This is a genomic window from Serratia sp. AR11 (assembly GCF_056376275.1).
The window spans coordinates 3,454,957-3,568,118 of record NZ_CM150739.1 but is presented as its reverse complement, the minus strand read 5'-3'; the positions used below and the strand labels follow the sequence as shown (position 1 = coordinate 3,568,118).

Here is a 113,162-nt window from a genome sequence, read left to right as displayed (position 1 = left end):
ACGGTACACCGTCAAATGCCGGGTTTCGCCATCCTTCACCGCGATGGTCTCAATGCGTTTTTCCAGAGGGCGGTATTTCCCCTGATAGAAGTACTCTTCAGGGTTTTTAGGGTTCAATTTCAACTGGTATATGTCGACATTATCACCAGCCCCCCAGGTACTTCCCCAACTGATGTCGCGGTTGTAGCCGAACTCCACCATCGGATAGCCGAAAGGACTGTTTCCCACCGCGTCATAACCCGCGCCATGTAACCCAACAGAATAGGTGTAAGCGGGTTGATAGAAACCGAACTGAGGCCCGTTTAACAGAATGCTTTCGGCACCTTCAGATTTACGGGAGCCCAGGACGATGATGTTACTGAAGGCTTTTTCCTTCGGTGGCTTCCAGCGGGGCGTTTGTTCGTTGGTCGCCGTCTCTGTCGGGAGCGTTGCATGGTTCAGAGCGGTTGTCGCCGGCGGGGCAGAAACGTAGGCTCCATCGCGTACCGAAGGCTGCCATTCCCCCTTGGGGACTGTGGTGGGTGCGCCTGCGTTGTCTTGAGAAAGCAGCAGGTTAAATATCGCTTTGCCTTGCGTCTCGCCATCCTTTTTTATCAGCCCGGCGAGTAATTGCTGGTTTTCCAACTCGGTGTTGTAGTCTCCGAATCGGTTGACCATGGACCCGATGAACACCATGGCTACATCGAAGTCCGTCCAGGGAGCCGGTTTAAAATTATGGTCAATAAACTGTTTTGGCATCAATTGCTGCGGGTTGGCATCGATTTTCTTCAGCCATGCATTAATGCCCTGGGCATAGCCATCGAGAATATCGCGATCGCTTTGGGGCAGCGCGGCCAATTGAGCTTTTATTCTGGCAGGGGAATACTGTTGGCGAATGCCTATATCAAACGACAGATAGTCTTTGCCCAACACTTCGGCGACACGCCCCTCAGTACTACGCCGGGACATTTCCAACTGGTATAGACGGTCCTGAGCGATGGCATAACCATAGCCATAAAACAGTCCGTAAACGTCATTGGCGTAAATGTGAGGGGTACCATAGGTGTCTCGTTTTATCGTCACATCGGCGGCAAAAGTTTGGGCTATCACCAGGTTGCAGCCCAACCCAAGGGCCAGTAGCAAAGCAGAACGCGTTTGAAATAACAATTTCATGCAGTTTCCTCGTCAACTCGCTGTTATCGCGGCGGTGGTTTGTTCGCTCAGGGAGGGCGAGCCTGCCGTGAGAGTTTAGTTAGCTTGCTACATAAAATCAACAAAGTGATACATAATTTTAACTTTAATGTTGTTTTGTGTGTCCAAAATCACTGTTCAAGGAATGCTCTATTTATCGGGGTGGCCATTAATCTAATTATTAATTCGCTGATTTATGCTGAGGTTTTGTGATGGCTGCGGGTGATTGAGAGTAGAAGGGATACTTGATTTTAATTTTTACCTTGAAGAGTAAATCATGACTTAAACATAGCTACTGAGGTGGCAATAGGGTAAGCGGGATGGTTTGGTTTCTTTCCGTGATATCGGCCATATGAGGTATCTTGTAACCCTATATGGCCCGTCATCTGTTTTGTTAAGGGGAGCTTTGATATTCTCTGGGCCAACTCCGAGTTGTGACCTAATTACCAAATGGTCACTCGTTGTTAATCAAGGCTCATTGAGCTAAGCTGGAAAAATGACTAAACATATAAATGAAAATCCCCCCAGGGGACCCTCGGATCACAGCGTCCGCGATCAGGTCGTCGAAGCTGCCACAGAGCATTTCGGGCATTTTGGTTATGAGAAAACCACCGTATCGGAACTGGCTAAATCAATAGGTTTTTCAAAATCTTATATCTATAAGTTTTTCGATTCCAAGCAGGCGATCGGTGAGGTTATCTGCGCCAATCGGCTGGCAATGATCATGGCGATTGTCAATTCAGCGATTGCAGATGCACCGTCGGCCTCCGAAAAATTGCGGCGTTTATTCAGAGCACTGACCGAAGCCGGCAGTGATTTGTTTTTTCACGATCGCAAGCTTTATGACATTGCTGCCGTTGCGGCGCGGGATAAGTGGCCTTCGGCAGAGGCCCATGAAGAGCGTCTGAGAAAACTGATTGAGCACATCATTGTAGAAGGGCGGCAGGCGGGAGAGTTTGAACGGAAAACGCCGCTGGATGAGGCTGCGCATGCGATATATCTGGTCATGCGGCCTTACATCAATCCGGTTCAACTGCAATACAATCTGGAAACGGCATCGGCTGCTGCTGCGCTGCTGTCCTCACTGATACTGAGGAGTTTATCACCCTGAGTTGTGACTATTGACAATATTGGTCACTAGTCTGAGAATGCGGTTACTGTCCTGCCAAATTAATTAAGGGAACCCATGCTCAGGCTTAATCCTGCCACTTTTGCTGTTTGCCTGTTGCCGCTTGCCCTTGTGGCCTGCGGTGACTCTTCCAGCACCGAAGATCCCCGTACTCAGCCTCCTCTGGTAAGGTCTGCGACCGTGGCGAGTGCTGTCGATGCTTCCCGCGCATTTACCGGCGTTGTCGTAGCCCGAACTCAAAGTGACCTCGGTTTTAGAGTACAAGGCAAAATCCTTGAACGTCTGGTCGATACCGGCCAGACCGTTAAACGCGGTCAGCCATTGATGCGTCTGGATCCGGTTGACCTGAGCCTGCAGGCACAGGCTCAGCAACAGGCCGTCGCGGCGGCAAGGGCCCGTACAAGACAAGCTGCTGATGACGAGGCGCGTTACCGCAGTCTGGTCACTACGGGGGCTGTGTCGGCATCGGCCTACGGTCAGATAAAGGCCGCAGCCGATACGGCCAAAGCGGAACTCAGTGCTGCACAGGCACAGGCGAATGTGGCACAAAATGCGACTGGCTACGCCGTGCTGCTGGCCGACGCCGACGGAGTGGTCATGGATACGCTGGCTGAACCCGGACAGGTTGTCAGTGCCGGGCAAGCGGTAATCCGGCTGGCCAGAGCAGGGCAGCGCGAGGCCATCGTGCAGTTGCCTGAGACACTACGCCCGGCTACCGGAAGCGAGGCCGAGGCAACGTTGTACGGTACCGATAAACAGTCAGTCCCTGCGAAACTGCGGCTCCTTTCCGATGCGGCCGATCCCGTAACGCGCACCTTCGAGGCGAGATATGTGCTGGAGGGGGCACTGGCAAGCGCGCCTCTGGGATCCACCGTTACGCTTCATATTACTGACGATAAATTACCGGGCCAGATGATGCAGGTGCCTTTAGCGGCAATCTATGATCCGGGCAAAGGGCCGGGTGTCTGGGCGATTTCGGGTAAGCCGGCCAAAGTGTCATGGCGGCCTGTTCAACTGCAGGGGTTGGGTGACGATGTTGCAAGGGTGACCGGTACCCTTAAGCCGGGTGAACAGGTGGTCGCTCTGGGGGCGCATCTGCTGCATGACGGTGAGGCGGTACGTCTGGCTGAACAGAGCGATACCCGCATCGCCGGGAGCCGGCCATGAGCGCGGGGCGATTCAATCTTTCAGCGCTTGCCGTTCGTGAGCGCTCGATCACTCTGTTCCTTATTATCCTGATCACGGTCGCGGGTATTCTCTCGTTTTTCGAACTGGGGCGGGCTGAAGATCCCCCCTTTACCGTTAAGCAGATGACGATTATTACTGCCTGGCCGGGTGCCACCGCGCAGGAGATGCAGGATCAGGTTGCCGAACCGCTTGAAAAGCGTATGCAGGAGCTGAAGTGGTATGACCGTAGTGAGACCTACACGCGTCCCGGTCTGGCCTTTACCATGCTGTCACTGCAGGACCGCACACCGCCTGCACAGGTGCAGGAAGAATTTTATCAGGCGCGCAAGAAGCTCGGTGATGAGGTTAAAAACCTGCCGGCAGGTGTGATAGGGCCGATGATCAATGATGAATTCTCCGACGTAACCTTTGCCCTCTTTGCGCTGAAGGCGAAAGGGGAGCCACAGCGACTGCTGGTGCGTGATGCGGAATCTTTGCGTCAGCGTCTTTTACATGTGCCGGGGGTCAAGAAGGTCAATATCATCGGCGAACAGGCCGAACGCATCTTTGTCTCGTTCTCGCATGACCGGCTGGCCACGTTGGGCATTTCTCCACAGGATATTTTCTCCGCCCTCAACAGCCAGAACGTACTGACGCCCGCAGGTTCGATTGACACCAAAGGGCCGCAGGTCTTTATCCGCCTTGACGGTGCCTTCGACGAACTGGAGAAAATCCGCGAAACGCCCATTGTTGTACAGGGCAGAACCCTACAGCTTTCTGATGTGGCAACGGTTGAGCGTGGTTATGAAGACCCTGCAACCTTCTTGATCCGCAACCAGAGTGAACCGGCGCTGCTGCTGGGGATCGTGATGCGTGATGGCTGGAACGGCCTGGATCTGGGGAAGGCGCTGGATGCGGAAACCGCCAAAATTAATGAGAGCATGCCGCTCGGCATGAACCTGACGAAGATCACCGATCAATCAGTCAACATCAGCTCCGCCGTTGACGAGTTTATGATCAAGTTCTTTGTCGCGCTGCTGGTGGTCATGGTGGTGTGCTTCGTCAGTATGGGATGGCGCGTGGGCGTGGTGGTCGCCGCTGCCGTGCCCTTGACGCTGGCTATCGTTTTTGTGGTGATGGAGGCTTCCGGCAAAAACTTTGACCGCATTACCCTGGGGTCGCTGATCCTGGCGCTCGGATTGCTGGTGGATGATGCCATCATCGCCATCGAAATGATGGTGGTGAAAATGGAAGAGGGTTACGACCGCATCAAAGCCTCAGCCTATGCCTGGAGCCACACGGCGGCTCCGATGCTGGCGGGCACGCTGGTCACCGCCGTCGGTTTCATGCCCAACGGTTTCGCACAGTCCACCGCCGGCGAGTACACCAGCAACATGTTTTGGATTGTGGGGATTGCCCTGATTGCTTCCTGGGTCGTGGCGGTGGTGTTTACGCCTTATCTGGGGGTGAAAATGCTACCGAAAATCAAAACGGTGGAGGGAGGACATGCGGCGATTTACGACACCCGCCATTACAACCGTTTTCGCCGGGTACTAACCCGCGTTATCGCGCGAAAATGGATAGTGGCCGCTACCGTTATTGCCGTCTTTATTGTCGCTATTCTCGGTATGGGGCTGGTGAAAAAACAGTTTTTCCCCACTTCCGATCGGCCTGAGGTATTGGTTGAAGTCCAGATGCCTTATGGCACCGCCATTGAGCAGACCAGCGCCACAACGGCGAAAATTGAAGCCTGGCTGAAAAAGCAGAAAGAGGCAAAAATCATTACGGCCTATATTGGGCAGGGGTCGCCGCGCTTTTATCTGGCCATGGCACCAGAACTGCCCGATCCGTCGTTTGCGAAGATTGTCGTGCTGACGGACAGTCAGGAAGCGCGTGAGGCGCTCAAATTCAGACTGCGTGAAGCAGTGGCCAGCGGCCTGGCGCCTGAAGCGCGCGTGCGCGTGACTCAACTGGTGTTTGGTCCGTATTCACCTTATCCGGTGGCTTACCGAGTCATGGGGCCGGATCCCACCAAACTGCGCGAAATTGCAGACGAGGTAGAAAGGGTGATGCAGGCCAGCCCGATGATGAGGACCGTCAACACCGACTGGGGACCGCGGGTGCCGGCGCTGCATTTCACGCTCAATCAGGACCGCCTGCAGGCGGTGGGGTTGACATCGAATGCGGTTGCACAGCAGCTTCAATTCCTGCTTTCAGGGGTTCCGATCACCTCTGTGCGTGAAGATATCCGTTCGGTGCAGGTCATGGGACGCGCGGCGGGAGATATCCGGCTTGATCCGGCAAAAATAGCCGGTTTTACCTTAGTGGGCTCTTCCGGCCAGCGCATTCCGCTATCTCAGATAGGCAAGGTTGAAGTGCAAATGGAAGATCCTGTTCTGCGTCGTCGCGATCGCACCCCGACGATTACCGTGCGGGGTGACATTGCCGAAAATCTGCAACCGCCGGATGTCTCCACAGCAATCATCAAGGCGTTGCAGCCGGTCATCAATCAACTTCCGTCGGGCTACCGCATTGAACAGGCTGGTTCGATTGAAGAATCCGGCAAAGCCACCCAGGCTATGGCTCCGCTGTTCCCTATCATGATTGCCATGACGCTGTTGATTATTATTCTGCAGGTGCGGTCGATGTCGGCGATGGTAATGGTATTCCTCACCGCGCCACTGGGGCTGATAGGGGTGGTGCCAACACTGCTGCTCTTCAACCAGCCGTTTGGCATCAATGCGCTGGTAGGATTAATCGCGTTATCGGGGATCCTGATGCGTAACACCCTGATCCTGATAGGGCAGATCCATCACAACGAACAGGAAGGGCTGGCACCATTCCATGCCGTTGTGGAGGCGACGGTGCAGCGAGCCAGGCCGGTGTTGCTCACGGCAATGGCCGCCATCCTGGCGTTTATCCCGCTGACGCATTCGGTGTTCTGGGGAACGCTGGCCTATACCCTGATTGGCGGAACCTTTGGTGGCACCATCATCACGCTGGTCTTTCTGCCGGCAATGTATGCCATCTGGTTCAGGATACGGCCTGACAATCAGCCGCAGAGTGAAAGGCCTGCATCCGCCTAGATCTGTTTCTGGCGAGAACAAATGAACCGCGTTTTTGTCACATAGTCTCACCACAGGTTCGTCCCTGACCTGGCAGCACTACGTAACGGCGGTGTACCGATGGTGACCGCCCGGGGGCGCACTAGTGGTGACGCGTTTTATGCGCTGACCGCGCGTGAACTGGCACGAAAATTACCCTGCCCATGTATTGAGGTCAGCGGGCATCATCTGGGCTATGCCACCGACCCGGCGCTGTTTGCCGATGAATTGCATCAAATCCTGGTTTCACTGAGGAAATAACACCCGAGACGGTTAAACAACTGGTCTGCGTCACGCCGAATGGAAAAAATCGCCCACGGTAACGCTGAGATGTTGTTCAACCTGTAAAGAGACCGTTTTTCCGGGTGTGGTTGAGGTAGGCAATCACGGCGACACTGGGTTCTTCTTTACGACTGACCATCATAAGATTAGCTGCCAGCTCTTTCGAATCAAGAACCCGATAAATTACACCCGGGATCGCCACCTGTGCTAGGGGAGCTGGAACCAGGGCAATACCCAACCCGGCTCCGGCCATGGCGAGGACGCTGAGCGAACTGGATATCCGATAGGCAATATTCAACGAGTCTCCAAGCAATTTCTGGAGTTGCCTATCCAATTGAGAATCTGCGTCATTGATTGCGTACATAATCAGAGGCTCATGGGCCAGCATATCTACCGTCAGGTTCTCTTTAACGGCGAATCTGTGCTCGCTGGACATCACCACGACCCGTCCCCATTCCCCCACTGATTCGTAGACAAGGGTTGAGTCATGATCCGGATCGTAATCAGGCATATAACCCACATCCAGCGTACCGTTCTGGATGGCTTCCTGTTGCAGTTGTGGCGCCAGTTCCTGGCAAATCAGCTCGGCATCCGGATAGTCCTTATGGAAGGAGCGTATATCCTGCATCAACCTTCCACTGAATACGGCATTACCGGCAAAACCAATTCGCACCCGGCCTGTTTCACCGCGAATGGAACGCTCCACAGCAAGACGGGTATGTTCGACTTGTGCCAGCGTGCGCGTGGCTTCGGCCTGCAAAAGCTTACCGGCTTCGGTCAGTTCGACATGACGGCTGGTACGAATTAACAATCGGCCACCCAACTCCGCTTCAAGAGCTTTGATCTGCATGCTCAATGCGGGTTGAACAATGTGGAGCCGTTCTGCAGCACGGCCAAAATGCCTTTCTTCTGCGACAGCTAAAAAATACTTCAGGTGACGTAAATCCATATGACGCTCCATTAATCAGTGAAAATGATTAATCAGTAAAATCTATATATTTGAGCTTATCTTACTTTACGTCCAGACTGAATCCAGTTAACCAACAGGAACTAAGAACATGCAAAACCAACTACAAGACCGCCAACAACTTAATGACCTGATGAATGGCTGGATGCACCGTGACCTGGGCGAATGGGATCAGCTGCGCGAACTGTTCCACCCTGACGGCACGATTGAAATTACCTGGTTTGAAGGGCTGGGAAGCGACTTTGTTGATGGTTCAATGCGTATGGGTAGTTCTGATCTGCGCACTAAGCACCTTATTGCTTCTCCTGAGGTGACGTTCAATGCAGCCGGAAATAAAGCAATCCTTCAAACTAACGCAATCATCATTGCTGAGCACGTCAAACTGAATATTGGTTGTGAGTGCCACAACCGTTTTTACGACATGGCAGAAAAACGCGACGGCGTGTGGAAATTGTTCCATCGTCAGAGTGTTTACGACATGGGTACCTTCACCTTCCCGTTAGGCCCAGTGGAAATTGACCAGGCGATTGTTGTGAAGTATCCGCGTGAATATGCCTCACTGGCCTATTTACTGGAGCTGAGCGGGTTCCCTCTTGGGCGCGTATTTGCGACTCGTGGCAGCGATCTGGAAGCGAAAATGAAGGTAGAAGGTAAACGCTGGTTGGCTGCCTGATCCAGACTCTTTCATTCCTACTGAAAAACTGGGGTAAAAGATGGTCCAGCGAATCGATGTGTATTCACACTTTCTGCCCGAACGCTACCAAAGTGCGTGGAACTAATGCTGGGATACTTACACCAGAAGCGGGCGCTACTTAACCTGATAAGTGAAATGCGAATAAATGCTGCGTTAACTATTGTGGCCAGTGAATGATTCAGATGGCTTTCTCACTGGCCAGTCGTCATATCTTCTAATTCAGCTCTGCAGCATGCCCGGTTTTATCCGTAAGACCGGACAACATCGCAAGTATCAGTGCAATAACAGACAATATAGCTCCCGCCCAGTTAGGCGATTGCAGACCGAACCCCGCAGCAATCACCGCGCCACCAAGCCAGGCTCCTACAGCATTACCGAGGTTGAAAAGACCGATATTAACCGCAGCGGCCAGCGTGGGTGCACCTGCTGCCCGTGCTTTATCCATCACCAGTTTCTGGATAGGGGAAACTGTCGCAAATCCAAACGCAGCCATCAGGAAAATGCAGACGGCTGACATAACCTGGCTGTGCGCTGAAAAGTTGAATACCAGTAACACGACGGCTTGAGCAGCCAGTGTGATATAGAGCATCGGCATAAGGGCGCGGTCAGCATATCGGCCACCAAGTTGGTTGCCCGTAAACAATCCAAGGCCGAACAGCAGCATCAGCCATGCGAGGCTGCTTTCACTGTATCCTGCCAGCTCCGTCATCATCGGCGCGATGTAGGTAATTGACGTAAAGAATGCGCCCGGCCCGAAAACAGTAATGCCCATTGCCAGCAGCACGTTTACGTTTCTGAAGGCGTTAAACTCATGCGCAAATCTCTGATTTTGTGCCCTTGGCTGGTGCGGGACGAGCATTCCGATGCTGATAACCGTAATGACCCCTATCACGGCTATAGCCATAAAAGCATCACGCCAGGAGAGGTGTTGACCAATCCAGGTACCGGCGGGTACGCCAATAAGATTTGCGACGGTTAGCCCCATGAACATGAACGCAATGGCCCTCACGCGTTTAGAAGGTGCAACCATATCTGCCGCAATAATCGAACCAAGACCAAAGAAAGCACCGTGCGTCATGGACGTGATAATTCTGCCCAGTATGGCTATGCCAAGCGTGGGGGCAAACGCCGTTACCATGTTCCCGGCTACGAAAAGCAGCATAAGGAATACCAGCATGGCTTTACGCGGGACTTTTGAACCCAGAATAATAAGAGCCGGCGCGCCGACGAAGACGCCCAGCGCATAAGAAGTCGCCAGATAGCCGGCAACGGGGATGGTGACGTTAAAATCTACGGCAATGACGGGGAGCAGCCCGGCAATGATGAATTCAGTGGTTCCGATACCGAATGCACCTATCGCCAGCGCCCATAGAGCTAATGGCATAACAAATATCCTGTAAGTAACACTATGTTTTACGTTTGAACTGCTCCGGCATACGGGAAAGATTTCAGCCCGTAAGGCAACAAAAGCAGCGGGACGATAAGGATATAAGTTTGCTAAAAGGCGATAAACAGCCCATATATCGCCTCAGTGACGACAAAATCTCTACCTAAGCGTGCCGAAATAGCCTTCTCCGGCCTTTTTCAGCAGTTCGTCAACGATAAGGCGAACTCTGGGTATGAGGTGCCTTGTTCGGGGCCAGATGACGTTCAGCTCAACCGGGATGGGGGCATGGTCTGCCATCAGAGAGATCAGGCTGCCTGCGGCGATATGGTTGTTAACCATCGACTCAGGAAACTGAGCTATTCCCACGCCAGCCAGACAGGCCTGAATCATGGCATCTCCGTCGCTTATCTGATGTGCTGTGGCGGATATGAATTTCACTTCACGCTCCCCGGCCTTTCGCAACCGCCAGGCAAGGGGGGCGCCCCGGCGGTAGCCCATAATGCAGTAGTGGCTTTTCAAATCCTCTATATCGGCAGGCAAACCGTTCTGTTCAAGATAGGCCGGAGAGGCGCACAATATAAGCCGCTGCCGGCTCAGGCGACGGGCGATCAGCTCATCGGTGCTCTGCAGCTCTCCCAGCCGCAGCACCAGGTCAACGCCTTCCTCCACCGGGTCAATAAGACGGTCATTGAAAGTTAGCGCCAACCGCAGGGCCGGGTAGCGGGTCATCATCTCGATCAATACCGGCATCATCAGATTTCGTCCGAAAGACGCCGGCATATCAATACGAACCGTCCCGGTGGGATTTTCCTGCCGTCTGCTGAGCGTGTTCTCGGCAGAGTCGAGAATTTCAAGCGCCGAGAGGCAACTGGTCAGGTAAGCCTCCCCATCACTCGTCAGGCTCAGTTTACGCGTTGAGCGGTGAAAAAGACGCGTTCCCAGCCTCTCCTCAAGCCGGGCCACACTTTTACCTACTGCCGATTTGGTGATGCCCAGTTGCTCCGCGGCCTCAGTGAAGCTGCTCGATTTCGCAGTAATGACAAAGTTAGTAATTCCCCGCAGGGATTCTGCTGTAATTCCGATAGACATAAAGTTTACTCAATGACGATTCATTGTGCATTTATCGATGTGTAATTCTATACCAGGCTTATCCCTATCAGTAAATAAAGCACCGGCAACCTGATATCAGCTCAGCTCAGCTCACTGCACTTGCAAAAATGACGGTCAACCAGAGCTGTTCATCCATCACACTTATCCGTAAACCCACCGGAAGAAAATTATGCCTTCGGTGCAGAAGTTATCTATGACTCCGTTTCACGATCAGACGACGTGAAAGGGGAAGATACAGAAAACATCCTTACTCTGTTCCCGGGAACACATATCACAACAGTCAGGATGATGACGCTGAATCACGAGCCGGGGCTTGAAAAAGCAAAAAGCCCGCTCAGGTTTCCCTGAGCGGGCTTCTCTAATATGGCTCCTCTGACTGGACTCGAACCAGTGACATACGGATTAACAGTCCGCCGTTCTACCGACTGAACTACAGAGGAATCGTTTGAACGGGGCGAATAATAACGGGGTGGCCCAGGCTTGTAAAGTCAGAAAAGGCCTTGATGTTTCGTTTGCTGCAAGATTATTCAACCTGCTGCTTTTTATGGCTTTTATTGCTGCACTGCTGCGCAGTGGTTCACAACCTGCCACTTATCTTTATCACCATGCTTTATACTGGTGCAGGCTTTGGTGGTTTTCCGCCGGTGAGGGGGACGTCACTACCGACGCCAATATCATTTTTTCTTATTTTTCCGTCGATTAGTTGACGCTTTCTCTTATTCCGTCTGTCTGGCCCGGATCTTGCTGTGGTTTATGTCAACCCAGCCAAGTGGCATGACGGAGGCAGTATGAATTTCAGACGTCTTAAGTATTTCGTGAAAATCGTCGACATCGGCAGCCTGACCCAGGCGGCAGAAGTGCTGCATATAGCCCAACCGGCTCTCAGCCAACAATTGGCAACGCTGGAAGGAGAGCTGAAACAGCAGTTGCTGATCCGCACCAAACGCGGGGTACAGCCTACCGAAGCCGGTAATATTCTTTATGCCCATGCCCAGACTATTTTGCGCCAGTGCGAACAGGCGCAAAGTGCGGTTAATAGTGCCGGGCAGGCGATGAGCGGGCAGGTCTCTGTCGGGCTGGCCCCGGGCAGTCTGGCATCACAGTTGGCGTTGCCGCTGTTGCAGGCGGTGCGCGATCAGCATCCGGGTATTTTGCTCAGTCTGAATGAGAATATTGGCTCGACGCTGGCCGGCCAGGTCGCTAACCAAAACCTGGATATGGCGGTGATCTACGGCGCTAAAATGCCCGCAGGTTTGCAGGCCACGGCCTTAATGCGCGAAGATCTCTATCTGGTGGCGACGCGTGCGGTGCCAAACCCTGGCAACAGCGTTGAGCTGCTGGACGTTGCGCGGCTGAATTTATTTCTGCCGCGTGAGGGAGACGTGGTACGCAGCCAGGTGGACGAAGCCATGGCGATACGCAAGTTAACGGCCAACGTGATTGGTGAAATTGAATCGCCTGGTACCTTGAGTGCGGCTATCGCCAGCGGTTTGGGGGCCACCATTTTGCCAGAGTCGGTGGCGCGCGCGATGATTGGCCCGGCCAAGGCATGGATGGCGCGTATCAATGCTCCATCGCTGAGTGTGCCGCTTTCGCTGTGCATTTCCGGCCAACAATCCTTGTCGGCCCCGGCGCTGGTGGTGAAGGAGATCCTGCTGTCAATTGCCGCCAGCCGCAGTCAGGAAAAACGCGTGCTGGCGTTGGTGCAATAAATCAGGTCGAACTCGATTAGCTGAGTTGGTAACGGCTGTCCGGCTGGGTGGCGGCGGGTAAATCCGTCTCGTCATTCATTTCGCGCAGGTTGATCTCAATCGCATTGCACATGGCATTGAGCGGCAGATCGTTGGCGGCGGTGCCGAACGGATCTTCCAGCTCTTCCGCCAGGGAGTCCAGCGAGATAAAGGTGTAGGAGATAAATACCGAAACTAGCGGCGTCATATAGTGCAGATCCGGCACCAGCGCGAAAGGCAGCAGGGTGCAGAACAGGTAGACGGTGCGGTGAACGATCAGGCTGTAGGCAAAGGGGATCGGTGTATTGGCAATGCGCTCGCAGCCACCGAGGATCTCCGACAGCCGGTTAAGGTTCTGGTCAATGCTATGAAAAAGTACGTCTGACAACTGAGCCGACTGCCGTTTTTCGCCCAGCCATTGGCCCATCATCAACAACAGTCGGTTGCAGGGAGAGGCGCTGTTTTTAATGGCCAGCAGGTCAGCATTGGGCAGCAGGCGCTGCAGATCCTCGCTGCTATCGCTGCCGCGCAGTTGGTGTTTCAGACAGTAGCTAAATGCCATCAGCAGGGCGGCAAATTCACGCGCTGCCTGATCTTGTTGCGGTAGCAGGCTTTTAATCTGCCGTAGCAGCGAGCGTTGGACAATTAACAACCCGCCCCACAGTAACCGCGCCTCGGTGAAACGTGCATAGCTGACGCTGTTGCGAAAGCCGAGAAAGATAGCGATCGCCACGCCCAGCAGGCTGAAGGGGGCCAGCGTGAGTTTGACGCCCAGGTGTTCGTACCACTGAAAACACAGCACCGCGACAATTGACATCGCCACGTTAAGGCTGAGGCGAAACAGAATTTTGGAGAGCACCGAACCGTGCCAAACGAAAAGCCGTCTGAACCAGTGTTGCTGAGGTCTGACAATCATAGGAGTGATAATGACTGGGGGATAGAAGCCGCTGTTGTAACAGATTTACGGTGTGTTCATCAACGGTCTGTGCGTTAAAAGTTAAAAAGCCCGCATCGCGGGCTTTCAGACTGATGACAAACCTCATTCCTGCCCAGAGCGAGTAGAGGTCGATAAATAAAAATCAGGAAAATCAATTTATTGATTTTCGGCTGATCACCACAAAGCAGGAAAAACCACGCTTTTTCCTGCTTTGTCAGCAACCTAAAAGCCCGCATCGCGGGCTTTAGTCATCCGCCGTTAACGGAACGGCGGCTCGTTAAAGGTACGCAGCTTGCGGGAATGCAGCCGATCGCCCTCGGCGCGTAGCAGGTCGATAGCGCAAATGCCGATCTGCAGATGCTCCGAGATCGCGCCTTCATAGAAGCGGTTGGCCTGCCCGGGCAGTTTGATTTCGCCGTGCAGCGGTTTGTCGGACACGCACAGCAATGTGCCGTAAGGCACCCGGAAACGATACCCCTGAGCCGCAATGGTGGCGCTTTCCATGTCTACCGCCACGGCGCGGCTGAGGTTAAAGCGCAGCGCCGAGGCGGAATAGCGCAACTCCCAATTACGGTCGTCGGTGGTGACTACCGTGCCGGTACGCAGGCGTTGCTTAACCTCTTCGCCGGGCATGCCGCTGACCATTTTGGTGGCGTCATACAGCGCGCGCTGCACCTCGGCAATGCTGGGGATTGGGATGTCCGGCGGCAGTACCGAATCCAGCACGTGATCGTCGCGCAGGTAGGCGTGGGCCAAAACGTAGTCGCCAATCGACTGGCTTTCGCGCAGGCCGCCGCAGTGGCCGATCATCAGCCAGGCACTGGGGCGCAATACTGCCAAATGGTCGCAGATGGTCTTGGCGTTGGATGGGCCGACGCCGATATTGATCAGGGTGATGCCCTGGCCGGTACGAGAAATCAGATGGTAGGCCGGCATCTGGTGGTTCTTCCAGGCCAGGTCGGACACTGCCTGGTCCGGCGCGGTGGTTTCCGGCGTGATATAGATGCCACCGGCGCTCGACAGCGCAATGTAAGGGCTGGCCGGATCGGCTATCTCGGCGCAGGCCCAGCGGACAAACTCATCCACGTAGCGGGTGTAGTTGGTGAACAGCACGAACGGCTGGAAATGCTCTACCGGCGTGCCGGTGTAGTGCCGCAGCCGCGCCAGCGAAAAATCGGCCCGCAAGGCGTCGAAATGCGAAAGCGGGAAGGTGCTGGTGGCATGGAACAGGCCGTCGGCGGTTTCATCGCCAATTTGCGCCAATTCGGTGGTGGGGAAATGCTGTGCCAGGCTGGCGCTCATTGAGCGATCCAGCATCAGATTGGAGCCGTCAATCACGTAGGGGAAAGGAATTTCCTGCTGTGATGGCCGCACTTCAATATGCGCATCGTATTCACTCGCCAGCATGGTCAGTTGTTCGGTCAGATAGTGGCGAAACAACTGCGGACGGGTAATGGTGGTGGTGTAGCAGCCGGTATGGGTGAAACGGCCATAGGCGCGGGTTTTGGTCTGACCGGGCGATTTTCCATCCCAACTGACCCGCAGTTCTGGGTAAACAAACAGCCCTGTGGCGCGGGTCTGCGCGTCGGGCAGTCCACCGTGATTGATAAAATCCCCAACCGCTTGGCGCAGTGCTTCAACCGAGGCTTCGTATAGCGCTTCCAGTTGTTCGATCGCCTGAGCGGGGGTGAGGCCGGTGCCGGATTGCTGACTGCTCATACTCTCTCCTTGGTTCTCCCGGCTATGCGGCGGGAGGCATACGGATGCCGATATCAATTCACAGCAACAGGTTAGCCGAAGACGGGCGTAAAATCTTTATTGAAGGGGAAAAGAAAACGCAGCGGCATGGCGTCTGCCGCTGCGGTGTCGCGATCAGGAGTCGGGGGCGGCCTGTTCCACTTTCAGCGAGACCAGCCCAATGCCCAGTTTTTTCGGCGTAAAGCCGCCGCTGGCGCCTTCCTGTGGCTCGGTCGGTGCCGGTGGTGTGATCCGGATGTTCTGCGCACCGCCAGGGTTATCAAAGCGTAGCGTCACGGTAGTGTCCTGCTCGGTGAGCGTCACAAACTGTTCCTGGTCACCGACGCGTACCGAAATTGGTTCGCCAACGTTTTTACCGTAGGCGCGTGCGCGCAGCACCAAATCAAAGGCCGAAGGCAGTGGGTCGACGTAGTCGATGTTCACCGTCGGTGCCAGATTGGCGTCCGACCAGCGGCCCCAGTCCTCGACGGCGGCAACACCGGTAATCGCCTTAACCTGTTCCGGCATGCCCGGCAGCATAAAGGCAATGGCATCTGCGTGATATTTAACCGCCGCATCGTCCACTTTCAGCCGCTCGACGGCATTTTGATATGCGGCCACGCTGTCCCCTTCGGGGCTGCTAAAGTTGACCTTGCCACGATAGTTGCCCCCTTTGGCCTGCACGATGTGCGGTGGGGCGGCCAGATTGCCTGAAGCAACGCAGGTCTCGGTACTCAGCGCCAGTTCAGGCGCCCACACCCGGCCAATTTCATAGCACTTGTCGACCCAGACGAATTTTTCACCCGCACCCAAACCGGCGAGCTGTTTTTTCAGCGGCGTGGACAGATAGACGTTAAACATCGGCTCAATTTTATTGTCCGTCACCTTCAGGATAAACGGCACCTTAAAGGTGATGCCAGAGAAGCTAAAACGGCTGCCCTGATTGTCCAGATTAAAGTTGCTGATGTTGTTGGGGAAGCCCCATTGTTTCACCACCGCCGGTTTCCAGGCGTTGATTTTCTCATCGATATTCAGAAATACGGTAGCCAGCGTCGGACTGGACAGGCTGCTGCGCCCAAGGCCAATGTAGTTATCGCCGCCCATCACGTCCAGCACCGTGGCACCGTTGTCCAGCGTGCTGCGCTTCTCGTTATGCAGCGCGGTCTGTGGGTGGGTGCCGTCGATAATAAAGAACAGATTGCGGCGTTTCTGCTTGGTCAGAATGTCATAAGCGGTGTTGTTCATCGCCAGGTGATCCGAAGACACCACGATAACGGTATTTTTGAAGTACTCGGACGCTTTGATTTTGTCGATTAGCGCCGCGATATGTTGCTGGCTACAGGCCACCGCGCTTAGCGAGCGGTTTTCTTTGTTCTGCCAACTGAACGACTTTTTGCTGCAACTGGCGGAGATAAAACCGTCCGGGTGATGGGTGTCGACGGTCAGCGCAAACAGCGAGAACTTTTTATCCTGTTTCGACAGTTCGACAAACTTGTCGAACACCAGATCCAGCACGGTATCGTCGTACCAGCCCCAGTCATTTTTGTAGCTCGGATCGCTGACCTGCCCACGCAACTCCTTGAAGCCATACGCATGGTCAAAACCGTGCGATTTCAGGAAGGTATCTTTGCCGGCGAAGGCCAGTTCGGCACCCTGATAAAAGTAGTTGTCGTAACCGGCGGATTTCAGCACGTCACCCAGGCAGACGTTTTCCGGATAAAAGGTGGAAACGGCGCTGGAGGCGTTGCCGTCAAAGGGGGCAAACAGCGGGATCCCGCACTGCGAAGACACCATACCGGCAATGGTATAGCCGGTGCCGGGCAGCTGTTGGGTATTGCTGAAATCGATACTGTTTGCGCGGTGCTGGTTCAGTTCGTCGGTCAGGCCGGGGAAGAGATCTGCATCCAGATAGGTTCTTTCCAGGCTTTCGGCATAGATATACACCAGGTTCGGCGCTTTACCCTGCATGCTCTTTTTCGGCGCTTTGTAATAGGTATCAAAGTCGGCGGTGTCACCGCTAATCTGGCTTCTGACCAGCAGGGAGATATCCTGAAAGGCCGGGGTGGTGCCGACGGAAAACAGCGCCAGCAGCACGGCGAGCACGCTATAAACCACGCTGCTGCTTTTTGCCTTGCGCCGCACCAGGCTCCAGGTCAGCACGCTGAAGATCAGTGCCAGCACCGCCAACAGGCCGATAAACGGCAGCAGGTATTTGCCAACGCCGGCACCCTTCAGGCTGCTGGTGAGGGTGTAGAGCACCGCATCGGTAATGCCATCGCCGGTAAAGTAGTTACTGGCGATCAGCACCACGTTAAGGATCAGATAGCTGCCCAACAGCGTCAGCAGGGCGGCCAGCCACCAGCGGTTGGCGGCGGCTCGGGTCCGGTAGATGAGAATTGAGGCTAAAAAAAGTGCAAACGAAATTAATGCTGAAACCATCCACCGTACCCTGTCTGATTAAAAAGAAAATCTTAACTGCTCTGACAAACGCTATTGAGCCGCGCACAGCGCGAAAGAGGAAGGGTATAGCGCATTGAAAGCACCAGGGTCAATGCGTGTTTGCATTGCCTCGCCGCGGCAGAGTGCGATTGGCGTTTTTTGTGACATTACTGTGACACTAATCACGTCTGAGAGCAGCAGAGCGCAAAATAGGCCCTCTCCTTGGGGAGAGGGCAAACAGACCAACGCGCCCTTTAAGGCAACTCCACCGCATACTGCTCTACCGGAGTGATTTTTTTGATCAGCTTATTGTCGAACAGGAACTGTTCATAGGCCTGATAGCGCGCTTTATCCAGCCTGGCCGGATCGCGGGCGAACAGCGGCAGGCTGGCCTGCCAGGCCTGTTTGTTCAACTCGGTATTGAGTTCCGGGTGGGCCTTGGCGAACGCCAGCCAGCTTTCCTGTGGGTGAGCCTGCAGGTAATCGTTGCCTTTTTTCAGCGCCGTGAGGAATTTCTTGATTTTCGGCTCGCCCACCGCGTCGCGATTGGCGACGATAATCAGTTCGTCGTAGGCTGGCACGCCGTAGTCTTCCACGTTAAACACCACCGGATCCTTGCCCTGCAACTTTAGCTCCAGCGCTTCGATATTACGATATCCGCCAATCACCGCATCAACCTGACCTGCCAGCAGGGCGCTGGTCAGTTGGAAATTTACGTTAATCAACTTACCGTCGTCAGGGTTGAGGTGTTCATGCTTGAACATGGTTGCCAGCGTGGCCTGTTCGATGCCGCTGACCGAGTAACCGATTTTTTTGCCCTTCAGCCCTGCCGGGGTGGTAATGCTTTTATCCAGCGTAATCACGGTATTGAGCGGTGAATTAATCAGGGTACCCACGCGCATCAGCGGCAGGCCCTGATCGGCAAAGAAATGCAGCTGCGGCTGATAGGTGATGGCCAGATCGGCCTGTTTTGCCGCCACCAACCGTGGTGGTAGCGCCGGATCGGAAGGCGGCACAATCTTGATGTCCAGGCCTTCGGCCTTGAAGGCACCGATCTGCTCGGCCACCATAATCGGCGCGTGATCGGGGTTGATATACCAGTCGAGCACCAGCGTCAGTTTTTCTGCGGCGGTAGCTTGCCCGGCCAGCGTGGTGCAGAGCATCAGTCCGCAGAGGGTTTTATTAATCATTGTGGATCCCTTGTTATCAGTCATTTTCCGGCGCCCAGTCGATCAGGCGCAGCAGCAGCGCGTCCACCGTCACCCAAAGCAGGACGGTCATCAGCACCAGAATAAACAGCGCGGCAAAACAGACGTCGGTCTGCATGCGCGCGTTGGCGTTCAGCATTACGTAACCCAAACCTTCCGCCGAGCCGACCCATTCGCCGATGATCGCGCCGATCGGGGCGACGGCGGCGGCCATGCGCAGCCCGGAGCCAAAGGCCGGCAGTGCCGCCATCAGCCGCACATGCCGCAGTTGCGCCCAGGGAGAAGCGCGCAGGGTGCGGGCCAGATCGAGATAATCGTTATTGACCCGGCGCAGTCCGTCGAAGAAGGCTGAAGTGACCGGGAAGAAGATCACCAACACGGCCATCACCACCTTGGCGCTCATGCCAAAACCGAACCACAGCACCAACAGCGGGGCCAGTGCAAACACCGGGATAGCCTGACTGGTTAGCACCAGCGGCATTAGCCAGCGTTGCAGCCGTGGGGAATAAATCATGCACAGCGCCAGTACGGCACCAAGCAACACCCCGGCCAGCAGGCCGCAGGCGATCTCGGCGGCGGTGATCAGCGTGTGGTAACCGAGGTAAGCCCGGTCGTTCCACAGCGCCTGCGCGACTGAGGTGGGTGAAGGCAGCAGAAAAGCCGGAATATCACCCAGAGTGACCAGTCCCCACAGCAATAGCAGGCCGGCAAACACCGTCAGGCTGCGGCGCATCCGCGACAGACGGCTTTCAATCTGTGGTTTCATCCGGCGGCCCTCACCAGTTGCAACAACAGCTCGCTCTGGCTTTTCAGCAGATGAGGATCGTCCGGTGCGCGCGGCGGCAAACCTTCGATAACATGGCTATCGTCAATACCGGCGGGATAGCGGGACAGTACCAGCAGGTGATGGCTGAGACGGCAGGCTTCCATTGGGTCGTGGGTAATCAGCAATACGGTGTGCTGCGCCAGCAGTTCGGCGGCCAGTTGCTGGATCATGGCGCGGGTAATGGTGTCCAGCGCCGAGAAAGGCTCATCCATCAGCACAATCGGCTGGCGTTCATACAGGGTACGGGCGATGGCGGTGCGCTGACGCATGCCACCGGACAGCGCAGCAGGCAAGGCATTGCCATAACCGCTCAGCCCCACGCGTTCCCGCAGGTGTTCCGCCCAAGCGCAATCGACCTTTTCACCGCGCAGCCGCGCGCCGAGGCTGATGTTCTGGTCAATGGTCAGCCACGGATAGAGCAAATCCTTTTGCCCCATATAAGCGATGCGCCCGGCAATCGGCAGGCCGTCACTGCCGGTCACCGAACCGGAGGTGGGTTTTTCCAGCCCGGCAATAATCTTCAACAGGCTGGTTTTCCCCGCGCCGCTGGCGCCGAGCAGGGCAACAAAACTGCCGCCTGCGATATCGAAGCTCAGCCGCTCAAAAATCACCTGCTGACCAAAGCGCAGGGTTAAATCCCGCACCTGAATACCCGGCCGAACGCCATGGTGTTGCGCGTTGCCTATACTCATTGGGCATTCAGCCCCATTTGCCAGAAGGCAGATTCCAGCCGGGTGGCGGTGGTGAAAATCTCTGACAGTTCGCCCAGGCGGCTTTCTGCACCGCGCTGACGGCCGACGTTTTCCAGCAGATCGATAGCGGCCTGCACCCCGGTCAGATAGCCCGGATCGCCATAGTTGCGGATCCACGAGGCGTAAGGGTTGCCCTCCATCACCGTGGCAGGGTCGCCCAGCAGCCGCAGGCCAATCTCGGCATAGCCGGCGACGCAGGGCAACAGCGCCGCCAGCAGGTCGAGAGCGTCCCCGGAGTGGCCGATATCGAGTACATAACGGGTGTAATTGAGGGTTTCTGCGGCTTCTGGCTCGGCGGCAATCTGCGGCTCGCTGAGGCCCCAGTCGGCGCAATAGGCCAGATGCAAAGGCAGCTCGGCGACAATCGCATTGAGCGAGGCGGTGGCCGTGCGCATCTCCGGCAGGGTGCGCAGTTTGCTGACCAGCAGGGCGTAGGCGCGGGCAAAGTGGATCAGGAACAGATAGTCCTGGGTCAGATAGCGGCGGAAAGCAGGTTCGGGTAGCGTACCGGCGGCCAGTTGCTGAATAAAGGGGTGAGCGACATAGTCCTGCCAGTGGCTACCGGCGCGCAGGCGCAGTTGGCCGTAGAGACCGTCGTCGAATTGGGGAGTAAACATGGGACCTCCAAAAGTGAGTGGAGATCCGGGCGCGCTGAGGTATGAACAGGCAATGACTGATAGCGTTATTGCCGACCCGTCCCTTCGCTGGCATGACCCAGATCAGGTTCAAAGGGTTCGGCTTGCGCCATCTCAGCCCATTACAGGACACCCCTCGGAGGAGCCTGTTATACGATATTTACTTTTTGATTACAATGTTTGGGCGGGGGGAAGCCTGGAGGATTTTCTCTGCCAAAAACGGTTCGTTTAGTGCGGTCGAAGACAATTTTTCTGGCCTGACAGGGGGCATATTTGTCACTGTAATCCGGTCATAATTGAACCTAAGGACACCACCCATGAAGAAAATTGGATTTCTCTCTTTTGGCCACTGGACGCCTTCGTCACAGTCGGGCACCCGTTCGGCCGGCGATGCGTTGCTGCAATCGATCGACCTGGCCGTCGCGGCAGAAGAGCTGGGGGCGGATGGGGCCTATTTCCGCGTGCATCACTTTGCACGCCAGCTTGGCTCGCCATTCCCGCTGTTGGCTGCCATCGGTGCCAAAACCCAGCGTATTGAGATTGGTACCGGCGTGATCGACATGCGCTATGAAAACCCGCTGTATATGGTTGAAGACGCCGGAGCCGCCGACCTGATTTCAGGTGGACGCTTGCAGCTTGGCATCAGCCGCGGTTCTCCCGAGCAGGTGATTGATGGCTGGCGTTACTTTGGTTACACGCCTGCGGACGGCGAGACCGAAGCCGATATGGCCCGCCGCCACACCGAAGTGCTGCTGGACGCGCTGCGCGGTGAAGGCTTTGCCGAACCCAGCCCGCAGCCGATGTTCCCTAATCCTCCCGGCCTGCTGCGCGTTGAACCCTTCTCTGCCGGGCTGCGGGATCGCATCTGGTGGGGTGCCAGCTCAGACGCTACGGCAGTTTGGGCCGCGAAGCTGGGGATGAACCTGCAAAGCTCGACGCTGAAAAACGACGAAACCGGCGAGCCGTTTCACGTGCAGCAGGCCAAACAGATCCGCGCTTACCGCGAGGCCTGGAAGTTGGCAGGGCATAAACGAGAGCCGCGTGTGTCGGTCAGCCGCAGCATTTTTGCGCTGATGAACCAGCAGGACCGCAGTTACTTCGGCAATAGCGGGCAGGAGGGCGATCAGGTGGGCTATATCGGCGATCAGACCCGGGCGATATTCGGCCGTAGTTATGCCGCCGAGCCAGAGCTGCTGATCAAACAGCTGGCGCAGGACGAAGCCATTGCCGAAGCGGATACCTTGCTGCTGACGGTGCCAAACCAGTTGGGCGTTGAGTATAACGCCCATGTGATTGAGTCGATCCTGAAGCATATTGCACCGGCGCTGGACTGGCGCTGATAAGTCGCGCACTGAAAGCCCGCCAGCCTCTCCGGTGGCGGGCTTGACTTATTTTGCTCATTTTGTATTTTAAGGACATGCATACCTTTCTGATTATCGTCCCCGAAGGGGGCATGTTATTCGAGTCGGCAGGCATCGCCGACATCCTGATGCAAGCCAACCGCTTGAGGCCCAACGACGCTCCGCTCTACCAGATGGCGATCGTCACCACCCAATCTCACCGGGTGGTACATGGGTCGTCCGGCTTGAATCTGTTGGCCGATCATCGTCTTTCAGATCTCGACCCAGAGCAGGAACGCGACACCATCATAGTGACCGGAAAAGGCGCGACCGAGGAAGAGAGTGCTTATGTTGTCGACTGGCTACGGCGTGCCGCACCCAAGGCGCGGCGTATTGCGTCGGTTTGCGGTGGGGCGTTGTTGCTGGCCGAAGCCGGTTTGCTGGATGGACGCCGGGCGACCACCCATTGGCGATTGCTGGAAACCTTGCAGACTCGTTTCCCAAAAGTGCAGGTCGAAAATGGGCCGTTGTACGTGCAGGATGGTTCCGTCTGGACTTCGGGCGGGGTCAGTTCCGGCTTCGATCTCACCCTGGCGCTGGTGGAGGACGATTACGGTTTTGTTCAGGCGCGTGAAGTGGCGCAAGATCTGGTGATGTTCCTGCGTCGGCCTGGCGGTCAGGCGCAGTTCAGCCGTTACCCTTTAAATCAGGCTAAAACCCCTGGCCCAATCCGCGATCTTCAGTCGTGGATCCTGGAGAATCTGGCCGCAGACCTTTCCGTTGAGCAGTTGGCGGAACGGGTTGCCATGAGTCCGCGTAACTTTACCCGGGTGTTCACGCGTGAAACCGGTATTTCCCCCGCCAAATTTGTTGAAGAAGGGCGTTTATATCTGGCCCGGCAACGCCTGGAGCAGAGTGCGGAAGGTATTGAGCAAATCGCCATCAGTTGCGGGTTTGGCAATGGCCTCAATCTGCGGCGCGTTTTTGAGCGGCATTTGCAACTCTCACCTACCGAATATCGCGAGCGTTTTCATTCCCGCATGTTGGCCTAAATTGATCTGCAAACGTCATTTACGACACTGACCTCTCCGGTTTAGATTGGTGACAGAGCCAATAATGAAGGAGTAGATCATGGTCAAAGTAGGCATTAATGGATTCGGCAGGATCGGCAGGAACGTGTTGCGCGCAGCGTTAGGTCGCAGCGACTTTCAGGTTGTGGCAATCAATGATTTGACCGACAGCAAAACCCTGGCGCACCTGCTGAAATACGATTCGCTTTCAGGCACTCTGGCAGCCAGCGTCGAAGCCGGTGAGAACCAGTTGCTGCTCGATGGTCGGCCGATTCATGTTTTCTCCGAAAGAGATCCGGCTGCTATCCCATGGAGCAGCGTGGGTGTTGAGGTGGTGATTGAGGCGACGGGCTTCTTCACCGACAAAGCCAAGGCCGAAGTGCACATCACCCAAGGCGGTGCCAAGCGAGTCATTATCTCGGCACCGGGCAAGGACGATGATATTACGCTGGTGCTGGGCGTTAACCATCAGCAATACGATCCGGCCAAACATTTTGTGGTCAGCAACGGCAGTTGTACCACTAATGGCCTGGCCCCTGCCGCCCAGGTATTGCATCAGGCATTCGGTATTGAATACGGTTTGATGAATACCACCCATGCCTACACCAATAGCCAGGCACTGCATGACCAACCGGAAAAAGACCTGCGCGGTGCCCGTGCCGCAGCGGAGTCGATTGTGCCTTATTCCAGCGGCGCCGCTAAAGCGCTCGGCAAGGTGATCCCGGAGCTGGACGGTCGCCTGACCGGTTACTCGCTGCGGGTGCCGGTACCGGTAGTGTCTATCGTGGACTTAACGGTCACGCTGAAACGTGAAGTGACGGCCGAAGAGATCAACGCGGCTTTCCGCCAGGCCGCCGAATCCGGTCCTCTCAAGGATATTCTTGGCTACAGCGATGAGCCTTTGGTGTCCAGTGATTATAGAGGCGACCCGCGTTCGTCGGTGATTGATGGGCTTTCCACGCTGGTGATTGGCGGTAATTTGGTCAAGATCCTCGCCTGGTACGACAACGAGTGGGGCTTCTCTAACCGGCTGGTGGATCTGGCGGTTCTGATGGAAAAACGCGGTTTGTAAAAGAGTAGGGGCGCTGCATGCGGCGCCCCTATAGTGAACCCGGTCAAATTACAGTTGCGCGATCTGCATTAAATCTTGTTTGGCCCCTGGCGCGACCGCCAGCACCGGCCCGCCGCGCAGCAGATGTTCCCCGTCGGTATTAAACGGATGGGTCCAGCCACCGGCTTCATTAACCAGGCAGTAACCTGCCAGACAATCCCAGGCGTGCATATAAGGCTCGTAATAACCCACCAGTCTTCCTGCGGCGACCCAGGCCAGCATCATGGCACCGGAACCGTTACGGAAGAAATTGCCGCCCACGGCGGTGATCGCGGCAGCTATTTCGCCAACGCGCTCGGGCGTTACATAGCTGTTGGCACCAAAACCGGTGACGTGGTTTTGCATGGTGCGCTGTGGATCCACCCGCAGCGGTTTGCCATTAAGCGTGGCACCTGCACCGCGTGCCGCAACAAAGCACTCTTGCTGACAAGGGGCGACGATCACCCCGATCACCGGCTCACCCTGATAAATAACCGCAATCGACACACACCAGTTCGGCATACCGTTAACGAAAGGGCTGGTGCCGTCGATCGGATCTACCACCCAGGTGTAGCCAGAGTCACCCGGCTGCAGGCCAAACTCCTCCCCCAAAAAACCGTCGTTCGGGAACTGCTGGGCGATTTTCTCGCGGATCAGCAATTCAACTTCGCGGTCGGCAATTGATACCACGTCCTGCGCATCGCGTTTGGTTTCAATCACCAGGCTTTCGCGGCGGTTAAAATAGTCCAGCGCTTTGTCGCCGGCCGCTCGCGCCGCCTGCTCGGCCAGCGTCAGGCGTTGGGAAATCAGCTCATTCATTTTAGCTCCTTAATATTTTGCGGCTTACTGGGCAATCAGCGCCAGCCCCTGCGATTTGAAATCAATGGCGACGCGAGTGGTCGGCGTCAGCTGGCGCTCCATCTGCACATCGACAATAAACAGCGCGCCGAGATCGGTCTTCACTTCATATTCGATATGGTCCCCCAGCCAGGCGCTGTGGGTCACTTCACCGTTTAATGCCCCGGTCTGCTCTGGCTGCAGGGTAATAAACTGTGGCCGCACCGAAAGTTGGGCGGCGCCGGGGCGGGCTTTAGCGCCTGGCACCCGGTACTGACGGCTGCCGAGGGTGATCAGCGCCTCGCCATTATCTACCCGCTCAATGTCACAAGGCAGAATATTGGCCTCGCCCATAAAGTCGGCGATAAACACCGACGCCGGCGAGTGATAGAGCTCCTGTGGTGCACCCTGTTGGGCAATATGCCCTTCTTTCATGACGATAATCTTATCGGAGACCGCCAAAGCCTCTTCCTGATCGTGAGTGACATACACGGCAGTAAAGCCAAGGCGCTGCTGCAAGTCGCGGATCTCGGTGCGCACCCGGCGGCGTAGCCGTTCGTCAAGATTGGATAGGGGTTCGTCGAGCAGCAGCACCTGGGGTTCCAAAACCAGCGCACGCGAAACGGCAATTCGCTGCTGCTGGCCGCCAGAGAGTTCGGCGGGCAGGCGTTGGCCCATATTTTCCAGACCGACCAGCTTCAACCCCTCACGCGCCCGATCCTGCGCTTCTTTACGCGGCAGGCCGCTGGCGAGCAGGCCGTACATCACGTTGTCCAGCGCATTCATATGCGGGAACAGGGCGTAGGACTGGAACACCATAGCCACGTCGCGCTCATTGGCAGGCAGATGCGTGACATCTTTGCCGCCGATCAGAATACGTCCTGAGGTCGGGTGTTCCAGGCCGGCCAGCAGGCGCAGGGTGGTGGTTTTGCCGCAGCCGGAAGGGCCGAGCAGCGTCACCAGCGTGCCGGGTTCGACGGTGAGCGAAAGGCCGGGCAGGGCAGTGAAGTCGGCAAACTGTTTGGTGACGTTCTCAAACACCACCGAGCCGGAGCGAATGGCAGTCATAGGGCATTCTCCTGATGTAAGGCCGCGGGTGGCGTCACCGGCGGGGTAGCAGTTATTGCGCGGCGCAGGCGACGTTCGCCAACCAGCAACTGGAAGCTGAGGATCACCGCCAGCATCACCACGATAAGCACCGAGGAGTAGGCGATAGCCACGCCGTATTCCCCGTTTTCCACCAGCCCGACGATGTAGGAGGTGGCCATGTTGTACTGAGCGCTGACCAGGAAAATCACCGCGCTGATTGAGGTAATTGCCCGCACAAAGGCATAAACCAGAGCTGCGCTGATAGCGGGTTTCAGCAGCGGCAGGATCACTTTGCGCAGGGTGCGGAAACTGCTGGCGCGTAGCGTCAGCGAGGCTTCATCCAGGCTGCGATCCAGCTGACTCATGGCGGCTATGCCACCGCGCACGCCGACCGGCATATTACGGAACACGAAGCAGGCCACCAGGATCAGTGCGGTACCGGTGATCTCCAGCGGCGGCAGGTTATACGCCATGATGTAACTGACGCCGATCACCGTGCCGGGGATGGCAAAACTGAGCATGAGCATAAACTCAAAGGTCTGGCGACCGGCAAACTTCTGCCGCACGATCAGCCAGGCGGTGAGCAGGCCAACAATGGCGGTAAGCGGCGCGGCGATCAGGGCAATTTCCAGCGTGGTCCAGAACGAGTTCCAGGCGACCCCGGTCCAGACAATCTGGCCGCTGTTCCACTGGAAACCGAAGGCGCGGGCGTAATGAGCCAGCGTCAGGCTGTTATCCAGCCCCCAGGACTGCACAAAACCGCCGATCAGGATCATGCCGTAGACCACCAGCGTGAATAGTCCCCAGGGGATCACCAACGCGTAAACGGCATAGCGCAAGCCGCGTGGCAGCCCACAGTGGGTACCGGAATCCCCTTTGCCGGTGACGGTGGCGAAGTTTTTCCCCGCCAGCCACAGGCGCTGCAAGATAAAGGCACTGAGGGTAAAGCACAGCAGGATGATCGCCAGTACGGCGGCGCGGCTTGGATCGTTTTGCGCCCCCACCACCGAGAAGAAGATCTCGGTCGACAGCACGCCGTGGCTGCCCCCCAGCACCATCGGATTGCCGAAGTCCGCCATGCTTTCGATAAAGCTGATCAGGAAGGCGTTGGCCAGACCGGGGGCCATCAGCGGCAGTGAAACATAGCGGAAGGTACGCCAGCGGTTGGCGCGCAGCGTCTGTGAGGCTTCTTCCAGTGAGGGGCTGACCCCTTCCACCACGCCAATCAGCACCAGGAAGGCTATCGGGGTGAAAGAGAGCACCTGAGCAATCCAGATGCCGGTCAGGCCATACAGCCAGCGGCCTGGCTCGATGCCAAACAGGCTGGCGAGCAGTTCGGTAACCACGCCCGCGCGGCCAAACAGCAGCATCAGCGCCAGCCCAATCACAAACGGCGGCGTGATGATCGGCAGTACGGTCAGCAGGCGCAGCCCTTTTTTGAACGGCAGCGGCGTGCGGGTGGCGGCCAGCGCAAAAGCCAGGCCGAGCAGCGTGGAACCACTGGCGGTCATCAACGCCAGGGTCAGGGTACGCCAGGCGGTACCGCAACTGCCACCTTTCAGGCAACCCAGGCTCCAGATGGCCGGATCCTGCATATTGGCGATCAGGCCGTCGGGTTTAAACGAACCGTCCACGTCCTGCACCGAGGCGACAAACATGCTCAGAACCGGGTAGAGCACGAAAGTGGTCACCAGCGCGACCAACAGCACGATGGCGGCCACCACAAAGGCATCCCCCTTCAGCACGCCGCGTTCGGCCAGTGCAAAAGAGAACAACAGCAAAAAGGTGGTGATCAGCAAAATGGCACCGGCGCCAAAGGCGGGTTGCCCGTCGCTGAGCGTGCCGAACAGCTGCTCGCTCCACTGCCAGTTCCAACCGCTGTAGCCGATGGCGTGGCCTTCAAACAGCAAAAATACGATGCCGACGACGCTGGCGCACATCAGCAGTTGCGAGCGCAGGCGGCTCACCGGCAGCAGGCGTGCCGGCGCGCAAACCAGCAGCATCAGCAGGGCAATCAGCAGCCAGGGGCGTTGAAAGGTCAGTATTTGCCACAGCGCGGGGGCACTGGCCTGATCCCGCCACAGCGTACTCAGCCAGCCAAAGTCGAAGAACCCGGCTTCCTGGCTGTACCAGGGCAGTAGCAATACGGCCAGTGCGCCCAGCACGAGGGCCCCGTCCAGGCGGCGGTTTTGAGCATTCATCGTAACCTCGAGAGTTCATATTTCCGTCACCGCACTTTGCATGGGCGAGAGTTACCTCGCCCGGTTTGTCGCAGAGCGCGTCACATTCGGGAGGAAAGGGACGTGAATTATTGGGCGCTGGCGCCGATCTCTTTATCCCAGCGGCTGAGCAGTGCCTTGCGTTTTTCTGTCGCGCCGTAGGTTTTAAAGTCGTAATCGATCAGTTTGATGTTCTCAAAGCGTGGCGCGTACTCGGAAATCGCCGCGTTACGATTGGACGGCAACTGGAAGGATTTGGCGTCTTTCATGTGCGATTGCGCATCAGCGCTGAGCGCCCAGTCGTACCACACCTTGGCCTCATTGAGGTTGCGTGCGCCTTTGACGATCGACATCGAGCCAATTTCAAAACCTGTGCCTTCGCACGGGGCAACGGCCTTGATCGGGAAGCCATCGACCTGCATTGCGACGGCATCATGCATAAACACGATACCGACGGTGGTTTCGCCGCGTGCCGCTGCCTTCACCGGCGCCGAGCCGGATTTGGTGTACTGCGAGATATTGGCGTTGAGCTTTTTCAGGTAGTCGAAGGCCGGCTCTTCGCCCATGATTTGCACCAGCGTGGCAAGGGTGTTGTAAGCGGTACCGGAAGAATTTGGGTTAGCCATCTGGATCTCGCCTTTGTAGGCCGGGTCCAGCAGGTCGCTCCAGCAGGCAGGCACCTTGAGTTTTTTCTCCGCCAATAGCTTGGTGTTGTAACCCCAACCGAGCGCCCCGGCATAAACACCCACGGTGCGGTAACCGGCGCTTTCCGCCTGTTTACGCGCCCAGTCGTGCTGTTGATCAAGCAACGGGGATTTATAAGGCTGGGTTAACCCTTCGTCCGCGGCCTGCATATGCGGATCGCCAGTGCCTGCCCACCAAATATCGGTGCGCGGGTTACGGGCTTCGGTACGAATACGTGCGTAGGCTTCCCCGGCGGAGAGGCGCACCATACTGACTTTGATATCCGGATGCTGTTTCTCGAACAGATTGGTCATCTGTTCGCAGACCACCACATCGGCGGAGCAGATCATGTTCAATTTCCCAGCGGCGAAAACAGGTGAAGCAGAGAGTGCAGAGCCAGCGGCGAGGACCGCTATCAGAGTAACGCGATGCATGGTGTTCTCCTTGGTTGTGTAGGGTGGCGATACGTTGTCGCCTATTTTTTTTGCACGTGTGTGCAAATAACTAGAGGATAAAAATTGTGCTGTCAATCGCGCAATGAAACAATTCAACCTTCTCGTCACAAAAATGAAACATTTTTACCGATAAAAATTTGCACACCTTTGCAAAGTGCGGCAAACTTTTCGCAGAGCAGAAAATGGATGGATATGAAGATGGCGGTGGACAAGGCGATGATCAGTGCGAAAGACGTGGCGGAGTTGGCTGGAGTTTCCCGATCGGCGGTCTCGCGGACTTATACGTCTGGTGCCAGCGTGTCGGCGGCGACCCGCGAGAAGGTGATGCGGGCGGCTGAAGAACTGGGATATCACGTTAACCATTTGGCTCGGGGATTGGTACGTAACCGCAGCGGCATTGTTTGCCTGATTGTTTCAGAGTTGGCGACCCCTTACCGGGCCAGCCTGGTGCGTTTGCTGACTCAGCATTTGCAGGACGCGGGCAAAATAGCCATGTTGATTAACACCGATCGCTCCGATGACAGCGTCTCCCAGGCGCTGCAACAGGCAATAAACTTTCGGGCGGATGCCTCCTTTGTGCTATCCGGCATGCCCGACAGCGCCATTGCCCGCCTGTGTCACAGGCACGGCCAACGGCTGGTGCTGATTAACCGTGATGACACCTTGCCCGGCTCACTCAGTATCCGGCTGGATAACGAAGAAGCGGCGGGCAGGGTGGTGATGGCGTTTGCTCGTGCGGGCTGCCAGCGTATTGCTTTTGCCAACTCTTTGGCCGGTACGCCCAGCCTGATGGCGCGTGAACGGGGTTTTCTGCAGGCAGCGGAAGCGGCGGGGTTACCGGTGAGCGTCGAACGCTTCGGTACCACCTCTTATGAGAGCGGTCAGATCCTGGCGCACCGCCTGTTGACCCGGCGCGAGCGGCCTGATGCGGTGTTTTGCGTCACGGATTTATTGGCCTGCGGCTTTATGGACGAGGCGCGCCATCGTTTTGGGCTGCGTATTCCTGAAGATCTTTGTGTCGCGGGCTACGACGATATTCCCCAGGCGGCCTGGTCTTCTTACCATCTCACCACTTTTACCCAGCCGGTGGCGATATTTGCTCAGGATTCGGTTGCGTGGCTGGTGGCCGAAGAGAAGAAAGAAGAGAGCATGATGCCGGCACTGGGGCAGGAGATGCCGGGTGAAACCCGGCTGTACCATGCTGATTTTGTCTGGCGTGGCACCATTCGCGGCGCCTGAGTTTCCTTCATTTCAGATTGTGCATGGCGCGTTGGCAGATCCGGCGGGCGGGTGTCATCCTGCCAGGGGAATAATCTCCGGGTCATGCTGTCAATACGGCTCTCGCTTGACGCTTACTGAGAAACTCAAACTCTCTTCACTAAAAATACAGTATCCAGTGAAGTTATCATTTCTAATTCTCCTGATAAGGATCTGTATGGTCCTCCTTTCGGTAAAACCCTCTGCGTTGTTTCTGATTTTCAAATCTACCAATACATCGAGAAGGCATACGAAGTATTTAAAAAAACTTTTTAAATTTCCGAAACATAAAAAACTTGCTTGATATAATCGAGATTGAGATGCAAGTGGTCTCGCGAACTCTGCCGGGCAAGCACGGCAGGGATTATTTTTCAATCAATATGGAGAGGAGCCTATGGCTTAATCTGTTTATAGAAGGAGTAGTAAAAATGACCAAATGGAAATTTGATAAAACCGTTATTGCACAAGGAATTGCTGTACAACAAAAATCTGGACGTATTCCGGCGATTGACATTCAACAAGGCCCAGGTCTTTTGATGCGTCATCAAAGGAAGCTGTATAAAAGCGCAATCAACTTCAGCGCGCCAATTGAGAAAGACGACTGTGGGCGATACAACCCTCCCGGGGGAAGTGTGGCGGTATGGTATGCCTCTGACTCTGCGTTAACGGCGGCAGCGGAAGCATATGGGCGTTTGTTCCATCTCAAAGGCACGAAATCTTATCCTGAATCGGTACTTTCACAACACTATATGTGCTCTGTGAATGTCATGAGGACGGTGAAAGTGATTGATGTTGTAGCACTCTGTGAATTGTTACATATCCCTTTGGATAGCTTAGAGAACGAGGATTACATCTTTACTCAATGGCTAATGGAACATCTTTATACGCATTTCGGGCGTGACTATGACGGGATTGCCTATACCTCAAGACATAAACGCTATAAGCGTTGTTATGCCTTTTGGGAACGACCGGGTAGTACACCAGCCTTTACCGATACCCCTCAGGGGATGGCGCCTTATGCCAGTTACGTCGAAACTGATAAAGGCATGTTCCCTAAGTGGTGGCATAAAGGAACGATGTCAGGTGAAGAGATGTTCGAAGAGTTGCTTGGATTCGAAATTACGCCAGAACCAATGTAAACCAAAGAGGGGCGGGCTGGCCCCTCTTTTTAAACCAGTTAACTGGCTACATGATTTCCGAACTGTTTAGCGGCACGGATAGCCAGACTAAGTTCACTATTTTTAGCACCGTCCTGCATGATTTGAATCGGCGTCTTTTGCAGGCCTTCGTTATTAACCTTTATCGGTGATTTCAGCACACCCAACCGTAACATTGGATGGGTATCCTCTTCGAATGCCGCCATAACGTCTTCAAAGCCGGTTATCAGCCCATTATCAGTGAACTGAAATTTCGGGAAAATAAAATCACCGTTCTGCTTGAATGCTAAAAGCTTATTCTTCTTAACGCGAATGTTGATCGCTTGGCGGGTAATGCCAAGGATATCGGCCACGTTGTTCACCTTTAGCGTTCCGCCCAAGTCCTGAAGCTCACGATAAAATCTTTCCAGATTTTCGCGACGACGGTGAACTTTACGTAGTTCGTAATCTGTTACGCGCGTCTTTTGCTCTAGTTGGACGGTATAGAGCAATTGCATCAGTGAGGCGTCATCCAGCGTGATGGCATTTATTGCCTGGTTTTTGTCTTCAAATTCAGGCATCAGGGAAATAGCGAGGTTGTTAATCCTTTTCAGAAGGTTCAACTGGGACTCATTCAGCTTAGCTGAAGTGTTGATTTCACTTTCTGCTGTGGTGTGTTTAATCATTATGCACCTCCATTTGACTATTACCATAATCTATTTTTGTGGAATCGTCAAATTCAGGGTGTTTTTCAAACAATCCATGGTCAAGCAAGGCGTAAGACTTTGACCTGCTCTCGGTCGATTCATACACTGTGATGTCAGCATGCACACAATTATGGATGTCCGCTATTCGCACACAGCTGCCCCGATGAACGAAGAGGGAGGCAGTTATTCAAACCAAGGAAGTAAGATGCTTTTGCCAGATTCAAGCTTTACAAAAAACCTATATCAATCGTCATTTGAACAATGAGTCGTCAGCTGTTTGTTGCTCTGGATGGGCCCAAGGGAGCCGGTAAAACCACACTGTTGGAAGCCATTACGAAAGTACTAAGGGCAGACAACAAGAAGGTGATCCGACTGTGCGAGAAAAAAAGCGATCCCTACAGGGGGGAAACAATGGCCCTTGTTAACAAACTCGCCAGAAATCCCAACCTGGATTTGGAATTGGAGGTCTGTAAGCGCTTTGCTGATAGCCGTGCATGGATTTCTCGGCACGTGCTGACTAAACAGCCAGCGGACAGCATTATCCTGATGGATCGCTGGTATCCCTCGGATGCCGCGTTTCGTCGGATGGTTCCATTTGCAGAGATTTTACAGCTTAACATTGAACGAAACGTGCGAACGCCAGACCTGCATGTCGGGGTTGTTACTGCGCCAGATATTTCATGGGCGAGGGCCGCGGCCAGACCACGTGGGCTAAGCAGTACGGTGATTCATAAGCTGGAAGAGCATGTTGCTTGTACCCGCGCGTTCGAGCGGGAAATTGCAAATCGCGGCTGGTTTTTATGCCGTAATGAAGGAATGATCGAAGACGCAATGATGCAGGTGATTTCTGAGATCTACAGGGTGCCTGGATGCCCATAGTCATTTGTATACCGCTCGAAAGCTCTGACGCTATACCTTCAACACCGTTAACGCGGCATCGTTATGGATAAAATCTGATTCTGTCAGAGATTCAATAATACCAAACGGCAAAAGACCCGCCTAAGTCTCCTTAAGCGGGTCTTTCGAATTTGGCTCCTCTGACTGGACTCGAACCAGTGACATACGGATTAACAGTCCGCCGTTCTACCGACTGAACTACAGAGGAATTGTCTGAACGGGGCGCATCATATCCAGCCACCCAGAATGTGTCAACGCTAAATTCGCCTATTCGGTGCGACTGCTCAGCATCTGAGCAAAGCGGGCTGGATTATGGGACTTCTGCGCCATTTTCAGCCTGAAGCCGCTGTAAACGTGCGAGAGGATCCTGCTTATAGAAGCGACTAAAATGCTGGTACATCACAGGAAAACGGTTGGCCAGCAGTTCGGGCGCACTGAAAAAGTACTCCGACAGCACCGCGAAACACTCAGCCGGATCGGTCGCAGCGTAGGCGTCCATACTGGCGGCCTCTTCGCCGACCATGTCGATCTCGTCCTGCAGGTTTTCCATCGCGGCGTGCAGGTCATGTTCCCAGGCGGCGATATCGCGTAGCGGGATCGGTGGAATACCGGTGGCACTGCCGCCGTTGCGCATGTCCAGCTTGTGTACCGCTTCGTGGATCACCAGGTTAAAGCCGGAGAGATCAAAAGAGTCCTGCACGTCCTGCCAGTTGAGCACGATGGGCCCTTGTTCCCAACTTTGGCCGGATTGCACCACCGGCCCGGAGTGCACCAGGCCGAAGTCGTCCTGCCATTCATCTTCCACAACAAACGGCGTAGGGTAGAGCAGGATCTCATTGAAACCGTCAAGGCACTCGGCGCCCAGTTCCAGCACCGGCAAAGCGAACAACAGGGCAATACGCGCCTGCATTTGCGAGGTCAGCACCAACCCTTGCAATGGGACGATACTTTTTTGCTGCAAGATCTGCCCGGCAACGACGATCAGCCGTTGTTGTTCCCGCTCATCCAGCGGAGAGAGCAGGGGAATTGCCAATGCGTCCTGCCACTGGGCAAGCGTCTCCGCCTGCGGTTGATGCGTTTTCCACGGCCATTTAATCATCACGTTGCTCGTAAAGTCGTCACTTGAACATTCGGCTGGAGGCTAACCCTGTAAAAATGCCGCAAAAAGGGGCATGATAGCAAGCACTTGAAGGAGAGATGCCGGAGCGGCTGAACGGACCAGTCTCGAAAACTGGAGTAGGGGCAACTCTACCGGGGGTTCAAACCCCCCTCTCTCCGCCACTTAATCTTATTATATCATTGAATTTTATGGTTATTTTTAATTGATTCATATTCTAGTATGCCAATCAGTATGCCATTAATGACTGGCTTGCTTTGATTCTTTCTGGCCTATATTAGACAACTTTCCGCAGAACAAGTTATCACTTAGCCAGCATATTTGGATAGTGCTTTGCTACTATGTCATTCAATTTGTGAACTAAGTCGTGGCGTTTGAATGTGATGTGCGCCGTTCCCTTCTGAAAATACTTAATCGCAAACATCTCATCCTCATAGCGGGTGCTGTGCCGCTCCTCATGGATATGATCGCCCAGACGGCGAGTAACGTCGGCGCGGTTGTCGGGAATAGGTTGACCATCGAGTATCATCAGCATGCGTTCAAGGTCGGCTAACCTGTCACGCTGCCAGCCCCAGTTGAGTCCAAACCCCCACTGGTCGTGCTTTACGACACCATCCACAATAATCTTTTTCCCGAACATGCAGGGGCTATTCGATTTGTAGTCCCAACTAAGATTTTTGAACACGTTGATAGCGCCCCGCTCAAACACTTCTTCTTTGCTCTGATGCAGCTGCTCGAAAGTCGCCAGAATATTGGCCTCGCTAATCTCCGGTAGTTCCTCCTCATCCAGGTTCTTGTGCCATTCGTCACGGGCTTGCGCGTCCATCAGCGAAATCATTCCAGATTTCAGCATCAGATCCTGCCAGATGCTACGATCTATGTTGCGGGTGATGGCTTTCATGGCGGTTTCCACTTTCTCTGTAAACCAGCAGTCGTAGCGGTGACCCGGTCGCATCGCCCACTCTTTTGCCGTTCCACCGCCGATGCTGCTGGTCAGCGTCGATATTTCATCAAGCTGGTGGATAAGGGTCTCAATTTGCATCAGCGCAGTGTTTCGTCCAGAGACGATACGCTCAATGCTGGTGGAGCAAATCATATCGGTATGGTCGGTTAATACTTCAGGTTCAGTCTGCATGTTTTGTCTCCATAAAAGCAAAAGCCCGCCGGTTTAAAGGGCGGGCTCTATGCGGGGTTGTTAAGAGTGTTGCTCGAGGAAATGGCGGTGTTAGCGTCAGGGATTACCAATCGAATAGGGCAAAGCCCGGCAGGATCTCGCCTGCCGCATCCAGATGCAGGACGGTGATGTGGTGTTGTCTCATCAGGGTAATCATTAACCGACGGAATTCTTTCGACAGTCCCAATCGTTTAAGCCGTAGCACCGGATGCCGCCACGCCATGAGTCTTATCAGATACCCGGTGCCTGTATAATGTACCCACTCGCTGTCGCCATAGTCCCCCTGCTGGTGTGAAGCGTGATACAGCACCCTGTTATCGTCGTCGGTGATATGGGCCGTACTGCACTGGATACCGGTGAACAGTACGCCGGCAAGCAGCCTGTGTGGGTTCATGGTCGCTTTTCCCCCTGGATAGCCTGCGTGATGACCTGATATCCGTTGCGTGTCATTAGTCCGGTGGCGTGACGGGCCCGCAAGATATCGATGGCAGTGATAAACGGTGATTGTTCCGTGCATGAGAATCCCCGACGGTCAGTGCGTACCAGGTCGAACTTTTCCACGATAAAATTCAGGGCATCAGCCAGTGATATACCGGCCTCAATATGTTCCTGAATGATTGTGTCATCACTGAACACAGTGTCGTTCACAGTCAGACCGTAATGTTGTGCCAGCAGATACGTAAGCAGATCCCGCCAGATGGCAACGGGTGATGGGCAGGAGTAAACCTCCCGTTTAGGGGGGAAAGGTGAAGTCTTCATGTGGATTATCTCGAGGTTTGAATAAGCAAGGTGGGTAGTGGATTTATTTAAGTGCAAGCTTTACGTGACAGGCATTTGCGTTGGATACACCGAAATATACACATAGCCGTGTGATCCCTGGCTATCGGCTTCACAGGTTAGTCCATTGCGGTAAAGCGTGACGCAGTGCTGATAGCGGGGATTGAGTTCACCGGACAGCAGCATCAGTTCGAGATGGTTAATAAACTGCGGAAAAGCCTCATCCAAATGACGAGTTTGCACCTCACTGAAGGTACCGCTGATCCCGGCACGGTCAGCCAGATAGTGCAGATGGTTACCTTGCTGCACGAGACGGGCACCAAATTGTGGAGTGACGTTGCGTTTTAGTCCCCAGGCTGGGGTGTTGATTGATGTCATCGAGTTTCTCCTTTCCTTATAGCAGGCCGTGTTCGGCAAACGAATACACCGTCATGCCGCCGACAATACAGTGATCTAATACCCTGACTTCAACCAGCATCAGCGCCTCCTGTATCCTGCGGGTGATGTTTCGATCTGCATCGCTGGAGTCTGCATGTCCCGACGGGTGACAGTGCGCCAGCAGAACCGCTGCAGCGTTGTGCTTCAGCGCCGATTTCACGATTTCGCGGGGATGGACTTCGGTACTGTTAATGCTGCCGGTAAACAAGGTTTCATGGGTCAGCAGACGGTGTTGATTGTCGAGGTAAAGCACCATAAAGACTTCGCGCTCCAGCCTTGCCATACGCAGGCGCAGCCAGTCGCGAGCGGCATTTGCGGAGGTGAAAGAAATACCCGGTTGCCTTAGATGCTGTTCCAGCAAGGCTAACGCGCGCTGGATGGTACGTTGCGTGGGTAACGGCAGTTCCGTCACTGACGGGGATAGGGTTGTATTCATCATGATGATGGGGGTTTCCGTAGGGAGTATGAAGGGTTAGTCGATGATGCGCATAATGGCTTTAGACTCAGGATGAGTAAGGGCGTAATCCCGCAGTCGGTAGTAGTGTTCCGTCATTGCGTCACATTCTGTACTGCAGGCATGGTGGCTGTAGGTTATCAGGCAGGCGATGATGCCGGCGGCCTCATGACCGACGGTGGCACCATTCCCGTTCAGTGCGTTAAAGAGTACGTACTCGCCTTCGGTGGACGGAATAATAAATGCCCCACCGTTACTGAGGGTGTAAAATTCCCAATAATCTCCGCAGTAGTGTTCACACAAGAGGTCGAGCCAGGAGAATATCGGTGACTCGATTTGGAGCCATTGTGGGATGTCGCCAAAATGCTGTAGCCAAAATGACTGACGCTCAGCGTCGGGGACGAGAGTAGCAGTCAGTGTGAGGAGATTACTTATCGGGGAAGTCGAGGGTGTACTGTTGGCAGTCTTATCTTTCACAGGAATTACCCTTACCTTACGTTCAATAAAAAGCACCGGCTTGTCAGGCCAGGCGCGAGGGATCAACGGCATAAAAGACAACGCCCCACTCAGGTGAGCAGGGCGTTAATCTGTATTGACTCAGGGGCGTTATTTTTGGGAGATGGCCTGTTCAGGGGGACTTATAACTCGCTTAGCGGATCACTCACGACCTTCAGCCCGGTGATGTAAACCACTTCCGTTCTCAGCCAGTGGCGTTCCGATGGTAAAACCCGCAAGCAACGCGGCGATAATGACAAACAGGTGTCCCTCGGATGAGTCCAGCAGGAAGGCGTTGAACAGGTGACAGGCCATGTAGCTGCTGAGCACCGCGACAAACAGAGTGCGGCAGTGTGTCGGCAACTGCCAGCCCGCGCGATAGCAGCCCCACATCCAGGTGAGAAACACCATCAGCCCCAGCAATCCGGTTTGCACTGTTTGAAGCAAATACTCGTTGTGCGGGTTATGTACACCGTAATCGGTATCCGCATTGCCGTACCAGAAGCTACCGGCGCCGTTACCCAGCAGCGGGGCCCGTTTAATCAAGTGAATAGCTTCGCGGGCGAAAGCGGTACGTTGTCCCATGGAGTTGTCGCAGGCCCGATAAGCCGACTCGGCAGAGGCCAGGACGCAGCCCTGAATTTGCTGTACCCCCAGTGTCAGGCGTTCCATGGCGCGATTGGGGGTCATCACCAGCATGGCAATGGCCAGTGTGCCGCAGGCGAGCACCGTAATCAGCTGCTTGCGTCGGAGCGTAAGCAGTAACCAGGTGCCCATACCGGCCGCCAGCGCGACATACCCGGTACGTCCCTGTACCATCAGCAACACATTCACTGTTGCCAACAGCACCAACCCCGCATACCCCCATCGCAGCAAACCTCTGTATTCAAATGTGCGCGACAGCCATATCAGGGCGGCAAATGCCATAAACACGTTCTGGGTGATTTGCAGTTTAAATACCGTGGGGTTATCGGGATTAAGGCCGCCCAGCGTGACATGACCGAGACCGCCCGCCAGACTGATGGCCAGTATCAATGCATTCGCCCACACAAATCCGCTGACAAAATGGGTGAGCAACCGACGGTCAGCCAGAAAAAACAACGCCAGCGGCAAGACATACAGCAGCTTTTGGTATTTACCGACCATTTTGGGGCCATAGTCATGGGTATGCGTCAGCAGCGACAACGCCAGCAGCGCAAACATCAGTGCCGGCAGCCACACCAGGGGGTGACTGGCAAGAGCCCCAATCTGTCGGGTATCGCGCCGCCAGAGCAAACAGACCAGGGCCAACCCCAGCGCGATATTCATCAGGGGATTGGAGGTGGGGAGTGACGCCCCCAGTAAAAAGGCCGTGAAGGCAAACAACCGTTGCTGAGGTTGCGTCAGTAAAGAAGAATAAACCACAGGGACTGATATCATCGTAACGTACTCATTGCGGGGTGACGAAGCACGGCGGATTGCCGTGATGAAGTTAACGGAATGTCGACGTAACGACGGGCGCGGCTGACAAGGTCAGTTGCCGGCTCACCGCCCGTATGACATCGTTGACCGGAATGGCCGCGAGATAGCGCTCAGGCGTGTCGGTATCAACGGCGCCAGGTGGTGGCAGTGAGCAATAATCGCCTGCCCACAACAAGGTATGCGGTGCCTGCCAGGGTGCCCATTGCGCCCGGTTACTCGGCCCAAACAGCACTACCGAGGGCGTTTTCAACGCGGCGGCCATGTGCATGGGAACTGAATCTACGCCGATAAACAGCCTGGCCCGGTCAATCAACACCGCAAGCTCCGGCAGGTCCAGACGCCCGGCCAGATTGACCACACGCTGTGGTGACAGGCAACCGGCCATAATGGCGCTGATCATTGCAGCTTCATCCGGCGAGCGTCCGCCGGTGATCACCACCGTTCGGCCCTGTGCGGTAAGATGATTGATAACGGCACTGAACCCTTCCACCGTCCAGGTCTTGAAGGCCCAGCGTGCGGTGGGCTGTATCAGCACAAAATCCGTCAGATGATGGCGTCGGCTGAGCCGATCAATCTCATCGACATCGCGCTGCCGCCAGGTCTGCGTCACGGTGGTGATTATCGTGGGTAATGCCAGCGGCACCAGAATGTCGAGATTATTCAGCACGGTGTGTTTCGAGGTGTCGGCAACGTCAACCAGTAACGAATGGCAGGCCTGCCACAGCCGATTGTTGCGTTTGGGGTACCGAAATCCCAGGCTGAAGGTCGGTTTGAGAAAACGGCAGTACAACGCCGCCCGCCACTGGTCGGAGAGATTAATCACCAGGTCGTAGTGGCCCGTACGCAAGCTATTCCACAACGCCTGCTCACCGCGGTATTGTGCCTTGAGACGCTGATGTTTGAGGTTGCGGTCCACGGTATAGGCCAGGTACACATCCTGGTTGCCGGCCAGCATGGCCTCCGTACCGTCATACACCAGCACATCTATCAACGCGTTGGGGTAATTAGCGCGCAGCGTACTGAGCAAGGGCGTCATCAACAGCACGTCACCGAAGTGGCGCAGTTTAATGACCAAAATTCGCTGCACAGTCTCCCTACGCAAGAGTGCATTGGGAACCTGGCGGTCAGGTAAAACCGCCAGACGGGCTGATTGGCTACAGGCGGTATAGTGATGCGTTATCATTACTCGTGTCCCAGAAAAAATGCAAAAAGGCCCTCTTCCGAGCCGATGTCGAAATAGTCAGTGGAGTTAAAAAATAACGGTGCACCAAAGCCCTATGGGGAGAATGCACTCAGGTATTTATGCCATGCCATTCAGTCCTGTTCGCTGAATCCTTGAGATGATGCAACCCGAACGGCACACAGCCCGATCTTAACGGCGACAGCCAGACAAAGATAATTGGTTGTACAGATCAATAAGATCCTACCGATCGTTGAAAACGATCAATCCTATACAAATAGAATGGTTATTAAGAGGGTTTCTTATCCATTTGAAGTGACAACAATTTTATTTTTATCTGCAGCACTATGACCTCAACGCGATCCATATATTTATAACAGTACTTATAAAGTATCACTGATTTAAATTAATCATCTTATCCATAGAAAAAATAGTATATTTCTTTGATTAACATTAACTACTCAAAGATAAATATTTATTAAATTGAAAATCATACTGACAACGATAGAATTAAATTGCGTTTTCTATAAACCATTAAAAAAGGCGAACATATGAGCTCGGAAATAAATAACGAAATGGCCAGCAGTCTTAAGAAGGCAGGATATTTATCGCTTAACGATATCTGTCAACGCAGCCCTGTTACATTTGCCAACTCTTTAGCTGAAATCCCTAGATCTTTGTCCCTATTCCTATACAAAGAAGCATCTGCAAGAAAAGCATCCTTAGGGGCTATTTTTGGAGATGGGGACCATAATCAAGAAAAAATAAACACGCTGCCGATAGATCCATTTTTTACACAGTCTTCGATGAGTTTGCTTGAAATGGCTATGCATCGTTCATTCCCTGTAACCGCCCCCAGAGCTCATCAATCTGACTTAGTTCTTAAGGCCAGCTTTGATGATCTCGACAATATCAATTTTTATGTAAAAAATAGCAATCAAAGCCAACTAAATATTCCTCCGGTGTCTTTTGACGATTATACCGACGAAGCTCAATACTTATCGCAAGTAATGTTTCAAAACATGGTAATGAAAAAATTCCAAAACAAACACCCTGGTTTAAGCAAGGATTTTGGTGAATCATTGAAACCTAATGATAAAGTACTTGCCATGGGTAGCGGAAAACTAACGATTCAATCTGTTTATAATGAACATGAAAATTATTTCTCCACCCATCTCGCCGAATATATCAGCGCTATATTGCAGAACGAGTACAGCCAACTTTCAGATGTCAAGGTAGAAGACCGCCTGGCATATAACTCTTGGGATATGATAAGGATAAACTCTAGAGTAAAAATAGTCGAGGAAGGGAATGACTATAAATCGATTATAGATAAACTACATTGTATCGCCGCCAGTTATTGCCTAGGGGGGGGGATAGAAAATTACAAGATGGATGCAAGTCATTGGGTTAACGAATTAATGTCTCATTACAGCGACAATGAAGTTATTATCAAGCTGATATCCAAATTTGAAGTACAGACCCACTCATTATTACCGTTTAAAGACACAATGAAAAAAGTCAATAATACAATAAACAAAATAAGAATATTAAATACTTCCTCAGGAGGAACAGTCTCAGAAAAAGCGCTACGGCAATTTGAGACAAAAATGTTAGGTTGTGTTGTAAGTGGTTTTGCATTAAGTATGAATTGGGGCAAGAGCACGAAAAAAAACTCAGTACTATGGAATAAACAAAACTACATTGATACCGTGAAAATACTTAAGAATGATAGTGCAGGACAAGCTGATTTTTGGAAAAATTTTTTCACAAAAAACTCCCCAGACAAATTATGGGATGACCTGAATACTATGGGGCTGGAAAATTACACCATCCAAGATAAGGATGCATATAATAGTATATCGAAAAAATACCCAGAATTAAATAATAAAACAAGATCGAGTTTTAGCTCTTATTTATCGTCTCTCTTATACATACTCTCTGTTGGACACTTTGCCTGGGCAGTTGCAACAGATCGTGAAGATGGAAAAAGCCCCCTCCCTTATATGTCTTTGGGAGCATCTTTCATTGAAACAGTGTTTAGTTTTGAAGTGGCTGCTCAAAAACTCGCCGCATTTATACTTGGTACCACCCAACATCTGATTGGGAACGCAATCGAACAGTTCGGTAAGTTTATGGGGAATTTATGTACAAAAGGCAGAGTGGTAAAAAATGCGGTTAGAAAGGTTAGTGAAACTATTTTTTCACTATCAGCTAATTATATGACCAAAATTATTGACGGCTGTTTTTTAGCTTTGTCTATATTTTCCGCAGCCGTTGCCTCTTTCGATCTTGCAAAAGCCATCGCAAGTGGTAGTGTTGCTGATATAGTGTTCTCCTCCATCAATTTGTTAATAGCCGGTGTCGCCGTTGTTGGATCGGTTCTTGCAATTATAGGTGTTGCCGCTGCGGCTACTGTTATTGGTATTGTTGTGGCAATTGTGGGGATTATTATGTCAATTGCACAATGGATATACGAGATAATAAATAGACCTGCCCCACCTTTGTCCCCTATTCATAAGTACACAAACGAGATAATTAGGCCTAATAATTTACTCCATAAAGACTCGGGGAGCTTCTTGTGTCGTGTCAGAACATTTTGGAACGGATCAATAGTCACCAAATTAAACACCAAGGACATGAATGCTGATTGGGATAAAATACCACATATTGTTGACAGGGGAAATGATTACGCTGAACCTAATGCGATTGTTACGTCACCTAAGACCTCACGCATATATAACTTTTCTAAAATTAAAGAAAACAGTCCAAAATACTGTAAGATCTCTGATTTTTTTAGAACAGGAGCTAATATTGACATACCAAATTGGATTAGGCCATATTGGATGGAAAACATAAATTCAGCTGTAGAGAGCGTGTCTTCATCAGGTAAGACATCCGCGATTTTTCTAGTTAAGAATAATATGTTACGGGAGGGGCTGTATATTACTGACAATATAGAATCTGTTCCAAGAACCCCTTTCAATAACAAATTTGACGGTGGAAAAATTATCGATATCGTTGCTATCAATGGTCGTAAAAAATGTACATTCCTTGTTTTTACAGAAAATAGTATATTTCAAATTAATGATGGTGTCGTTATAAAAGTTATCGATGATTATGACATCGATGGGGCCTCACCTTCATACTTACATGCATTTACCACAGGCGATTTTGTCAATGTGATATTTGGGATCTCCGATGATAACAAATTCAGCTATCATCATACTTTAAGAGCAGATACATCCGGACTTTACAATCAGTTCACGCTGCAAACAACAAGAGATAAATTAACGGGAAAAAACCAGACAATGGGAGTTCAATATTCTGATGCCGCAGATAATAATGAAAGGGTGAGCTACTACTCATTAAATTCGTCAGGCTCGCCAGAGAAAATAAATTACACACGGTATGGAACGACCAACATTGAATCTAATGATGAAAGGAAATTCGCACTAAACATATATGGCGGAGTCAAGTTCCATGTTCAGGACAATGGGTTTATTTGTTTTTATAAAAACGCCTTTATTCCATTAAATTAATTGACCTTGTAAATAATTCTGTGTAACTACCACCGTATTAAAGGTGATCGCTCAGGCGGTCACCGAACTCGATAATAAAACGGCTCATCGCCAGCCGCCAGTTCTAGAACGGCATACTCCATTTTTTTGAAGCATCCTTGAGTGCCAGATAAATAACTTTTCGCACTGAGTCATCTGTCGGGAACACTTTTCGTTTCTTTATCGCCTGCCGGATCACACTGTTCAGCGACTCAATGGCATTCGTGGTGTAGATTGCCTTGCGGATATCTGCCGGGTAGCCGAAGAAGGGGTTGAGATTTTCCCAGTGCGCGCGCCTGTTTTTGCTGATTTGCGGATATTTATCGTCCCTGATATCAGCGTTGGCGACACATCAGCATCGTACATTTCCTTGAACGTCGCGACGATTTCACGAGTCGTCATGCCTTTGGCGGCTTTGTTGAATTAATCGGATTTAGATAAAAGCGCCTCACATCACTGACCTCCTCAGGCAATCCGCACACTTTCTGGCATCCCTGCATACGTCATTTTGTTTAAGGCACGGATCATGACCATAGCCTCACCAACCTGCGCATCGTAGTCACGCAGCGTCAGGTGCCCACCGAACAGTTGTTTAACCCGGTACATCGCTGTTTCGGCCACCGATCGCCGGTTATATGCCGTGTTCCATTTCCAGTAAGCATTGCTCCCGGTAAGCCTCTGTCTGGCCACCGCCTGATTTCTGTCCGCATACTCCGCCGGCCAGTAACCCGCTCGGGTTCGCAGCGGGATAAGCGCCTTGATTTTTTTCGCCGCAGCTCGTCATGGTAAAGTTTTGTGTCATAAGCGCCATCGGCAGAAGCGATCTTAACTTTCCGGTGGGTCTGACGAATAAGTCCCGGGAATGCCTCTGCGTCAGTCACATTATTCAGGGACAGGTCAGCGTAGATAATCTCATGAGTACCGGCGTCCACCGCCAGGTGAAGTTTCCGCCAGACGCGACGCTTTTCCTGACCGTGTTTTTTCACCTTCCACTCCCCTTCACCGAAGACTTTTAATCCGGTGGAGTCGATAACCAGATGGGCAATTTCGCCGCGCGTGGGGGTTTTAAACGGGATGTTGATGGACTTAGCCCGCCTGCTGACACAGGAGTAATCCGGGCACCTGAGCGGGAGCTTCATCAGGGTAAAAATGGAGTCGATAAATCCCTGCGCGGCGCGCGGCGTGAGGCGAAAAACGCGTTTGAGCATCAGTACCGTAGAAATAGTGAGCTCAGAATAACGTTGAGGACGACCAGGTGAAGACGTGTTGGGCTTGTCATACCAGGTCTGAATGGCCGACGCATCAAGCCAGAATGTCAGTGAGCCCCGATGGATTAGTGCCTTGTTGTAGGTAGCCCAGTTGGTGATTTTGAACGTTTGTTTTGCCACGTGATGTCGCTGCAGGATCAGGAGTGTGGTGATCTGATCCTGACTACGGCCAAAAGTTCGATTTATTCAATAAAGTCATGCCACCAGCAAAATCCTGGCAAAACGGCCTTCAAAATCCCAGCCGAATAAAGGCATCGTCACGGTAGAAACCCTGGGGATCAAAGCCACTGGCGAGACGGTGATTACTTTTGAGCGATCGTTTATGGTTCTGCGGCGGGAATATATTCATTATCAACCTTCACCAGGGCGGGATTAAGCAGGGTGACTTTGACAGGTGCCTTCGACGATGAGTCGTCAGACGGCCCCTTTCATTACGTTGAGTAAAATACCTGTTAAACATAAAATTTATTTATGTTTTCCCCTGGAACAGAGATAAGCTATCCGTCAGGTTGTTTAAGAAGACAGGCTGTGCCGGCAACCCGAGAGCTCCGGCACGGTGGGTTAAAGTGGTGTTGACGCAGAAATAAAAGCGTTTAAAGCGGTTTACTTGAGGGATACCAGCGCAGCGATTTATTGATTGTGCCATCGGTGACCTGAATTTTTCCGCTCTGTACCAGATTCAACAGCAATACTCGTGCTTTATAAATATTAATATCATTAGGTTCAGCCAGTTGACGAGTACTGGGCCATTCGGCAGGGGGCGGCAGTTGCGTTCCGCAGGCGGGTGGGCTGAGCATATCCAGCGTTTTTAATAAATGTTGTTGCAGAGTTTGCAGTTCTTGTTGTTTTGACCGGTGCTTTACCATGGCGACCTCACTTAAACTTCAGGTGCGATTTGATATAACGGTAAAATACTTTTAGAGAACCAGGCCTGCTGTCGGCGAGTTTTTCTCTGAGTTGCCGACACAGGTCTGCTTCCGTCTGATATTGCAGCATCAGTCGGTTATGTTCAAATTTCAGGATGTGCAACTCCGTTGCCAGATGTTCAGCCTGCTGTAAGTAGTGGCTGCGTTTCATATTATATCTCCCTGTCTGCGGTACGGCGCCGGTTTTGGTTCTCACCAGGCCAGATCGGAACAATACCCATTCCATTCCGAATTATTATAGCGCAAATTCCAAAATCGCGATCATTAATATTGTGAAAATATAATTATTCGGAATAATGTTCTGTAGCTATTATTTTTACGATCTGTTGTCTCGCAAAAGTATATTTGTAATAGACTTTTTGGGGGGATGTTTCGAATTTTATTATTTTGACTTAAATCACTTTTCAAATTGCGAGTGTTTTTGTAAGAATGCTCTAGCCGAAACAAGTAGATGTGATGAGGTTGGTTTTAATTTTATTGATTTCTCATGAATATCTATTGTGGATATAAACGTGTTTGTTTCCTGTTGTTCATGGAAGGCATGAGTTTCATTTGTCAACTAAATGAAATCGTATTGTCATGAGATTTTTCTAACTATTTTAACTAACTTTGCAACTTGATTAGGTTACGAATGTTAGTCCTATTTATTTCGGAATGTACAAATCGTTGTTAAAAGAACGGGAGCATACCTGCGCTTTAACACAATATTAAAGGAATAAGCTAAATATGAAACTGAACAAAATCATGCTGGCAGCAACTCTGGCTTTTGGTGTTTCTTCTATGGCGCATGCCGCCGATCAGGGTCATGGTACAGTGACCTTTACCGGTTCAATTATTGATGCGCCTTGCTCCATTGCCCCAGAGTCCGTTGACCAAACTGTGGATATGGGTCAGATTTCGAACGTCGCTCTGAAAAATGGCGGTAAATCAGTGCCACGTCAGTTTGATATCAAGCTGGAGCAGTGCGATACCACCACGCTAAAAACCGTCACCACCACCTTTGACGGTGACAGCTCTGCAGCTAACCCAGACCTGCTGGGCATTATCGGTACCGCCAGCGGTGCCAGCATTGCTATTACAGACCTGGCAAGCAATCTGATTAAATTGCAAACAGCAACACCGCCTCAGACGCTGAACGACGGCAACAATACCCTGCGATTTGCTGCTTATCTGCAAGGTGATGGCGCATCGACTGCCGTAGTACCGGGTGATTTCACTGCTATCGCTGACTTTAAGCTCGACTACCAATAAGCACTAATCATTGGTGAAGTGTCTATTGCATGCGGGTTTTCCCGCATGCATTTCCTGGGATGGAAAAGTATGAGTCAGGGATATTCAATGAATCTATTTATTCACCTGTTAGTGCCTCCCTGCATATTAATAAGCTGCTTTATTTCCGCGGTACCACAGGTCGCCGCCAAGGCGCAAGGCGGAGGGCGGGTTAATATGCAAGGTGCCATTATCGATACGGCATGCGCTATTGCTGCGGGGAGCCGTGAACAGACTATTGATATGGATGCGGTACCGGTAGGAAACATCGCACGCGATGGACAGGGAAATACGCGTCCATTCACCATTGAACTCACCAACTGCACGCTTGAGCGTCCTACGCCAAATTTACCCGATTGGAAACAGTTCCAGGTTACTTTCGATGGCGATGTCGATGGTGATTTATTTGGCGTGAGCGGCGAAGCCAAGGGCGTTGGGCTAAAAATTATCGATAGCCAAGGCAATGTTGCCATACCAGGTTCGCCTTTGCCTTTTAATGAAATTATCACCACACGCATGCTGCTAAATTACACCATTAAGCTGGTTTCTAATAATAAGCCTTTGCACGCAGGAAGGTATTTTTCGTCTGTGCGTTTTAAGTTGGATTATTACTGATTGCTATAGTTTTTGGTTGGTTTTATGACCAGGGTTATACCATAGAAGGTTAGGGATATGATGTTATCACCTGCTGGGAAGCTATTTCGTTTTCAGATACTGGGGTTATGTATCACGCTGGCGCTGGGGCATTCATCTACGGTGGCGTATGCCGAGGCAGGCATTCGGTTTAATAGCGATATTTTGGATGTAAACGACCGTAAAAATATTGATCTGAGCCAGTTCTCCCGCAGTGGATACATCATGCCGGGGAGTTACAGCATGGTAGTGCATATCAATAAAAATGAACTACCGGAACAAAAAATTCCTTTTTATGCCCCGGAAAATGATCCTGACGGCAGCCAGGCCTGTATCTCAAAAGAACTGGTGGATCAACTGGGTCTGAAGGGGGATGCCATGCCATCCCTCTCCTGGTGGCATCAGGGGGAATGTCTGGAGGTATCCAGCCTGAAGGGTATGGAGTCACGGGGCGACCTGGCGACGTCAGCGCTCTATTTGAGCGTACCGCAGGCTTATCTGGAATACAGTTCGGAAGACTGGGACCCACCGTCGCGTTGGGATGAAGGCATTCCGGGATTGCTGTTCGATTACAACGTTAATGCCCAGAGCCAGCAGCAACAAAAGGATGGCACTCGTGGATATAACGTCAGCGGTAACGGCACCGCAGGCGCCAATCTCGGTGCCTGGCGGCTGCGTGCGGACTGGCAGGGCCAGCTCAATCATCAGACCGGTTCTGGTCAACCCACGGACAAAACGTTGGACTGGAGCCGCTATTATGCCTACCGAGCTCTCCCCGCACTGCGCTCGCGCCTGACGTTTGGTGAGGATTATCTGGATTCTGGCATCTTTGACAGCTTTCGTTTTTCAGGCGCCAGCCTGGTGACGGACGACAACATGCTGCCACCTAACCTGCGCGGCTATGCCCCAGAGGTGGTCGGAGTCGCCAGAACCAATGCCAAGGTCACCGTCAGCCAACAGGGCAGGGTGCTGTATGAAACTCAGGTGGCCGCAGGGCCCTTCCGGATTCAGGACATTAACGATGCCATCTCCGGTGAACTGGATGTGCGGGTAGAAGAGCAGGACGGCAGCGTACAGGAATTCAGGATGAATACCGCCAGCATTCCTTATCTGACGCGACCAGGATCGCTGCGTTTCAAACTGGCTGCCGGTAAACCTTCAGATTGGCAACACCATGCCCGCGGACCGCTGTTTGGCACCGGGGAGTTTTCATGGGGGGTCAGCAACGGGTGGTCGCTGTACGGCGGTGCACTACTGGGCGGTGATTATAACGCGCTGTCGCTTGGGGTTGGCCGCGATCTGATGATGTTCGGCGCATTATCGTTTGACGCCACACAATCGCGGGCGCGTATGCCGCAACAGGGTGAGACGCTGAGTGGTGGCTCCTATCAGGTGAGATATTCAAAAACTTTCGATGAGTTGGACAGCCAGGTGACCTTTGCCGGGTATCGCTTCTCCGAAGAGGATTTTATGAGTATGGGCGAATACCTGGATGCGCGTTACGACGGCCAACGGGTAGGCAATAACAAAGAAATGTACAGCATCATTTTTAACAAACAATTCCGTGATTTGGGGTTAAGCAGCTATCTCAATTACAGCCACCAGACCTATTGGGATCGCCCGGCCAACGATCGTTATAACCTGACGATGTCGCGCTACTTCGATATCGGTCGTTTTAAAAATCTGAGCATTTCGCTGTCGGCCTATCGCAATCGTTATAACGAAACTCATGACGACGGCATGTACCTGTCACTGTCGATGCCTTGGGGTAATGGGACGACGCTGAGTTATAACACCACGGTAAACCGTAATGACAACACCCATCGGGTGGGTTACTACAACCGGGTCGATGAGCACAATAACTACCAATTGAGTGCCGGCAGAGCGCGCAGTGGCGCTAACCTGAGTGGTTATTACAACCATGATGGCGACACGGCTCGTCTGAGTGCCAATGCCAGTTACCAGGAAGGGCGTTACAGCGCTGTGGGCCTGTCTGCACAGGGGGGCGTGACGTTAACGCCGGAAGGCGGTGCGCTACACCGCGCCGGCATCATGGGCGGTACCCGTTTACTGCTGGATACCAACGGTGTGGCGGACGTACCGGTGCGCGGCTACGGCAGCACTATCGACACCAACGTATTTGGCAAAGCGGTGGTATCGGACGTTAACAGCTACTACCGCAACAAAGCCAGTATCGATCTGAACAAGCTGGGTGACAACGCTGAGGCAACGCGTTCGGTGGTGCAGGCTACCCTCACCGAAGGGGCGATTGGCTACCGTAAATTTGACGTTATCGCCGGTGAAAAGGCGATGGCGATCGTCAAACTGGCGGATGGCAGCGCACCGCCATTTGGCGCGACGGTGTTGAACCACCGCCAGCAGGAGACCGGCATCGTTAACGACGGTGGTAGCGTCTATCTGAGCGGTATCAACCCCGGCGAAACCATGACGGTCCACTGGAATGGTGCCGCGCAGTGTGAGGTGCAACTGCCGTCCTTGTTGCCGGCCAATATGCTGATGAACACGCTGCTACTGCCTTGCCATCCGCTAACGACCGTAACCCGGGCAACGGCCGTTGAATAAATCTGCCGCCCCGAATTTTTGGAGTAATCACAACATGAAAAACCCCCCAATAAAAACAACGGTGATAGCGGTTGCCCTGCTGGGCACAACACTGTCGCAACAGACTTTGGCGGCGATAGCCCTGGATCGTACCCGGGTCATTTTTGACGGTAGCCAGAATGCGGTCAGCCTGAACCTCAGTAACCAGAACAAACAGTTGCCGTATTTAGCGCAGGGCTGGCTGGAAGACGCTCAGGGCAACAAAATTCAGAGCCCGCTGGTGGTGTTGCCACCGGTGCAGCGTATCGAACCGGGTAAACCCAGTCAGATAAAGGTACAGGCGTTACCGGCGGCCAAACTGCTGCCGCAGGATCGCGAGACGCTGTTCTACTTTAATCTGCGTGAGATCCCACCGAGAAGCGAGAAACCGAATACGCTGCAGATCGCGCTGCAAACTCGTATCAAGCTGTTTTACCGTCCGGCGGCGATTATGCCGAGTCGGACGGATATGGCGACCCCTTGGCAGGAGCAACTGACGTTGACACGTCAGGGGGACCGTTATCTGGTCAATAACCCCACGCCGTACTACATCACCCTGATCGATGCCGGCAGCCAAAAGGATACCGAGGGCGTGAAAGGGTTTGAACCTTTTATGATCGTGCCAAAGGGGCAGGCGACGCTGGCCGTCAGTGCGGCCAGCCTGGGCAGCAGCCCGGTGCTGACCTACATCAACGATTACGGCGGCCGCCCACAGTTGACCTTCAACTGCAACGGCGGCAGTTGCAAAGTGGTTCCGGAAAAGAAAAAGATTTCATAACCCTGGGTTCACCGACCTGACTGATGGGAGTCACTCTGATGCAACAAAAGCAAAAAAAAGCCCCTCTCCGGTATCGTCGCGAATGGCGCTATTGCGCCCTTATGGGGGGAGTAGTGCTAATGATGCCGATGAGCCTGGTGGCAACGGCGATGGTGGCGGATAACGACCAAGTGGAAGGTGCCCATGGCGTATTGCTGGTGTATGGCGCGCTGACGGAAAGTGCTTGTCGACTGGAGATGACCAGTGCGCGGCAGGATATCTGGCTGGAGGACACCGGTACCGGCCGTTTGCAGCAGACCGGCGATCGCGGCCGGCCGCAGGCGGTTGAACTGAGGTTACGTGACTGTCTGCGCTCTTCGACCCGTCAGCGAGATGACCGCACCGGTGCGGTCAGTTGGGCGCATAACCAGCCAGCGGTGACGGTAGGCTTTAGCGCACCGTCGGATCTGGACAACCCGCAACTGGTGAAGGCGCAGGGCGTATCCGGGCTTGGGCTTCGCGTGCAGGACTTTCGTGGGCGCGATGTTCGCCTCGGTAGCCGTGGTGAGCCGCTATTACTGATGCCGGGGCAGAATGCGCTGACCTATACCGTCACGCCAGAGCGGACAGCCGCACCGTTAGTGGCTGGCGCTTACCGGGCGACGCTGGACTTTCGGCTGAGTTATGACTGAGGTGGCGACATGGCGTACATAATGAAACAACGCCGGGCGTCAGTTTGGCTAGCTGGGTTTGGGGTGTTTATTTTGACAGCGGTACCGGCGCAGGCGAATAGCCTTATCAGCGTGGGAGTCAGCGTCGTAGTTTCACCTTGCGTGATCCACGGCGGACAGATGATTGAGGTGAATTTTGGGGAAGTGATCGTACCGCGAATCGGCGGCAACAATTATATCCAGGACGTGAAGTTCGAACTGGAGTGCAAGGGCAGCAATGCGGCGATGAAGCTTAAAATTCAGGGCCTTTCGACGACGTTTCCACCCGGAGCGTTACAGACCAGTGAGACAGATTTGGGCATTGCATTCAAGGCCAACAACAATGCATTGGCGGTGAATGAGTGGATTGATTTCACTTATCCGAAAACGCCCACCCTGCAAGCCGTACCGGTAAAGCGAGCCGGTGCGGTGCTGAGCGGCGGTGATTTTTCCGCTATGGCAACGTTGATGGTGGACTATCAATGAACATCAACTACAGGTTGAGAGTCGCCGGGGCGTTGGTCATGGCGCTGATTGGTGCATCGACGACGGCGGCCGAGAATATGAGTTTTCGCGGAACCTTACTGGATACCCCCCCCTGTACCATCACTGTCGACGGTGAAGAAGGGATCGAGATCGATTTTGGTCAGGTCGGGGTCAATAAAGTGAATGGCGAAAACTATAAGCGGTCCTTCATCCTGACCTATGAATGCGAAGGCACCAGTACGGATAAGCTGCTGCGATATTTGGGGATCGCAACGGCATTTGACCCTACGGCGGTACAGAGCAACCTTGCAGACTTCGGCATTGGGTTGCAACACCAAAAAGACGGGGTGGTGACGCCATTTAAATTGGGCAGCACGCTGACTATACCCTCCTATCTGGGATCAACACAGCTTATCGCTGCGCCGGTCAAAAAAGCCGGTGCGAACTTGCGGGAAGGTCCCTTTAGCGCAGCGGCGACTTTTCAGCTGGAATATCCGTAGGAGATAAGGATGAAGATAAACAAAACGTGGTGCAGGTTATTGGTGGGCTTGCCACTAGGGCTGTTCTTGAACGACGCGCTGGCTGCTTCACCGCCGCAGCTCAGCGTCGAGTACCGCGGTAATTTGGTGGCGGAGCCTTGTACCCTGTTGCCGGAAAATGAAAGCATCATGGTGGATTTCGGGACCCTGGTTGACAAGTATCTGTACCTGAACACCCGCACGCAGGGGGCTCCGTTCCAACTGCAATTGACGGATTGTGATCTCAGTCTGGGCAAGAGCCTGAAGGTGACCTTCAGCGGTACGGAAAGCGTTGCGCTACCGGGGTTGTTGGCGCTGACTGCCGGGAGCCAGGCTAGCGGGATCGCCATCGGTATGGAAACCGTTCAGGGCGAGCCTTTGCCGTTGAATGTGGCCAGCGGCAAATATCCACTTCAGGACGGCAACACCGTGATTCGGTTGCAGGCCTATATTCAGGGAGAGCCTGATGCTCTCGCCGATAAAACCCTTGGCCGCGGGGCTTTCCACGCCATCGCAACCTTTAATCTGGAATATGAATGATGGACCTGTCGGGCCTTTATGGCATTGGCAAACCGACAACACGGAAAAGGATATGACGCAATGCAGCCTGTTTACTTGAAATGGATGTTGTTACTGCTTGGCATGGCTCCGGGGCTGGCTTGTGCCCAAATATATTCATATATCACTGAAAGCACCGGTATACCCACAAGTGCCAAGTATAAGTTTGTCATCGACAGTTGGGATAGGGAAGACACAATGCCAAATCCATGCTTTGGCCAGCGTATGTGCGCGGTGGGGATTAACCACCGGCATACCCCGAACGAAGGCGGTGGGACGTCAGACGTAGATAACCCAGCTACTATTGGGTCGGGCCCACATCCGGAAATTGTCAAATTGAAGACGATGGGCGAGCTCAGCCGATATTACCAGAGTATTTACCCGTTGCCGCAGGTGGGGGGTACCAGCCATGTGGGGGAAGCGAGGATACAGGAGTGCGTTGGGCTGTTTTACAACATTCACTCGCCGAGTTCGGTCAGAAGCAATGATTCCAGGATAATGCCTGGTAGCATATGTGGCGTAGCACCGCCGCCGATCGGGGTATGCGGCATTGAGGAGCAGCGGCTCGATTTGCAGCACGGTGTGTTGCAGGAGTCCGAGTTGGCAGGTAATACGGCGCGGGGGAGCCTGCGCATTGTCTGTTCGAAAAAAATGAATATCGTTATGCACATCCGCACCGGCAGTCATGGCCGCCTGGATCTGGGCGCAAACTCGGGAATTTACAGTACGCTGAGCGTCAATGGTGCGGTAAACGATCAGGGCTATCCATTCAATAATGTGGACCCAACCGGGGTGATCTTAAATATTACCTCTACGCTGGGTGTGACCGGTACGACAGTAAAGGCCGGTGATTACTCCGGGCAGACGGTAGCCATCTTGGTCATCCCTTAATCATATACAGTGAGCATAATTTGGTGAGAGAAAATATTTTTGTTTTCTTCGTGCGCTGGCGCTTATTTTTTATGGTGATTGCCATTGGCGTACCACTGTGGATTTATTTTCCCAGTATGGGAGGCAGTGGACTCAATCTGCCGTTCAATGCATTGATATATTGTAGTGCCGCCGTAATGGTTTTTTTTATTTGGCTACCAACACGAGAGCGAATAAATATTACGGAGCCATTGATCTATTTTATTATTGGCGGACTGGTATTGAATATTCCGCTGCTGTATGCCGACGCAGGTATGAAGGTGGTGGCATTATGGAGGGCGGTAGCCCTGCTGGCAGGGGCGGTTTTTTACTTCTCCTGGCTGCAATTGAGCCTGCGCTTTCAACAACGCCGCCGGATATTGTATGCCGTTCTGCTGTTGATCGGTGTACAGGCGTTGATCGCGCTGCTGCAAATCTTTGCCCCAGCATTAAGCTGGGCACCGGTTCGCGGTGGGCGTGTGTACGGCAGCTTCCTACAGCCAAATGTGCTGGGGAGTTTTATCGCAACCGGAGTGGCGTTGCTGCTCATGCTGTTTCTGGTACCGGGCTACGTCTGGCACCGTTATGAGCCTTACCGCACCGCACTGTTGGCCGTTGGCGTGGTGATACTTTCCGCTTTGCTGGTGTGGGTACAATCGCGGGCCGCCTGGCTGGGTGCGGGGGCCACCCTCATCTTGTTCCTTTGTTTGTTTGGCCACCGCATGCCACGACGCTGCCTGACTCTGGGCGCTCTGGTGCTGGCCGGCGTTCTGCTGGGTATTGGCGTCATGCTGTGGACCCCAGGAGATGGCACTGCGTTGAGTTACATCAACCACCAGGGATCGACACTGGCACGCTTGAGCATGTTACATGACACACTGGCGATGATCGCCGACAAACCCTTGCTGGGATGGGGCTATGGCGGATTCGAATATCATTTCCAGCATTTCAGAATTGCCCAGGTCCCGCCGACGACGGTGACGGAAATTGCACGCCATCCACACAATGAAATCTTGCTTTGGTGGGCTGAAGGTGGCGTTGTGGCACTGGCGGGCATAGCCATCATACTGGCTGGCGGCGGACGTCTGCTGGTGCAGGTAATAAGGCATGACCGTGAAGCATTTGCATTGGGTAAGCGGACTGCCGGAGAGGGCACGGCGATATGTCTGGTGTTGTTACCTATGCTGATTCACACGCAACTCGAGTACCCTTTTTATCTGTCGGCGGTGCACTGGTTAGCCTTTTTGCTGCTGCTGGCAACGGCTGATCGCCTGAGTGGCGGGGTGCGTTGGTGTTGGACGCCGCCCGTACCAATTGGCGTGGTTTTCAGCAATACCGTGCGTCTGTTGGCGTTATCCTGTGCAGTGATGATGCTGGCGGCTTTTCAGGGCGGTTTGTTGTTGACCTATGCCGAACGCTCGGGAATGAAGACGATGGAAGCGGTGGATACCATGTCACCCTTAATGACATTGGCGCATCGTGAACGTCGTGAGTTCGATCATCAAACACGTTCTTTGTTGTCCTTCAATCGCACGCAGAATGTTGCCCTGTTAGAGGGATATGTTTTTTGGGCAAAAGATTATCTGGAGCGGCGTATTGATAAAAATGTTTATTCCAACTTAATCGTCATACTTCGATCTCGCGGGGATATTAAATTGGCAGAGCATTATCGACAACAAGGCGAGCTATTTTTTCCTGACGATGCACGATTTTCCGTACGGAATAAGTAATTTCCTACCCCTTGATTTTATATTAAATATCTCCGGTAAGTTAATTATTACCATGGCGGGGCATGGACGACGTTTATTTCTAAGGAGTGAGAAATGGGAAAGGTAATTTCTCTGGTGTTTATTGATAACGATAAATTTTTTATCGAAGGTCTGCAACAGCTGATAGTGCCTCACCTGGAACAGAAGGGGCTTCAGGTGAAGGTGTTAGATGATACGGCGGCATGCCATGCAGATATGGTGTTCAAGGCCGTAGAGCGGGACTGGCAGGCGCGTTTCTGCCTGCGCAATGAAGCAGGCTGCGGGCAGCTTAATTTTTCATTGAGGGCGCGGGGAGATACCCGTTGGCGGAATAGACCGCGCTGTAGCAGAGAGTCCGGGGTGATTATCCGTGATGAACGGATCGAGAACATCCTGGTACGGGTTGAGGATGTCCTGATAGCTAGAGGGTCTGGCATCGTTACCAGTCATTGCCCCTGGTGTGAGCTGCAGCCGATTACCCCACGGGAGCGGGATGTAATGCGCTATCTGGCCTGGGAAATGCCACCAACGGCTATTGCCCGTTATTTATCTCTCAGCGTGAAAACAGTCAGTAATCACAAACAGGCTGCGATGAGAAAGCTGGGGTTTAAGCGTAATGCTGATTTATACCATTGGCTGCGGTTGGGTGGCTTGAAAACTGTGAAGAGGTAAGAAAATGGATATGAACAAACCGCTGTGGCGGCGTGGCGCGTTAGTTTTGCCACTTTTGATAGCAACGTTGGTACTGAACGGTTGCGAGCAGAGGCGGCGGTCGTCCCAGACGGCAAAAAATGCCCCCGAGACCGCTGTTGAATTATCCCAGGCCCAACAGGAAGCGGAGCGTTTGCAACAGTGCCAAAAAGAGTTGGATGCGCTGCATGGCATAGACGCCATAGGTTACAGAAAATATAAACAGGAATTTGAGCGCCTGATGAGCGGCGCCGCTCAATACGCAGGATTGCGTACCCAAGTGAAGCGCGATACTCAGGAAACGGTGGATGCAGTGTATCGCTACAAAGTGAACCGTCTGTGTGCCGACGTAAATCAGGCGGTGATGACAGGACTGGCGGATCGCGGAGAGCGCCTTAAATGAAACTGCCTGAACGAAAAGGGGTGATAGCGCTACTGTTGGTCTCAAGCTCCCTGAATGCAGAGGAGGGCGTGCCTGCTCTGTTGCAATTTGCGGAGCAGTACAACAATCAACATTCGCTATCGCCGCCCGTGGTGGTTGAAAAAGAAATGCGCGCGTTGAAAATAAAAACCGGCACTGCCAGTAAAACGCTGCCCTCCACGATGCAGATAGAACGCCAACAACAAAAGATCCATGAGTTGGAGAACGCATTAGCGGCATTACGTGAAGCACAGTCCGTTACGCAGGTGCCGGGGGTAAAACCTGCGGCACTGTCTGGACTGCTGAAGTTGATCGGCGGGTTGCGACATGCAATCAACCTTTCGCCGGATGAGCGGCGGATGGCGGAGCTGATGCGGCAGGCAAACGAAGAAACGGCCCGGGAGAAACAGTCGGCGGCTATGAACCTGGCGCAGGTTCACGCGTTAAAAATCAGGGTTACCGATCTACAAGTGCAGCAGCAGGCGTTGCTGGCTCGGGTCAGTAAAGCTGAAACCGCACAGGTAAAGCAAGCCGGCATAGAACAGCAGCTGCGGCAGGATGCGGAGGCGCTGCGTGAGCGGGCCAAATTGATGGTGTTGCCGCAGGCGCTGAAAACGGCTACCGGGCAGCAATCGTATGCTGCGGGTGGCGCACTGGGGCGCGATATTCTGCAGATGCTGGATGAACGTAAAGGATGGGGCGTTGATACCGAGCGCCAACCTCTGCTGGCAGGCGTTATAGACGCTTTTGCCGGCCAGTATCAGTTGACCACTGACGTATTGGCCAAGGCGTTGGCCGACTCGGAAGCCAGGGTGACATTGGCGCGACAACAGACGATGCAAAAACAAAGTCAGCGGGATCGGACGTATCTGGAGGCGTTTACCCAAAGTAAAGGTGTGAGGCAATCTCCGGCAGGATTTTGGTATCGGGTGGACTATATCGGTGCAGGAGATATCCCCGCCGATGCGCGGGTAGACGTAGTGGTGAGAGAGATGTTGACAGATGGTCAGGTGATTCAGGATATGGGTCTTAACGGCAAAGTCCTGTCTCAGCCACTCCAAGAGTATCCGCCACTATTCCGTGAGGCCATTGGGTATGTAAAAAACCACGGTGAATTGACTGTTGTCGTTCCACCGGCGTTAGCCTACGGTGACGCTGGTTTTCCGCCAAAGGTTCCGCCAAACGCGACCATGGTGTATGAGTTGCGGGTGGCGGACACAAGGGGGCCTTAGGGATGTGATATTTGGAAAAATGAACTAATGGCAGTAGTTTCAATGTTAATACCATCAAATATGGCTATGCAGAGCGTATTGTTAATAACTAGCAATGATTTATTTAAAAAACTGATTAGAATTACCTTGGTTTTATTTAGAAAATAAAGTCCATTCATTTCAATCCTTACTCATGGTTAACTAAAATTAAATTGAGAATAGGGCCTGATAAAACTATCTTGTTAATCTAATTGTAAAATGGACTTTCAGAGGTGGATAATGTATCAGGTTCTATCAGAAAATGGATTTAATTTCATAAAAAAAAGCAGAAGATGTTGCCTGTCATCCTATGTAAATGACGAGGGTGAGTGGGCTGTGGGTTATGGTTATAATAAAAATGTCGGACCAGGAAGAACCATCTCTGAGTTGACTGCGTTGAGTTTATTACAGTCCGACATTATGGAGTGTGAGCAAAGGTTGAATGAAATTATTATGACTCCGTTGGCCCAGTATCAATTTGATGCGGTGCTATCATTGTTCTATGATGTTGGTCCCGGAGTCTTTGGTAAAAGAAGTGGGGTAGAAATATGGAAGTCAGGTAATACATCGCCCATGTTGACACTCATTAATGATGCAAAGCTTGATGACGTGAGCGAATATTTTTCATACTGGGGGGTGAACAGCAGTAAGGAAAGGTTACGATTGCGAGAGGAAGAAAAAGAAATTTTCTTGTACGGAGTTTATCCATTATAATCTTGAAAGCTCACGCCTCCTTCTCCCGGAGGCGTGATGTTTTTTTTTAATTTTTGTCATCGAAAATGCGTTTAATCATTTCCGTGTCAATTCTCTTGTGTGTGTAGATATATAATGGAATGTTAACATCAATTTTCTTTGTTATCAGCTCAAACGTAGAGTTAAACATGCACTTCAGCACTGAACAGGTATGTGGGAGTATTGCATAACCTAAGGTACATATCACCATCTCGATCATGGATGTAATATTTGATGAAAGAGTGAGTTTCCCTCCTATACCCACCTCAGATTTAAGTTTGTCTATTGTTTTTTCCAGAATGAATTTGTTTATCAAATGCGCATATTCACTATGAATAAAAACGTCTTTGCAGGTATTGTTTTTATCGTAAATAAGATAAAAGAACAGTTCGGATACCATGCTGTGGTATTCGCAATGCTCTATGCTCCCGTTATGTGTATCGTCGATTATTATGTCAGTGGACTCATCGGCAACGCTGGTTAGAATTATCTCAATTGATTTCTTTTTAAATTGGTTAGTGATAAAAGGCGATAAAAACAAATATTCTGAACTGATAAATATTTTTATTATCTCTTTGTTGTTTTTCATTTTATCTTCGAGGGATTTCAATGTGTGGAAATGGCCCTCTGTTAATGAGTAAATTCTCTTTCCGTATTGCGTTAGAATCATCTTATTGTTTTCAAAAATAAAAAGCTTGTTATCGATCCTTCGTTCAAGCTTCTTTATCATGGAACAGACTGCGGGTGAAGTTATATTTAAATCTTCCGCAGCCAGTTTTATCGACATTTTCTCGGCGACGCTAATGAACGTATTAAGTTCTCTTGATGTGAACATCATATTTCCTTATTGATGATTGGTTTTTATATCCCTGGAAATAGAGGTTTTTTATTATAATTTTTATTAATTATTTCAGTTTTTACATGATTTTAAAATTGTTTATTACTTAACATGCATTAAGGATTTCTTATTTTACATTAGGTACTATTGACGATAGGCTTACTCCTCTTTCAATTATATTAACTTGGGGTTTTAAATAAATTTGGAGGGTAGGTTGTACTTTAAAGTTCCTGAAGATACCCAGTTAATAACATGGACGCTCATTGGCTTGGTCTCTGCATGGGGAGGATTGGTTAGATATATCATGGATGTTAAAAATGACAAGGCTGAATGGCGGTGGGTTGGCGTTTTTTTTCAGATTGTCGTCTCGGGTTTTACCGGTGTTTTAGGGGGGTTATTGAGCTTTGAGGTAGGCAGTAGCATATATATGACTTGTGCCGTTGCCGGATCTTTTGGGGCAATGGGCAGTGGAGCAATAGATTTGATTGCCAATAGAATATTTTTTCGTAATGGAGTCAAATGATGCAGAAATTTACTTTTAGTTACCGAAGTGAAAGAAATCTTCACGGGGTACATCCCGATTTGGTCACGCTAGTTCGTATGGCGTTATCCCTTTCCGAAGTGGATTTTAGCGTTATAGAAGGCGTCAGGACCCTCGACAGGCAACGACAGCTAAAACAGGAAGGGCACAGTCAAACTTTGAATAGCCGACATTTGACCGGGCATGCAGTCGATCTTGCCCCTCTGCTGAATAAAGTGATCCCGTGGGATCGCTGGGAGTTCTTTCAAATGGTTGCCGATGCCATGAAAGAGTCTGCCAGGAAGAGCGATATACCTATTGTCTGGGGAGGAGATTGGAAAAGTTTTAAAGATGGCGTGCATTTTGAATTGTCGCGAGAACGTTACGTTTAATTCCTGTTAATTATATTTTAATTATTAATCAATTTGTAACCTGTCTTAAATTTTAACTTATTGACGATGCTGTCTTTAAAGTTAAATATATACGCATTCAAAACAAAAGAGGATTAATAACATGGATAACTACGCATTGAGAACCTTTTTCAAAAGCCATGATTCGGCTTTAATTAATGGCGAGTCAATTTTTCTGTATAGAAAAGATGTGGATTTTTATAGTAACATTTACCTCAATAAATTTAATAATGGCGGTTGGAGTACGACGCAATTAAAAGCGCCAGATGGTTATTTATATTCTCGAGTATCATTCTTTACTAAAGATTATGATGGGGTTACAGCACATGTCATTTTCACTTCACGGACAGAAAATGATAATGACGCCGTCTTTATCACAAGGATTAAAAGTAATGACGAGGGATTGACACTCGCAGATGCGGCACCTTTAAACTTTATCAACGGTATGTCTATCATCAAAGCCAGCGGTACATTGGTTAACGGTGTGATTATTGTCTCCTTCGTCGATGGTAATACCAATGGCGCCTATGTTGTCGCTTTGGATGCAGAGACCTATGAACAGCTTTCTCCGGTCGAGTTAATTGATGAGGCTCTGTCATTACGCTACTTTGATGAGATGCTCGGACAAATGACGGGGGCTATCGCACAATTTAGCGATGATAACCATGGCTGTTTCTTGCAGCTAAGCAATGTTCGCGAAAATATCTCGGTGTTCAAGCTGGAGTTTGATAAAAATCTGGGGCTGTCCTGCACTAAGTTGTTTGTCATTACTGAGGATGACATTGGAGCCTTCGCCGGTTTGTACGATAAAGATAAGAGTCTGGTGATTACATGTTATTGCCAGTTTGATCCATTATCTAAAAATTGGAGTGTAAATGGTGTGGCTAATAAGGTCTTCGGCAAAGTGGATGAGCAACGCTATGACGCTTACAGCGCACTTCCTTTAAATAGCAGTCCGGGAATTTATTATCGTCCTCAGGTTGATAAAGCTGAAAACGGTTATGTCGTGTCTTGGGAAGGTGCGGATATGCTGCATTTTAAAAAATTCAACGAACAGATAAACGCAGTTTCACCGGAAGTCTACTTTTCCGCTAATAAACCAGGTAATCACCAAATGGTTTATATCGATGGTGAGTATTTTGTGGGGTATCAGACTGACTGTAGCGAGCCTCGTTTCGTTGGTCTGGGTTATAAAAATGACAGGGTTAAATCTGACAATGATTGAGGTGTAATATGGCCATTACTGAAATAAAAATATCTGAGTGCTTTAGTTTTATTAATAATCCCGACAAGCGTCGGTTGGAAATAACAATCGTAGCAGGTTCACCCAGCGACCTTAAGAATAAAGGCGTCTCAGTTTACTATGGCGATACGACACTGTTACTGGCAACAACCGGAGTTGCCAGCACCTTGCAGCCTTTATTTGATATCGTCATTGATAAAAATGTTGACGAATTCATCGCTATTATCAACAAAGAGGGTTTTAAATCTTACAATCTCAGAGTTGAGGTGAATTTAGCCAACGGTACAGTTGCGGAGAAATTTCATAGTAACATTCAGTTTATGGATGTTGAGCCAACAATTCATGATTCCGTTTTTATTGAGGAAGCAGGAAGTAATTTGGCCAGCGTGGAAGTATGGGTTAAGTATTATTCTCCTTTTGTTTCTTTGCAGTTGGTTAATGAGAAACATGACAAGAGCTATCAGTTTGAAAATTTTGAATACGATGAAGGACAGAAGGTATGGAAAAGTAAAGTTGATGTAGATAAGAATTTTGGGAAATGTAATGAGGAATTGTTTTTTTCAGTTTTGGGTAAATATATAGGTGGAACCCTCCCTTGTACCCCGGAGTGGTCCGTAAAAATTGATTTAGATAAAACATTAAATGGAGTATGTATGAATACCAAATGGCAGAATGGCTTTAATATTTTTTGGGATGATAGCAAGAAAGACTCAATCCGTGATTTACAAATCACCAAGAAGACAGGCCATCTGTTAGCCACCTATTTAGCGCCCGTTAACGCGACAAATAACGAGACTTTGATGACGCGTATGCAAACGGCAACTGGGGCGTTAGTTCCGCCGGTGTCCATTTGTACCCTTCAGGCGCGTATGAACAAGGATGCCAATGTCACCTGTATTGATGATACTGATGATTTTGTCGCCGTTTGGGCGGGTAATGCCAGCAGCAAATTTAAAATCTATGCGCGTAAGTTCACTGCCGGCCCGGGTGGGATTACCTCAACTCAGTTCCAGGATATTGAAATCAGCGGTGGTAATGGTGACTATACCTGCCCGCGGATCATTTATAATCCGGTAAGCAAGCTACTGCTGGCAACCTGGGTATCGACGAGCGAGAAAAAGATCCAGGGTGCGTACCTAAATCCGAACACGCTGGTAAAAGAAAGCTATGACTTTGATATTTCTACCAAGATCCACACTGGCTATAACGGTGCGAATGTCGAATTAGGCACGGCGGTAACCGAAAATATTGTTCTTATGAATCATGGCGAGAAAGTGGTTATCGCTTATCTGGAAAAAGTGGGGGAAGTGAAATTCCTGAGTATCGGCAAACCGGCCGGTGGCACGCCACCTGTTGTGCCGATGACGCAATACTCTCAGGCTGGTATGGGTAAATTCCACGCCGTGCTTGATGCAACCATTAACAGTATCATGCTGGTTTATGTCCTGGGCCAGGACATTTATGGCACTAACATTCGGGTGTTTGCTAAAGTCGGTGAAACTTATGCGGCTAATAAGCTTAATAGCGTATCTTCCGGTTCACCGTCATTCCCTTATATTTACAAGGCGTTAACTCAAAAAGAACCGTATGAATTCCATGTAGCATGGACTTCGAGCACGATGGGTGCCTATTTCAACCGATTCGACGCGAACTTCTTTGCCATTGGCGGTGAGGAGCGCATTAACGAAACGGGTGGCGGCAATATGTATCCAAAACTGGTTGCCAGCGACAACCAGACTGCGTTGCTGTTCCAGGCAAACAAATTCAATAATGTTGCCCTGAAGGCTGCGGGTATTCTGTCCTCAGTCAAAGCGCGCGGTTAATTTTTGCGCTGATATAGCAGGATGATAGTTTGGGCCGGTTGGTGTTATCACCCACCGGCCTTTTTGTTGCCGACGACGCCAGGCTACATGATCCACATGACTGAGATCTGCGTGGCAACTCTGGTTGATAGTCCTTCAGGGCTGGGGGTTGCGTACTATGTTTTCTGTTTGCAGCACACTACACGCCGTTTCCGGTCGTGAGCGCAGCGGAGAGAACAGATGAACAAACGGGAATTAGAAAGCGCGATTGTCACCGATTTTTCCAAACGCATGAGCTACGGCGACTATCTGTGCCTGGATCAACTGCTGGACTGCCAACATCCGTTGTCCAACCCGCAGCATCATGATGAGATGCTGTTTGTGGTGCAGCACCAGACCTCTGAACTAATGATATTTTGTGCCAGACTTCCGCATATTTTGCGAAGGTGGAGTTCGACCGCCTCTGGAAAAAATAATACCACTGTTGGACATCCTGCGTGGTGAAGATGGGCTTGGACCGGTACGCCATTAGTTGGATATCGCCCCGTCGAAATACTACAAGCATCAGGAACACCGTCAGTGTCCGTACAAGTGCGGTCAGCGTGACCAGAATGATGACCACCTGAAGCAGGCGATACAGTGAGCGCGATGAAAACTACAGCGTCTATGGCGTTCGCAAGGTCTGATGCAGTTGTAGTGGGAAGGGGTCATCGGGCTGATGTGTGAAAAAGAATCGCAGTTGAAAATAGCGCAGCAACTGGTGCTGGACTTCTACCGGATCCTGAAAACCAAAAACAAGTTCCAACTCAGCAGGCAGTTCGCCAGTCTCAGCGAAAGTGGCTCCGTTGTGCTTTAGAGTGTTGCAACCGAGATGGGGTTAGATGCAGCCGCAATATGTGAAGCCATGAGTAGCAGATGGAGTAACGGTGTTTTCGAGGACATGTAAATCGCCTGAAGATGCTGATGCGGCAGATGTACGGACGGACTGGGTTTCGAACTACTGAGGTGGTGGGGGATAAGTCCTCCGGCGCGATGGGAGCTACCCGGGTTGCGGAATGCTCATTTTTAATCCGTTGGTGACAGTTGAGTTTCTGTTGGCCGGGGATGCGTCGGTGTGCAAAGCTACTTTTCAGTTGAATGAACTAACCGACGCGTCTTTTTCTCCGCAGCCATGCCCGTCTGAGCTGGCAAGTGCCGGATGTATCCACGGTGGATTCCTGGCTGCATATCGATTGGCAAAAGAGCGCTTTAGTGGGCAATTTGATTATATTAAAACAGCTTTGGATCACGGTAAAAGACTCTTTATTTGTGGCCACAGTCTAGGGGGGGCTCTGGGACTAACTTATGCAGCTGAGATGAAAAGTTATCAGCCAACACTTTATACCTATGGCATGCCGCGTACCTTTACTGCTGATGCAGTGGGCAATCTGTATCAGGTCACCCACTACCGTCATGTTAACGACACCGACACTATCACCAGCGTACCGTTTGATGCTCATCTGGATAACTGGCTATATGGTAAATTCGGTTATCTTGGTTCTACCCTGGGCTTTTTCTGGACATTGCTGGCAGACCTACCCGCACAAATGCTCGGCGCTTATGTTGGGGAACATTATTGGCACCATGGGAAACCGGTGGTGTTTTTCCGGGCGACCCAAACCAATTCGTATGAAGAGTGTAGGGTAATGATGAATCCGAGTACCTGCCGCCGTCTCAGTTATAGCTTGCCACGAAAAGCCAAGCTGTTCCTGGTTCCCTCTCTATCAGAAACTGAAAATGAAGAGGCGAAAGAAGCCCAGGAGGCATTTATTCGCGAATACCCGAAAGAGGATATTCAACGTGTTTTTCCCCGAAATACTAATCCCAATTTTGACCATATGACAAATCCCATGCGCCATTCGATGGCAAACGAATATCTGCCGTTTCTTAATAATCAGTTACTGGAGTCCGCCTGGCCGGAGTTGACATTGCAGCGAAAGAAGAAACGGGAGATGTTTAAGCAGCAGATGACACAGTATGCTGATAAAAGCCCTGTGGAGGAGTTAACGCGGAACCGGATGTTCTTTGCCCTACAGGAAATGCTGGGTAGTTCTTTGGAAATTACCAATATGCTGCCTGGTGGTGAAAGCGCACTTATTCGGTTTAAATCTATTACGAGGGAAGAAGTTGAAATCATTTAATGTTCTTAACTTGTTAGTACTGTTACTCCCCCTGAGCGGCTGCGCCAGCCGTCCAGATTATACTCTGAATCCACCCGCCAGTACCGAGTGGGTTACAGTGACAGTGAAACTGCCACCACAAACAGAGATTCCCCCCATGGGGGTTTTGTACCGTTCGGTAAAGTGTCAGCGTGAGGATTATGACAGTACGACTGAGTCACATATCCGTAAAGAGAGAGGATTTAATCCCCAGCGAACCAGGATGATACTGCAGGGAGGAAGTGATATCTGGCAAAGCCGCATTGCTCTTGATGGTGGCGGTAAGTGCGAATGGAAACTCAGTGCTATACGTGTTGATATCCAACCAATCAGCGCTATTCCGCTAGCGGTAGGGAAAAAAATTATCCCAACGAGTTATGTATTTAACTTTGATGATGGAGCGTATGGTGGAGGGGAAGGCTCTGGCAGAAAAAAAGATATTCATGGCGACTTAAATTTAAAGACAGAATTATTTCCTATGATTATTCACCACCGTGATGGTGAAGTTACACTTAATTTATTTGGTGGAAATACGGATAAAAAGAAGTTGAGTAGACACTACAGGGTTTACAATACAAAGAATATAGTGCTTGAGCCTAAGGTTCATTTTGCTAAAGAGGTGGTGCTTACGCCTCCGGTATCACTGCCTGGAGATATTATTGCGACCTACCCTGATGGTAGCCAAGAAAAAATTGAGCATGTTTATCCCGATTATGAAAAATTGCTTTTGATGAAGTAAATGCAAAAATTTCTTCACTCATGTCACGGAGGGCGAATTTGAAATTATCTAATACTGTTAGCCTGTTGGTACTGCTCCTTCCTCTGAGCGGCTGCGCCAGCCGTCCAGATTATACGCTGAATCCACCCGCCAGTACCGAGTGGGTAACCTTGGCTGTGAAACTTCCGCCACAGACGGAAGTAACCCCTATGGATGTTCTGTACCGTTCGGACAAATGTCAGCGGAAAGTCTACGATGAAAAAACGGAATCCCATATCAGTATGGACAGAGGTAAGAATCCCCAGCGAACCAGGATGATACTGCAGGGAGGAAGTGATATCTGGCAAAGCCGCATTGCTCTTGATGGTGGGGGTAAGTGCGAATGGAAACTCAGTACTGTTAGGGTTGATCTCCGGCTTACAGATAACACATCTCTGACGAAAGGGAAGGACATAACGTCTACAAGCTATGTATTTGCTTTTGATGATGAGTTTTATAGTGGAGGAGGGTTACCAGGACGAAAGAAAGATGTGCACGGTGATCTTAATATCAAAACCGATTTCTTTCCTATGGTTTATATAAATCACTTGTCTAATGAAAGGGATGTGGAACTGTTTGGCGGGAATGTGAAGAATAAAAAAATGGAGTAGGCACTATAGAGTTTATAATACAAAAAAATAATCATAGAACCTTCTTTGCATGCGAATAAACTTGTTGTTCTTGAAAGCCCTTTATCTCCACCGGGAAAGACAACTGCAACCTATCCTGATGGTAGCAAGGATGAGGTTTCAGGCACCATTCCCGATTATGAAAAATTGCTTTTGATGAAGTAGATGCCATTTTTACCTGTGTTACGGATAAATGCGTTGGGGTTGGCTAATGTCATTGAACTATTGGAACGACTTGCCCCGTTCGCTTTGAGCAGACTACTTGGTTTTTTCTATTTCCTGATAAATTTAACTGCTTTTCACATCTTGATTTTGGTAATGCGTCAATTAATTCCTTCAAGTTTTTAGGTGAGATTTAAAATTTGTTGAGTAAGGGTAATAAAAATGTCCAAAGGTTTTGTATTGCTTGGTGATAAGACAACACATGACGGCGCTGTAATTTCGGCATCCTCCAGCGTGATTGTAAATGGTAAGAAAGCCGCTTTAGTTGGCGACATGGTGAGCTGCCCAGTTGAGGGACATGGCACCAATCCGATTGTTGAAGGTTCATTGGAATGGTCATCCGATGGCAAAGCCATTGTGGTTGATGGTTGTGAATGTTTGTGCGGTTGTCAAGTTATCTCCAGCGCGCCGGAATGCGCAATAGGATAATTAATGGGTTGGAAAAGAACTAAAGCATTAATTCCGGCACTGTCGTCGGCACCTTCCATGATGAAGTGGTTGCTGACTGGTGCCCTGATGGCGATTATCGGTGTGTTGTTGTTCATCCTCCAGCCAAGTCCACTTTGTGTGGGTATCGATGTTTCGAAGGCTACGCTGGATACTGCCGCCAACAGTGATATTAAACCGTTTACAGCCAGCAATGACGCTGACGGTTTTGATGCCATTGTTGCCGAACTGAGCAAGCACTCGGTGTCACTGGTCCTGATGGAGGTCACTGGTGGGCTTGAGGCCGCGGTGGTCTGCACGCTTCAGTGACGTTACAGTGATAAATCCTAGGCAGGCTATAGACTTTGCCCGAGCTATGGGTTACCTGGCAAAAACCGACCGAATTTGTTCTCTGGCGATCCGGGCAACAACAGCGTTGGGTTGTGGTGCCTGTTTAACCAGGCTGACTTTAAATTCACGGCTGTAGCTGGTTCGCCGATCTTTTCGCCATTTTTCTTCGTTGCTATCAGATTGCGTGGTTTCATTTTTTCTGTTGGCATACAGGATTGCATCAAGCTGGGCGAACGAGAGTGAGTCAGGTAACGGCCAGGAGATCCCGGATGCAATAAATTTCTGGAAGAGAGTATGTACTGTTGAATGGCTGAGACCCCGTCGCTGAGCAATGACTCGAATGGTTAGTTTGTCTTCAAATCTGAACCGCAGGGCATCAAGAAGATAAGAGCGATAACAGGTAATATCTTTATTTGTCCGGGTATTCATCGTTCGTGTCCATCAATATAGATGGGCGCGATTGTTGTCAGACAGGACAACTTTCACAAGACGTCGCAGATGGTGCGCTTACAAGTCATTGGAATAGACGGTGCGCGATTCAGTTCGCCAGTTGGCAGCATTTTCCATGAACAGAGCTCCTTCTATTTAGACGGAGCTCTAAGCTAGCGATCCCGGGACCAGAATCACAGGCGGCGGTAGTTTGACGCTTACCAACGACGAGTCTTAAGACTATCACTAATTTAAGTGACACCAACTGTCTGGAGATTTATGGGGCCAGTCTATGTCTTGCCGGAAGATTAACTTCCGGCTGAGATTATCTTTATGCTTTAGGAACGTTACGTGCCAGAAGCCACTGGTCGATTTCTGCTTCCAGCCAGCCAACAGACTGTTGCCCTAATCGCCGCTGCTTTGGAAACGTCGCATCGTAGCGCCCAGACTTCGGGTTAAGCCAGTCGTATATGGTGGAACGGGCGATGCCTGTTTTGGCCGCAACCGCGGGCATACGCAGGATTTTTACCGTTGGTGATGTCATTGTTGAATTTTCTCTCAATCTGGTTTGCTTTGGATGAGAGGAAAGATATTCTGTTGTGCCGCAACATTGAATACGGCTGCGTTACTTCATTTTTTACAGGTCTCAGGTTATTGATTTATGGATGATTTTAATCTTAATTCTTTTGTCGATGAGCTAAAAGAGTCATTCAACAATAAGAAAGGTCGGCTGGCGTTCGCTCTACATGTGGTTAGCTGGGAAATCAATATTGTTTGGTTGAATGGGGACGATTTCAATATTGGCGAAATAGTGGATGGTGTTGTGCAAAGTGCCTCGAAGCGTCGGGACTTTGAGCAGAAGCAGGATCTGATGCTACTTGCAGAGGCTGATACTATACAGGAGTTAGTAAATGAGCGGATCTTTCTGGCGGCAATAAACTGGTATGCAGGGCTGCGTTTCTTGGTGTCGGATTGGCGCGATGGGTTCAGGTTATTACTGAAATCAATTGAACTTCTTGATATGTGCCGTGGCATGGTTGAACATGAACTATGGCAACAGACCGAGACGGCAAAAAAAGAACAGGCCTCGCATGGTGGTAAAGCAAAAGCAGCACTCTTTACCCCACTTAAGGCTGAAATTATTCGCTTGCTACTTGGCAAGCAGCCGGAGGGGGGCTGGAAAAGCAAAAATGCGGCTATGGATGCAATTAATGTCGATATACGTGTGTTTATCGAACAGCATGGTTTCCCTGGTTCCTCAGGAGAGCAGAATACGGGAAATGATCAGGCCGAACTATGTTCCCGAATCCCTCGTCTGGTCAGTGACTGGTCCAGAGATGATGTGGATGTAAAAGCCGCTTTTGCGGCAGTAGTTAAGCAAAAAAAGAAAAGCGCCCCGAAAGGCGCAGAGTAGGTTTATTTCACGGCTGAATATACATAATCAGCCCATGCCTGCATCATTGGTCGACGCTGCTCCAGCAGATCGGTACGGTGGTAGGCCGCCTCTACTTTATTCTGTACAGTATGAGCCAGTGCTCGTTCTGCAAGATCTCGGGGATATCCATTTTCACTGCACCAGTCTCTGAAGCTTGAGCGAAAACCATGAGCAACTGCACACCGCCCTGGAGTGTCACTGATAGCGTTTTTCTTACGTAAAAACATAGTCAGTACTGTATCGGAAAGAATGGTTTGCTTCCTTGGTGATGGGAAGACCAGTTCGTCGTGAAGTCCCTTTATTCGGTCAAGAACCACGACGGCTTCTTCAGACAGGGGAACCCGGTGAATAACGCCAGATTTCATTCTGTTCTCGGGCACAGTCCAAATTTTGTTTTCACAATCGATCTCAGACCAGCGCATAGCCCTTGCTTCCCCGGAGCGACAAGCCGTCAGAACAACGAACAATAGCAATGCTCGGGTGACGTTATAGCGTTCTTCGTCGTATACGTTTGTTGCGATGAATGAGGGAATTTCCCGCCATGGCATTGCTGGTTGGTGCTCGACACGTATATTCGCGCTCACCTGCTGAGGGAGCAGGTGTCCAACTACATCGACTGGGTTTGCAGTACAATAGCCATGAGCCCATGCCCACTGCATAACGGTATGAATACGTTGCTTTACTCGACTGGCTGTTTCAGGGTGTGAAAGCCAGATCGGGCGAAGCATCTCTGCGATAATAGACGGCGTCATGTTATCGAGAGTGAGTTTTCCTGCTTGTGGGAAAATGTATCGCTCCAGAGTGGAAATCCATTGTTTCCCATGTTTTTCATTTTTCCAGCCCGGCAGTAATTCCGCATGAACTTTTCGTGCAGCCTTTTCGAACGTTGGAATAGCCTCTTTTTCCGACTCTACTTTTCGGGCATCTAACGGGTCTATCCCATTAGCTATTTGTTCTCGCATTGGAAGTGCAAGCTTGCCCGCTTGGGCTATCCCAATATCAGGATAAGACCCCAAGCCAGCATTACGTCTCTTGCCAGTAATTGGGCTGGTGTAACGAAAAACCCACTTACCCAGACCTTTTGTTGGAGATGAATGGAGAGTCAACCCTGTAATTCCACCATGAGGTAAAGGGAGATCTCCGGGCTTAATGTGCCGGGCTTTTGTATCTGTAAGAATTGCCATAAGATGATTGACCTACATTTTCAGTATGCCATCCAGTATGCCATGAATGTCAGGTTTACTTGATATTCGGTTATGCTGCATTGGACGGAATTTATCATAGTTATTTGATAAATATGTAAATATTAACATGTATTGGCTTCAGTTAGATTTGAAATAGGCGGCCCCTCTCTCCGCCATTATTCAATCACTTAGATAAAATTCTTTCAACGATCCCCGTCACAGATAGCCCTTCACAGCATCACCGAATTCCACTGCTACCAGTAAGAATGACCGGCTTATTTTTCCGTAACGCGAAACTCCTTGCGATATAAAGACGGCGACGTCTTGAACTGCCGCTGAAAATGCCTGCGCATTGACAACGCAGTGGCGAAACCTGCGGCCTGCGCAATGCGCTCGACGGGCTGGTCGGTTTTTTCCAGAAAGCGCTGCGCCATCGCCAGCCGCTGATTCAGCAACCACGGCATGACGCTGGTGCCGGTAGTTTGCTGAAAGCGCCGGGTAAAGCTGCGGCGACTCATGCAGGCTTTGTCCGCCAGTGCATCCAGCGTCAGCGGTTGCTGCAGATTTTCCGTTGCCCAACTCAGCGTTTGCATAAAACGGTCACCGCCCACAGTGTTATACACCGGTTGCTCGATAAACTGTGCCTGGCCGCCCTGACGGTGTGGCGGCACCACCAACTGCCTGGCCACCGCGTTGGCGCTCTCCGCACCACAGTGCTTGCGTACCAGGTGCAGGCAGCAGTCGATGCTGGCGGCGGTGCCGGCGGAAGTGACAATATCGCCGTCATCCACGTACAGCACATTCTGGTCTATCGACACCTGGGGATATCGTCGCAGAAAATCTGCCATCCATTGCCAATGGGTGGTTGCCGGACGGCCGTTGAGTAAGCCGGCCGCCGCCAGAACGAAGCTTCCGACACACAGGCCGACCAGGGTAGCGCCACGCGCATGGGCGTCTAGCAGGGCGTCGATAAGTTGTGGTGATGGCGGGACTTCGGGATTGCACCAGCTGGGTACTATCACCATATCGGCTTGCGCCAACGCCGCTAATCCATGATCTGCCACTATCGAGAAACCAGCGTTGGTCTTTAATGGGCCGGGTTCGGTGGCGCAAATCAACAGCTGATAGGCCGGTTCCCCGTTGCTGTTCAGTGCCTTCTCAAACACTGCACAGGGCACCGAAAGGTGAAACGGGATGATGTTGTTAAAAACCACGATACCCACTTTAAGTGGCGCCATACTGCTTCCTTTTTATTATTAACCCTATGTGGACGATTTGGCCCGATGATATCGCTTTTGGTTATTAGACTACCTGTTGCCATATCACTGCAACCTGCAGAATTGAACCCGACCACAGCAGGAAACGACGTGCTGTTTTGTTGTTCTCACAAGGATAAACCAAAATGAAAAAACTGATTTCCGGTACTGCACTGGCACTCTCGATGGCCACCTCCAGCCTGGGTTTTGCCGATGATAAGCAAAGGGCACCTACCATTCGTACCATGAGCGGTGCGCAGGCAAGTACATCTTTACCGGCTAACGCTACAGCGCTATTGGTGATTGATTTTCAGAATGAATACTTCATCGGCAAGATGCCCATCCCCGACGGAAATAAAGCGCTGATGAACACGCAACGGTTGGTCAGTTTTGCCCATCAGCACAAGATGCCGGTGTTTTTTATTCGACATATTGGCCCGGCAAACGGGCCGTTGTTTGCCGAAGGTAGCAAGTTCGCCGAGTTCCATCCGGATCTGCAGCCGTCCGGCATTGATCGGGTGATCACCAAAGCCACCCCCAGTTCATTTGTGGGCACCGATCTGGATAAGCAACTTAAGCAGGCGGGTATCAAGAAGCTGCTAGTGAGTGGGTTGATGACTCATATGTGCGTCTCTTCAACGGCGCGCGATGCGGTGCCGTTGGGCTATGAGGTGATTATTCCCGAGGATGCCACCGCCACCCGCGATCTGGCTACCTGGGATAACCAAATTGTGAATCACGCCGTGCTGCAACGCGCTGCACTGGCCGGGGTAGCCGATGTGTTTGCTGAAATCAAAACCACCGATCAGGTCTTGGCACTGCCGGTGAATTAAGCGGTCCTCGGGGAGGCAGGCCGCCGGCCACTTTGCAATATTTCATGGCTCGCCTAAGCTGATTTCAACCATCACTTTTTTATGGGTAATCACTATGTTGACTGTGTTACGTACTTCAGTTTTGGGCGCTGCGGCCTTGTTATTCCTCGTGGGCTGCCAGCAAAAGGCACATCAGCCGCCGCCACCACTGCAAGTACAGTTGGAAAAGCTTTCCACCATGCTGGCTGGTAGTCACTTCCTGCGGCAAAACTGTCACCGCCCGGACATCCCGGATGACGTCAAATTGCAACGTACCGCGATGCGAGTGGCGGAACACCGGGGCTGGGACACCCAGGCAGCGGGTTATCAGCAGTTGCCGGCACTGGCTCAGGCTCGTTATCTGGCCATACTGGAGGATCGTCAGTTGCTGACGGACAAATGTGCCGCGCTGAACAATCGTACTGCAAACTTTGTTGCCGCAGCCAAGTCCGATCAGGAAGACTACATGGAGTAGTCCCCGCATGCACGGGCGCGGCATGTGGCGCCCGTCATCCCACAATCCCCATCTCCGTTTAAAATATTCTTTGCAGGATAAGCATCTGTCGCTCATTATTTGAAATGTTGTTTCACTTTTATTCCATGAGCCGATCTTGAAGCCATATACCGCCTTGCGTCAGCGAGTAGAAAATACCCCCTGGTACCCAAAACGCAAAAGTTATCGCGTCCTGTTTTGGCGTGAAATCACGCCGCTGGCGGTGCCGATCTTTATGGAGAACGCCTGCGTTCTGCTGATGGGAGTGCTGAGCACTTTTCTGGTGAGCTGGATCGGTAAAGAGGCGATGGCCGGGGTCGGGCTGGCGGACAGCTTCAACATGGTGATTATCTCCTTCTTCGCCGCGGTGGATCTGGGCACCACGGTGGTGGTGGCCTTCAGCCTGGGCAAGCGCGATCGCAAAAGAGCACGCTCGGCGGCACGCCAGTCGCTGGTGTTGATGACGCTGGTGGCCCTGGTGCTGGCGGTGGGCATCCATTTGGCGGGCGAGCAGATTATTGATGTGATCGCCGGTGCCGCCACGCCGCAGGTGAAAGCATTGGCGCTTTCTTATCTGCAAACAACGGTCTGGAGCTATCCGGCGGCGGCCATTGCGCTGATTGGCAGCGGTGCGTTGCGCGGGGCCGGGAACACCAAGATCCCGCTGCTGATCAACGGCGGCATGAATATCCTGAATATTATCATCAGCAGCATCCTGATTTATGGCATGTTGGGCTGGCATGGGTTGGGCTTTGTCGGTGCCGGGTTGGGGCTGACCATTTCCCGCTATATCGGCGCGATAGCGATTATCTACGTGCTGATGATCGGCTTTAACCCGGCGTTGCATATCACGCTGAAAAGTTATTTTAGTCCGTTAAAACTGACGATTTTGTGGGAAGTCCTCGGGATCGGTATTCCTGCCAGCATTGAGTCGGTGTTGTTCAACGGCGGTAAGTTGCTGACCCAAATGTTTGTCGCCGGTATGGGTACCAACGTTATCGCCGGTAATTTCATCGCTTTCTCTGTCGCTTCATTGATCAACCTGCCGGGCAACGCCCTGGGGTCTGCATCGACCATTATTGTCGGGAAACGTCTGGGTAAAGGGCAGATAGCCCAGGCGGAACGGCAGTTGCGGCACATCTTCTGGCTGGCGACGATTGGACTGACGGTGATCGCCTGGGGCACGGCGCCGCTGGCGGGAATGTTCGCCTCGTTTTATACGCAACAAGATGACGTGAAGGAGGTGGTGAAGGTGCTGCTCTGGCTCAACGCCGCCTTTATGCCCATCTGGGCCGCTTCCTGGGTGCTGCCCGCCGGTTTGAAAGGCGCGCGCGACGCTCGTTTCGCCATGTGGGTGTCGATGCTGGGCATGTGGGGTTGCCGCGTGGTGGCCGGCTATACGCTGGGCATTGTGCTGGGGATGGGCGTGGTCGGCGTCTGGTTAGGGATGTTTATGGATTGGGCGGTGCGCGGTGCGTTGTTTTATTGGCGTATGGTCAGCGGACGTTGGCTATGGAAATATCCGCGGCTAAAACAGCCTGATGTGGCGGAAAAAGACCCATCCGATATCTGATGCGAAAGGCCCGGTTCAGCCAATGAACCGGGCATCAAGCGATGAATATTCAGCCTTTGATATTGACGTCACTGCAGCTATAAAAACCTTCGCCAACCGGGTCTATGCGCTGCCAACGAACGTAGAGCACATGTTTGCCGGTATAGTTTTTCGCATCGACGGCGAATTTATATTGCTGGTTCACCGGAGTCACATTTTCAACTTTGCCTAACAGCTCAAGATCGCTCCATTTTAATTCGGCTTTTTCAGCATCGTAATCGGCTTTGGAAATATAAACTTCAAAGAAGCTTGGATCATGCGTTGCCGTTGCATCATAAACAATATCGATTTTACCATTTGCATTTTTCTGGATATCGCTAGTGCGCCAAGGGGCTTTAACGTCCAATCCTGACTTGTCATTCCAGACTTTGTCTCTGTCATCCCATTCGGTACCCACGTTCCCCGCAGAGCAGAGCTGCCCATCGGGTATCGCGGCCTTAACGGCGGCGGGGTTGTTGTAATCGGCGACGTTTTTGGAGACTTCGTTCCATTGCCTGAATTGATAGTTAGACTGTTCAATCAGGTTAACTTCTTGCTTGCTGCTATTTTTATTGCCTTCTTTTTTCGGTGAAACAAAGCCGGGCTTGTTAAGATATTTATTGTAAATGTATTGATATGCCGCCCTGCAATCACTCTCTTTTATACCTGAACCGTCCGCCGGCCAATAAAATCCGCCTTCTTTAAAACATTGGTATTGGCGTGAAATAGGGGTAGCGACAGAACCGTGTCTAAGCTGTGCCGAAGCCTGCTCTTTGGTAGTGGAAACTTGCTCCTGAGCCAATGCGGCGGTGGAAAATAATGAACATGAGGCTAATACCAAAAGGGTTTTCTTTAATAACATTGAAGTTGTTCCTCTATGATTTAAACCCGTCATAATTGAGGCTGCATCTGTATCGCCTTGATGCAACGCCAAATATTGGGCGTAACGGCAAGTGGATAAATGAGTCGATAAACATTTAGGTAACAGCACTAAAAAAATACTTAAGCATTATTGCTGATATATCGATAAAATTAGTGATATTCATCACAATAATGCGAGATGGTGAGATTTAATTAATTAACTTATTGAATACTTCACAAGGTGAAGAGAAAAGTTTCTTCTCTGAACATCGCTCTCAGAGACCGATGGCGAGTGGGGGGAAGGGTCAACGATGTGATGGCTTAACCTTTGTGGCAAGGCGGTGCGTTATCCGGTTGATTTTCCTGCCGCCATTGGGCCGGTGATACGCCGTGGACCTGTTTGAAGGCTTTAGAAAAATGCAGTTGGTTTTCATAGCCGACCGAGATCCCCACCACTTTTATCGCCGTCCGGCTGTTACGCAGCAGGCTGGTGGCGAGCGTCATGCGAAAGTTAAGCAAGTACTCCTTTGGCCCGATACCGTAAGCCCCCTTGAACAATCGGCACAGGTAACTGCGGTTGATATTGCAGTAGGCGGCCAGGCGCTCAATGGTCAGGTGTTCGTGGTAACGGTTTTCAATCAGTTTGACCGCTTTGTGCAGATGTTGCGTCTTGTCGCTGGGGTGTTCATCGCTGCCCTGTAGCGCATTGTCGATCAACGCAGAAAAAAACAGATAGCTCAGGCCGAGGGTCTTCAATCGATGTTCATCATCATGGCTAACGAGCTGTCGCAGATAGCTCAGGGCCTGGGGAGTCTCGTCAGTCTTGCGGGGGCGATAAATCGGGAACTGGCGGCTCAGGCGGCACTCTTCGAAAATCTTGCCGGCCACCAGTCCGTCGACCTCCAGCCACATGTAATGCCAGGGATCTTTTTTATCGGCGCGATAGGTGGTTACGTCGTGCGGATGGATCAAAAAACCTTCACCAGCAACGACTGGAAATGCACCGTATTCGCTGTGCAGTACGCCGGTTCCGCTTATCACATAATGAAATAGATAGTGCTGCCGCACCGCCGGGCCGAAGCTGTGCCCTTTATCGCAGTTCTCCTCACCATATTGGTACAGATTCAGCTCAATATTGTCGGTGCGGCTTAGGGTAAAACTCTTATGCATCAGGCAATGTCCTGGTTTTCTTGTCCACGCTAACAGTGTAGCGGCCATGCGTTAGGTGGGTAAACGCCAAATCCAGACCTGGCTCACAGTTTTTGCGCTGCGTCGTTTTTCGCCATAGTGAGGTCACATTCATCCATATCCGGCTTAGGGATTGCAGGGTAATTTCAGCCTATCGAAAACCAGTGCAGCGGAGAAATAGGATGATTAAAGTAACTTTTATGGGCGCAGGCAGCACCATCTTCGCCAAGAACGTACTCGGCGATATCATGGCAACGCCGGCATTGAAAGAGGTGGATATCGCGCTGTACGACATTGATAGCGCCCGTCTCAATGAATCTTTCGCCATGCTCAGCAATATCAATCGCAATATTAACGCCGGCAGGGCGAAGATCACTCCCTACCTCGGGGTGGAAAATCGTCGTTCGGCGTTGAAAAATGCCAATTATGTGGTTAACGCCATCCAGGTTGGCGGTTACGATCCTTGCACTATCACCGATTTCACCATTGCTAAAAAGTATGGCCTGCAGCAAACCATTGCCGATACCCTGGGGATAGGCGGCATCTTCCGTGCGCTGCGCACCATTCCGGTGATGTTTGACTTCGCCCGGGATATTGAAGCGGTATGTCCGGATGCCTGGCTGCTGAATTACACCAACCCGATGGCGGCCTTAACCGGCGCCATGCTGCGCCATACCGAAGTGAAAACGGTGGGGTTGTGTCACAGTGTGCAGGTCTGTGCAGAGACGCTGCTGAAAAGCGTGGATATGCCTACCGATGATGTCCAGTTCCACATCGCAGGCATTAACCATATGGCCTGGTTGCTGGACGTTCGTCGCCATGGCGAGGATCTGTACCCGGAAATCAAGCGTCGCGCCAATGCGCTGCAGGGCAAACATGATGATATGGTGCGCCATGAAATCATGAAAACCTTTGGCTATTACGTCACCGAGTCTTCGGAACATAACGCCGAGTACATGCCTTATTGGATCAAGCGTAACTATCCTGAATTGATTGAGCGCTTTAACATTCCGCTGGACGAGTACCCGCGCCGCTGTGTTGAGCAGATTGAACAATGGCAACAGCGCAAGCTGGCGCTGACCAATGACGCCAACCTGACTCATACCCGCACTCATGAGTATGCGTCTTATATTATTGAAGCGATGGAAACCGATCGTCCGTACAAGATTGGTGGCAATGTGCTCAACAGCGGTTTAATTACCAACCTGCCTGCCGAGGCCTGTGTTGAAGTGCCTTGCCTGGTGGATGGGCAGGGCATCTCGCCCTGCTACGTGGGCCATTTACCGGAGCAACTGGCGGCGCTCAACCGCACCAATATCAATACCCAACTTCTGACTATCGAAGCCGCGGTAACCCATAAACGCGAAGCGATTTACCACGCGGCACTGCTGGATCCGCATACTTCAGCCGAGCTTTCGATTGATGATATCCGTAAACTCTGCGATGAACTGATTGAGGCCCACGGTAACTGGCTTCCCGCCTACCACTGATCGCCAAACTAACTGTATTACCTCCTCAAAACGCACAAGGCGCGGGGCTTCCTGCGCCGTCATAAATGGGACGGTGAGCCATGTTTTATTTAAAGAACAAGAACTTTTGGATCTTCGGTGCCTTCTGTTTTTTCTATTTCTTTATCATGGGGGCGGTGCTGCCGTTCTTCCCGATCTGGTTGCATGACGTCAACCAACTCGACCAGCAACAAACCGGTCTGGTATTCGCCTGCATGGCGCTGTTTGCGCTGGTGTTCCAACCGATTTTTGGTTTTGTCACCGACAAATTTGGCCTGAAGAAACACCTGCTGTGGATGATCATTTTCCTGCTGCTGTTTCTGGCGCCGCTGTTTATTTATGTCTTCTCGCCGCTGCTGCAAACCAACTTTGTGCTCGGGGCGCTATTGTGCGGGATTTACCTGGGGTTGGTGTGCAGCGGAGGCTCGCCAGCAATTGAAGCCTATATCGAGAAGGTGAGCCGCCGCAGCCAGTTTGAGTATGGTCGTGCCCGGCTGTTTGGCTGTATCGGCTGGGCGATTTGCGCGTCGATCGTTGGCTATATGTTTACTATTAACAACCAGTTTGCGTTTTGGCTGGCGTCGAGCTTTGCGCTGGTGCTGGCCGGCCTGCTTTATATGTTCAAACCTGAGCAAAACAACACGCTGGCAGTGGCGGACGGGTTGGCGCTGAACCATAAACCGGTCAAGTTGAAAGCGGCGTTGAGCCTGCTGAAAATGCGCAAATTTTGGTGCCTGGTGATGTATATCGTCGGGGTGGCCTGCGTGTACGACGTATTCGATCAGCAGTTCGCCAACTTCTTCACTTCGTTTTTCAGCGACCGACATGCCGGGACTCAGGCGTTTGGCTATGTCACCACGCTGGGCGAGTTCCTTAACGCTTTTATCATGTTCTTTGCGCCATTGATCATCAACCGCATTGGCGGCAAGAACGCGCTGCTGATTGCCGGGGTGATTATGTCGGTGCGGATTATCGGTTCGTCTCAGGCGGACTCGGTGACTGCGGTGATTTTCCTCAAAACCCTGCATATGTTTGAGGTGCCGTTCCTGCTGGTGGGCATTTTCAAATACATTACCACCCAGTTTAACGTGAATCTTTCCGCATCGATTTACCTGTGGGGTTTCTGCTTCTTCAAGCAGCTATCGGCTATCGGCATGTCCTATGCGGCGGGCCTGATGTACGTCAACTACGGCTTTAAAACCTCGTATCTGATCCTCGGCTGCATTGCCTTGCTGTTTACCCTGATCTCGGCCTTTGCCCTGAGCGGCAAGGTCGCGGTGGTAAAACAAGAGGCTGTGCTGCCGGTGGCGGCGAATTAATCAATACAGTAATGTCATGAGGCTAAAGAACAACAATGTCAGGGCGATGATAAACCCGGTTTGCAGCGTTTTGCGCAGCAGGCGGCCCTGGCCCCAGCGGGTAGCGCTCAGGCGGTTGTCGATCGCAAACAGCGCCGGAACCATCAGCAGCAGATAAACCAGCATCAGCATGGCGGTCAAAGGTTGTTGGCTCATGCAAAAACCTCCATACCGGTAGTGATGGGTGGGGCGATAACGATTTTTTGTCTGCTGCGGTGTTGAATCATAGGTCTCCAAAAAGGGCCGCCCGGAGGCGGCCGTCAGTTCACTGCCTGTCATATCGAGATGATTGTCGGCCACTGCCGGGGCCAACGCAGTCATAATATTGCGAATGATAATCATTATCAACACATAATGTGAAATTTATTGTGGGAAAGGGCGGTCTGGCGTGAAAAGTTTTTGCGGGGTGTTTACGGTGACAGAGCACGCCAGGCGGCGTGCTCTGTGATAGGGCTATCCTCGACGATTATTTCTCATCTGGCAGTGCGTAAGCAACGATATAGTCGCCCAGCTTGGTGCCGAACGAGCCATGGCCGCCGGCGGAAATCACCACGTACTGCTTGCCGTTGACCTCATAGGTCATTGGCGTCGCCTGGCCACCGGCCGGCAGCCGCGCTTCCCACAGTTTTTCACCGTTGGTCACGCTGAAGGCACGCAGGTAGTTGTCCGCCGTTGCGCCAATGAAGAACACATTCCCGGCGGTTGAGACCGGTCCGCCCAACATCGGCATCCCCATTTTGAACGGTAACGGCAGCGGAGAGCTGTCGCGCACGGTACCAATGCGTTTTTTCCACACGATATCGTTGGTTTTCAGGTCTACCGCGGAAATGTAACCCCAGGCAGGCTGTTTGCACGGCAGGCCAAGTGGCGACAGGAACGGGTTCAGGGTCACGCCGAACGGCACACCGTACTGCGGCTGGACGCCGGCTTCGGTACCGCTGCCGCCTTTATCGCCGACCGGCGGCTCGATTGGGTTACCTGGGCCGCGTGGGATCAGTTTTGACACAAACGGCAGCGCGATAGGGTTGGCGATGGCCACCTGACGGTCAGTATCGACAGACAGGCCACCCCATTCGAACATGCCAAGGTTACCCGGGAACACCAACGTGCCCTGTTCGGAAGGCGGGGTGAAGGTGCCTTCATAACGCAGGCTGTGGAACATCACCCGGCAAACCAGTTGGTCATAAATGGTGGCGCCCCACATATCCGCACCGGTCAGTTTCTTCTCAGGGCGGAAAGTCAGCTCAGAGAAAGGCTGAGTCGGTGACAGGCGGTCGCCCTTGGCCGGGCCTTGCGGAACTGGTTTTTCCGGTGCAGGAACCACCAGTTCACCGTTGGTACGGTTAAGAACGAAAATGTTACCGGTCTTGGTCGGCACATAAATCACCGGCACCTTGTTGCCGCTCTTGTCGGTGATATCCGCCAGCGTCGGCTGGGCCGGTACGTCCATATCCCACAGGTCGTGGTGCACCGTTTGATAGAACCACACCAGCTTGCCGGTAGAAGCGTTCAATGCCAGCAGGCCGCTGGCGTAGCGCTCCATGTTCGGCGTGCGATCGCCGCCCCAGATATCCGGAGTGGTCACCCCCATTGGCAGGTAAACGATATCCAACTTGGCATCGTAGGCTGAAGGCGCCCAGGAGTTTGGCGAGTTCGGCGTGAAGTGATGTTCATCCGCCGGGATGGCGTTGGGATCATCTGCACCCGGATCAAACGCCCACAGCAGTTTGCCGCTGTTGACGTCAAAACCGCGGATCACGCCTGAAGGTTCGCGATTGGAGTAGTTATCGGTCACCGCACCGGCAATGACAATCACCTTATCGGTGATCACCGGTGGTGAAGTCGGCTCATAATGGCCCGGAGTGGCATACGGCATATTGCTTTGCAGATTGAGTTCACCGTTATTGGCGAAGTCGGCGCAAGGCTTGCCGGTCTCGGCATCCAAAGCAAACAGGCGGCCATCATTCACCGGCAGGATAATGCGGCGTGCGCACTGTGCCGGCGAGGCGTCGGTGGCGTTGCCTGCGGCGGCAGGGGTCTCATGATAAGAGACGCCACGGCAGGTGATGTGCTGGAAGGTTGGGTTGAACTTCAACTGAGGATCAAACTGCCACTTTTGCTTGCCGGTGGCCGCGTCCAGCGCGAACAGCTTCTGGTGTGGGGTACACAGATAGAGCGTGTCGCGGATTTTAATCGGGGTCACTTCGTTGGTGATTTCCCCCGGATCGTTGGCGGTTTTCAGGTCGCCGGTCTGGAAGGTCCAGGCTTCCTTGAGCTGACCGACGTTCTTGTCGTTGATCTGGCTCAGTGGGGAATAACGCGTGCCTTCCTGAGTACGGCCATAGGCCGGCCAATCGGCGTCTGAGGCCTGAGGGGCAACCTTCACCTGGGCCGGTTCAAGGGTACCGTTGATCTCTTGCGGATCGTTAAACACCGCGTAGGCCAGTACTGCGACGGTAAACACCAGCGCGATACTCAGTGCGCTGTAGGCCAACTTGCCGCTGGCAATCAGCTTGTGATAGATAAACGGCAGTACCAGCCACAGGCCGAAGAAGAAGGTGACGTCCAGACGTGGCGTCAGCGCCCAGAAGTCCGGGCCGACCTCCCACAACGCCCAAATTGTGGTGCCGAGTAAAAATACGGCATACAGCAGCAGGGCAGTGGCGCGGCGGCGAGCCAACAGCCAGGCGGTAACCAGCAACACCAGGCCGGCGATGATGTAATACAGCGAACCGCCGAGCTTGGCCAGCCAGATGCCGCCTCCCAGCAGATAGAGTCCGCTCAGCGCGGCAAATAATGCCGTGATGATGATGAGCGGCGACAATGATGCTTTATTTTGCATAGTATTATCCTTACCAAAATGAAAAGTCCCCGATTTAGAGATTAAGCCATATCCAAAAAAACACGCGGTTTCTCCCTAAAAATCCATCCCGTGCGTTCGGCAAACCCTCTCCAGCGCCAAGGCTAAAAGGCAGTGGCAGTTAAAATGGTGAGGCTGGTTTTGGCTTATTGAAAAACTCTGTCATTGGGGACGAAAGTAAAAAACACTGCATCGGGCGTAGCGTTTTGTCCCTTCATTGAGAGGCTGGCGACCGCTCCGCCTGAAGCGCGGCTAGGTTACTCTAATTGTTACTCTTTCGTTGCATACCTTGTGCTGTTTCGGCGATTTTTTGTTGGCTTTATGAATGGAAATTAGATTTTCAGGCTTGCCGTGGGTAGCGCAGTGCCTCGACAAACAGCGCAAAGGCGGTGGTGTGCTGCCTGCGGCTGGGGTAATAGAGGTAATAGCCGGGGAACCGTGGGCACCATTCGTCGAGCACCTGGACCAAACGGCCGTCGGCTAGCTCATCGGTGACGCTGTCTTGCGGGACAAAGGCGATGCCGAAGCCGAGCCTCGCCGCGTCAATGCGTTGGCGCAGACTGTTAAAGGTTAGCTGGCCGTCGACACGTACCTTGATCTCACGGCCGTCTTTTTCAAATTCCCAGGCGTAGAGACCGCCCATGGTGGGTAAGCGCATGTTGATGCAACGATGGTTTTGCAGTTCCTGTGGGGTGGTTGGCGTGCCGTATTGTTCAAAATAAGCGGGGGAGGCGATGGGGATCAGGCGCATATCCGCTGCGATACGCACCGCAACCATATCCTTGGCGACCTGTTCACCCAGACGAATTCCGGCATCAAAACGGCCGCTGACGATATCGGTCAGGGTGTTATCCAAGGTGATCTCGACATTGATATCCGGGTAGTCCGCCAGAAATGTCTTCAACACTGGCCATAACACCGAGTCGACGCCATGTTCGCCGGCGGTGATGCGGATGTTGCCCGCCGGACGTGCCCGCATTTCACTCAGGGCATCCAGTTCACTTTCAATCTCGGCAAAACGCGGACCGATGCTGTTGAGCAGTCTCTCACCGGCTTCGGTAGGAGCCACGCTGCGGGTGGTTCGGGTCAATAAACGCAGTTCCAGCCGTTCTTCCAGGCCCCTGATGGCATGACTCAAGGCCGATTGGGAAACGCCAAGTTTCGCCGCCGCTTTGGTGAAGCTACGCTCGCGGGCGACCATCAGAAACGAAATTAAATCGTTAAAGTTTTCTTTTAACATCCCGGCCTCACAGCATGGGCAGAATTAATGACGATATTCTAGCCGTTTGCGATGACCACCGACAATTAATGAATTCAGCTCATAGCTCCTTGCGCATTTTGCCATCTAGTCCTGATGCCGGAGCGACGTTATCTTTGGTCTGGCAGCTTAAATGACTCGCAGCCTCTACAATTATTCTGTCCCTATTAGCGTCGGCTACTTTGGCCGAAACGGAGCAACAAATGAAAATTCAACGCAACGGTTCCCAACCCTCCCGTCCGGGTCCAGAAGACTATTTTACCGGTAAGGTGCGGATCGATGCGCCGTTTGCCGGCAGTGAGCCGGCCCGCGTAGGCGGTGCTACCGTGACCTTTGAGCCAGGTGCGCGCACAGCCTGGCACACCCATCCGCTCGGCCAGACGTTGATCGTCACCCAGGGGCGCGGTTGGATCCAGGTGTGGGGCGAGGAGATCCAGGAAATGAACCAGGGCGATATCGTCTGGATCCCGGAAGACGTCAAACACTGGCACGGCGCGACGCCGGAGACGGCCATGACCCACATTGCCATCGCCGAATCATTAAACGGCAGCCCGGTGGATTGGCTGGAGCAGGTCAGCGACGTGCAGTACCAAAAATAATGGCTGCGCTACGATGATGTCTGACTTTCCTGATAGGATCGGTTACCGGGTATCTGCAGGGTTAGCGACGGATTGGCCAGCGATGGCACAACAGCCCACTCACGACCCGGTGGCTGGTTTTCATTTACCTTGGATATGCCGACTGTCGGTCTTAATCCAATAAGGTAAATACCATGAACAATTGTCCTGATATATCTACGTTGCGGACCCTCATACCGGCTGCTGTCGGAGAGCTGGTTGAGGTGACCTCCTATTATTCCAATTGGAATGCTCCAGTGACGCTTCCGGATGGTGGCGGCTTATTCAGTGCTATTCAGTCGTCAACGCTGACTGATGACGGGGGGATGTATATCAAATCTACCGGCAATTGGGTCTGGGTAAGGGTTTTGGATATCTCAGGTACCGTTACTCCCGCGATGTATGGGGCGCGTGGCGATAATGTTGCTGACGATACTCTACCGCTTACCACATGTTTTCTTTCCCCTTACGCCGTGATTTGCCGAGCTGGTGCCACTTATCTGACGTCTGATACGGTCAGAATCAAAGATGGCCGTACGTCGCGTAAAACCATCAATTTAAATGGTGCCACGATCAAGGCCAAAACGGGCCATGTGAAACCGATGTTCGCCAATGAAACATCGACAGCAGAAGCTTATGACTATCTTCATGGCGTTGAAATGTTCGGCGGGAAGCTGATGGGAGTAGCCAACCGCGACAGTGTTTACAATTCGGTCAAAAGTCACGTTGGTTATTCTGGCGCTGACGGTAGCTATTTTCACCATATGCAATTGAGTGGTTTTAACGACGGATTCAGCCTCCAGGGTCGGTCGATGGCACACGACATTATTGTGGATGAATGCCGTGATGATTTTTTCGCCACCTATAATGACAGTAATGTGATCTCCGACGTTATTTGTGGTTATTGCCTCGGCGATGGATTTTTAGTTAAGGGAAATAATAACAATGTGACTAATATTCGCATGAAGGGGGCGGGTATTCCTTCGGACAAGCCTGAGGCTGGTTATCTTTCCGGCGCAGTGTTAAGTGTTGCGCAAGATAAAGATATGGGAAGTAATAATTATATCTCGAATATTCAGTGCGGTAAGTGGGGGAGCGGGATAGCTATTTTATCCGGTAGCAATAATACCTGTATTAACATTCAGGCCGGGGACTGCTATTTTTTAAACAACCCAACCAGTAGCGCGATCAAAAATCGTGCTTGCGCGGTTTATGTTTCAGGGACAGGGCAGGTTGTCCGCAATGTGGCTGCCGGAGCCTGCCTCAGTGGCGTTGAGCTACATGACGGTTCTGAAGACAACTTAATCGATGGTATTTCTCTGCGCTCCTGTTTTCACAGTTTCGCGTTAACCGCATCAGGCCAGCAGAGCCGTTGCCGCATTGGTCGCCTGGATATTGGAAAAGTCGATAGTGCGGACAGTATTTATATCCGAATGCCACAGCTGGTCATTGACGAGATTAACGTACTTGAATTTTCAGCTGCTTATACTTCTGGCTCTGCAATTTGTCGAATTTTGGAACCTTGCTCGATTCGTCGCTTGAGCTTTGCTCACGGGTTGCCTGAGGGTGTGCTGCCAATTGTTCTACTGGCAGCCGATTGTGATATTGACGAATTGATTATTAGAGAGACGAAGGCCGTTTGCCTGGTAACTACGGCCACTACTATCAAAGTTCCGCGCAATCTGACTATAGAACAAAGCAGTGAGGCGATTGATTCGCCTGTGAAGTTGATGGGCGCTGGGCAAAGTGTGGCCGGAAACTGGAGTATCAAAGGGAAAAACAGTGTGTTACCTGCATTGCGCGGGCCGGATGTGCATCTGACCTTAGGCCAGTACACGGGTTTACCATGGTATATTGATACGCCATTATCATCAGACGTACGTATTAGTAAACCGGTTGGCGGTAACTACAGCAAGGCCACTACGGCGGTGGCTCAGGGCGGGTTTACGCTGAAAACGGGAAGTGGGGAGGCAAGCGCTGCGGAGTTGGCGTTAGCCTGGGATGGGACGCGGATCCATGTTGCTCTCGGTGGCCAGGACATTGGCTTCCTAACGCCACAGGACTACAGCTGATCTTTTTCCCGATCGCTGCACATCAATCGTTGTTTTATTAGCCCTTGCCCTGCATGCGATGCTGCAGGGCTTTTTAGTTTATGTCAGTCCTGTTGCTGGCAAAACCGCAGCCGATTACCGAAGGGATCGGCGATGTTCAGCTCTTTTCCCCAGTCGACAGTTTCAACCCCCGGCCTGGCATAGCGATACTGCCTGGCCGAAAGCTCGGCGTGCAGTGCGTCGATATCCTGGGTGGGAATGAATAGGGCGGAACCCGGCGTGCTGTCACCGTGGTGTTCGCTGAGGTGAAGCGTCAGGCCGGAGCGGGTGATCTGCATATACAGCGGCAGGTCTTCACTGAAACGGTGCTCCCAATCGAGCGTGAAACCGAGAAAATCCAGATAAAATTCCCTGGCCTTTTCAACCGAGAAGATGCGAAGAATGGGGATAGCGGCGGAGAATTCCATTGTTGACCTCATTAAAATCATTGGCCCGCGCCGTGCGGGCCATATAAAGACATCGGGTGATTAGTTCCCCAGCCCACCGAGGCACAGGTACTTAATCTCAAGATAATCCTCGATACCGTATTTTGACCCCTCACGGCCCAGCCCGGAGTTTTTAACCCCGCCAAAGGGGGCGACTTCGGTGGAAATCAGCCCTTCATTAATGCCGACGATGCCGTATTCCAGCGCCTCGGCGACGCGCATGACCCGGCCAATATCCCGGCTGTAGAAGTACGAGGCCAGGCCAAACGGCGTGTCATTGGCCAGCTCAATGGCTTCGGCTTCGCTATTGAAACGGATCAGCGGTGCTACCGGGCCAAAGGTCTCTTCATGGAAGATTTTGGCCTGTCGTGGTACGTCGGTCAGAATGGTCGGCGTAAAGAAATTATTGCCCAGCGCATGGGGTTTACCTCCCAGCAGAACCCTGGCACCCAACTGCAGCGCGTCGGCGATATGCTCGTTGACCTTTTCCACGGCGGCCGGGTTAATCAACGGGCCGATAGTCACGCCGTCGTCCAGGCCGTTGCCGACCTTAAGCTTTTCTACCGCCGCCTTCAGTTTTTCGGCGAAAGCGTCGTAGATGCCGTCCTGAACCAGAAAACGGTTGGTACACACGCAGGTCTGGCCGGCATTGCGGTATTTGGAAGCGACTGCGCCTGTTACTGCGGCGTCCAGATCGGCATCGTCAAACACGATAAACGGCGCGTTGCCGCCCAGTTCCATACTGGTCTTTTTGATGGTCGGGGCACACTGCGCCAACAGTTGCGCACCGACCTCGGTGCTGCCGGTGAAGGAGAGCTTGCGTACGTCCGGGTTGGCGGTCAGTTCCGCCCCTATGGCCTGGCTCGGGCCGGTGATGACGTTGCAGACGCCGGCCGGTAAGCCCGCACGCTCGGCCAGCACGGCAATGGCCAGTGCAGAGAAGGGAGTTTGGCTGGCGGGGCGGATCACCCCGGTACAGCCCGCAGCCCAGCCGGGGCCTGCTTTACGGGTGATCATCGCCGCCGGGAAGTTCCACGGCGTAATGGCCGCGAAGACGCCAATCGGCTCTTTCTGCACGATAATGCGGCGCCCTGCCTGGGGCTGCGGAATGGTGTCGCCGTAGACACGTTTGCCTTCTTCGGCAAACCACTCGATAAAGGACGCCGCGTAGGCAATCTCACCCCGGCTTTCAGCCAGCGGCTTGCCCTGTTCTGCGGTCATGATCAGCGCCAAATCGTCCTGATTCTCCATCATCAACTCGAACAGGCGGCGCAGTTTGCCGGCACGTTCTTTGGCGGTCAATGCGCGCCAGGCCGGCTGGGCCTTTTTCGCGGCAGCGATCGCCAATGCGGTTTCCCTGGAGCCGAACGCCGGCACCTGACCGACCCGTTCGCCGGTAGCAGGATTGTGGATCTTGATGCTCTGGTCGCCTTTGATCGGCAGCCATTGCCCATCGATATAGTTGGCCTCGCGGAACAGCGCAGGATCTTTGAGGGTGGCAGAGAAGTGATTGCTCATCGGTTTTCTTCCTTTTTCAGAATTCAACACAGGGTGACCTATCCCAAACGGCACCCCTTTACCCTAGCAAACTTTTCCGCCGCTATTTGCCCGATCCGTGGCAACAAATCAATTTACCGTCAAGCGCACCTTCTGTACAAAAAACATCCGGCTGCGGGACGATACTGAAATCAGCAGGCATATGACCCTTTTCGATGTGATTAAAAGGAGTGTGCAAATGATGAAATCAGTGGACAGACATCTTTATGGCGGCGGAGAAATGGACTTTTTGGCTTCCAGCATTGCGTTGATGGAGTGGCAGGGGCGAGAGGTGGACGCCGGCAAAGTGGCCGGCAATATGTCGGAGTCGCAAAGCCGCTTGTTCTTTGAACGCCTGAGCTATTTCCGCCAGCTTTATCAGGCGGCCACAACGGTGGAACACAGCGTATAAACTCCGAGTATTCCCTCTCCTTTGGGAGAGGGTTAGGGTGAGGGGAGACAGGCAGTAGCAATGTTAAAGCCCCTCACCCCGACCCTCTCCCCTGGGAGAGGGGGAAGTTCATGCACCTGGCTGTGCAGATTTATTCTGACCACACCCCGGTATTGAGCGTTGCCGGGGAGAACTCAAGATTGCGGCCGCGCCACGGCAAGGCTTGCGAAAAACGCCAAGCACTCTGTATATCGAAACGCCAGTAGCGTTCTGCACCAGCCACCCCTTGGCCCATCTCTGCTTGCCAGAGGATCTGCGTTTCCCCCTGCAAATGTAAAACATCCCCGCGTTCAAAATCGATAAACAGCAACGCCGCCCGCGGCTGCGCCAACAGATTACCCAGGGTATTCATATAGCGATTACCACGAAAATCCGGTATCCACAGAGTGCTTCCCTCCAGATAGATAAACCCCGGCTTTCCGCCCCGGTGCGAAATATCCACGCCACCTTGCGCCAGCGTGGTATGGGCAGCACTGGCCACGAAACAGGTATCCGCGTTGCGAATCAACGCCTGTGCCGCTGCGTCAAGCCGAGTGAGATATTCAATTGGCGCAGGGTTGGCAGGGGCCGGATACAGCTCGCGCCGCTGAATATACTGCGGACAGTTGCCGAAGCTTTGCCTGACTTCGATCTCAAGGCGGTTTTTGTCGGTACGTCCGATCACACCGTTGACGCGGTTACGGCGTCGGTTGCTAAAATCCAGCCCCAGGGCACCTATCGGCTGGCCGGATTGCAGTGCCGCCTGCGCCGGATCGTCGTTGCGGCGTGGGGTGCTGATGCGCAGGTGGGTGCTGTCCGGCGTGCGTAAAAAACCGGGTGGGCCACTAAACAGCGTAGCCACCGGCCAACCCTGCTCGTCCAGCGTGGCGACAAACAGGTAAGGCAGTGCCACGAAAAACTTGCGGTGCTGGTCGGGCATGTTGGGGAAAATACCGCCGCCCACCTGGTCAAATCCGGCCAGGGTCTGGGCACGTAGTTCATCGGGGTGGAACATCTGCGGGATCATCGGATTTACCTCTCGACGGGGTACGGCAGCGACGGCATGGCGAAGAAGCCGGGCAATGCGGCAATGCGCGCTACCCAGCGTTGAATTGCCGGGTAAGGGACCAGCGAAATGCCACCTTCCGGCGCTACGGCCACATAGCTGTAGCAGGCCAGATCGCCAATGGTGGCCTGTTCCGTCGCCAGGAATTGACGTTGGGTCAGATGCTGCTCCATCTGTGGCAGGAAGCGCGCGCTGACGGCCTGCGCGGCCTGATAATCTTCTGGCACCCCAAACTGGGCGATCAAACGAGCGGAAGCCGGCCCATAGCGGACTTCTCCCGCCGCTTTGGACAACCATTCCTGCACCTGTGCGGCCACCGCTGGCGCCTCTGGCAACCAGTGGCTGTCCGGCGCATAGCGTTTGGCCAGATACACCAGAATGGCGTTGCTGTCGGCCAGCGCCAAATCGCCATCGACCAACACCGGGATCTGGCCGAAAGGGTTCAGGCGCAGAAAGGCTTCGCTTTGACGCACCGCCGCGGGGGCTTCGATAAATTCATACGGCAGTTCGAGCATTCGCAACAGCAACTCCACGCGGTGGACGTGGCCGGAAAGCGGGGTACCGTACAGTTTTAGCTTTTGCATAATCACACTCCTGAAGGATTTTAATCAGCATACTCTTGCAGTCGGTGAGCGAAATCCGGCAATCTGGAAATTAATAATTTCAATTTATGGAATAGTCTATGGATCGGTTGGACGAACTGGCGATTTTTGTAGCGGTGATCCAGCACGGTAGCCTGGCCGCCGCCGGTCGCAAACTGCGACGTTCCGCCCCGGCAGTGACCCGGGCCATCGCCTCGCTGGAGCAGCGTTTTGGCGCCCGGCTGGTTGAACGCACCACCCGGCGGCTGGCCCCGACCGAAGCCGGGCTGCGGTTGGCGGAGCGTGCGCATTTACTGCTGCATGAATACCAGGCGGCGGTACTGGATACGGCGGATACTCAGCTCAGCGGCCTGCTGCGCATTACCTCGCCGGTGCAGTTCGGGCGCAAGCACGTGGCACCGGTGGTCATGGCGTTTCTCGATCTTTATCCGCAGATGCAAATTGAAATGGTGCTCAACGATCGCAACCTGGATTTGATCGACGAGGGGCTGGACGTGGCGGTGCGCATCGGCCATTTGCAGGACTCTTCCCGCGTGGCGCGTCGGTTGGGGCAGGTATCCCGGGTGACGGTCGCCAGTCCGGCCTATCTGGCGCTACGCGGCGAGCCATTGGAACCGGCGCAGTTGGTCGATCATGACACCATCGTCGGCACTCAGCGGGCGTCGCTGCGCGAATGGCGGTTTGGCCCACAGGAAAACGGTGACAGGGTAAGGCTGACGCCGCGCTTGCTGCTCAACGAAGTCGAAACCCAGTTGCTGGCGGCGCGAGCCGGCAAGGGCATCGCCCGGTTGCTGTCGTATCAGGTGGCGGACGATCTGGCAGCGGGGACGCTGGTGCGTTTGCTGCCGGCGTTTGAACCCTTGCCGATGCCGGTGCAGCTGGTGGCGCAAAATAGCCAACGCATGCCGCTAAAGGTGCGGACCTTCTGGGATTATGCCTGGCAGGAATTAAGTCAATTGGCGCAAATTCAGCCGCCGTTAAAATAGTGATTCAGGCTCAATAAGTTTCACTGGTTAAACTTATTGAGCCGCGGAAAAGATTTATATTACCCTGCACGCATTGCTGCTGTTCCCTTCTTGACAATATTATTCCCGGTGCTAATAGTTAACGCATATCTTAAATAATAAACGAAGTTTAATATATGAAACTTTTGGCGGGCAGTTACGATAACGGTTCGACGGTGGACAATGAGGATGAAATTCTGACCTCATTCCAAACTCGCAGTCAGGCGGTTTATCAGCAAGTCCGCAGCGAACGTAATATTGCCTATGGGGATTCACCCCGGGAAGTTTTCGACTGGTTATATACTGACAAGCCGCATCAGGGAACATTAATATTTATTCACGGAGGATATTGGCAATTTTGTTCCAGGGACGACTTTGCCTTTATTGCCACAGTGCCATTGTCGTTGGGTTTTGACGTGGTGCTGCTGGAATATACGCTGGCACCACAGGCCTCGCTTGACGATATTTGTCGGCAAACCGGTGTGGCGCTGAACGCGATTCAACAACGCTTGGCGCCAAATAAACTCGCGCCGGTTTACCTGTGCGGCCATTCCGCCGGGGGGCATCTGGCCAGTTTCTGGCAGCATCATCCTATGGTCGACGCGGTGTTACCGATCAGCGGTATTTTCGAGCTGGAACCTCTGTTAACCACTTACGTTAACCGGCAGTTGCAGTTGACCCGGCAGCAAATTGCCCGCTTAAGCCCGGCGCGCAATATACCCGAACGCATCAAACCTATGACGCTATTTTACGGCGCTGCCGAATTAGCGGAACTGATTGGCCAGTCGCGGCATTATTATGCTGCGCTGCAAGCAAAACAGCTGCCCGTCCGCCTGGTTGCGGTCGACGGCGCCAACCATTACAACGTGCTGGATTCACTGTTCGCCAGGGATGGGGCGTTGATCCGCCAGTTAACCACGACGGGGAAATAAACCATGCGTACCATTATCGATACCGGCTTGCCGGAGATTGGCCAACCCTTTTCCTGGGCGACTAAAGGCGGCGGCATGCTGTTCACCGCCCATGGCCCGGTGAGATCCGACGGCAGCATTGAAACCGGTGAGCCGGAAAAACAAATTACCCTGACCTTTGATAATTTGGCCCGGACGTTAAAGGCGGCAGATAGCCACAGCGATAATGTTCTGCAGGTAATTGTTTATCTCACCGATGTGAACGACGTTAAATTACTCGATGAAATATATAAGCAATATTTTAATTATCCTTACCCTAATCGTTCAACGGTAATTGTTGACAAGCTGGTGGTGCCGGGAATGAAAATAGAAATAACCGTCACTGCTACTGCCTGAAAATAGATAACTACAATCCCACCTGCAAATTCATTAAATAATGAATTAAGGAATCGCTATGTTTAATCACATTGGCCGTTCGGCGGCCGATCCTATTATGTCGTTGATGGAAGCTTATTTACGGGATGAAAATACGCAGAAAGTTAATCTGGGTATTGGTCTTTATTACGATCAGCAAGGGCGGATCCCGCTGATGCAAGCGGTTGAGGCCGCCGAGCGGCAGTTGCTCGAACAGCGTCGCCCGCATGGATATCCGCCGATAGAAGGCTCGGCGCTGTTTGCCCAGCAGGTGCAGACCTTGTTGTTCGGCGAAGCGGCATCAGCGTCGATTAGCACGGTGCAAACCGTTGGCGGTTCAGGCGCTCTGAAGCTGGCGGCGGATTTTATCCATCACTACCTGTCCCGCCATGATATCTGGGTGTCAGATCCTACCTGGGCCAACCATTGGGCGATCTTCGAGGGCGCCGGGCTGAAGGTACATACCTACCCGTATTTCGATGAGGCCAGCGGCGGCCTGCGTTTTGACGCCATGCTCGATACGTTGGACAGCCTGCCGGAAGGCAGCGTGGTGCTGTTGCATCCTTGCTGTCATAACCCGACCGGCACCGATCTCAGCCCGGCGCAGTGGCGTGCCACCCTTGAGGTGGTGCAGCGCCGCCGCCTGCTGCCGTTGTTCGATATTGCCTATCAGGGCTTTGGCGACGGTCTGGACGAGGATTGTTTCGCGCTGCGTGAGGCATTGAAAACCGACCTGGAATTTTTGGTCGCCAATTCGTTTTCGAAAAACGTCGCGCTGTATGGCCAGCGGCTGGGGGGGCTTTCGGTCCGCTGCGCCAGTTCGGAGAGTGCGAACAACGTCAAGGGCGCGTTGAAAACCTTGATCCGCCGCAGCTATTCCTGCCCGCCGACTCACGGCAGCCAGATTGTGGAAACGCTGTTGGCGGATGCCAACTTGCGCCAGCAGTGGGAAAGCGAACTGGCCGGCATGCGTCAACGTATCAAACAGATGCGTCAAACCCTGGCTAACGGGCTGGAGCAGGGCGGTTCGCCGTTGGACTACCGGCGCATTCGCGACCAGAAAGGCATGTTCAGTTACACCGGGCTGAACCCGCAGCAGCTCGAGCGGCTACGGCAAGATTACGCCATCTATCTGGTGGCGCCCGGCCGCATGTGTTTGCCCGGCCTGAATCAAAACAATGTCGACTACGTGACTGCCGCCATCCTGGATGTCACCCGTACTGTGTGAATAAGGTAGGACCGCCATGAAACAGATGAAAGGTTTTGAAGAAATTGCGCGGCGGCAGGGCGGGTTGAAGAAACAGCTCACCGCCGGGCAGATGACCATGCTGGCGATAGGTGGGGCGATCGGCACCGGGCTGTTTCTTGGTAGTGCCTATGCCATTCAGATGGCCGGCCCCAGCGTCCTGTTGAGCTATTTTATCGGCGGCGTGGTGGCGTTGTTGCTGATGGGCTGCCTGGCGGAAATGACCTCTGAACACCCGACGCCGGGTTCTTTTGGTGACTACGCCGAGTTTTACATCAGTCCGCTGTTCGGTTTTCTGGTGCGTTATTCCTACTGGTCCTGCGTAGTGTTGGCGGTGGGCACCGAGGTTACCGCCATCGGTATGTATATGCAGTTCTGGTTCCCGACCACGCCGATTTGGCCTTGGGTGCTGCTGTTTTCTGCGGCAGTCATCGTCATCAATGTGATTGGCGTCAAGTCCTTCGGCCAGGTGGAGTATGCGCTGTCGACCATCAAGGTGGTGGCCATCGCGGCCTTTATCGCCATTGGCATCGGCATTTTGGTGTTTTCCGCTAACCCGGCCTACGGTATTCACAACTTTACCGCCAATGGCGGTTTCTTCCCGTTTGGCGTCAAGGGCATGTGGTTTGCGGTGATCGTGTCGATTTTCAGCTACCTGAGCATTGAGATGATCGCAGTAGCCGCCGGTGAAGCCAAAAACCCGGTGATCGCGGTGAAAACCGCCTTCAAGGGTACCATCTTGCGGCTGTTTATTTTCTATATGCTGTCGATTGCGCTGATGTTGGCGATCGTTCCCTGGCGGCAGTCCGGCACCGGTGAAAGCCCGTTCCTGATGGCGATGAACGTGATCCACCTGCCTGCCGCCGCCGGTATCTTCAACTTTATCGTGCTGGTGGCCGCGCTGTCGGCGATGAACAGCCAGTTGTATATCACCACCCGCATGATGTTCTCACTGTCGCGTGCCGGTCAGGCACCGGCTGCGCTGGGCCGGGTCAGCAAACGCGGCATTCCGGTGAACGCGCTGGCGATGTCGTGCATTGGCATTGTGGTGTCGATCGTGCTGAGCCTGGTTTATCCGGAGAAATCCTTTGCCGCCATGATGTCTATTTCGGTGTACGGCGCTTGCTTTACCTGGCTGATGATTTTTGTCACTCACCTGTTTTTCCGTCGCCAGCATCGCCAAACTCACCTGAAATTTCGCATGTGGGGCTTCCCCTACACCACGCTGGCCGGTGCCGGTTTGATGACCGCACTGTTGATCTCGACGGCGTTCACCGAGTTTTTCAAGATGACGCTGTGGTTCGGCATCCCGTTCACTCTGCTGCTGGTGGCGATCTATTTCTTCTATAGCCGCCATCAGCCGCTGCCCACCGCGATGGAAACGCCGGAGTTAGAGTAAAGTGGTTTGCTGATAATGTCGTTATCTGGCTCTGGCAATAAACCACTTTAACCGGAGAATAAGGGATCTTTCGCAGGTGTCGAGTGGTGTTGCCATGAGCAGTGAGACAGAAAAAATTCAGATTGTCGGCCGAAGCGATAATTCGGCCCAGGGCTGGGTTAGTGGCTTTCTGGGGATGTTGATTTTTAGCGGTTCTTTGCCCGCCACCCGCCTGGCGGTGCAAGAGTTTGATCCCCTTTTCCTGACCGCGTTACGGGCGGTGCTGGCAGCCATATTGGCGCTGAGCGCGCTGGGGGTCATGCGTCAACGTTGGCCGCAGCGTCAGGACTTTGTGCCGCTGGTGATGGTTGCTGCTGGGGTAGTGATCGGTTTCCCGTTGCTGACGGCATTGGCCTTGCAGCACACCACCTCGGCGCATGCGCTGGTGTATATCGGGCTATTGCCGCTGGCGACCGCCTGTTTTGGCGTACTGCGCGGGGGAGAACGCCCGAAAACCGCTTTCTGGCTGTTCTCGGTGTTGGGTAGCCTGTTGGTGGGGGCCTTTGCGCTAAGCCAGGGGGCGGGCGCTTCCTGGGTCGGTGACTTGCTGATGGTGGCTGCGGTATTGCTCTGTGGGCTGGGCTACGCAGAAGGCGCGATGCTGACGCGCAGGCTTGGTGGCTGGCAGGTGATCTCCTGGGCGCTGGTGGTGGCCTTGCCGCTGACGGCAGGGGTTGCCGTTTGGGCCGCACCAGTGAGTTGGCCGCAGGTCAGCGTCGGTGCGTGGCTTTCTCTGGGCTATATTTCGCTGTTCAGCATGTGGATTGGTTTTATCTTCTGGTATCGCGGTTTGGCGCTGGGCGGCATTGCCGCCGTGGGGCAGTTGCAACTGCTGCAGCCGTTCTTTGGTCTGGCGCTGGCCGCATGGGTGCTGCATGAAAGCATCCAGCCTTCGATGATTGCGGTCATGGCCGGGGTATTGGTTTGCGTGTACGGCGCGAAGCGGTTTTCGCGCTGAATCGGGCATACGATATTGCCTAAGTGAGCGCCCCTCTCCCGGGGGAGAGGGGATTAGCCGGTGTTAGCCAGGGCCACCAGCACCTGATTCAGCCGTTGGGCGGCGCGATGGATTTGCAACTCATCGTAGCCGCCCAGTCCGAGGATCAAGCCGCTTTTCCCGCTGCCGATGGCATACATCGGCGAAAGTGCGCTGACTGCCACTCCAGCCTCGGCAGCACGGCGAGCGACCCGTTGGTCGTCCAGCCCCGCCTTCAACCACAACACCAGATGCATGCCCTGGCAGCTGGGGTGCAGCGTCGCCAGCTCGACAGAAACATGGGCATTGATGGCTTCGGTTAATACCCGCCGTTTTTCCGCATACACGCCGCGCATGCGGCGGATATGACGATCCAGATGCCCCTGCGCCATAAAGGCTGCCAGCACGTGTTGATCGGCGCTGGGCGGGTGGCGGTCCATCAGCACGCGCGCGCCGCAGAAGGCATCCACCAGTGGCCTGGGCACTATGGCGTAACCCAGCCGCAATGAAGGAAAAAGGATCTTGCTGAAGGTACCAAGGTAGATAACCCGGGCCGGATCCAAACCCTGCAATGAAGGAAACGGATGGCCTGAATAGCGCATTTCACTGTCGTAATCATCCTCGACAACCCAGGCCCGTTGCCGTTTGGCCCAGGCCAGCAGCTCGAGCCGACGCGTCATGCTCATAGGCATGCACAGCGGGTATTGGTGAGAGGGGGTGACAAAAACGGCTTTGGCCTGCGGCGCGATTTGGCTGCCTGCTGCCACGTCTATTCCTTCGGCATCCACCGGGACTCTGGCCATCAGCCGGTCGCGGAACAGGTGGTTAAAGATGGCGGTAATACCGTGATAGGCCGGATCCTCCACCCAGGCGGTGTCTCCGGCGTCCAACAGAATTTGCGTCGCCAGATACAACCCTTGTTGGGTGCCGGAAGTGATAATCACCTGTTCCGGCGTACAGAGCACCGAACGGGATTTGCGGACGTATTCACAGACCGCCTTGCGCAACGGCAGTGCCCCCAAAGGGTCACCATAACCGGCGGGGGCGCCTGGCCCACGGGCGCGGATGCGGTTGCCGAGACGACGCCAGACGTCATCGGGCGCGGTATCATTGATAGGCACCGAGACGGTGAAGGGGATCGGCGGCAGCGGCCGTAACTGACCGGCAAACTGCGCTAATGCCTGCGCCTGGCTGGAAAGGGGGATGTCACAAATATCCGCCGGGCTGACTGGTGCCGGGGGCTGGCGGTGAAGTGACAGGGCGACGCGGGTGCCCGAACCGGGCTGCGCTTCGAGAAAACCCTCGGCGGTCAGCTGTTCGAAGGCCGCCAGCACCGTGCCTCTGGCCAACTGCAATGCGCCTGCCAGCACGCGGGTGGAGGGCAGCAGATCGCCAGGTTTAAGTTCGCCTCTGTTGATGGCGGCACGCAATGCCTGAGCAAGCTGCAGGCTAAGCTGCCCCGCCTGGCGATCAAGCTCGCCGATGGCGGGGACTTCAACCGTTTTGGCCGTTCTTGGCATCGATCCCGGTCCAGATAAAAAGAGTTAAACAGGGTATTCACTGTAAACCACTTTTTAACGAAATAGCGTATGTCGTGATGCTTAAAGCTGATTTTTTGGGATCAGGTGATCGCCAAAACTTAAGCGCTGACGGCCCGGTTCGATTTCGCTCAGTGGGGCGACTTCTTGCAGTGAAGATTTACAGCGCAGCACCAAATCATGATATTCGCGCGTGCCGGCCACTTTCCACGCCAGTTCCTGTTCGGTCAGGTCACGCAATACCCGTGCCGGACTACCGACCACCAGCTTGTTGGCTTCAATCACCGCGGCGGCCTTAACGAACGCCATGGCACCGACGATGGTGTTTTCACCGATCTCCGCGCCGTCCATAATCACCGCATTCATGCCGACCATGGCGTTACGGCGGATACGGCAGCCGTGCAGGATTGCGCCGTGGCCGATGTGCCCGTCCTGTTCGACCACGGTGTCCTGCTGCGGAAAGCCGTGCATCACGCAGTTGTCCTGAATATTGGCACCGTCGCCGATTACCAGGCGGCCAAAGTCGCCGCGCAGGCTGGCATTGGGGCCGATATACACCTGTTTGCCGACGATCACATCGCCAATCAATACCGCCGTCGGGTGCACATAGCTGCTGGGGTCTACCACTGGCGTCAGGCCATCAATCTGATACACGGGCATAGCAAAAGCTCCTTAAAATGAAGGATCGCGCGGCAGGCCGCCAAAGCGCCGGTAATAGCCGGCCGCCGGAGCGGGCAGGGTGCCGATAGTGGTTTCCGCCAGCGCGCTGACATACTCGGTCGCGGCGCGGTCCACCCGCTGATAAATATTGATACACAGGTTGCGGGCGATCTGCCCCTCCCACTGGGCGGGCAACAAGGCGTCCGGCAACAGCGGATCTTTAAGCACCACGCGGCGGAAGAAGTGGATCAATAATAGCTTAATCTGGAAACAGCGCTGGGGCGTCAGCAGGGCATCGTCGGTTTCGCGCAGCAACGCCATTAGCGGGCGGAAAGAGACGATAAACTCATGATAATCGGCGGCGACCTCGCCCAGCGCCCAACAGTTGGCCACCAGCTGCTGCAGAGTATGCTCGGAGCGGTTATAGGGGTAATCGGCACGAAAATAGATCGCTTGTTCGCTGGCGTTAAGCTCGCCGAGCAGCGCGGTGACGTCGGTTTGCGCATGGGTCGGTGCCGCCATCAGGTTATTGGCGATTTGACCAAAACCCAGCCAGCCCAGCTCTTTTTTCAGCCGTGCCCGCTCGCTTTTCTCCGCGCTTTCCAGCAACAACAGATCCCATTTTCCGTCCCAGGCCGGTGGCTCGCTGAGGTAGATTTTCGACTCGGCGTGGCGGAACTGGCGCATACCCTGTTCGGTCACCCGATAGAAGCTGCGACGACCGATTTTTTCAACCTCCAGCCAGCCTTCTTTTTGCAGGCGAAATACCGAGGTGCGCACAAAGCGGTCTCCGAAACCCAGCGCTTCCAGCAGTGCGCTCAGGCTGCCGAGCCACACTTCTCCACCGCGATGACTCAGCGCATCGCCGTACAGGGAGATAATCAGTGAAGTGCCGCTGATCGGCTGGGCGTCTATAGCATGGCGGATAAACTCATCCAGTTTATGTTCCATATTTTTCCATGGGTTAGCCGACGGTGAGACACAACATTACCACAAATTCTTGAGGCGTCATCCGTGACGCCAATGGAATCAACGGGGGCGCAGGTCGACCACCCGCTGGGCTTTGCCTTCCGAACGCGGGATATCGCCGCAGTTGGCAATGCTGACGTCGGTGCTGACGCCAATAATCGATTTGATATGGTGACGCAGCTGGTGGCAAATCTCACAGCGCTGCTGATGGCTGAGGCTGAGTGCGGCCTCCTTCAATTCAACGCGTACCGCCAGAGTATCGAGGTGCCCACTGCGGCTGACCTGCAGCTGATAATGCGGCGACAGCTGTTCGAACTGCATAATTTGTTCTTCCACCTGCGACGGGAACACATTGACGCCACGGATGATCAGCATGTCGTCGGAGCGACCGGTGATTTTTCCCATCCGGCGCATCTGGCGTGCATCGCCCGGCAGCAGGCGGGTGAGATCGCGGGTGCGGTAGCGGATCACCGGCAGCGCCTCTTTGGTTAGGGTGGTAAACACCAGTTCGCCGTGCTCCCCATCCGGCAGGGCAATGCCGGTTTCCGGGCAGATGATCTCCGGCAGGAAGTGATCTTCCCAGATAGTCGGGCCACCGCCGCTTTCGGCGCACTCCATCGCCACCCCCGGCCCCATCACTTCGGACAGGCCATAGATATCCAGCGCCTTGATGCCCATGCGGCTTTCAATTTCGTGCCGCAGCGCTTCGGTCCACGGCTCTGCGCCAAACACCCCGAGACGTAATGAACAGCCACGCGCATCGCCGCCCATTTTGCGTTCCAGTTCATCGATCAGCGTTAAACAGTAGGATGGCGTTACCATGATCACGTCGGGTTTGAAATCCAGGATCAACTGCGCCTGCCGCTCTGTCTGCCCACCGGACATCGGGATCACCGTGGCTCCCAGCCGCTCCGCGCCGTAGTGGGCGCCCAGCCCGCCGGTAAACAGGCCATAGCCGTAGGCTACATGCACCTTGTCTTTGGCCGTGGCACCGGCGGCGCGCAGGCTGCGGGCGACGATATCGGCCCAGTTATCGATATCCCGCTGGGTGTAGCCGACCACCGTCGGCCGGCCGGTAGTGCCCGACGAGGCGTGAATACGCACCACCTGTTCCATTGGTACCGCGAAGGTATCGAACGGGTAGTTGTCGCGTAAATCCTGTTTGGTGGTGTAGGGGAAACGCGCCAGATCGCTCAACTGCTTAAGATCGTCCGGATGCACGCCCGCCTGATCGAACTTGCGTTTATACATTGGCACATTGTTATAGGCGTGGTGCAGCGTCCATTTCAGACGCTCCAGCTGCAGCGCTTCAATTTCATCACGCGAGGCGAACTCAATGGCGTCGAGTGGCGGTGGATTGGTAGTCATCATTATTAGCCTCGGGGTCAAACTCGCTCAATGATCATGGCGATGCCTTGGCCGACGCCGATGCACATGGTGCAAAGCGCGTAGCGGCCGGAACGCCGTTCCAGTTCAAACAAGGCGGTCAGCGCCAGGCGTGCACCGCTCATCCCCAGCGGGTGGCCAAGGGCAATAGCGCCACCGTTGGGATTCACCTGCGGCGCGTCGTCCGGCAGGCCAAGCTGGCGCAGTACCGCCAACGCCTGGGCGGCAAAGGCCTCATTCAGTTCGATCACGTCCATTTGCGCCAGGCTTAGCCCGGCTAACTCCAGTACCTTGCGGGTGGCCGGCAGTGGACCGATCCCCATCAAGCCGGGTTCGACGCCGCAGGTGGCGGTGGCGACGATACGCGCCCGCGGGGTGAGGCCCTGACTGACGGCGATTGCCTCGGAGGCAACAATCAGCGCCGCTGCGCCGTCGTTTAAGCCGGAGGCGTTACCGGCGGTCACGGTACCGGGTTGGCGGAACGGCGTTTTCAGCGCCTGCAATTGTTCCAGCCGGGTGTCTGCGCGCGGGTGTTCGTCCTGGCTGAACAACGTCACCGCGCCTTTTTTACCGCTGAGGCTGACCGGCACTATCTCCTGCGCCAGTAAACCTGATTCTTGCGCCCGGGCGGCGCGTTGCTGGCTGCGCAGCGCGAAGGCGTCCTGATCGGCGCGGCTGATGTTGAACTGCGCCGCCACGTTTTCAGCGGTTTCCGGCATCGAGTCGGTGCCGAACTGCGCCTGCATCAGCGGATTGATAAAGCGCCAGCCCAGAGTGGTGTCATACAGTTGCGCCTGACGGCTGAAAGCGCTGTCGGCTTTGCCCATCACCAGCGGGGCGCGGGTCATTGATTCTGCGCCGCCGGCCAGCACCAGCCCGGCTTCACCGGCCTTGATGCTGCGAGCCGCCATGGCCAGCGCGTCCAACCCCGAACCGCACAGGCGATTGACGGTAGTGCCGGAAACGTTCACCGGCAGGCCAGCCAGCAATACTGCCATCCGGGCCAGATTGCGGTTGTCTTCCCCGGCCTGATTGGCGCAGCCGAGGATCACGTCATCGATCAATGACCAGTCCACCTGTGGGTGGCGAGCTAACAGGGCACGCAGCGGCAGCGCGGCCAAATCATCGGCACGCACGTTGGCCAATGCGCCACCGTAGCGGCCAATCGGCGTGCGAACGCCATCGCAGATAAACGCCTGACTCATGGTTGTTCCCCTAAAATGGCATGGCCGAGGCGATGCGCCCGCCCGCGGAACCAGGCGACGGTCTTGCCCAGTTGGTTGATGATTTCGACGTCATACAGCCCGGTGGTTTTACCCTGATGGCGTACCTCGGCGCTGGCAGTCAGGCGATCGCCGGCCAGAGCCGGGCGGATAAACTCGATATTGCAGCCAGAGGCCACTGCCGCCAGCCCCTGACTGTTGCAGGCATAGGCGAAGGCGGTGTCCGCCAGGCTGAACAGTTGGCCGCCGTGGCAGGTCTGGTGGCCGTTGAGCATCTGCGGACCGACGGTCATGCTGACCCGGGCGAAACCGGCATCAACCGCATCCACCCGCATCCCCATCGCCTGGGCACAGGTATCCTGTTGAAACATCTGTTCGGCGCAGCGTTGCGCCAGTGCCTGTGGCGTATTGGCGTTCATGGTTGGGCTCCTGAAGATAGGGATGCGTAATGACGCAGCAGCGGCATCGGGCGATAACGTGGCTCACCATAGTAGAGTTGCAGGTTTTCCAGCGTGGTCAGGATGTGTCGCCAACCCAGAGCCGTCCCCCATTCCAGCGGGCCGCGTGGGTAATTGACGCCGTAGCGCATGGCGTGGTCGGTATCCTCGGCACTGGCGACGCCCTTGTTGACCACGTCAAGCGCCTCATTGGCCAACATGGCGAGGGTGCGCATCACCAGCAGGCCGGGATAGTCCGGCAAAGCGATCACCTTCTTGCCGAGAGATTGCAGCAGACGCACGATGGTGGCGTTGTGCCGGTCATCGTTTTGCGCCGCGCAGCTGATAGCGACGGTGGTGGCCTGCGAGTAGTCGGCAGACAGATCAAACAGCACCACGGGAGTTGCGGTTTCATCGGCCACCTGGCTGGCTGTTTTACCATTGGTTAACATAAGTGTAACTTCATCGATCCGGGCGTAGGCGCTGGTCTGGCCAGATTGTTTGATCGACTGCGCATTTCCGCTCAGTAATTTGCTCAGTAGCGCGATACCGGCGGCATCGCCATGCAGCGTGATGCTGCGCGGCAATGCTGCCGTAGAGGCAGGCAGAACGGCAGCGACCGGCGGCTGATGATCGCCATAGCGATAAAAACCACGGCCACTTTTGCGGCCAAGACGCCCGGCCGCCACCAGTTCCTGCTGTACCAGCGACGGGGTAAACCGGGGATCCTGGAAGAAAGCCTGAAACACCGATTCGGTCACGGCGTAATTGATATCCTGACCAATCATGTCGGTCAGTTGCAGTGGCCCCATGGCGAAGCCACCCGCGTCGCGTATCACCGCATCCAGCGTGGCGGCGTCAGCGACCTGTTCTTCCAGCGCGCGCAGGGCCTCGGCATAAAACGGCCGCGCCACCCGGTTAACGATGAACCCCGGCGTGGAGCGGCACAGCACGCTTTGTTTGCCCCATTGCCGGGTTAGTCTTTGCAGTGTGGCGACGGTTTCGGCGCTGGTGTCCAGCCCGCTGACGATCTCCACCAGCTTCATCAGCGGTGCCGGGTTGAAGAAGTGCAGCCCGGCCAGACGCTGTGGATGTTGCAGCGCACCGGCGATGGCGGTAATCGACAGCGAGGAGGTGTTGCTGGCAAACAGCGTGGCGGGTGAGCACAGCGCTTCCAGCTCACGGAACAGGCTTTGTTTGATTGCCAGCTTTTCCGCCACCGCTTCTATCACCAGACCGCTGTCGGCCAGCGAGTTAAGCGATTCTGCCGGCTGAATGCGCGCCAGCAGGGCTTCGGTGGTGGTGGCATCGGCCTTGCCGGCCGCAACACGCTGACGCAGCCGTTGGGCGAGAGCGCCGAGTGCCTGCCGGGCAGCAGAGGCGGCAATATCAAACAACTGCACCTGATGCCCGGCGGCGGCGGCCACCTGAGCGATACCGATACCCATGGTACCGGCACCAATCACCGCCACCCTGAGGTTTAAGTTCGGCTGGTCCATGGTTATTTCCCGCTGAAATTTGGCGCGCGTTTGGCGAAGAAGGCGCTGACGCCCTCGCGGTAGTCGTCGCTGCGACCGCCCAGACGCTGAAGATCGCGTTCCAGATCCAACTGTTGGTCAAGGCTGTTGTTGGCCGAACTGTAGAGGGCTTTTTTAATCAGTCCCAGCCCATAGGTTGGCTGAGTAGCCAGGTGTTGCGCCAGCGTTTGGCTGGTGGCGGCCAGTTCATCCGCGGCAACCACCTGCCAGATCATGCCCCAGGCCAGCGCTTGCTGTGCGCTGACTTTGTCACCCAGCAGCGCCATCCCCATGGCGCGGGCGTGGCCTGCCAGGCGTGGCAGGAACCAACTGCCGCCAGAGTCCGGTACCAGACCCAGACGGCAGAAGGACTGGATAAAGTTGGCGTTATCGGCGGTAATGACGATGTCGCAAGCCAGCGCCAAAGCGGCTCCGGCCCCCGCGGCCACGCCGTTGACGGCGCATACCACCGGTTTGGGCAAGGCGGTCAGGCGGCGGATCAGCGGGTTGTAGAAACGTTCCACCGACAGGCCGAGATCCGGCGCCTGTTGCTCAACGCTAACGTTGCGATCGTTCAGATCCTGTCCGGCGCAAAAACCGCGCCCGGCACCGGTGATCAGCAGGCAGCGCACGGTTTCGTCGCGCTCGGCGAGAGTCAGCGCTTCGCTAAGCTGGCGGTGCATCTCGTCGTTAAAACTGTTGAGCCGATCGGGCCGGTTAAGAGTCAGGGTCAACACCCCGGCTTCCAGATGGGTGAGAATCAATGCGTTATCCATAAATCAGCGCCCCTGATAGTTTGGCGTACGTTTTTCGAAGAAGGCGGCGATGCCTTCACGGCGATCGTCGGTGGCGGCCAGGGTGACAAACTGCTGGCGCTCGATGGCCAGCCCCTGGCTAAGGCCGGTTTCTTCAGCCTGTTTCAATGCCTGCTTGGCGGCGCGTAATGCCAGCGGCGCCTGCAGGCTGATGCGTTCGGCAACCTGTTGCGTGCGCTCCAGCGTCAGCGCATCGACACAGACTTCACTGACCAGGCCACTTTGCAGTGCGCAACTGGCGTTGATCGCTTCACCGGTCAGCACCATCTGACTGGCGCGAGACTTGCCGACGCAGCGGATCAAACGTTGGGTGCCCCCGGCGCCGGGCATCAGGCCGAGGGTGATTTCCGGCAGGCCAAAACGGGCGCTTTCGCCGCAGATAACGATGTCGCAGGCCAATGCCAATTCACAACCGGCACCCAGCGCATAGCCGTTGACCGCCGCCAGCAATGGTTTGTTGAATTGGGCCAGGCGCTGCCACAACAGCGGACGGCGATCCGTCAACGTGGCGGGCAAGTCTTGCTTTTGCAGCTCGTGCAGGTCGGCACCGGCGGCAAAGAAGCGGGGCGCGCCGGTAATCACCACTGCGCCAACGGTGGCATCGGCGTCGGCCAGTTCCAGCCAATAAACCAATTGTTCCAGGCACGGGGTGCTCAGGGCGTTGCGCGCCTCTGGGCGATGCAGTGTCAGTGTCACCACTCGCTGGTGTTGCTGTCGCAGGACAAAAGGGGTTTCCATCGGCGGCTCCTATACGTCAAAGTCCAATATCACACCGTCGCCACGCGGCCACGACTGACAACTCAATACGTAACCCGCCGCCAGTTGATCCGGCTCCAGGCTGTAGTTAACCGCCATATCCACCTGACCGGCCTTTAACCGGCACTTGCAGGTAGCGCACACCCCGCCTTTGCAGGCGTAGGGCAGGTCAGCACCCTGACGCAGCGCCGCATCCAGAATGCTGTCATCCTGGGCGCCTACTTCGATATCCAGCCGACGGCCATCGAGCAAAATTTCGACCCGGGTGGCGTTGCGGTTGGCGTCATTGACCGGCCGGGCAACCATGCCGCTGGTGTTAAAACGTTCGCTGTGAATGTGTCCGGCGGGCATGCCAGCCTGTTCAAGTACGCTCTGGGCGTCGTCCATCATGCTCTCAGGCCCGCAGATAAAGGCGTGGTCATAGTCGCGGTAATTGAGTAATGCACCGCCGATCGCCAGCAGGTGCTCACGGTCGATGCGGCCGCTGAGCAGTGGGCTATCAAGATTTTCCTGGCTGAACAGGTACAGCGGTTGAAAGCGCTGGGGATAGCGGTTCTTCAGATCGGACAGTGCTTCTTTGAACATCACCGAGCGGCTGCTGCGGTTGCCGTAAATCAGCGTGAAACTGCTGTTTGGCTCAAGTTGCAGCGTGGCCTTGATGATCGACAGCATCGGCGTAATGCCGGAACCGGCCGCAATCGCCAGATAGTTACCGCTGTTCTCCGCCCGTGGTTGATAGCCGAATCGCCCTTGCGGCACCATCACTTCCAGTGCGTCGCCGACCAACAGCTGCCGGTTAACGAACGAGGAGAAGCGGCCCTGATGAATGGCTTTAACGCCGATTTGCAGCAAACCTTCCTGCGGCGAGCTGCAAATGGAGTAGCAGCGGCGCAGCTCTTCGCCGTCGACCAGCGCCTTCAACGTCAGGTGCTGGCCGGGCGTATAGCAATAGTGACTTTTCAGTTCTTCGGGTACCCGCAGAGTGATGGCTACGGCGTCCGGCGTTTCGCGCTCGATGGCGGCGACGTTCAGGCGATGGAAGACCGTCATGGTTTTTCCTAAATGCATTTGAAGTAGTCGAAGGGTTCACGGCAATCGCAACAGCGGTACAGCGCCTTACAGGCGGTGGAGCCGAATTCGCTGATTTTCTCGCTGTGGGTGCTGCCGCAACGCGGGCAGGGCACCGGGCCGTGCGCCTGGGGTTTGTCGCAGGTATGGCCCTGTGGCGGCGCGACGCCATATTCCCGCAGCCGCTCACGCGCAGCCGCATTCATCCAGTCGGTAGTCCAGGCCGGACTAAGGCGGATATCCACTTTTACCGGGCTGAAACCGGCCGCAGTCAACTGCTGTTCGATCGCTTCGAGCAGGAACTCGGTGGCGGGGCAGCCGGAATAGGTCGGCGTGAAGGTAATGCGCCAGCCGCAGCCGTCGGCTACTACGTCGCGCACCATGCCCAGATCGGTAATCGACAGCACCGGCAGCTCCGGATCGCTGATCTGTTGCAGGCAGTGCCAGATTTGCGGGATTTCGGCGGCTTGCAGCCGGGTAATGTTCATGACGGCCTCCTACCAGTTCGCGTTGGGATAGGCGCGTTGCAGAAACTGCATCTCCGCCAATAACGGGCCGAGGTGCTCGCTGTGCCGTCCCTGTTTGCCACCGTGACGGAAGGCCTGTTCGCTCGGTAACTGCAGGCCGGCCTGTTGCAAGGTGTCGCTCACCCCTGCCAGCCACGGCGCCTCGAGCTGGCGCGGATCGGCGGCGATGCCCTGTTCCGCCAGCTGCAGCTCCAGCTCGTCGGCGTGGAACAGTTCGGCGGTAAAGCGCCACAGGTTATCCAGTGACTGCTGAATTTTTTGCCGGCTGAGCGGGCTGCCGTCACCCAGGCGGATCATCCAGCCACGGCTGAAGCGCAGGTGGTAATGGGCTTCTTTCAGTGACTTGGCGGCGATGGCAGCCAACTGTGCATCGCTGCTGCTGCTCAATGCCTGATGCAGTTGCACATGGTAGACATCAATCAGGAACTGGCGCACCAGGGTGTCGTTGAAACCGCCGTTGGGCTGTTCCGCCAGCAGCAGGTTGTGAAACTCGCGTTCGTCACGGCCGAAGGCCAGGCGATCTTCACTGTATTGCGGCCCGGCCAGCTCGGCGGCGTAGCCGAGAAAGTTGCGTGCCTGACCGAGCAGGTCCAGGCCGATGTTCGCCAGCGCCAGGTCGATCTCCAGCTCCGGCGCGTGGCCGCACCAGCCGCACAGCCGTTGGGCGAGGATCAGTGGCGTATCGCCCTGACGCAGAACATAAGTGATGAGTGGATCGTTATTAAAGGTCATGGTCGCCCCTACATGTTCTTGATGCCGTCGGGAATGGTGTAGAACGTCGGGTGACGGTAAATCTTGTCATCGGACGGATCGAAGAAGGCTTCACGATCTTCCGGCTGCGAGGCGATCAGATGGCTGGACTGCACCACCCAGATTGAGCAACCTTCGTTGCGGCGGGTATAGGCGTCGCGAGCGTTTTCCAGCGCCATCTGGTCATCGGCGGCGTGCAGACTGCCGACGTGACGGTGCGCCAGCCCTTGTTTGCTGCGGATAAACACTTCATACAGCGGCCATTCAACGTGTGTCATCATCGGTTCCTTATGCGGCGGTTGAGGTGTTTTTGGCCGCGTGGGCCAGGGCGCCTTCACGCACCCAGGCACCTTCGTCCCAGGCGCGGCGTTTGGCCTGCAGCCGTTCGTGGTTGCATTGCCCGCGGCCTTTAATCACCTCGTGCAGTTCACTCCAGTCGATTTCGCCAAAGCGATAGTGGCCGCTGGCTTCATCCCAGGCCAAATCGGCATCCGGGGCACTCATCCCCAGGGCTTCCAGCTGCGGCACGGTATTGTCGACAAACTTCTGCCGCAGCTCGTCGTTGCTGTGACGCTTGATCTTCCAGGCCATGCTTTGTGCGCTGTGGGGTGAATCTGTGTCGCTTGGGCCGAACATCATCAGCACCGGCCACCAGAAGCGATTAATCGCGTCCTGCAGCATGGCTTTTTGCTGTTCGCTACCCTTGGCCATCGCCATCACCGCCTCATACCCCTGGCGCTGGTGGAAACTCTCTTCCTTGCAAATTTTCACCATCGCTCGGGCGTAAGGGCCATAAGAAGCGCGGCACAGCGCCACCTGGTTGACGATAGCCGCGCCGTCGACCAGCCAGCCGATCACCCCGATATCTGCCCAGTTGAGCGTCGGATAATTGAAGATCGAAGAGTATTTCATCTTGCCGTCGAGCATTTTCTGGTAGATGTCCTGGCGCGAGCAGCCCAGGGTTTCGGCGGCGCTGTACAGATACAGACCGTGTCCGGCTTCGTCTTGCACCTTGGCCAGTAACACCGCCTTGCGGCGCAGCGTCGGTGCTCGCGTCAGCCAGTTGGCCTCCGGCAACATGCCCACCACTTCGGAATGGGCATGCTGACCAATCTGACGGATCAGGTTTTGGCGGTAGGCATCCGGCATCCAGTCTTTGGCCTCAATGGAGATATCCGCCGCAATCTTGTCGTCGAAGTGTTGCTGATATTGCGCGTCAGTTGTCATGCTTGCCTCTTGGTGATTCGTATTTTTCACATTAAATATAAAAATGTGAATCACGTTAACTAACCATAAGGCTACAAACTGATAACAAAAAGATCAAACGACATTTATGTGGTTTTGCGATGTCACTCACAGGTGTTTTTACTATTTTATTGTTATTTATGGTTATTTTAAAATTGACGGCAACGAGAAACAGCCTGTTTTTTGAGCTTAATGGTGGTGATGTTTTGTTTTTGTTAAATTTCGCCCAAGAGAAAACTGGACAATACCTGATACGTAATTAATCATTGTTGTGTAAATTTATGAATTCCGGAGGAACAAATGCAGCAGTTACACAGTTACCTTTCTGGCGGCTGGGTGTTCGGCCAGGGCACCGCCCGCGAAATCCATCATGCCGTTACCGGCGAACCGCTGTATCAGGTTTGTTCCGACGGGCTGCCGCTGGCCGCCAGCCTGGCGTATGCGCGCAGCCGGGGTGGCAAGGCGCTGGCGCAGATGACCTTCCAACAGCGCGCACAGATGATGAAAGCGGTGGCCAAACACCTGTTGGCTCATAAAGAAGCACTGTATGACATTTCCTACCAAACCGGAGCGACTCGCAGTGACGGCTGGGTGGACATTGAGGGCGGTATAGCCACGCTGTTTGCCTATGCCGGTCTGGCAGGCCGTGAAATGCCGGACGATACCCTGTGGCCGGAAGACGAACTGATCCCGCTGTCCAAACAGGCGCAGTTTGCCGCCCGCCATGTGCTGACCTCACGCCCTGGCGTGGCTCTGCATATCAATGCCTTTAACTTCCCCTGCTGGGGGATGCTGGAAAAGCTGGCACCGACCTGGCTGGCGGGGATGCCGGCGATCATCAAACCGGCAACCGCCACCGCGCAGTTGACGCAGGCAATGGTCAAATTGATTATCGACAGCGGTTTGGTGCCGGAGGGCGCGCTGCAACTGGTGTGTGGCGGTATCGGTGACATGTTTGAATACCTCGATTATCAGGATGCGGTGACCTTTACCGGCTCGGCGCAGACCGGTCAGCGGCTGCGGGCCCATCCGCGCCTGCTGGAAAAATCCATTGCCTTCACCATGGAGGCCGATTCGCTCAACTGCTGCGTGCTGGGGGAAGACGTCACGCCGCAGATGCCGGAGTTTGCGCTGTTTATCAAAGAAGTGTGCCGCGAGATGACCGCCAAGGCCGGGCAGAAATGTACCGCCATCCGGCGGATTATCGTGCCAGCGAAGCGGGTGGCAGAGGTGCAGCAGGCGCTGTTGCAGCGCCTGGCCGGCGTTACGGTGGGCGACCCTAAACTGGAGCAGGTGCGCATGGGGGCGCTGGTCAGCCACGAACAGCGCAATGACGTACAGCAAAAGGTCGATTTTCTGCTGCATAACGGCTGTGAACCCTTGTGCGGTGCCGTGGCGGATAAACTGACGGTGATGGGCGAAGATGCGAGTAACGGCGCATTTTACCCGGCCACCCTGTTGTACTGCGCCGATCCCTTTACCCATCAGGCGGTGCACGGTACCGAAGCCTTTGGCCCGGTGGCGACGTTGATGCCTTATCAGCACACCGAACAGGCGATTGAACTGGCGTTAATGGGCCAGGGCAGCCTGGCGGGATCGCTGGTGACCGCCGATGAAACACTGGCAGCGCGCTTTATCCG

107 protein-coding genes, 3 tRNA genes, 8 pseudogenes, 1 riboswitch and 1 other annotated feature (2 of these 120 only partly in view) are annotated in these 113,162 nt (G+C 53.5%); of the genes and pseudogenes, 59 read left to right on the top strand and 59 right to left on the bottom strand.

What is annotated here, in order from left to right:
* A protein-coding gene (locus tag ACSOSI_RS16850; RefSeq protein ID WP_476705824.1) for a penicillin acylase family protein crosses the window boundary here: on the bottom strand, window positions 1-1,152 show its beginning. Its footprint begins 1,287 nt before the window's first position; 1,152 of the gene's 2,439 nt are visible here — the first part of the coding sequence; the start codon lies at window positions 1,150-1,152; its stop codon lies beyond the left edge, outside the window.
* 514 nt (window positions 1,153-1,666) lie between these two features.
* Here ACSOSI_RS16850 and ACSOSI_RS16845 point away from each other — a divergent pair.
* From ACSOSI_RS16845 to ACSOSI_RS16830, 4 genes are all read left to right on the top strand, one after another.
* Window positions 1,667-2,281, top strand: coding sequence for a TetR/AcrR family transcriptional regulator (locus ACSOSI_RS16845; protein WP_012145859.1), 615 nt, complete (start codon window positions 1,667-1,669; stop codon window positions 2,279-2,281).
* A 75-nt stretch (window positions 2,282-2,356) separates the two neighbouring features.
* Window positions 2,357-3,466: an efflux RND transporter periplasmic adaptor subunit gene (locus tag ACSOSI_RS16840; RefSeq protein WP_112362491.1), complete on the top strand. Its 1,110-nt coding sequence runs from the start codon at window positions 2,357-2,359 to the stop codon at window positions 3,464-3,466.
* Window positions 3,463-6,552 carry an efflux RND transporter permease subunit gene (locus ACSOSI_RS16835; RefSeq protein WP_476705823.1) on the top strand — a complete coding sequence of 1,030 codons (3,090 nt, stop codon included), beginning with the start codon at window positions 3,463-3,465 and terminating at the stop codon, window positions 6,550-6,552. The genes ACSOSI_RS16840 and ACSOSI_RS16835 overlap by 4 nt, the downstream gene beginning before the upstream one ends.
* A 99-nt stretch (window positions 6,553-6,651) precedes the next feature.
* On the top strand, window positions 6,652-6,831 hold the full coding sequence (locus tag ACSOSI_RS16830) for a hypothetical protein (protein WP_476705822.1): 180 nt from the start codon (window positions 6,652-6,654) through the stop codon (window positions 6,829-6,831).
* A 76-nt stretch (window positions 6,832-6,907) separates the two neighbouring features.
* Here the strand turns inward: ACSOSI_RS16830 and ACSOSI_RS16825 are convergent, their stop codons facing one another.
* The gene (locus ACSOSI_RS16825; RefSeq protein ID WP_476705821.1) at window positions 6,908-7,801 is read right to left on the bottom strand and encodes a LysR substrate-binding domain-containing protein; all 894 of its coding nucleotides are present in this window, start codon (window positions 7,799-7,801) and stop codon (window positions 6,908-6,910) included.
* A 109-nt stretch (window positions 7,802-7,910) separates the two neighbouring features.
* Here ACSOSI_RS16825 and ACSOSI_RS16820 point away from each other — a divergent pair, with 109 nt between their 5' ends.
* Window positions 7,911-8,492: a nuclear transport factor 2 family protein gene (locus tag ACSOSI_RS16820; RefSeq protein ID WP_476705820.1), complete on the top strand. Its 582-nt coding sequence runs from the start codon at window positions 7,911-7,913 to the stop codon at window positions 8,490-8,492.
* 235 nt (window positions 8,493-8,727) lie between these two features.
* Here the strand turns inward: ACSOSI_RS16820 and ACSOSI_RS16815 are convergent, their stop codons facing one another.
* From ACSOSI_RS16815 to ACSOSI_RS16805, 3 genes are all read right to left on the bottom strand, one after another.
* Complete coding sequence (locus ACSOSI_RS16815) at window positions 8,728-9,897, bottom strand: MFS transporter (protein ID WP_115184328.1); 1,170 nt, start codon at window positions 9,895-9,897, stop codon at window positions 8,728-8,730.
* Between the two features lie 162 nt (window positions 9,898-10,059).
* Complete coding sequence (locus ACSOSI_RS16810; RefSeq protein WP_476705819.1) at window positions 10,060-10,989, bottom strand: LysR family transcriptional regulator; 930 nt, start codon at window positions 10,987-10,989, stop codon at window positions 10,060-10,062.
* A 385-nt stretch (window positions 10,990-11,374) separates the two neighbouring features.
* A tRNA-Asn gene (locus tag ACSOSI_RS16805) sits at window positions 11,375-11,450 on the bottom strand.
* Between the two features lie 5 nt (window positions 11,451-11,455).
* On the opposite strand from ACSOSI_RS16805, the gene ACSOSI_RS16800 reads away from it, so the two are divergent.
* Both ACSOSI_RS16800 and nac read left to right on the top strand, forming a co-directional pair.
* Window positions 11,456-11,713, top strand: coding sequence for a hypothetical protein (locus ACSOSI_RS16800; RefSeq protein WP_476705818.1), 258 nt, complete (start codon window positions 11,456-11,458; stop codon window positions 11,711-11,713).
* An 85-nt stretch (window positions 11,714-11,798) separates the two neighbouring features.
* The gene (nac, locus tag ACSOSI_RS16795; protein ID WP_012145849.1) at window positions 11,799-12,722 is read left to right on the top strand and encodes a nitrogen assimilation transcriptional regulator NAC; all 924 of its coding nucleotides are present in this window, start codon (window positions 11,799-11,801) and stop codon (window positions 12,720-12,722) included.
* Window positions 12,723-12,738: 16 nt separating this feature from the next.
* Here nac and ACSOSI_RS16790 read toward each other — a convergent pair whose 3' ends face one another.
* From ACSOSI_RS16790 to tenA, 7 genes are all read right to left on the bottom strand, one after another.
* Complete coding sequence (locus ACSOSI_RS16790) at window positions 12,739-13,656, bottom strand: bestrophin family protein (protein WP_012145848.1); 918 nt, start codon at window positions 13,654-13,656, stop codon at window positions 12,739-12,741.
* Between the two features lie 279 nt (window positions 13,657-13,935).
* A complete protein-coding gene (locus ACSOSI_RS16785; RefSeq protein ID WP_012145847.1) occupies window positions 13,936-15,396 on the bottom strand; it encodes an AMP nucleosidase in 1,461 nt (486 codons plus the stop codon).
* A gap of 153 nt (window positions 15,397-15,549) precedes the next feature.
* Window positions 15,550-17,853 carry a phosphatidylglycerol--membrane-oligosaccharide glycerophosphotransferase gene (gene opgB / locus ACSOSI_RS16780; RefSeq protein WP_476705817.1) on the bottom strand — a complete coding sequence of 768 codons (2,304 nt, stop codon included), beginning with the start codon at window positions 17,851-17,853 and terminating at the stop codon, window positions 15,550-15,552.
* A gap of 254 nt (window positions 17,854-18,107) precedes the next feature.
* Window positions 18,108-19,043, bottom strand: a complete 936-nt coding sequence (locus tag ACSOSI_RS16775) for an ABC transporter substrate-binding protein (protein ID WP_476705816.1) — start codon at window positions 19,041-19,043, stop codon at window positions 18,108-18,110.
* Window positions 19,044-19,059: 16 nt separating this feature from the next.
* A complete protein-coding gene (locus tag ACSOSI_RS16770) occupies window positions 19,060-19,827 on the bottom strand; it encodes an ABC transporter permease (RefSeq protein WP_375190307.1) in 768 nt (255 codons plus the stop codon).
* Window positions 19,824-20,579, bottom strand: coding sequence for an ABC transporter ATP-binding protein (locus ACSOSI_RS16765; protein ID WP_476705815.1), 756 nt, complete (start codon window positions 20,577-20,579; stop codon window positions 19,824-19,826). Before ACSOSI_RS16765 ends, ACSOSI_RS16770 begins: the two co-directional genes overlap by 4 nt.
* A complete protein-coding gene (tenA, locus tag ACSOSI_RS16760; protein ID WP_261278125.1) occupies window positions 20,576-21,256 on the bottom strand; it encodes a thiaminase II in 681 nt (226 codons plus the stop codon). The genes ACSOSI_RS16765 and tenA overlap by 4 nt, the downstream gene beginning before the upstream one ends.
* 62 nt (window positions 21,257-21,318) lie before the next feature.
* Window positions 21,319-21,421, bottom strand: a riboswitch (TPP riboswitch).
* Window positions 21,422-21,591: 170 nt separating this feature from the next.
* Here tenA and ACSOSI_RS16755 point away from each other — a divergent pair.
* The 3 genes from ACSOSI_RS16755 (at window position 21,592) to gap (ending at window position 24,756) form a co-directional block, all read left to right on the top strand.
* On the top strand, window positions 21,592-22,614 hold the full coding sequence (locus ACSOSI_RS16755; RefSeq protein WP_012145841.1) for an LLM class flavin-dependent oxidoreductase: 1,023 nt from the start codon (window positions 21,592-21,594) through the stop codon (window positions 22,612-22,614).
* 77 nt (window positions 22,615-22,691) lie between these two features.
* Window positions 22,692-23,666: a GlxA family transcriptional regulator gene (locus ACSOSI_RS16750; protein ID WP_476705814.1), complete on the top strand. Its 975-nt coding sequence runs from the start codon at window positions 22,692-22,694 to the stop codon at window positions 23,664-23,666.
* Between the two features lie 79 nt (window positions 23,667-23,745).
* Window positions 23,746-24,756: a type I glyceraldehyde-3-phosphate dehydrogenase gene (gene gap / locus ACSOSI_RS16745; protein WP_012145839.1), complete on the top strand. Its 1,011-nt coding sequence runs from the start codon at window positions 23,746-23,748 to the stop codon at window positions 24,754-24,756.
* A gap of 48 nt (window positions 24,757-24,804) precedes the next feature.
* Here the strand turns inward: gap and ACSOSI_RS16740 are convergent, their stop codons facing one another.
* The 4 genes from ACSOSI_RS16740 to ACSOSI_RS16725 all read right to left on the bottom strand — a co-directional run bounded on the left by ACSOSI_RS16740 (window position 24,805) and on the right by ACSOSI_RS16725 (window position 30,037).
* The gene (locus ACSOSI_RS16740) at window positions 24,805-25,593 is read right to left on the bottom strand and encodes an inositol monophosphatase family protein (RefSeq protein ID WP_112362475.1); all 789 of its coding nucleotides are present in this window, start codon (window positions 25,591-25,593) and stop codon (window positions 24,805-24,807) included.
* A 24-nt stretch (window positions 25,594-25,617) separates the two neighbouring features.
* On the bottom strand, window positions 25,618-26,679 hold the full coding sequence (locus ACSOSI_RS16735; protein WP_012145837.1) for an ABC transporter ATP-binding protein: 1,062 nt from the start codon (window positions 26,677-26,679) through the stop codon (window positions 25,618-25,620).
* Window positions 26,676-28,901, bottom strand: a complete 2,226-nt coding sequence (locus tag ACSOSI_RS16730) for an ABC transporter permease (RefSeq protein WP_476705813.1) — start codon at window positions 28,899-28,901, stop codon at window positions 26,676-26,678. The genes ACSOSI_RS16735 and ACSOSI_RS16730 overlap by 4 nt, the downstream gene beginning before the upstream one ends.
* Window positions 28,902-29,008: 107 nt before the next feature.
* The gene (locus ACSOSI_RS16725; RefSeq protein WP_112362473.1) at window positions 29,009-30,037 is read right to left on the bottom strand and encodes an ABC transporter substrate-binding protein; all 1,029 of its coding nucleotides are present in this window, start codon (window positions 30,035-30,037) and stop codon (window positions 29,009-29,011) included.
* 219 nt (window positions 30,038-30,256) lie between these two features.
* Here ACSOSI_RS16725 and ACSOSI_RS16720 point away from each other — a divergent pair, with 219 nt between their 5' ends.
* Together ACSOSI_RS16720 and ACSOSI_RS16715 are read left to right on the top strand one after the other, a co-directional pair.
* Window positions 30,257-31,297: a LacI family DNA-binding transcriptional regulator gene (locus ACSOSI_RS16720; RefSeq protein WP_172491191.1), complete on the top strand. Its 1,041-nt coding sequence runs from the start codon at window positions 30,257-30,259 to the stop codon at window positions 31,295-31,297.
* A 446-nt stretch (window positions 31,298-31,743) separates the two neighbouring features.
* Window positions 31,744-32,454 (top strand): RES family NAD+ phosphorylase, encoded by a 711-nt coding sequence (locus ACSOSI_RS16715; RefSeq protein ID WP_476705812.1) that lies wholly within the window; start codon window positions 31,744-31,746, stop codon window positions 32,452-32,454.
* 38 nt (window positions 32,455-32,492) lie between these two features.
* Here the strand turns inward: ACSOSI_RS16715 and ACSOSI_RS16710 are convergent, their stop codons facing one another.
* Window positions 32,493-33,137, bottom strand: coding sequence for a DNA-binding protein (locus ACSOSI_RS16710; RefSeq protein WP_476705811.1), 645 nt, complete (start codon window positions 33,135-33,137; stop codon window positions 32,493-32,495).
* 282 nt (window positions 33,138-33,419) lie between these two features.
* Between ACSOSI_RS16710 and ACSOSI_RS16705 the strand changes: the two genes are divergently transcribed.
* Complete coding sequence (locus ACSOSI_RS16705; protein WP_476705810.1) at window positions 33,420-34,037, top strand: dTMP kinase; 618 nt, start codon at window positions 33,420-33,422, stop codon at window positions 34,035-34,037.
* A gap of 150 nt (window positions 34,038-34,187) precedes the next feature.
* Here the strand turns inward: ACSOSI_RS16705 and ACSOSI_RS16700 are convergent.
* Together ACSOSI_RS16700 and mtfA are read right to left on the bottom strand one after the other, a co-directional pair.
* Window positions 34,188-34,263, bottom strand: a tRNA-Asn gene (locus tag ACSOSI_RS16700).
* Between the two features lie 102 nt (window positions 34,264-34,365).
* A complete protein-coding gene (mtfA, locus tag ACSOSI_RS16695; RefSeq protein ID WP_115184336.1) occupies window positions 34,366-35,154 on the bottom strand; it encodes a DgsA anti-repressor MtfA in 789 nt (262 codons plus the stop codon).
* A gap of 92 nt (window positions 35,155-35,246) precedes the next feature.
* Between mtfA and ACSOSI_RS16690 the strand changes: the two genes are divergently transcribed.
* Window positions 35,247-35,336 (top strand) — tRNA-Ser (locus ACSOSI_RS16690).
* A 140-nt stretch (window positions 35,337-35,476) separates the two neighbouring features.
* Here ACSOSI_RS16690 and ACSOSI_RS16685 read toward each other — a convergent pair.
* From ACSOSI_RS16685 to rfaQ, 8 genes are all read right to left on the bottom strand, one after another.
* Entirely contained in the window at window positions 35,477-36,307 is an 831-nt protein-coding gene (locus tag ACSOSI_RS16685; RefSeq protein WP_262209553.1) for a DUF4942 domain-containing protein, read from the bottom strand.
* Between the two features lie 103 nt (window positions 36,308-36,410).
* Window positions 36,411-36,740 carry a DUF5983 family protein gene (locus ACSOSI_RS16680; protein WP_410071719.1) on the bottom strand — a complete coding sequence of 110 codons (330 nt, stop codon included), beginning with the start codon at window positions 36,738-36,740 and terminating at the stop codon, window positions 36,411-36,413.
* The gene (locus ACSOSI_RS16675; protein ID WP_012006196.1) at window positions 36,737-37,105 is read right to left on the bottom strand and encodes a TA system toxin CbtA family protein; all 369 of its coding nucleotides are present in this window, start codon (window positions 37,103-37,105) and stop codon (window positions 36,737-36,739) included. Before ACSOSI_RS16675 ends, ACSOSI_RS16680 begins: the two co-directional genes overlap by 4 nt.
* A gap of 60 nt (window positions 37,106-37,165) precedes the next feature.
* Window positions 37,166-37,501: a type IV toxin-antitoxin system YeeU family antitoxin gene (locus ACSOSI_RS16670; protein WP_455871734.1), complete on the bottom strand. Its 336-nt coding sequence runs from the start codon at window positions 37,499-37,501 to the stop codon at window positions 37,166-37,168.
* Window positions 37,502-37,517: 16 nt separating this feature from the next.
* Entirely contained in the window at window positions 37,518-37,997 is a 480-nt protein-coding gene (gene radC / locus ACSOSI_RS16665; protein WP_126529012.1) for a RadC family protein, read from the bottom strand.
* 36 nt (window positions 37,998-38,033) lie between these two features.
* Window positions 38,034-38,492, bottom strand: coding sequence for an antirestriction protein (locus ACSOSI_RS16660; protein ID WP_476707264.1), 459 nt, complete (start codon window positions 38,490-38,492; stop codon window positions 38,034-38,036).
* A 180-nt stretch (window positions 38,493-38,672) separates the two neighbouring features.
* On the bottom strand, window positions 38,673-39,929 hold the full coding sequence (locus ACSOSI_RS16655) for an O-antigen ligase family protein (RefSeq protein WP_476705809.1): 1,257 nt from the start codon (window positions 39,927-39,929) through the stop codon (window positions 38,673-38,675).
* A gap of 52 nt (window positions 39,930-39,981) precedes the next feature.
* Window positions 39,982-41,154, bottom strand: a complete 1,173-nt coding sequence (rfaQ, locus tag ACSOSI_RS16650) for a putative lipopolysaccharide heptosyltransferase III (protein WP_112350363.1) — start codon at window positions 41,152-41,154, stop codon at window positions 39,982-39,984.
* A 548-nt stretch (window positions 41,155-41,702) separates the two neighbouring features.
* Here rfaQ and ACSOSI_RS16645 point away from each other — a divergent pair.
* On the top strand, window positions 41,703-44,693 hold the full coding sequence (locus ACSOSI_RS16645; protein ID WP_476705808.1) for a hypothetical protein: 2,991 nt from the start codon (window positions 41,703-41,705) through the stop codon (window positions 44,691-44,693).
* 37 nt (window positions 44,694-44,730) lie between these two features.
* On the opposite strand, the pseudogene ACSOSI_RS16640 reads toward ACSOSI_RS16645, so the two are convergent.
* Window positions 44,731-45,051 (bottom strand): annotated as a pseudogene (locus ACSOSI_RS16640) (transposase); the annotation flags it as partial.
* A gap of 125 nt (window positions 45,052-45,176) precedes the next feature.
* Window positions 45,177-46,099: pseudogene (locus ACSOSI_RS16635) on the bottom strand (IS5 family transposase).
* Window positions 46,100-46,190: 91 nt separating this feature from the next.
* Here ACSOSI_RS16635 and ACSOSI_RS16630 point away from each other — a divergent pair.
* Complete coding sequence (locus ACSOSI_RS16630) at window positions 46,191-46,355, top strand: hotdog family protein (RefSeq protein WP_336255508.1); 165 nt, start codon at window positions 46,191-46,193, stop codon at window positions 46,353-46,355.
* 217 nt (window positions 46,356-46,572) lie between these two features.
* Here ACSOSI_RS16630 and ACSOSI_RS16625 read toward each other — a convergent pair whose 3' ends face one another.
* Window positions 46,573-46,845: a hypothetical protein gene (locus ACSOSI_RS16625; protein WP_112350366.1), complete on the bottom strand. Its 273-nt coding sequence runs from the start codon at window positions 46,843-46,845 to the stop codon at window positions 46,573-46,575.
* Between the two features lie 7 nt (window positions 46,846-46,852).
* Complete coding sequence (locus tag ACSOSI_RS16620) at window positions 46,853-47,056, bottom strand: hypothetical protein (RefSeq protein WP_112350367.1); 204 nt, start codon at window positions 47,054-47,056, stop codon at window positions 46,853-46,855.
* Between the two features lie 575 nt (window positions 47,057-47,631).
* On the opposite strand from ACSOSI_RS16620, the gene ACSOSI_RS16615 reads away from it, so the two are divergent.
* From ACSOSI_RS16615 to ACSOSI_RS16545, 15 genes and pseudogenes are all read left to right on the top strand, one after another.
* The gene (locus ACSOSI_RS16615) at window positions 47,632-48,156 is read left to right on the top strand and encodes a fimbrial protein (protein WP_112350368.1); all 525 of its coding nucleotides are present in this window, start codon (window positions 47,632-47,634) and stop codon (window positions 48,154-48,156) included.
* Window positions 48,157-48,243: 87 nt separating this feature from the next.
* The gene (locus tag ACSOSI_RS16610) at window positions 48,244-48,789 is read left to right on the top strand and encodes a fimbrial protein (protein ID WP_258528380.1); all 546 of its coding nucleotides are present in this window, start codon (window positions 48,244-48,246) and stop codon (window positions 48,787-48,789) included.
* Window positions 48,790-48,846: 57 nt separating this feature from the next.
* Window positions 48,847-51,390 carry an outer membrane usher protein gene (locus ACSOSI_RS16605; protein WP_112350370.1) on the top strand — a complete coding sequence of 848 codons (2,544 nt, stop codon included), beginning with the start codon at window positions 48,847-48,849 and terminating at the stop codon, window positions 51,388-51,390.
* A 34-nt stretch (window positions 51,391-51,424) separates the two neighbouring features.
* Window positions 51,425-52,186 carry a fimbria/pilus periplasmic chaperone gene (locus ACSOSI_RS16600; RefSeq protein WP_476705807.1) on the top strand — a complete coding sequence of 254 codons (762 nt, stop codon included), beginning with the start codon at window positions 51,425-51,427 and terminating at the stop codon, window positions 52,184-52,186.
* A 122-nt stretch (window positions 52,187-52,308) separates the two neighbouring features.
* Window positions 52,309-52,857, top strand: a complete 549-nt coding sequence (locus ACSOSI_RS16595; protein WP_262209606.1) for a fimbrial protein — start codon at window positions 52,309-52,311, stop codon at window positions 52,855-52,857.
* A 21-nt stretch (window positions 52,858-52,878) separates the two neighbouring features.
* Complete coding sequence (locus ACSOSI_RS16590) at window positions 52,879-53,361, top strand: fimbrial protein (protein WP_261142585.1); 483 nt, start codon at window positions 52,879-52,881, stop codon at window positions 53,359-53,361.
* Entirely contained in the window at window positions 53,358-53,861 is a 504-nt protein-coding gene (locus ACSOSI_RS16585) for a fimbrial protein (RefSeq protein ID WP_261142586.1), read from the top strand. The genes ACSOSI_RS16590 and ACSOSI_RS16585 overlap by 4 nt, the downstream gene beginning before the upstream one ends.
* Before the next feature lie 9 nt (window positions 53,862-53,870).
* On the top strand, window positions 53,871-54,419 hold the full coding sequence (locus ACSOSI_RS16580) for a fimbrial protein (protein ID WP_112350374.1): 549 nt from the start codon (window positions 53,871-53,873) through the stop codon (window positions 54,417-54,419).
* 18 nt (window positions 54,420-54,437) lie between these two features.
* Window positions 54,438-54,917, top strand: a pseudogene (locus ACSOSI_RS16575) (MrpH family fimbial adhesin); the annotation flags it as partial.
* An 18-nt stretch (window positions 54,918-54,935) separates the two neighbouring features.
* Complete coding sequence (locus ACSOSI_RS16570) at window positions 54,936-55,328, top strand: MrpH family fimbial adhesin (protein ID WP_258528383.1); 393 nt, start codon at window positions 54,936-54,938, stop codon at window positions 55,326-55,328.
* Between the two features lie 23 nt (window positions 55,329-55,351).
* Window positions 55,352-57,076: a PglL family O-oligosaccharyltransferase gene (locus ACSOSI_RS16565; protein ID WP_261142587.1), complete on the top strand. Its 1,725-nt coding sequence runs from the start codon at window positions 55,352-55,354 to the stop codon at window positions 57,074-57,076.
* Window positions 57,077-57,169: 93 nt separating this feature from the next.
* Complete coding sequence (locus ACSOSI_RS16560; protein WP_112350377.1) at window positions 57,170-57,766, top strand: helix-turn-helix transcriptional regulator; 597 nt, start codon at window positions 57,170-57,172, stop codon at window positions 57,764-57,766.
* A 4-nt stretch (window positions 57,767-57,770) separates the two neighbouring features.
* Window positions 57,771-58,187 (top strand): hypothetical protein, encoded by a 417-nt coding sequence (locus ACSOSI_RS16555; RefSeq protein WP_476705806.1) that lies wholly within the window; start codon window positions 57,771-57,773, stop codon window positions 58,185-58,187.
* A complete protein-coding gene (locus ACSOSI_RS16550) occupies window positions 58,184-59,437 on the top strand; it encodes an FKBP-type peptidyl-prolyl cis-trans isomerase N-terminal domain-containing protein (protein ID WP_261142588.1) in 1,254 nt (417 codons plus the stop codon). The genes ACSOSI_RS16555 and ACSOSI_RS16550 overlap by 4 nt, the downstream gene beginning before the upstream one ends.
* Before the next feature lie 258 nt (window positions 59,438-59,695).
* The gene (locus ACSOSI_RS16545; protein ID WP_261142589.1) at window positions 59,696-60,169 is read left to right on the top strand and encodes a lysozyme; all 474 of its coding nucleotides are present in this window, start codon (window positions 59,696-59,698) and stop codon (window positions 60,167-60,169) included.
* 46 nt (window positions 60,170-60,215) lie between these two features.
* On the opposite strand, the gene ACSOSI_RS16540 is transcribed toward ACSOSI_RS16545, so the two are convergent.
* A complete protein-coding gene (locus tag ACSOSI_RS16540) occupies window positions 60,216-60,974 on the bottom strand; it encodes a LysR family transcriptional regulator (RefSeq protein WP_181575070.1) in 759 nt (252 codons plus the stop codon).
* A 265-nt stretch (window positions 60,975-61,239) separates the two neighbouring features.
* Between ACSOSI_RS16540 and ACSOSI_RS16535 the strand changes: the two genes are divergently transcribed.
* From ACSOSI_RS16535 to ACSOSI_RS16480, 12 genes and pseudogenes are all read left to right on the top strand, one after another.
* On the top strand, window positions 61,240-61,548 hold the full coding sequence (locus tag ACSOSI_RS16535) for a phage holin family protein (RefSeq protein WP_181575071.1): 309 nt from the start codon (window positions 61,240-61,242) through the stop codon (window positions 61,546-61,548).
* Window positions 61,548-61,937: a M15 family metallopeptidase gene (locus ACSOSI_RS16530; protein ID WP_112350383.1), complete on the top strand. Its 390-nt coding sequence runs from the start codon at window positions 61,548-61,550 to the stop codon at window positions 61,935-61,937. The genes ACSOSI_RS16535 and ACSOSI_RS16530 overlap by 1 nt, the downstream gene beginning before the upstream one ends.
* A 121-nt stretch (window positions 61,938-62,058) precedes the next feature.
* Entirely contained in the window at window positions 62,059-63,180 is a 1,122-nt protein-coding gene (locus tag ACSOSI_RS16525) for a hypothetical protein (protein WP_112350384.1), read from the top strand.
* Window positions 63,181-63,188: 8 nt separating this feature from the next.
* A complete protein-coding gene (locus ACSOSI_RS16520) occupies window positions 63,189-65,021 on the top strand; it encodes a hypothetical protein (RefSeq protein ID WP_261142590.1) in 1,833 nt (610 codons plus the stop codon).
* A gap of 219 nt (window positions 65,022-65,240) precedes the next feature.
* Window positions 65,241-65,408, top strand: a pseudogene (locus tag ACSOSI_RS16515) (tryptophan 2,3-dioxygenase family protein); the annotation flags it as partial.
* Window positions 65,405-65,683 (top strand): annotated as a pseudogene (locus ACSOSI_RS16510) (IS3 family transposase); the annotation flags it as partial. The pseudogenes ACSOSI_RS16515 and ACSOSI_RS16510, both read left to right, overlap by 4 nt.
* Window positions 65,431-65,547: a sequence feature (AL1L pseudoknot), on the top strand. It overlaps the preceding pseudogene by 117 nt.
* A gap of 26 nt (window positions 65,684-65,709) precedes the next feature.
* A pseudogene (locus ACSOSI_RS16505) lies at window positions 65,710-66,069 on the top strand (hypothetical protein); the annotation flags it as partial.
* Window positions 66,056-67,180 carry a lipase family protein gene (locus ACSOSI_RS16500; RefSeq protein WP_455871721.1) on the top strand — a complete coding sequence of 375 codons (1,125 nt, stop codon included), beginning with the start codon at window positions 66,056-66,058 and terminating at the stop codon, window positions 67,178-67,180. The pseudogene ACSOSI_RS16505 and the gene ACSOSI_RS16500, both read left to right, overlap by 14 nt.
* The gene (locus ACSOSI_RS16495) at window positions 67,167-67,937 is read left to right on the top strand and encodes a hypothetical protein (protein ID WP_476705805.1); all 771 of its coding nucleotides are present in this window, start codon (window positions 67,167-67,169) and stop codon (window positions 67,935-67,937) included. Before ACSOSI_RS16500 ends, ACSOSI_RS16495 begins: the two co-directional genes overlap by 14 nt.
* A gap of 38 nt (window positions 67,938-67,975) precedes the next feature.
* Window positions 67,976-68,566 carry a hypothetical protein gene (locus ACSOSI_RS16490; protein ID WP_476705804.1) on the top strand — a complete coding sequence of 197 codons (591 nt, stop codon included), beginning with the start codon at window positions 67,976-67,978 and terminating at the stop codon, window positions 68,564-68,566.
* Window positions 68,567-68,968: 402 nt separating this feature from the next.
* Window positions 68,969-69,235, top strand: coding sequence for a PAAR domain-containing protein (locus ACSOSI_RS16485; protein ID WP_476705803.1), 267 nt, complete (start codon window positions 68,969-68,971; stop codon window positions 69,233-69,235).
* 87 nt (window positions 69,236-69,322) lie between these two features.
* Window positions 69,323-69,638, top strand: a pseudogene (locus ACSOSI_RS16480) (IS110 family transposase); the annotation flags it as partial.
* Window positions 69,639-69,640: 2 nt separating this feature from the next.
* On the opposite strand, the pseudogene tnpA reads toward ACSOSI_RS16480, so the two are convergent.
* Both tnpA and ACSOSI_RS16470 read right to left on the bottom strand, forming a co-directional pair.
* Window positions 69,641-70,012, bottom strand: a pseudogene (gene tnpA, locus ACSOSI_RS16475) (IS66-like element accessory protein TnpA); the annotation flags it as partial.
* 331 nt (window positions 70,013-70,343) lie between these two features.
* Entirely contained in the window at window positions 70,344-70,556 is a 213-nt protein-coding gene (locus ACSOSI_RS16470; RefSeq protein ID WP_126481791.1) for an AlpA family transcriptional regulator, read from the bottom strand.
* Between the two features lie 117 nt (window positions 70,557-70,673).
* Between ACSOSI_RS16470 and ACSOSI_RS16465 the strand changes: the two genes are divergently transcribed.
* Window positions 70,674-71,426, top strand: coding sequence for a hypothetical protein (locus ACSOSI_RS16465; RefSeq protein WP_455871717.1), 753 nt, complete (start codon window positions 70,674-70,676; stop codon window positions 71,424-71,426).
* 2 nt (window positions 71,427-71,428) lie between these two features.
* Here the strand turns inward: ACSOSI_RS16465 and ACSOSI_RS16460 are convergent, their stop codons facing one another.
* A complete protein-coding gene (locus ACSOSI_RS16460) occupies window positions 71,429-72,631 on the bottom strand; it encodes a tyrosine-type recombinase/integrase (protein ID WP_455871716.1) in 1,203 nt (400 codons plus the stop codon).
* A 275-nt stretch (window positions 72,632-72,906) separates the two neighbouring features.
* Complete coding sequence (locus ACSOSI_RS16455) at window positions 72,907-73,869, bottom strand: GlxA family transcriptional regulator (protein ID WP_017893338.1); 963 nt, start codon at window positions 73,867-73,869, stop codon at window positions 72,907-72,909.
* Window positions 73,870-74,033: 164 nt separating this feature from the next.
* On the opposite strand from ACSOSI_RS16455, the gene ACSOSI_RS16450 reads away from it, so the two are divergent.
* The 3 genes from ACSOSI_RS16450 (at window position 74,034) to ACSOSI_RS16440 (ending at window position 76,804) form a co-directional block, all read left to right on the top strand.
* A complete protein-coding gene (locus ACSOSI_RS16450) occupies window positions 74,034-74,720 on the top strand; it encodes a cysteine hydrolase family protein (protein WP_476705802.1) in 687 nt (228 codons plus the stop codon).
* Window positions 74,721-74,814: 94 nt separating this feature from the next.
* Entirely contained in the window at window positions 74,815-75,213 is a 399-nt protein-coding gene (gspS, locus tag ACSOSI_RS16445) for a type II secretion system pilot lipoprotein GspS (RefSeq protein ID WP_115184338.1), read from the top strand.
* A gap of 136 nt (window positions 75,214-75,349) precedes the next feature.
* Window positions 75,350-76,804, top strand: a complete 1,455-nt coding sequence (locus ACSOSI_RS16440; RefSeq protein WP_476705801.1) for an EmmdR/YeeO family multidrug/toxin efflux MATE transporter — start codon at window positions 75,350-75,352, stop codon at window positions 76,802-76,804.
* 49 nt (window positions 76,805-76,853) lie between these two features.
* On the opposite strand, the gene ACSOSI_RS16435 is transcribed toward ACSOSI_RS16440, so the two are convergent.
* Entirely contained in the window at window positions 76,854-77,684 is an 831-nt protein-coding gene (locus ACSOSI_RS16435) for a lytic polysaccharide monooxygenase (protein ID WP_017893335.1), read from the bottom strand.
* 320 nt (window positions 77,685-78,004) lie between these two features.
* Entirely contained in the window at window positions 78,005-78,853 is an 849-nt protein-coding gene (locus ACSOSI_RS16430) for an AraC family transcriptional regulator (protein WP_261278134.1), read from the bottom strand.
* A 200-nt stretch (window positions 78,854-79,053) separates the two neighbouring features.
* Here ACSOSI_RS16430 and melA point away from each other — a divergent pair, with 200 nt between their 5' ends.
* Together melA and ACSOSI_RS16420 are read left to right on the top strand one after the other, a co-directional pair.
* The gene (gene melA, locus ACSOSI_RS16425) at window positions 79,054-80,361 is read left to right on the top strand and encodes an alpha-glucosidase/alpha-galactosidase (protein WP_012145823.1); all 1,308 of its coding nucleotides are present in this window, start codon (window positions 79,054-79,056) and stop codon (window positions 80,359-80,361) included.
* An 80-nt stretch (window positions 80,362-80,441) separates the two neighbouring features.
* A complete protein-coding gene (locus ACSOSI_RS16420; protein WP_012145822.1) occupies window positions 80,442-81,698 on the top strand; it encodes an MFS transporter in 1,257 nt (418 codons plus the stop codon).
* Here ACSOSI_RS16420 and ACSOSI_RS16415 read toward each other — a convergent pair whose 3' ends face one another.
* The 3 genes from ACSOSI_RS16415 to ACSOSI_RS16405 all read right to left on the bottom strand — a co-directional run bounded on the left by ACSOSI_RS16415 (window position 81,699) and on the right by ACSOSI_RS16405 (window position 85,837).
* The gene (locus ACSOSI_RS16415) at window positions 81,699-81,893 is read right to left on the bottom strand and encodes a hypothetical protein (RefSeq protein ID WP_041418982.1); all 195 of its coding nucleotides are present in this window, start codon (window positions 81,891-81,893) and stop codon (window positions 81,699-81,701) included.
* Between the two features lie 310 nt (window positions 81,894-82,203).
* Window positions 82,204-84,579: a glucose/quinate/shikimate family membrane-bound PQQ-dependent dehydrogenase gene (locus tag ACSOSI_RS16410; RefSeq protein WP_012145820.1), complete on the bottom strand. Its 2,376-nt coding sequence runs from the start codon at window positions 84,577-84,579 to the stop codon at window positions 82,204-82,206.
* Window positions 84,580-84,937: 358 nt separating this feature from the next.
* Window positions 84,938-85,837 (bottom strand): LysR family transcriptional regulator, encoded by a 900-nt coding sequence (locus tag ACSOSI_RS16405; RefSeq protein ID WP_476705800.1) that lies wholly within the window; start codon window positions 85,835-85,837, stop codon window positions 84,938-84,940.
* Window positions 85,838-86,058: 221 nt separating this feature from the next.
* Between ACSOSI_RS16405 and ACSOSI_RS16400 the strand changes: the two genes are divergently transcribed.
* Together ACSOSI_RS16400 and ACSOSI_RS16395 are read left to right on the top strand one after the other, a co-directional pair.
* The gene (locus ACSOSI_RS16400) at window positions 86,059-86,454 is read left to right on the top strand and encodes a (R)-mandelonitrile lyase (protein ID WP_012145818.1); all 396 of its coding nucleotides are present in this window, start codon (window positions 86,059-86,061) and stop codon (window positions 86,452-86,454) included.
* 173 nt (window positions 86,455-86,627) lie between these two features.
* Window positions 86,628-88,544: a hypothetical protein gene (locus tag ACSOSI_RS16395; RefSeq protein ID WP_012145817.1), complete on the top strand. Its 1,917-nt coding sequence runs from the start codon at window positions 86,628-86,630 to the stop codon at window positions 88,542-88,544.
* An 83-nt stretch (window positions 88,545-88,627) separates the two neighbouring features.
* On the opposite strand, the gene ACSOSI_RS16390 is transcribed toward ACSOSI_RS16395, so the two are convergent.
* A complete protein-coding gene (locus tag ACSOSI_RS16390; protein WP_261128419.1) occupies window positions 88,628-88,990 on the bottom strand; it encodes a VOC family protein in 363 nt (120 codons plus the stop codon).
* Window positions 88,991-89,050: 60 nt separating this feature from the next.
* Entirely contained in the window at window positions 89,051-90,526 is a 1,476-nt protein-coding gene (gene gabD / locus ACSOSI_RS16385) for an NADP-dependent succinate-semialdehyde dehydrogenase (protein WP_476705799.1), read from the bottom strand.
* Between the two features lie 217 nt (window positions 90,527-90,743).
* Here gabD and ACSOSI_RS16380 point away from each other — a divergent pair, with 217 nt between their 5' ends.
* The gene (locus ACSOSI_RS16380) at window positions 90,744-90,956 is read left to right on the top strand and encodes a glycogen synthase (RefSeq protein ID WP_012145814.1); all 213 of its coding nucleotides are present in this window, start codon (window positions 90,744-90,746) and stop codon (window positions 90,954-90,956) included.
* 130 nt (window positions 90,957-91,086) lie between these two features.
* Here ACSOSI_RS16380 and ACSOSI_RS16375 read toward each other — a convergent pair whose 3' ends face one another.
* The gene (locus ACSOSI_RS16375; protein WP_476705798.1) at window positions 91,087-92,001 is read right to left on the bottom strand and encodes a pyridoxamine 5'-phosphate oxidase family protein; all 915 of its coding nucleotides are present in this window, start codon (window positions 91,999-92,001) and stop codon (window positions 91,087-91,089) included.
* A gap of 5 nt (window positions 92,002-92,006) precedes the next feature.
* Window positions 92,007-92,624 (bottom strand): glutathione S-transferase, encoded by a 618-nt coding sequence (locus ACSOSI_RS16370; RefSeq protein WP_261408738.1) that lies wholly within the window; start codon window positions 92,622-92,624, stop codon window positions 92,007-92,009.
* 98 nt (window positions 92,625-92,722) lie between these two features.
* On the opposite strand from ACSOSI_RS16370, the gene ACSOSI_RS16365 reads away from it, so the two are divergent.
* The 6 genes from ACSOSI_RS16365 (at window position 92,723) to ACSOSI_RS16340 (ending at window position 98,613) form a co-directional block, all read left to right on the top strand.
* The gene (locus ACSOSI_RS16365; RefSeq protein ID WP_012145811.1) at window positions 92,723-93,628 is read left to right on the top strand and encodes a LysR family transcriptional regulator; all 906 of its coding nucleotides are present in this window, start codon (window positions 92,723-92,725) and stop codon (window positions 93,626-93,628) included.
* A 155-nt stretch (window positions 93,629-93,783) separates the two neighbouring features.
* Entirely contained in the window at window positions 93,784-94,578 is a 795-nt protein-coding gene (locus ACSOSI_RS16360; protein ID WP_012145810.1) for an alpha/beta hydrolase, read from the top strand.
* 3 nt (window positions 94,579-94,581) lie between these two features.
* Window positions 94,582-94,953, top strand: a complete 372-nt coding sequence (locus tag ACSOSI_RS16355) for a RidA family protein (RefSeq protein ID WP_261136928.1) — start codon at window positions 94,582-94,584, stop codon at window positions 94,951-94,953.
* Window positions 94,954-95,011: 58 nt separating this feature from the next.
* Window positions 95,012-96,199: an amino acid aminotransferase gene (locus ACSOSI_RS16350; protein ID WP_476705797.1), complete on the top strand. Its 1,188-nt coding sequence runs from the start codon at window positions 95,012-95,014 to the stop codon at window positions 96,197-96,199.
* 16 nt (window positions 96,200-96,215) lie between these two features.
* Window positions 96,216-97,616 carry an amino acid permease gene (locus ACSOSI_RS16345; RefSeq protein WP_012145807.1) on the top strand — a complete coding sequence of 467 codons (1,401 nt, stop codon included), beginning with the start codon at window positions 96,216-96,218 and terminating at the stop codon, window positions 97,614-97,616.
* A 94-nt stretch (window positions 97,617-97,710) separates the two neighbouring features.
* Window positions 97,711-98,613 (top strand): DMT family transporter, encoded by a 903-nt coding sequence (locus ACSOSI_RS16340; RefSeq protein ID WP_476705796.1) that lies wholly within the window; start codon window positions 97,711-97,713, stop codon window positions 98,611-98,613.
* A gap of 53 nt (window positions 98,614-98,666) precedes the next feature.
* Here the strand turns inward: ACSOSI_RS16340 and pdxR are convergent, their stop codons facing one another.
* The 14 genes from pdxR to paaA all read right to left on the bottom strand — a co-directional run bounded on the left by pdxR (window position 98,667) and on the right by paaA (window position 111,504).
* Window positions 98,667-100,151: a MocR-like pyridoxine biosynthesis transcription factor PdxR gene (pdxR, locus tag ACSOSI_RS16335; protein WP_476705795.1), complete on the bottom strand. Its 1,485-nt coding sequence runs from the start codon at window positions 100,149-100,151 to the stop codon at window positions 98,667-98,669.
* Window positions 100,152-100,232: 81 nt separating this feature from the next.
* Window positions 100,233-100,829 (bottom strand): phenylacetic acid degradation protein PaaY, encoded by a 597-nt coding sequence (paaY, locus tag ACSOSI_RS16330; protein WP_012145805.1) that lies wholly within the window; start codon window positions 100,827-100,829, stop codon window positions 100,233-100,235.
* Window positions 100,830-100,841: 12 nt separating this feature from the next.
* The gene (gene paaX, locus ACSOSI_RS16325) at window positions 100,842-101,780 is read right to left on the bottom strand and encodes a phenylacetic acid degradation operon negative regulatory protein PaaX (RefSeq protein WP_012145804.1); all 939 of its coding nucleotides are present in this window, start codon (window positions 101,778-101,780) and stop codon (window positions 100,842-100,844) included.
* 78 nt (window positions 101,781-101,858) lie between these two features.
* On the bottom strand, window positions 101,859-103,166 hold the full coding sequence (gene paaK, locus ACSOSI_RS16320; RefSeq protein ID WP_017893315.1) for a phenylacetate--CoA ligase PaaK: 1,308 nt from the start codon (window positions 103,164-103,166) through the stop codon (window positions 101,859-101,861).
* A gap of 17 nt (window positions 103,167-103,183) precedes the next feature.
* A complete protein-coding gene (gene pcaF / locus ACSOSI_RS16315; protein WP_476705794.1) occupies window positions 103,184-104,389 on the bottom strand; it encodes a 3-oxoadipyl-CoA thiolase in 1,206 nt (401 codons plus the stop codon).
* Complete coding sequence (gene paaI / locus ACSOSI_RS16310; RefSeq protein ID WP_329906748.1) at window positions 104,386-104,826, bottom strand: hydroxyphenylacetyl-CoA thioesterase PaaI; 441 nt, start codon at window positions 104,824-104,826, stop codon at window positions 104,386-104,388. Before paaI ends, pcaF begins: the two co-directional genes overlap by 4 nt.
* Window positions 104,823-106,343 carry a 3-hydroxyacyl-CoA dehydrogenase gene (locus ACSOSI_RS16305; protein ID WP_476705793.1) on the bottom strand — a complete coding sequence of 507 codons (1,521 nt, stop codon included), beginning with the start codon at window positions 106,341-106,343 and terminating at the stop codon, window positions 104,823-104,825. The genes paaI and ACSOSI_RS16305 overlap by 4 nt, the downstream gene beginning before the upstream one ends.
* A 2-nt stretch (window positions 106,344-106,345) precedes the next feature.
* The gene (gene paaG / locus ACSOSI_RS16300; protein WP_476705792.1) at window positions 106,346-107,137 is read right to left on the bottom strand and encodes a 2-(1,2-epoxy-1,2-dihydrophenyl)acetyl-CoA isomerase PaaG; all 792 of its coding nucleotides are present in this window, start codon (window positions 107,135-107,137) and stop codon (window positions 106,346-106,348) included.
* A 3-nt stretch (window positions 107,138-107,140) separates the two neighbouring features.
* Window positions 107,141-107,914 carry a 2,3-dehydroadipyl-CoA hydratase PaaF gene (paaF, locus tag ACSOSI_RS16295; protein ID WP_261128432.1) on the bottom strand — a complete coding sequence of 258 codons (774 nt, stop codon included), beginning with the start codon at window positions 107,912-107,914 and terminating at the stop codon, window positions 107,141-107,143.
* Between the two features lie 9 nt (window positions 107,915-107,923).
* Window positions 107,924-108,982: a 1,2-phenylacetyl-CoA epoxidase subunit PaaE gene (paaE, locus tag ACSOSI_RS16290; protein WP_261278147.1), complete on the bottom strand. Its 1,059-nt coding sequence runs from the start codon at window positions 108,980-108,982 to the stop codon at window positions 107,924-107,926.
* 8 nt (window positions 108,983-108,990) lie between these two features.
* Entirely contained in the window at window positions 108,991-109,488 is a 498-nt protein-coding gene (paaD, locus tag ACSOSI_RS16285; protein WP_017893309.1) for a 1,2-phenylacetyl-CoA epoxidase subunit PaaD, read from the bottom strand.
* A gap of 9 nt (window positions 109,489-109,497) precedes the next feature.
* Entirely contained in the window at window positions 109,498-110,259 is a 762-nt protein-coding gene (paaC, locus tag ACSOSI_RS16280; RefSeq protein WP_261434254.1) for a 1,2-phenylacetyl-CoA epoxidase subunit PaaC, read from the bottom strand.
* Between the two features lie 8 nt (window positions 110,260-110,267).
* Window positions 110,268-110,555, bottom strand: a complete 288-nt coding sequence (gene paaB / locus ACSOSI_RS16275) for a 1,2-phenylacetyl-CoA epoxidase subunit PaaB (protein ID WP_017893307.1) — start codon at window positions 110,553-110,555, stop codon at window positions 110,268-110,270.
* 10 nt (window positions 110,556-110,565) lie between these two features.
* Complete coding sequence (gene paaA, locus ACSOSI_RS16270; protein ID WP_012145793.1) at window positions 110,566-111,504, bottom strand: 1,2-phenylacetyl-CoA epoxidase subunit PaaA; 939 nt, start codon at window positions 111,502-111,504, stop codon at window positions 110,566-110,568.
* A 318-nt stretch (window positions 111,505-111,822) separates the two neighbouring features.
* On the opposite strand from paaA, the gene paaZ reads away from it, so the two are divergent.
* Window positions 111,823-113,162, top strand: the 5' portion of a protein-coding gene (gene paaZ / locus ACSOSI_RS16265) for a phenylacetic acid degradation bifunctional protein PaaZ (RefSeq protein ID WP_476705791.1). It continues 733 nt past the right edge of the window; only the first 1,340 of its 2,073 coding nucleotides appear in the window; the start codon lies at window positions 111,823-111,825; the stop codon falls past the right edge of the window.

Coding starts and splice junctions, on each gene's coding strand:
- ACSOSI_RS16845 (WP_012145859.1), top strand. CDS start 1,667: ATGACTAAACATATAAATGAAAATCCCCCCAGGGGACCCTCGGATCAC.
- ACSOSI_RS16840 (WP_112362491.1), top strand. CDS start 2,357: ATGCTCAGGCTTAATCCTGCCACTTTTGCTGTTTGCCTGTTGCCGCTT.
- ACSOSI_RS16835 (WP_476705823.1), top strand. CDS start 3,463: ATGAGCGCGGGGCGATTCAATCTTTCAGCGCTTGCCGTTCGTGAGCGC.
- ACSOSI_RS16830 (WP_476705822.1), top strand. CDS start 6,652: ATGGTGACCGCCCGGGGGCGCACTAGTGGTGACGCGTTTTATGCGCTG.
- ACSOSI_RS16825 (WP_476705821.1), bottom strand. CDS start 7,801: ATGGATTTACGTCACCTGAAGTATTTTTTAGCTGTCGCAGAAGAAAGG.
- ACSOSI_RS16820 (WP_476705820.1), top strand. CDS start 7,911: ATGCAAAACCAACTACAAGACCGCCAACAACTTAATGACCTGATGAAT.
- ACSOSI_RS16815 (WP_115184328.1), bottom strand. CDS start 9,897: ATGCCATTAGCTCTATGGGCGCTGGCGATAGGTGCATTCGGTATCGGA.
- ACSOSI_RS16810 (WP_476705819.1), bottom strand. CDS start 10,989: ATGTCTATCGGAATTACAGCAGAATCCCTGCGGGGAATTACTAACTTT.
- nac (WP_012145849.1), top strand. CDS start 11,799: ATGAATTTCAGACGTCTTAAGTATTTCGTGAAAATCGTCGACATCGGC.
- ACSOSI_RS16790 (WP_012145848.1), bottom strand. CDS start 13,656: ATGATTGTCAGACCTCAGCAACACTGGTTCAGACGGCTTTTCGTTTGG.
- ACSOSI_RS16785 (WP_012145847.1), bottom strand. CDS start 15,396: ATGAGCAGTCAGCAATCCGGCACCGGCCTCACCCCCGCTCAGGCGATC.
- opgB (WP_476705817.1), bottom strand. CDS start 17,853: ATGGTTTCAGCATTAATTTCGTTTGCACTTTTTTTAGCCTCAATTCTC.
- ACSOSI_RS16775 (WP_476705816.1), bottom strand. CDS start 19,043: ATGATTAATAAAACCCTCTGCGGACTGATGCTCTGCACCACGCTGGCC.
- ACSOSI_RS16770 (WP_375190307.1), bottom strand. CDS start 19,827: ATGAAACCACAGATTGAAAGCCGTCTGTCGCGGATGCGCCGCAGCCTG.
- ACSOSI_RS16765 (WP_476705815.1), bottom strand. CDS start 20,579: ATGAGTATAGGCAACGCGCAACACCATGGCGTTCGGCCGGGTATTCAG.
- tenA (WP_261278125.1), bottom strand. CDS start 21,256: ATGTTTACTCCCCAATTCGACGACGGTCTCTACGGCCAACTGCGCCTG.
- ACSOSI_RS16755 (WP_012145841.1), top strand. CDS start 21,592: ATGAAGAAAATTGGATTTCTCTCTTTTGGCCACTGGACGCCTTCGTCA.
- ACSOSI_RS16750 (WP_476705814.1), top strand. CDS start 22,692: ATGCATACCTTTCTGATTATCGTCCCCGAAGGGGGCATGTTATTCGAG.
- gap (WP_012145839.1), top strand. CDS start 23,746: ATGGTCAAAGTAGGCATTAATGGATTCGGCAGGATCGGCAGGAACGTG.
- ACSOSI_RS16740 (WP_112362475.1), bottom strand. CDS start 25,593: ATGAATGAGCTGATTTCCCAACGCCTGACGCTGGCCGAGCAGGCGGCG.
- ACSOSI_RS16735 (WP_012145837.1), bottom strand. CDS start 26,679: ATGACTGCCATTCGCTCCGGCTCGGTGGTGTTTGAGAACGTCACCAAA.
- ACSOSI_RS16730 (WP_476705813.1), bottom strand. CDS start 28,901: ATGAATGCTCAAAACCGCCGCCTGGACGGGGCCCTCGTGCTGGGCGCA.
- ACSOSI_RS16725 (WP_112362473.1), bottom strand. CDS start 30,037: ATGCATCGCGTTACTCTGATAGCGGTCCTCGCCGCTGGCTCTGCACTC.
- ACSOSI_RS16720 (WP_172491191.1), top strand. CDS start 30,257: ATGGCGGTGGACAAGGCGATGATCAGTGCGAAAGACGTGGCGGAGTTG.
- ACSOSI_RS16715 (WP_476705812.1), top strand. CDS start 31,744: ATGACCAAATGGAAATTTGATAAAACCGTTATTGCACAAGGAATTGCT.
- ACSOSI_RS16710 (WP_476705811.1), bottom strand. CDS start 33,137: ATGATTAAACACACCACAGCAGAAAGTGAAATCAACACTTCAGCTAAG.
- ACSOSI_RS16705 (WP_476705810.1), top strand. CDS start 33,420: ATGAGTCGTCAGCTGTTTGTTGCTCTGGATGGGCCCAAGGGAGCCGGT.
- mtfA (WP_115184336.1), bottom strand. CDS start 35,154: ATGATTAAATGGCCGTGGAAAACGCATCAACCGCAGGCGGAGACGCTT.
- ACSOSI_RS16685 (WP_262209553.1), bottom strand. CDS start 36,307: ATGCAGACTGAACCTGAAGTATTAACCGACCATACCGATATGATTTGC.
- ACSOSI_RS16680 (WP_410071719.1), bottom strand. CDS start 36,740: ATGAACCCACACAGGCTGCTTGCCGGCGTACTGTTCACCGGTATCCAG.
- ACSOSI_RS16675 (WP_012006196.1), bottom strand. CDS start 37,105: ATGAAGACTTCACCTTTCCCCCCTAAACGGGAGGTTTACTCCTGCCCA.
- ACSOSI_RS16670 (WP_455871734.1), bottom strand. CDS start 37,501: ATGACATCAATCAACACCCCAGCCTGGGGACTAAAACGCAACGTCACT.
- radC (WP_126529012.1), bottom strand. CDS start 37,997: ATGAATACAACCCTATCCCCGTCAGTGACGGAACTGCCGTTACCCACG.
- ACSOSI_RS16655 (WP_476705809.1), bottom strand. CDS start 39,929: ATGATATCAGTCCCTGTGGTTTATTCTTCTTTACTGACGCAACCTCAG.
- rfaQ (WP_112350363.1), bottom strand. CDS start 41,154: ATGATAACGCATCACTATACCGCCTGTAGCCAATCAGCCCGTCTGGCG.
- ACSOSI_RS16645 (WP_476705808.1), top strand. CDS start 41,703: ATGAGCTCGGAAATAAATAACGAAATGGCCAGCAGTCTTAAGAAGGCA.
- ACSOSI_RS16625 (WP_112350366.1), bottom strand. CDS start 46,845: ATGGTAAAGCACCGGTCAAAACAACAAGAACTGCAAACTCTGCAACAA.
- ACSOSI_RS16620 (WP_112350367.1), bottom strand. CDS start 47,056: ATGAAACGCAGCCACTACTTACAGCAGGCTGAACATCTGGCAACGGAG.
- ACSOSI_RS16615 (WP_112350368.1), top strand. CDS start 47,632: ATGAAACTGAACAAAATCATGCTGGCAGCAACTCTGGCTTTTGGTGTT.
- ACSOSI_RS16610 (WP_258528380.1), top strand. CDS start 48,244: ATGAATCTATTTATTCACCTGTTAGTGCCTCCCTGCATATTAATAAGC.
- ACSOSI_RS16605 (WP_112350370.1), top strand. CDS start 48,847: ATGATGTTATCACCTGCTGGGAAGCTATTTCGTTTTCAGATACTGGGG.
- ACSOSI_RS16600 (WP_476705807.1), top strand. CDS start 51,425: ATGAAAAACCCCCCAATAAAAACAACGGTGATAGCGGTTGCCCTGCTG.
- ACSOSI_RS16595 (WP_262209606.1), top strand. CDS start 52,309: ATGCCGATGAGCCTGGTGGCAACGGCGATGGTGGCGGATAACGACCAA.
- ACSOSI_RS16590 (WP_261142585.1), top strand. CDS start 52,879: ATGAAACAACGCCGGGCGTCAGTTTGGCTAGCTGGGTTTGGGGTGTTT.
- ACSOSI_RS16585 (WP_261142586.1), top strand. CDS start 53,358: ATGAACATCAACTACAGGTTGAGAGTCGCCGGGGCGTTGGTCATGGCG.
- ACSOSI_RS16580 (WP_112350374.1), top strand. CDS start 53,871: ATGAAGATAAACAAAACGTGGTGCAGGTTATTGGTGGGCTTGCCACTA.
- ACSOSI_RS16570 (WP_258528383.1), top strand. CDS start 54,936: ATGCCTGGTAGCATATGTGGCGTAGCACCGCCGCCGATCGGGGTATGC.
- ACSOSI_RS16560 (WP_112350377.1), top strand. CDS start 57,170: ATGGGAAAGGTAATTTCTCTGGTGTTTATTGATAACGATAAATTTTTT.
- ACSOSI_RS16555 (WP_476705806.1), top strand. CDS start 57,771: ATGGATATGAACAAACCGCTGTGGCGGCGTGGCGCGTTAGTTTTGCCA.
- ACSOSI_RS16550 (WP_261142588.1), top strand. CDS start 58,184: ATGAAACTGCCTGAACGAAAAGGGGTGATAGCGCTACTGTTGGTCTCA.
- ACSOSI_RS16545 (WP_261142589.1), top strand. CDS start 59,696: ATGTATCAGGTTCTATCAGAAAATGGATTTAATTTCATAAAAAAAAGC.
- ACSOSI_RS16540 (WP_181575070.1), bottom strand. CDS start 60,974: ATGTCGATAAAACTGGCTGCGGAAGATTTAAATATAACTTCACCCGCA.
- ACSOSI_RS16530 (WP_112350383.1), top strand. CDS start 61,548: ATGCAGAAATTTACTTTTAGTTACCGAAGTGAAAGAAATCTTCACGGG.
- ACSOSI_RS16525 (WP_112350384.1), top strand. CDS start 62,059: ATGGATAACTACGCATTGAGAACCTTTTTCAAAAGCCATGATTCGGCT.
- ACSOSI_RS16520 (WP_261142590.1), top strand. CDS start 63,189: ATGGCCATTACTGAAATAAAAATATCTGAGTGCTTTAGTTTTATTAAT.
- ACSOSI_RS16500 (WP_455871721.1), top strand. CDS start 66,056: ATGCTCATTTTTAATCCGTTGGTGACAGTTGAGTTTCTGTTGGCCGGG.
- ACSOSI_RS16485 (WP_476705803.1), top strand. CDS start 68,969: ATGTCCAAAGGTTTTGTATTGCTTGGTGATAAGACAACACATGACGGC.
- ACSOSI_RS16470 (WP_126481791.1), bottom strand. CDS start 70,556: ATGACATCACCAACGGTAAAAATCCTGCGTATGCCCGCGGTTGCGGCC.
- ACSOSI_RS16465 (WP_455871717.1), top strand. CDS start 70,674: ATGGATGATTTTAATCTTAATTCTTTTGTCGATGAGCTAAAAGAGTCA.
- ACSOSI_RS16460 (WP_455871716.1), bottom strand. CDS start 72,631: ATGGCAATTCTTACAGATACAAAAGCCCGGCACATTAAGCCCGGAGAT.
- ACSOSI_RS16455 (WP_017893338.1), bottom strand. CDS start 73,869: ATGGCGCCACTTAAAGTGGGTATCGTGGTTTTTAACAACATCATCCCG.
- ACSOSI_RS16450 (WP_476705802.1), top strand. CDS start 74,034: ATGAAAAAACTGATTTCCGGTACTGCACTGGCACTCTCGATGGCCACC.
- gspS (WP_115184338.1), top strand. CDS start 74,815: ATGTTGACTGTGTTACGTACTTCAGTTTTGGGCGCTGCGGCCTTGTTA.
- ACSOSI_RS16435 (WP_017893335.1), bottom strand. CDS start 77,684: ATGTTATTAAAGAAAACCCTTTTGGTATTAGCCTCATGTTCATTATTT.
- ACSOSI_RS16430 (WP_261278134.1), bottom strand. CDS start 78,853: ATGCATAAGAGTTTTACCCTAAGCCGCACCGACAATATTGAGCTGAAT.
- melA (WP_012145823.1), top strand. CDS start 79,054: ATGATTAAAGTAACTTTTATGGGCGCAGGCAGCACCATCTTCGCCAAG.
- ACSOSI_RS16420 (WP_012145822.1), top strand. CDS start 80,442: ATGTTTTATTTAAAGAACAAGAACTTTTGGATCTTCGGTGCCTTCTGT.
- ACSOSI_RS16415 (WP_041418982.1), bottom strand. CDS start 81,893: ATGAGCCAACAACCTTTGACCGCCATGCTGATGCTGGTTTATCTGCTG.
- ACSOSI_RS16410 (WP_012145820.1), bottom strand. CDS start 84,579: ATGCAAAATAAAGCATCATTGTCGCCGCTCATCATCATCACGGCATTA.
- ACSOSI_RS16405 (WP_476705800.1), bottom strand. CDS start 85,837: ATGTTAAAAGAAAACTTTAACGATTTAATTTCGTTTCTGATGGTCGCC.
- ACSOSI_RS16400 (WP_012145818.1), top strand. CDS start 86,059: ATGAAAATTCAACGCAACGGTTCCCAACCCTCCCGTCCGGGTCCAGAA.
- ACSOSI_RS16395 (WP_012145817.1), top strand. CDS start 86,628: ATGAACAATTGTCCTGATATATCTACGTTGCGGACCCTCATACCGGCT.
- ACSOSI_RS16390 (WP_261128419.1), bottom strand. CDS start 88,990: ATGGAATTCTCCGCCGCTATCCCCATTCTTCGCATCTTCTCGGTTGAA.
- gabD (WP_476705799.1), bottom strand. CDS start 90,526: ATGAGCAATCACTTCTCTGCCACCCTCAAAGATCCTGCGCTGTTCCGC.
- ACSOSI_RS16380 (WP_012145814.1), top strand. CDS start 90,744: ATGATGAAATCAGTGGACAGACATCTTTATGGCGGCGGAGAAATGGAC.
- ACSOSI_RS16375 (WP_476705798.1), bottom strand. CDS start 92,001: ATGATCCCGCAGATGTTCCACCCCGATGAACTACGTGCCCAGACCCTG.
- ACSOSI_RS16370 (WP_261408738.1), bottom strand. CDS start 92,624: ATGCAAAAGCTAAAACTGTACGGTACCCCGCTTTCCGGCCACGTCCAC.
- ACSOSI_RS16365 (WP_012145811.1), top strand. CDS start 92,723: ATGGATCGGTTGGACGAACTGGCGATTTTTGTAGCGGTGATCCAGCAC.
- ACSOSI_RS16360 (WP_012145810.1), top strand. CDS start 93,784: ATGAAACTTTTGGCGGGCAGTTACGATAACGGTTCGACGGTGGACAAT.
- ACSOSI_RS16355 (WP_261136928.1), top strand. CDS start 94,582: ATGCGTACCATTATCGATACCGGCTTGCCGGAGATTGGCCAACCCTTT.
- ACSOSI_RS16350 (WP_476705797.1), top strand. CDS start 95,012: ATGTTTAATCACATTGGCCGTTCGGCGGCCGATCCTATTATGTCGTTG.
- ACSOSI_RS16345 (WP_012145807.1), top strand. CDS start 96,216: ATGAAACAGATGAAAGGTTTTGAAGAAATTGCGCGGCGGCAGGGCGGG.
- ACSOSI_RS16340 (WP_476705796.1), top strand. CDS start 97,711: ATGAGCAGTGAGACAGAAAAAATTCAGATTGTCGGCCGAAGCGATAAT.
- pdxR (WP_476705795.1), bottom strand. CDS start 100,151: ATGCCAAGAACGGCCAAAACGGTTGAAGTCCCCGCCATCGGCGAGCTT.
- paaY (WP_012145805.1), bottom strand. CDS start 100,829: ATGCCCGTGTATCAGATTGATGGCCTGACGCCAGTGGTAGACCCCAGC.
- paaX (WP_012145804.1), bottom strand. CDS start 101,780: ATGGAACATAAACTGGATGAGTTTATCCGCCATGCTATAGACGCCCAG.
- paaK (WP_017893315.1), bottom strand. CDS start 103,166: ATGACTACCAATCCACCGCCACTCGACGCCATTGAGTTCGCCTCGCGT.
- pcaF (WP_476705794.1), bottom strand. CDS start 104,389: ATGAGTCAGGCGTTTATCTGCGATGGCGTTCGCACGCCGATTGGCCGC.
- paaI (WP_329906748.1), bottom strand. CDS start 104,826: ATGAACGCCAATACGCCACAGGCACTGGCGCAACGCTGCGCCGAACAG.
- ACSOSI_RS16305 (WP_476705793.1), bottom strand. CDS start 106,343: ATGGACCAGCCGAACTTAAACCTCAGGGTGGCGGTGATTGGTGCCGGT.
- paaG (WP_476705792.1), bottom strand. CDS start 107,137: ATGGATAACGCATTGATTCTCACCCATCTGGAAGCCGGGGTGTTGACC.
- paaF (WP_261128432.1), bottom strand. CDS start 107,914: ATGGAAACCCCTTTTGTCCTGCGACAGCAACACCAGCGAGTGGTGACA.
- paaE (WP_261278147.1), bottom strand. CDS start 108,982: ATGACGGTCTTCCATCGCCTGAACGTCGCCGCCATCGAGCGCGAAACG.
- paaD (WP_017893309.1), bottom strand. CDS start 109,488: ATGAACATTACCCGGCTGCAAGCCGCCGAAATCCCGCAAATCTGGCAC.
- paaC (WP_261434254.1), bottom strand. CDS start 110,259: ATGACCTTTAATAACGATCCACTCATCACTTATGTTCTGCGTCAGGGC.
- paaB (WP_017893307.1), bottom strand. CDS start 110,555: ATGACACACGTTGAATGGCCGCTGTATGAAGTGTTTATCCGCAGCAAA.
- paaA (WP_012145793.1), bottom strand. CDS start 111,504: ATGACAACTGACGCGCAATATCAGCAACACTTCGACGACAAGATTGCG.